The organism is Parabacteroides sp. AF27-14 (genome assembly GCF_003635425.1).
Lineage (GTDB): Bacteria > Bacteroidota > Bacteroidia > Bacteroidales > Tannerellaceae > Parabacteroides > Parabacteroides distasonis.
Genome location: NZ_QTLZ01000012.1, coordinates 1 through 115,343 on the forward strand (window position 1 = coordinate 1; position 115,343 = coordinate 115,343).

General features: G+C 45.0%; 74 protein-coding genes and 2 pseudogenes (1 of these 76 running past the window's edge). 14 read left to right on the plus strand and 62 right to left on the minus strand.

What is annotated here, in order from left to right; genetic code table 11:
- Positions 1-251 precede the first annotated feature (251 nt).
- Positions 252-1,919, minus strand: a complete 1,668-nt coding sequence (locus tag DWY79_RS13270) for a nucleoside kinase (RefSeq protein WP_048927006.1) — start codon at positions 1,917-1,919, stop codon at positions 252-254.
- Positions 1,920-2,002: 83 nt separating this feature from the next.
- Between DWY79_RS13270 and DWY79_RS13275 the strand changes: the two genes are divergently transcribed.
- The 4 genes from DWY79_RS13275 (at position 2,003) to DWY79_RS13290 (ending at position 7,404) form a co-directional block, all read left to right on the plus strand.
- Positions 2,003-3,688 (plus strand): Na/Pi cotransporter family protein, encoded by a 1,686-nt coding sequence (locus DWY79_RS13275; protein WP_005863486.1) that lies wholly within the window; start codon positions 2,003-2,005, stop codon positions 3,686-3,688.
- Between the two features lie 76 nt (positions 3,689-3,764).
- Positions 3,765-5,147: a S41 family peptidase gene (locus DWY79_RS13280; RefSeq protein WP_122369482.1), complete on the plus strand. Its 1,383-nt coding sequence runs from the start codon at positions 3,765-3,767 to the stop codon at positions 5,145-5,147.
- Positions 5,148-5,158: 11 nt separating this feature from the next.
- Positions 5,159-6,334, plus strand: a complete 1,176-nt coding sequence (gene nagA / locus DWY79_RS13285; RefSeq protein WP_122369483.1) for an N-acetylglucosamine-6-phosphate deacetylase — start codon at positions 5,159-5,161, stop codon at positions 6,332-6,334.
- Positions 6,335-6,390: 56 nt separating this feature from the next.
- Positions 6,391-7,404: an AI-2E family transporter gene (locus DWY79_RS13290; protein WP_048927003.1), complete on the plus strand. Its 1,014-nt coding sequence runs from the start codon at positions 6,391-6,393 to the stop codon at positions 7,402-7,404.
- A 16-nt stretch (positions 7,405-7,420) separates the two neighbouring features.
- On the opposite strand, the gene DWY79_RS13295 is transcribed toward DWY79_RS13290, so the two are convergent.
- The 13 genes and pseudogenes from DWY79_RS13295 to DWY79_RS13355 form a co-directional block, all read right to left on the minus strand.
- Positions 7,421-10,981 (minus strand): tetratricopeptide repeat protein, encoded by a 3,561-nt coding sequence (locus tag DWY79_RS13295; protein WP_122369484.1) that lies wholly within the window; start codon positions 10,979-10,981, stop codon positions 7,421-7,423.
- A 7-nt stretch (positions 10,982-10,988) separates the two neighbouring features.
- A complete protein-coding gene (locus DWY79_RS13300; RefSeq protein WP_005863493.1) occupies positions 10,989-11,792 on the minus strand; it encodes a metal ABC transporter permease in 804 nt (267 codons plus the stop codon).
- Positions 11,793-11,809: 17 nt separating this feature from the next.
- Entirely contained in the window at positions 11,810-12,229 is a 420-nt protein-coding gene (locus DWY79_RS13305) for a phospholipase (protein ID WP_122369485.1), read from the minus strand.
- Positions 12,230-12,264: 35 nt separating this feature from the next.
- Complete coding sequence (locus DWY79_RS13310; RefSeq protein ID WP_122369486.1) at positions 12,265-13,500, minus strand: 3-phosphoshikimate 1-carboxyvinyltransferase; 1,236 nt, start codon at positions 13,498-13,500, stop codon at positions 12,265-12,267.
- A gap of 548 nt (positions 13,501-14,048) precedes the next feature.
- Positions 14,049-14,870, minus strand: a complete 822-nt coding sequence (locus DWY79_RS13315) for an alpha/beta hydrolase family protein (RefSeq protein WP_122369487.1) — start codon at positions 14,868-14,870, stop codon at positions 14,049-14,051.
- 72 nt (positions 14,871-14,942) lie between these two features.
- On the minus strand, positions 14,943-17,261 hold the full coding sequence (locus tag DWY79_RS13320) for a GH92 family glycosyl hydrolase (protein ID WP_122369488.1): 2,319 nt from the start codon (positions 17,259-17,261) through the stop codon (positions 14,943-14,945).
- Positions 17,262-17,318: 57 nt separating this feature from the next.
- Positions 17,319-20,003: an alpha-L-rhamnosidase gene (locus tag DWY79_RS13325; protein WP_122369489.1), complete on the minus strand. Its 2,685-nt coding sequence runs from the start codon at positions 20,001-20,003 to the stop codon at positions 17,319-17,321.
- A gap of 117 nt (positions 20,004-20,120) precedes the next feature.
- Positions 20,121-25,166 carry a C10 family peptidase gene (locus tag DWY79_RS13330; protein ID WP_122369490.1) on the minus strand — a complete coding sequence of 1,682 codons (5,046 nt, stop codon included), beginning with the start codon at positions 25,164-25,166 and terminating at the stop codon, positions 20,121-20,123.
- 181 nt (positions 25,167-25,347) lie between these two features.
- Positions 25,348-26,112 (minus strand): DNA-binding domain-containing protein, encoded by a 765-nt coding sequence (locus tag DWY79_RS13335; RefSeq protein WP_121960703.1) that lies wholly within the window; start codon positions 26,110-26,112, stop codon positions 25,348-25,350.
- 359 nt (positions 26,113-26,471) lie between these two features.
- Positions 26,472-27,419 carry a site-specific integrase gene (locus tag DWY79_RS13340; RefSeq protein WP_009275201.1) on the minus strand — a complete coding sequence of 316 codons (948 nt, stop codon included), beginning with the start codon at positions 27,417-27,419 and terminating at the stop codon, positions 26,472-26,474.
- A 62-nt stretch (positions 27,420-27,481) separates the two neighbouring features.
- On the minus strand, positions 27,482-29,224 hold the full coding sequence (locus DWY79_RS13345) for an ATP-binding protein (RefSeq protein ID WP_005863511.1): 1,743 nt from the start codon (positions 29,222-29,224) through the stop codon (positions 27,482-27,484).
- 128 nt (positions 29,225-29,352) lie between these two features.
- A complete protein-coding gene (locus DWY79_RS13350) occupies positions 29,353-31,554 on the minus strand; it encodes a GH92 family glycosyl hydrolase (protein WP_008779022.1) in 2,202 nt (733 codons plus the stop codon).
- A 200-nt stretch (positions 31,555-31,754) separates the two neighbouring features.
- A pseudogene (locus DWY79_RS13355) lies at positions 31,755-32,453 on the minus strand (glycoside hydrolase family 97 catalytic domain-containing protein); the annotation flags it as partial.
- 379 nt (positions 32,454-32,832) lie between these two features.
- On the opposite strand from DWY79_RS13355, the pseudogene DWY79_RS13370 reads away from it, so the two are divergent.
- Positions 32,833-33,488: pseudogene (locus tag DWY79_RS13370) on the plus strand (serine hydrolase).
- On the opposite strand, the gene DWY79_RS23050 reads toward DWY79_RS13370, so the two are convergent.
- From DWY79_RS23050 to DWY79_RS13415, 10 genes are all read right to left on the minus strand, one after another.
- Positions 33,485-33,661 carry a hypothetical protein gene (locus DWY79_RS23050; protein ID WP_154399652.1) on the minus strand — a complete coding sequence of 59 codons (177 nt, stop codon included), beginning with the start codon at positions 33,659-33,661 and terminating at the stop codon, positions 33,485-33,487. The pseudogene DWY79_RS13370 and the gene DWY79_RS23050 sit on opposite strands and share 4 nt — an antisense overlap.
- An 8-nt stretch (positions 33,662-33,669) precedes the next feature.
- On the minus strand, positions 33,670-34,917 hold the full coding sequence (locus tag DWY79_RS13375; RefSeq protein WP_121773306.1) for a GntP family permease: 1,248 nt from the start codon (positions 34,915-34,917) through the stop codon (positions 33,670-33,672).
- Positions 34,918-34,929: 12 nt separating this feature from the next.
- Positions 34,930-36,075: a glycerate kinase gene (locus DWY79_RS13380; protein WP_005863522.1), complete on the minus strand. Its 1,146-nt coding sequence runs from the start codon at positions 36,073-36,075 to the stop codon at positions 34,930-34,932.
- A gap of 99 nt (positions 36,076-36,174) precedes the next feature.
- Positions 36,175-38,007, minus strand: a complete 1,833-nt coding sequence (locus tag DWY79_RS13385) for a glycoside hydrolase family 2 protein (protein ID WP_122369491.1) — start codon at positions 38,005-38,007, stop codon at positions 36,175-36,177.
- Positions 38,008-38,014: 7 nt separating this feature from the next.
- The gene (locus DWY79_RS13390; RefSeq protein WP_122369492.1) at positions 38,015-39,448 is read right to left on the minus strand and encodes a DUF3863 domain-containing protein; all 1,434 of its coding nucleotides are present in this window, start codon (positions 39,446-39,448) and stop codon (positions 38,015-38,017) included.
- Positions 39,435-41,117 carry a hypothetical protein gene (locus tag DWY79_RS13395; protein ID WP_199705232.1) on the minus strand — a complete coding sequence of 561 codons (1,683 nt, stop codon included), beginning with the start codon at positions 41,115-41,117 and terminating at the stop codon, positions 39,435-39,437. The genes DWY79_RS13390 and DWY79_RS13395 overlap by 14 nt, the downstream gene beginning before the upstream one ends.
- A 180-nt stretch (positions 41,118-41,297) precedes the next feature.
- A complete protein-coding gene (locus tag DWY79_RS13400) occupies positions 41,298-42,962 on the minus strand; it encodes a RagB/SusD family nutrient uptake outer membrane protein (RefSeq protein ID WP_009275411.1) in 1,665 nt (554 codons plus the stop codon).
- Positions 42,963-42,980: 18 nt separating this feature from the next.
- Complete coding sequence (locus tag DWY79_RS13405; RefSeq protein ID WP_122369494.1) at positions 42,981-46,421, minus strand: TonB-dependent receptor; 3,441 nt, start codon at positions 46,419-46,421, stop codon at positions 42,981-42,983.
- Positions 46,422-46,563: 142 nt separating this feature from the next.
- Positions 46,564-47,547 carry a FecR family protein gene (locus DWY79_RS13410; RefSeq protein ID WP_036651652.1) on the minus strand — a complete coding sequence of 328 codons (984 nt, stop codon included), beginning with the start codon at positions 47,545-47,547 and terminating at the stop codon, positions 46,564-46,566.
- A 75-nt stretch (positions 47,548-47,622) separates the two neighbouring features.
- Positions 47,623-48,165 carry an RNA polymerase sigma factor gene (locus DWY79_RS13415; RefSeq protein WP_005863538.1) on the minus strand — a complete coding sequence of 181 codons (543 nt, stop codon included), beginning with the start codon at positions 48,163-48,165 and terminating at the stop codon, positions 47,623-47,625.
- Positions 48,166-48,602: 437 nt separating this feature from the next.
- On the opposite strand from DWY79_RS13415, the gene DWY79_RS13420 reads away from it, so the two are divergent.
- Positions 48,603-49,985: a restriction endonuclease gene (locus tag DWY79_RS13420; RefSeq protein ID WP_122369495.1), complete on the plus strand. Its 1,383-nt coding sequence runs from the start codon at positions 48,603-48,605 to the stop codon at positions 49,983-49,985.
- 74 nt (positions 49,986-50,059) lie between these two features.
- On the opposite strand, the gene DWY79_RS13425 is transcribed toward DWY79_RS13420, so the two are convergent.
- The 18 genes from DWY79_RS13425 to DWY79_RS13510 form a co-directional block, all read right to left on the minus strand.
- Complete coding sequence (locus DWY79_RS13425; RefSeq protein ID WP_005863542.1) at positions 50,060-50,977, minus strand: endonuclease/exonuclease/phosphatase family protein; 918 nt, start codon at positions 50,975-50,977, stop codon at positions 50,060-50,062.
- 37 nt (positions 50,978-51,014) lie between these two features.
- Positions 51,015-51,857: an endonuclease/exonuclease/phosphatase family protein gene (locus DWY79_RS13430; RefSeq protein ID WP_005863544.1), complete on the minus strand. Its 843-nt coding sequence runs from the start codon at positions 51,855-51,857 to the stop codon at positions 51,015-51,017.
- Between the two features lie 13 nt (positions 51,858-51,870).
- Positions 51,871-53,700, minus strand: a complete 1,830-nt coding sequence (locus DWY79_RS13435; RefSeq protein ID WP_005863546.1) for a RagB/SusD family nutrient uptake outer membrane protein — start codon at positions 53,698-53,700, stop codon at positions 51,871-51,873.
- A 20-nt stretch (positions 53,701-53,720) separates the two neighbouring features.
- On the minus strand, positions 53,721-57,284 hold the full coding sequence (locus DWY79_RS13440; protein ID WP_008779005.1) for a TonB-dependent receptor: 3,564 nt from the start codon (positions 57,282-57,284) through the stop codon (positions 53,721-53,723).
- Positions 57,285-57,508: 224 nt separating this feature from the next.
- The gene (locus DWY79_RS13445; RefSeq protein ID WP_122369496.1) at positions 57,509-58,513 is read right to left on the minus strand and encodes a FecR family protein; all 1,005 of its coding nucleotides are present in this window, start codon (positions 58,511-58,513) and stop codon (positions 57,509-57,511) included.
- 75 nt (positions 58,514-58,588) lie between these two features.
- A complete protein-coding gene (locus DWY79_RS13450; protein ID WP_005863552.1) occupies positions 58,589-60,622 on the minus strand; it encodes a transglutaminase domain-containing protein in 2,034 nt (677 codons plus the stop codon).
- A gap of 18 nt (positions 60,623-60,640) precedes the next feature.
- Entirely contained in the window at positions 60,641-61,000 is a 360-nt protein-coding gene (locus DWY79_RS23055) for a BF3164 family lipoprotein (RefSeq protein WP_370449975.1), read from the minus strand.
- Entirely contained in the window at positions 60,972-61,703 is a 732-nt protein-coding gene (locus tag DWY79_RS13455) for a hypothetical protein (protein WP_233563979.1), read from the minus strand. The genes DWY79_RS23055 and DWY79_RS13455 overlap by 29 nt, the downstream gene beginning before the upstream one ends.
- Positions 61,704-61,713: 10 nt before the next feature.
- Positions 61,714-62,871, minus strand: coding sequence for a DUF4221 family protein (locus DWY79_RS13460; protein WP_083434090.1), 1,158 nt, complete (start codon positions 62,869-62,871; stop codon positions 61,714-61,716).
- Positions 62,872-62,991: 120 nt separating this feature from the next.
- Positions 62,992-63,210, minus strand: coding sequence for an NVEALA domain-containing protein (locus tag DWY79_RS13465; protein WP_157257407.1), 219 nt, complete (start codon positions 63,208-63,210; stop codon positions 62,992-62,994).
- Between the two features lie 207 nt (positions 63,211-63,417).
- Positions 63,418-64,278 carry a DUF1573 domain-containing protein gene (locus tag DWY79_RS13470; RefSeq protein WP_057317256.1) on the minus strand — a complete coding sequence of 287 codons (861 nt, stop codon included), beginning with the start codon at positions 64,276-64,278 and terminating at the stop codon, positions 63,418-63,420.
- A gap of 102 nt (positions 64,279-64,380) precedes the next feature.
- The gene (locus DWY79_RS13475; protein WP_122369497.1) at positions 64,381-64,947 is read right to left on the minus strand and encodes an RNA polymerase sigma factor; all 567 of its coding nucleotides are present in this window, start codon (positions 64,945-64,947) and stop codon (positions 64,381-64,383) included.
- Positions 64,948-65,331: 384 nt separating this feature from the next.
- Positions 65,332-66,237 carry a transcriptional regulator gene (locus DWY79_RS13480; protein WP_121962567.1) on the minus strand — a complete coding sequence of 302 codons (906 nt, stop codon included), beginning with the start codon at positions 66,235-66,237 and terminating at the stop codon, positions 65,332-65,334.
- A 1,054-nt stretch (positions 66,238-67,291) separates the two neighbouring features.
- Positions 67,292-68,242 (minus strand): Dyp-type peroxidase, encoded by a 951-nt coding sequence (locus DWY79_RS13490; RefSeq protein WP_005860205.1) that lies wholly within the window; start codon positions 68,240-68,242, stop codon positions 67,292-67,294.
- Positions 68,243-68,454: 212 nt separating this feature from the next.
- Complete coding sequence (locus DWY79_RS13495; protein WP_122369498.1) at positions 68,455-70,653, minus strand: glycoside hydrolase family 3 C-terminal domain-containing protein; 2,199 nt, start codon at positions 70,651-70,653, stop codon at positions 68,455-68,457.
- A gap of 22 nt (positions 70,654-70,675) precedes the next feature.
- Positions 70,676-73,204, minus strand: coding sequence for a sugar-binding domain-containing protein (locus tag DWY79_RS13500; protein WP_122369499.1), 2,529 nt, complete (start codon positions 73,202-73,204; stop codon positions 70,676-70,678).
- Positions 73,205-73,311: 107 nt separating this feature from the next.
- Entirely contained in the window at positions 73,312-76,158 is a 2,847-nt protein-coding gene (locus DWY79_RS13505) for a TIM-barrel domain-containing protein (RefSeq protein ID WP_122369500.1), read from the minus strand.
- Positions 76,159-76,388: 230 nt separating this feature from the next.
- Positions 76,389-80,468, minus strand: a complete 4,080-nt coding sequence (locus DWY79_RS13510; protein WP_122369501.1) for a two-component regulator propeller domain-containing protein — start codon at positions 80,466-80,468, stop codon at positions 76,389-76,391.
- Positions 80,469-80,671: 203 nt separating this feature from the next.
- Here DWY79_RS13510 and ribF point away from each other — a divergent pair, with 203 nt between their 5' ends.
- The 3 genes from ribF to DWY79_RS13525 are packed head-to-tail and all read left to right on the plus strand — an operon-like array spanning position 80,672 to position 83,927.
- Positions 80,672-81,592: a riboflavin biosynthesis protein RibF gene (gene ribF / locus DWY79_RS13515; protein WP_005860214.1), complete on the plus strand. Its 921-nt coding sequence runs from the start codon at positions 80,672-80,674 to the stop codon at positions 81,590-81,592.
- 1 nt (position 81,593) lies between these two features.
- Positions 81,594-82,649 (plus strand): M20 family metallo-hydrolase, encoded by a 1,056-nt coding sequence (locus DWY79_RS13520; protein ID WP_005860216.1) that lies wholly within the window; start codon positions 81,594-81,596, stop codon positions 82,647-82,649.
- A gap of 3 nt (positions 82,650-82,652) precedes the next feature.
- Entirely contained in the window at positions 82,653-83,927 is a 1,275-nt protein-coding gene (locus tag DWY79_RS13525) for a lipopolysaccharide biosynthesis protein (RefSeq protein WP_005863577.1), read from the plus strand.
- 96 nt (positions 83,928-84,023) lie between these two features.
- Here DWY79_RS13525 and DWY79_RS13530 read toward each other — a convergent pair whose 3' ends face one another.
- From DWY79_RS13530 to DWY79_RS13580, 11 genes are all read right to left on the minus strand, one after another.
- Positions 84,024-84,473 (minus strand): YqaA family protein, encoded by a 450-nt coding sequence (locus DWY79_RS13530; protein WP_005863579.1) that lies wholly within the window; start codon positions 84,471-84,473, stop codon positions 84,024-84,026.
- On the minus strand, positions 84,458-85,474 hold the full coding sequence (locus DWY79_RS13535; RefSeq protein ID WP_005860222.1) for a hypothetical protein: 1,017 nt from the start codon (positions 85,472-85,474) through the stop codon (positions 84,458-84,460). Before DWY79_RS13535 ends, DWY79_RS13530 begins: the two co-directional genes overlap by 16 nt.
- A gap of 679 nt (positions 85,475-86,153) precedes the next feature.
- Positions 86,154-88,736 carry a family 78 glycoside hydrolase catalytic domain gene (locus tag DWY79_RS13540; RefSeq protein ID WP_233563981.1) on the minus strand — a complete coding sequence of 861 codons (2,583 nt, stop codon included), beginning with the start codon at positions 88,734-88,736 and terminating at the stop codon, positions 86,154-86,156.
- Between the two features lie 24 nt (positions 88,737-88,760).
- Positions 88,761-90,032, minus strand: coding sequence for a phosphoribosylamine--glycine ligase (gene purD, locus DWY79_RS13545; protein ID WP_122369503.1), 1,272 nt, complete (start codon positions 90,030-90,032; stop codon positions 88,761-88,763).
- 35 nt (positions 90,033-90,067) lie between these two features.
- Positions 90,068-92,269 (minus strand): S9 family peptidase, encoded by a 2,202-nt coding sequence (locus DWY79_RS13550; protein WP_122369504.1) that lies wholly within the window; start codon positions 92,267-92,269, stop codon positions 90,068-90,070.
- Entirely contained in the window at positions 92,250-93,800 is a 1,551-nt protein-coding gene (locus tag DWY79_RS13555; protein WP_005863595.1) for a class I SAM-dependent RNA methyltransferase, read from the minus strand. The genes DWY79_RS13550 and DWY79_RS13555 overlap by 20 nt, the downstream gene beginning before the upstream one ends.
- Positions 93,801-93,930: 130 nt before the next feature.
- The gene (locus DWY79_RS13560; protein WP_005860231.1) at positions 93,931-94,830 is read right to left on the minus strand and encodes a serine O-acetyltransferase; all 900 of its coding nucleotides are present in this window, start codon (positions 94,828-94,830) and stop codon (positions 93,931-93,933) included.
- A 176-nt stretch (positions 94,831-95,006) separates the two neighbouring features.
- On the minus strand, positions 95,007-96,002 hold the full coding sequence (locus tag DWY79_RS13565; RefSeq protein ID WP_008778988.1) for a hypothetical protein: 996 nt from the start codon (positions 96,000-96,002) through the stop codon (positions 95,007-95,009).
- Positions 95,999-97,135, minus strand: coding sequence for a 6-bladed beta-propeller (locus tag DWY79_RS13570; RefSeq protein ID WP_122369516.1), 1,137 nt, complete (start codon positions 97,133-97,135; stop codon positions 95,999-96,001). The genes DWY79_RS13565 and DWY79_RS13570 overlap by 4 nt, the downstream gene beginning before the upstream one ends.
- Positions 97,136-97,604: 469 nt before the next feature.
- Positions 97,605-98,813: a hypothetical protein gene (locus DWY79_RS13575; RefSeq protein ID WP_122369505.1), complete on the minus strand. Its 1,209-nt coding sequence runs from the start codon at positions 98,811-98,813 to the stop codon at positions 97,605-97,607.
- Between the two features lie 13 nt (positions 98,814-98,826).
- Entirely contained in the window at positions 98,827-99,306 is a 480-nt protein-coding gene (locus tag DWY79_RS13580) for a pyridoxamine 5'-phosphate oxidase family protein (protein ID WP_005860241.1), read from the minus strand.
- 112 nt (positions 99,307-99,418) lie between these two features.
- On the opposite strand from DWY79_RS13580, the gene DWY79_RS13585 reads away from it, so the two are divergent.
- The 4 genes from DWY79_RS13585 to DWY79_RS13605 all read left to right on the plus strand — a co-directional run bounded on the left by DWY79_RS13585 (position 99,419) and on the right by DWY79_RS13605 (position 102,810).
- Positions 99,419-100,228: a head GIN domain-containing protein gene (locus tag DWY79_RS13585; RefSeq protein ID WP_009016751.1), complete on the plus strand. Its 810-nt coding sequence runs from the start codon at positions 99,419-99,421 to the stop codon at positions 100,226-100,228.
- A gap of 20 nt (positions 100,229-100,248) precedes the next feature.
- On the plus strand, positions 100,249-101,073 hold the full coding sequence (locus tag DWY79_RS13590) for a head GIN domain-containing protein (RefSeq protein ID WP_121962014.1): 825 nt from the start codon (positions 100,249-100,251) through the stop codon (positions 101,071-101,073).
- Positions 101,074-101,224: 151 nt separating this feature from the next.
- Positions 101,225-102,013: a head GIN domain-containing protein gene (locus DWY79_RS13600; protein ID WP_057317243.1), complete on the plus strand. Its 789-nt coding sequence runs from the start codon at positions 101,225-101,227 to the stop codon at positions 102,011-102,013.
- Positions 102,010-102,810, plus strand: coding sequence for a head GIN domain-containing protein (locus tag DWY79_RS13605; protein ID WP_122369506.1), 801 nt, complete (start codon positions 102,010-102,012; stop codon positions 102,808-102,810). The genes DWY79_RS13600 and DWY79_RS13605 overlap by 4 nt, the downstream gene beginning before the upstream one ends.
- Positions 102,811-102,813: 3 nt before the next feature.
- Here the strand turns inward: DWY79_RS13605 and DWY79_RS13610 are convergent, their stop codons facing one another.
- The 9 genes from DWY79_RS13610 to DWY79_RS13650 all read right to left on the minus strand — a co-directional run bounded on the left by DWY79_RS13610 (position 102,814) and on the right by DWY79_RS13650 (position 112,803).
- Positions 102,814-103,830, minus strand: coding sequence for an NAD(P)-dependent oxidoreductase (locus tag DWY79_RS13610; protein WP_005863616.1), 1,017 nt, complete (start codon positions 103,828-103,830; stop codon positions 102,814-102,816).
- Positions 103,827-104,033 carry a hypothetical protein gene (locus DWY79_RS13615; protein ID WP_005860253.1) on the minus strand — a complete coding sequence of 69 codons (207 nt, stop codon included), beginning with the start codon at positions 104,031-104,033 and terminating at the stop codon, positions 103,827-103,829. The genes DWY79_RS13610 and DWY79_RS13615 overlap by 4 nt, the downstream gene beginning before the upstream one ends.
- Before the next feature lie 27 nt (positions 104,034-104,060).
- Entirely contained in the window at positions 104,061-104,822 is a 762-nt protein-coding gene (locus tag DWY79_RS13620) for a metal ABC transporter ATP-binding protein (RefSeq protein WP_048926974.1), read from the minus strand.
- Positions 104,806-105,687: a metal ABC transporter solute-binding protein, Zn/Mn family gene (locus tag DWY79_RS13625; protein ID WP_122369507.1), complete on the minus strand. Its 882-nt coding sequence runs from the start codon at positions 105,685-105,687 to the stop codon at positions 104,806-104,808. Before DWY79_RS13625 ends, DWY79_RS13620 begins: the two co-directional genes overlap by 17 nt.
- A gap of 70 nt (positions 105,688-105,757) precedes the next feature.
- Entirely contained in the window at positions 105,758-106,576 is an 819-nt protein-coding gene (locus tag DWY79_RS13630) for an FkbM family methyltransferase (protein ID WP_227793785.1), read from the minus strand.
- A 138-nt stretch (positions 106,577-106,714) separates the two neighbouring features.
- Positions 106,715-108,004 (minus strand): S28 family serine protease, encoded by a 1,290-nt coding sequence (locus tag DWY79_RS13635; protein ID WP_122369508.1) that lies wholly within the window; start codon positions 108,002-108,004, stop codon positions 106,715-106,717.
- 6 nt (positions 108,005-108,010) lie between these two features.
- The gene (gene queG, locus DWY79_RS13640) at positions 108,011-108,928 is read right to left on the minus strand and encodes a tRNA epoxyqueuosine(34) reductase QueG (protein WP_008778979.1); all 918 of its coding nucleotides are present in this window, start codon (positions 108,926-108,928) and stop codon (positions 108,011-108,013) included.
- Positions 108,928-109,539 carry a polysaccharide deacetylase family protein gene (locus DWY79_RS13645; protein ID WP_005860262.1) on the minus strand — a complete coding sequence of 204 codons (612 nt, stop codon included), beginning with the start codon at positions 109,537-109,539 and terminating at the stop codon, positions 108,928-108,930. Before DWY79_RS13645 ends, queG begins: the two co-directional genes overlap by 1 nt.
- Before the next feature lie 6 nt (positions 109,540-109,545).
- Entirely contained in the window at positions 109,546-112,803 is a 3,258-nt protein-coding gene (locus tag DWY79_RS13650; RefSeq protein ID WP_008773141.1) for a DUF2723 domain-containing protein, read from the minus strand.
- Between the two features lie 315 nt (positions 112,804-113,118).
- Between DWY79_RS13650 and DWY79_RS13655 the strand changes: the two genes are divergently transcribed.
- Positions 113,119-115,343: the 5' portion of a pitrilysin family protein gene (locus tag DWY79_RS13655; protein ID WP_122369509.1), read on the plus strand. Its footprint extends 598 nt past the window's final position; 2,225 of the gene's 2,823 nt are visible here — the first part of the coding sequence; it begins with the start codon at positions 113,119-113,121; the stop codon falls past the right edge of the window.

Sequence of the window (115,343 nt, forward strand, 5' to 3'; positions counted from 1 at the left end):
AAGTACCTTAGAAAATAACAGTAAAATCTGTGAAGTAAATTTAGGCATAGTCACGAGGGTGGCAAGCCTTTTTCCGAAGATATACATCAATGCCACTTGAAGTATATCTTCTCTGGACATAGGATATATACTTCATCGGCAAAGTAAGTATGACCTCAAAAAAACACGTACGTGTTTTCAAAAAAAGACGTACATGTTTTCGGAAAAACACGTACGTCTTTTTTTAAAGGCTTTATAGAGTCTGATTCTACCTAGTACTTGAAGCTTCCTCCCCCCAAGAATTCACGGAGCAAGGAAGTTCCCGGCAACTCTTCCGTAGGGATATAATTAAAGTAGCGAAGGAAACGAAGCAAACGATATGCCTCGGCATTCGCTTTATTGCTCTCGGGTACTTGCGCTAGGATCGGTTCCGCATATTTCCGCAAAGCGGCCAACTCATACAACATAGCGCTATTAAACATAGCGTCCGCATTCTCCTGATACGGAAAGATCCATTTATCCTCACCCCGGCGCACGCTCGGCCAACGGTTGATCGTATCTTCCGCCGAATATCCCCTAAAGCGATAATCCCGGATAATACGGCGCAGCAGACGATTATCCGTCGTCGGTATCCAATTATGGTTATCCAAAGAGATAGAGGTCAAGACCGAGACATATACCCGATATTTATATTTATCATCGATAAACTCCGTCAGTTCCGGATTCAAAGCATGAATACCTTCTATTACCAAAATCGAGTTCTCACGAAGTTTTAACTTCTTTCCCTTGAAAATCCTTCGGCCAGACTCAAAGTTGAAACTAGGCAGCTCGATCTCTTCCCCGGATAACAACTTCTTCAAATCCTTATTAAAATAAGGTAAATCCAGCGCATACAAAGATTCAAAATCATACTCGCCATGCTCATCTTTCGGTGTATCTTCCCGATTCAAGAAATAATCATCCAAGGAAATTCCTACCGGATGAAGCAGGTTAGTCGTCAATTGTACTTGCAAACGCTTGCAAAACGTAGTCTTTCCCGAAGAAGAAGGGCCGGAGATCAAGACGATACGGATGCCCTCTTTATATCCATCGGCGATCTTTTCGGCGATCTTGGCAACCTGTTTTTCCTGCATCGCCTCAGAGACAAGGATTATATCCTGAGAGCGGCCTTTCTCTATCGCTAAATTCAAATCCCCCACATTATCTAAGCCGACAGTCCGCTGCAATGTAAGGTGTTCCTTATAAGCCTCGAACATCTTATCCTGCTTGATGACAGGCTGCAATTCCATCGGATCGGTCTGCTTCGGGATACGGAGCAAAACGCCATCCATATACGGTTCCAAGTCAAACAATTGGATATAGCCGGTCGAAGGGGTTAAACAGCCATAAAAGAAGTTGATATAACCTTCCAACTCATAATAAGAGGTATAAGGCAATCCCGCCGTCTCTATTAAGCGAGCCTTATCATTCATACCCCGCTCCCTGAACAATACGGCGGCATCCACCGTACGGACACTCTTATGGAGGAAAGGAAGATCCGCGTCAATCAACTCCCACATACGTTTCTTGATCTTCTCGATCGTCTCCAAATCGATGTTCTTGCCGTTATGGATCACGCAATAGTAACCTTTCGATACCGGATGTTCCAGATTTAAGGTCGCCGTCGGCCAAATATCATACACCGCCTTGGAAAATATATGGCAAAGCGAGCGGACATAGGTTCTCAATCCGGATAATTGAGTATAGTCGATAAATTCGATATCCTTCGGTTGCCAGCAACGGAAGTTCAAGCTTTCCGTCTTATTATTCACTTGCGCGTTCATCGGCCTGTACCGAAGCGGAGCGCCAACCGCCGTATAAATGTCCAACAACGAAGAACCAATGGGTACATCCTTGTAGGTATTATTATTTTTGCAGTAAATTGTTATTGTCTCAGACATACTATCTCAGTTATTATTTGTAAATTCGCCCCCTAAAGTTAGGAATATTAATCGGATATACAATCCACTTAAACGTAATTTAAATGGACTATTCTTTTTTTGATTTTCTCCGGCTGATCGGCTCCTTGGCGCTGTTCTTGTACGGAATGAAGATCATGAGTGAAGGGTTACAAAAATTTGCGGGTGACAGTTTACGGCGAATACTAACCGCGATGACCACGAACAGAGTAACCGGTATGCTCACCGGGGTGTTAATAACGGCTCTTATCCAATCATCATCGGCTACGACGGTTATGGTCGTGAGTTTCGTGAATGCCGGACTCTTGACATTGACCCAATCCATCGGAGTAATTATGGGTGCCAACATCGGAACCACGGTAACGGCATGGCTTATCTCCGCCCTCGGTTTCAAGGTCGATATCGCCGCATTCGCCCTTCCCCTTTTAGCTTTCGCTCTCCCACTCTTCTTCTCAGGAAAAAGCTCTCGCAAATCAATTGGTGAATTTGTTTTTGGTTTCGCGTTCCTGTTCATGGGCCTTCAAAGTTTAAAGGCAAACGCCCCAGACCTCGGAGCGAATCCGGAAATGCTGGCTTTCGTGCAGAATTATACGGATATGGGATTTTTCTCCATCATCTTGTTCTTATTTATCGGAGCGATCTTAACCATGATCGTACAAGCCTCCGCCGCCACGATGGCTATTACATTGATTATGTGCGCCAACGGCTGGATCGATTACCATTTGGGAGTCGCTTTGGTATTAGGCGAAAATATCGGAACCACGATTACGGCCAACTTAGCCGCATTAACCGGAAACACACAAGCACGACGAGCCGCGTTAGCGCACCTTGTTTTCAACGTTTTCGGTGTCATGTGGGTTTTGGTGCTCTTCTACCCTTTCACGAATGCCGTCTCATGGTTTGTTACCCATGTAATGAAGGTCAGTGATCCGGCTGTGGCGGTATCCTTTAAACTGGCAGCGTTCCACACTGCATTCAATATCAGTAATACTTTCATTATGATCTGGTTCGTAAGCTTGATCGAAAAGACCGTATGTACGCTTATCAAGCCCAAGGTGGAAGACGAGGAATACCGCCTTCGCTATATCACGGGAGGTATGTTATCCACCGCCGAGCTTTCCATCCTACAAGCTCATAAAGAAATCTCATTATTCGCCGAGCGTACGGCCAGGATGTTTAATATGGTGAAAGAATTATTCTACGAGAAGAATGAGGAGACCTTCCTCAAGACTTATAGCCGCGTCGAGAAATACGAGAATATCAGCGACCGCATGGAGATCGAGATCGCGAATTACTTGACTGAAGTATCGGAAGGCCGTTTGAGTTCTGAAAGTAAGGAAGAAATCCGTATCATGCTACGTGCCGTCTCGGAAATCGAGAGTATAGCGGATTCTTGTAATAACCTTGCCCGAAGTATCAAACGCAGAAACGAGTTCAAATCCGAATTCACGGAGGAGCAAAACAAGCACTTGGATCATATGTTCGAGCTGGTATCCGGGGCATTAAATCGCATGAACCTAATTTTGCATAAACCGGAACTCGTACATGATGATATCAATCCTTCTTATAACATAGAGAACGAGATCAACAACTATCGTAACCAGTTGAAGAGCCGGAATATCGAAGATATCAACAATAAGCTGTACCAATATCAAGATGGCGTTTATTACATGGACATGGTTAGTGAAAGTGAAAAGCTGGGCGATTATGTATTAAATGTTGTTCAAGCGGTTATTGAGAAGAAAATATAGCGTATATTTGTCCTTAACAATATCAACAGCCCTTTTCCGTTATTGAGAGAAGGGCTGTTTTTAATATATATCCACTATGAATTATAAATATTATACGATCGTTATCCTTGGCCTTTTAGCATTCTCCGCTTGCGAGAAAGATGATATTGACATTCCGGCAACCGACAATGAAGTAAATCAATGGATCGAGCAAACGATGCGAGAGAATTATCTTTGGTATTCCGAGTTCCCGGATAAAAGTTCCTTGGACTTTAGTCTTGATCCGGAGAGCTTCTTCAAGGGCCTGTTATCCTATAAAGACGGGAAAGAGCTTTCTGATGGCCATCATTACTTCTCCCAATTAGAGAAAGCGACCGTAACAAAGAGCATTTACGACGCGAACAACTCATACGGATTCGATTTCGCAACTTCCAACCTTAAAGACGGAGGTAGTACCTATAAAATAGCCATTGTCCTTTATGTATTAAAGGATTCACCCGCCGAAGAAGCCGGATTGAAACGGGGAGACTGGATACTTGGCGTAAACGGCTCCTTGGGTTCTATCCAAGACTATGATGTGTTGAGAAGCGGAGGCAGCGTATCCCTCCAACTAGGAAAAGAAACAGGAAACACCAAGGGATTCGTCTCCACCCGAAGAGTTACCTTGAACGCATCCCGAACGGTAGAAGACATCCCATTCCTAAAAGATTCCGTATACATATATGGCAATAAGCGAATCGGCTATTTGATGTACAACCATTTCGCCTCCGGACCGGATGAATACGATTATAGCGACACTAGTTATAATCTTTATTTGCAACAACTCTTCGAAAAATTCAAAAGCCGCAACGTCAATGAGTTCGTACTTGATTTACGCTATAATGGGGGTGGGCTTGTCAATTGCGCCCAATTACTGGCTTCGCTATTAGTCCGTGAAAACGTTTTAGGAGAACCTTTATGTATCATGGAGTATAACGATAAAAACTCCAATAAAAATGAGACCTTGCCTTTACTCAAAACGACCGAGGTCATGGCAGGAAACTTAAACCTACAACGGCTATTTGTTTTGACAGGTTCAACTACGGCTTCTGCCTCCGAACTTATCATTAACTCGCTACGATCTTATCTAGACGTTCGGGTTATCGGTAAGCAGACTTTTGGCAAGACCGTCGGTATGACGATCTACAATGAATCTAAAAAATATGGCTGGATACTTTCTCCCGTCACTTTTCATATTTATAATAAGGATCGGAAAGCTGATTATGAAGACGGATTTCATCCCGATGTAGCTATCGATGAATTCAAGAGTGATCTAGCTGAATTCGGAGATTTGAAGGATCCTTTATTAGGACAAGCTATTTACGAGATAATCGGCCAGTCACCACTCTTACGATCCGCTACCCCGAGGGGCAACCGGGAAATCCAATATAATCCCCCGTTGTCCTATAAGGATAACTTATTACTGATTCCAAAAGACTAAAAACAAGATATATGGAAAGCGCATTTCTTAAAATCATAAACGCAAAAGTATTAACTCCTTCGGGCCCCCTACCAAACGGGCAAATCATCATCTCGGATGGGAAAATAGTGGAGATCACCGGGCAAAACCGGGAGATTCCTCATGCGGAGATCATCGACGCAAAAGGATATTATGTGGCTCCCGGCTGTATCGACACGCATGTACACGGCGGCAACGGACATGATTTCACGGAAGCTACCCCGAAAGCGTTCTATGCGATCACAAGAGCACATGCTTTACAGGGAACGACGGCTTTATATCCTACATTGGCAGCTGCCCCTATCGAGACCTTCCGGGAAGCGGTCAAGACCTGCGAGCACATCATGAACCACCCGGAACAGGGGGCCCGTATCATGGGATTACATCTCGAAGGCAACTATTTGAATATGGCTATGAAAGGCGGACAAGACCCTAATTATATTTACCCGCCCGATCCCCAAGAATATAAGGAATTACTAAACAGTACCCAATGTATTAAACGCTGGAGCGCCGCCCCCGAGCTTGACGGGGCTTTGGTATTCGGTAAATATGCGTCAGCTCATGGTGTGTTGGTTTCACTAGCCCACACCACAGCCGATTATCTCCAAGTGAAAAAAGCATACGAAGCCGGATTCACCCATGCTACCCACTTCTACAATGCCATGACTTCCGTCCATAAAGACCGTGAGTATAAACATGAAGGAACGGTAGAAGGTATTTATCTCATGAAAGATATGACCGTTGAAGTTGTAGCCGATGGTATCCACGTACCACCAGCAATCTTAAAGTTGGTATATCAAATCAAAGGGGTAGAACGTACGTCCTTAATCACGGACGCAATGGCCGCCGCCGCTTGCGATAACGGTACGGAACATTTTCCGGACTCCCGGGTAATTATCGAGGAAGGCGTATGTAAATTAGCCGATCGCTCAGCTATCGCAGGAAGTATAGCTACCGGAATCCGCTTGATCCGTACCTTAGTCGAGAAAGCGGAAATTCCATTGCACGACGCTGTTCGTATGGCTTCCGAAAGCCCAGCCCGCCTAATGGGTATTTTAGACCGTAAAGGAACATTGGAGAAAGGAAAGGATGCCGATATCATCATTTTCAACAACGATATAGAGATTCAAGAGACCTTCATCGAAGGTAAACGGCTCTCCAAAGAATAAGAAATCCAATAAACAATGACTTCTCCTATCTTGTTTTTAGATAAATAAGGGCATGAATGTATATGGAAAACGTAAAAGAACATTACTGGAGATACTCATTGATCACCATTATATTAGGACTAGGGGTAATTCTATTTTTTAAGATTACCCCGTTTCTTGGAGGTATACTTGGAGCATTCACCATCTATATATTGCTGCGTGGACAGATGTTCCACCTGACAGAAAAGCTAAATATGAGACCGGCTTTTGCAGCTTTACTGTTACTGGGGGAAACAATCTTATGTTTCTTAATCCCAATCACATTGGCGATCTGGTTGGTAATCAACAAAACTCAAAATATTAATTTAGACCCGACTGTACTGCTAAATACAGGCCAACATATAGCGGATCTAGTTCAGGAAAAGACCGGGTTTGATGTACTGGATAGAGGAAACTTATTAAAAGCGGCCTCTATACTCCCACAAATCGGACAGTTTTTAGTGGGTAGCATAAGCAGTTTCGCCGTAAATGTCGTCGTCTTGATTTTCATTCTGTACTTCATGCTGATAGGCGGAAGAAAAATGGAAAACTATCTATACACCTTATTCCCCTTCAGTGATCAAAACAAGGATGAGGTACTCAACGAGATCAATATGATCGTAAAATCAAACGCCATAGGTATCCCTCTTTTGGCGGTTATACAAGGTATCGTAGCGGTGATCGGTTACTTTATCTTTCAGACTCCCGATCCGCTGTTATTTGGGTTTCTCACTTGTATCGCTACGATCATTCCCATTGTAGGGACCGCATTGGTCTGGGTTCCGTTGGCGGCTTATATGGCTTTAAACGGAGATTGGGTACATGCCTTGGGATTGACTATTTATGCCTTGCTTGTCATTACGAACGTCGATAATCTGATTCGTTTTATCCTACAAAAGAAGTTGGCGGATATACATCCGTTAATCACCGTCTTCGGAGTCGTAATCGGGTTGTCCTTATTCGGATTTATGGGGATCATCTTCGGGCCGTTGTTATTATCCTTATTCCTTCTTTGTATAGATATCTTCAAGAAGAGCTATTTGGATAAATAAAGAGTATCTACAGCAATTAACGCTTCCGGGCCTTTTCCCGGGCGGCCTTTTCCTTTTCCCGCAAGGCTTCCTTGCGGGCTTTTTCTTTCTCTTTCAATTTTTGCTTGTATAAGCGTTCCTTCTCCTTACGTTCTTTTTCTTTCTCTTTCAAGCGTTGCTTATAAGCACGTTCCTTTTCCTTACGAAGGTCCTCACGAGCTTTCAGTTTCGCCTTACGGTCGGCTTCCGCTTGTTTCAGCTTGGCCTTGCGATCAGCTTCCAACTGTTTCTCTCGATCAGCCTTCGCTTTCAACAGGGCACGTTCTTCCTCCGCTTGCTTCTTGAGAAGTTCTTCCTGTTCTTTCGCTTTCTGCTCACGTAATTCCTTATCCGCCTTTTGCTGGGCCTCGAAAGCCTTACGAGCCTCTTCCTTGCGGGCTTCTTCTTCGGCAGCTTCCCGTTTACGGATCTCTTGGATTTCTTTCAAGGTCATGCCTTGATCCTCAACCGCCGGCTGAACAACAGGAACCGTATCCTTACGAAGGGTATCGACACGCTGGATTTCCGGTTTGTCAAACGCAGGGACCTCAATCGTATCCGGGACGACTGGTATAGCGGGCTGTCGAACAGGTTCTTGAACAGGCCGTTGTTCCTCCTCCGGCTCTGTAACAGGTTGTTTTTCCGGTTCAACTTCTAGTTTCAATTCATCTGCCTCTTCCGGCACTTCGGCTTCTTCCTCCGTGATCATTTCATCTTCAGTCGCCTCCTCCTCCTTAGCGGCTTCCATACGGGCTTTCCAACGACCTGCCAGATCCGGTAATTCCTCACCGAAGCTCTCATCGAAGAAGGTGATATATTCATCCAAGGTCTTGCCACGCATCAAGGTCTCATAATTATCATCAGAGATCGGTAACACGGCAACCGCTTTATTCAAGGCCGTAGCATAGCCATCCTTACCGTATATCATCTTATAATATTGGATAATCTCATCAAAACTAATAAATCCTTTAATCGCCAGCATACTGATCGGACCGGCCTGCTCCAAAGCCAAATCAAACTCTTTCACCATGAAGTTCGCGAAGTTATAAGCGGCGACAGCGAATAGCAACTGGTTCTGATCTACGCTACCCGTAGGATATACCAAAAGCATCTGATAAGGCGTATTCCGTTCCGGATTAAATACACGAGCCGAATCCTCGGCAGATAGCATACCATCCTCGCCCAAACCGAATCGTAGGTTCCAACTCATACCTTTCACTCCGCCCTGCACCAAGGCACGTCCCCGAAGAACACCTTTCAACATCTCCCCGGCCAGTTCCGTGACATCTGCGTTCGGATACTTCTCGACCAGTGCTTTCAAGGCATTCTTAAACCCTTCCGCATCCCCGGCCTGCACATAGGATAACGCATCCAAGAACATGAATTTAGGCATCAATGTAGCCAATGGATATTTCTCGCTTACGTACCGGAAACTCTTACGTACATACGCTGTATCGCTTTCCAGATAGCGGTCGTAAGTAGCTTGATAGATCGAGTCTTGTACCACATCCATCATGCGGATATTATACTCGTAATTCGGATCAGCCACAGCTACCGCATAATCGCTTTCCGGGAAGGCGTTCATTAGTTTATTCTTATACTCGGTAGCCAACACTGTATTTCCGGTTTTCAGGGCCATCAAATATACTTGATAATAGCTCTCCAAACGGTGCTCATTATCCGGGAAACGGCGTTCCAAATTCTCGAATGCCTCGACAGATAAGGGGATATCCTCCAACTTATCCTTATAAATCATCGCCATATTGTAAAGACCGTCTATAATAATAATGTTAGAAGCGTCTATATCCTCTTGCGTGAAAGGTAGCTGCTGTAGGTAATACTCACGGGTATGCGGATCATCGGCGGCAACAGCCGGCAGATCACCGCCTATCGAATCGGTCGGCAACGGCTCACCGTCCGGCCCTACCATTTGGGTGGAATCTCCCTCGGCCAGCATCTCCTCATCCAGATTCTCATTAAAGGTAGAGAGTTCCTTCTTACGGCGGCGCCAGTGATCTTCCAACGGACGACGTCCCCATTTACGCTGGAACTGTGTCTTTCCTTGCGCTACAGTCTGAGGGTTATAGAAGTAGAAAGACGCTCCACCGGACGCATTCGGCAAGACAACAGCGTTGGTTTCCGTACCGGGACGGTCGATTCCGGTGCCTTTCGCTTCCTGCTCGGCCAGATAAGCCTCCTTCTCAGCCAAGGCTTTCGCCTCTTCCTCCTCTTTCTTTACCTCCTCAATCTTCTTATCGATAATCGCTAACCGCTCCGCTTCCGGTAATTTAGCCAAGGCTTGCAAACTGTCTTGAAGATGGACCGCTTCTACATGCACGACCAATTCATCCAGAATCGCCGACAATTTAGAAACCCGTTCATAATCCCTGTATTCCTTTTGAATTCCAGCTAAGGCTCCGCTAAAGCAAGGTTGCGCTTTCACGTAATCCCGCATCGTAAAATAGATATCTCCCAGCTTTATCTGGCAGATCGCCTTATCCATTCCATTCAATGTACTCTTATCGATACCGAGTTGATAGTTCTTTATGGCATTCACCGTATCTTCCCGGCTGAGGTATACATTTCCTAAAGCATAGTATACTTGATCCAGATAATCCTTATTCTTCTGGCTTTTCGCCATTTTCTCGAGCATCTTCACCACTTTCAAGTAATTCGTACCCGAGAATACTTCTGTCTGACGGATACGTGAGGCAAATTCCAACTCATACGGAGGATTCGAACGGGCTACCTCACCAAAGGTCTTATAAGCCAAGCCATCTAATTCTTGATCCGCATAGATTTGTCCCAAAAGATACTTCATCCGGGTACGTTGCTTCCGGTTTTTCTCCGCCTTGATAGCGGTCTTCAGATAAGGGATGGCATCCTCGAACTGCCCGTTCTTGATCAAATAATCGGCATACACCGCCGCATATTGCTTCAAGGCGGAAGCAGGAATACCGTTCTTGTTCATCTTATCCAAGATATCCTCGGATTCATAGAACCAACCCATCTCAGAATAACAACGGGCTTGCCACAAACGGGCCTCGGCCACGACCTCCTCGTCCTTCGCGTAATGACGGGCTATATAGGAAAAGGTAGCGGAGGCTTGCAGGAAATCGGCATTGTAGAATTGCGCCTGTCCCATGATCAGCCAACTATTCTTTAAGAAAGGGTTATATTCCTCTTGTTCTTGGATAGCACGTAGTTTGGGATTATTCCGCCAGCCCGGTTTCTTAGCCGGTTTCGCTTTTATGGAGTGTAGTTTAATAGCTTTATTACTTTTCTCGATCGTCCGGTCGAAAGGGCCGCCCGGCTCGGCTTTGTCTTTAGGCTGAGCGCTAATCGGATACATATAGATCCTGTCGGAATAGTTCTCTTTATATCCGTCCTGTTGGCTTTTCAGTGCCTCGTCAAACGCTTGTTTTCCATTGAAATAAATATTATAACGGGTCGTAAAGGCATGATAAAAACGGCTCGCTTTCGTGTTCTTCTTCGTGCTGCACGACCAAAGCAAGAGTACCGTTAATAACGCCACTATGTAGTAAAACCCTTTTTTCATTCTTTAATTAACGCCGTAACAACGGTTTTATTGCTTTCAAGGCCAAAAAGAGGACCACCAAAAACAAGATGATAAACGCACCGGAAGGCACGTTCAGGAAATAAGAAAGAACCAGTCCGGACACGCAACCCAGAAAGCCGATCGCTATACTTCCCCATATGATCTTCTTGAAGTCGGAAGTAAACAGGTTCACCGTTATTTGAGGCAGGGTCAGCAAACTCATCAATAGCATAATCCCTACCAACCGGATCGAAAGAACAATTGTCATGGCGATAAAGCACATCATCGTATACTCGATCCATTTTACCGGTAGGCCTTGCGTGACAGCGAAGTCACGATCGAACGCCACGTAAACAATCTCACGGAGGAAAAGGGAGAATATGAGTATCAACAATACCACCAACCCTAAAATCCATAAGATATCGGCCGTAGAGATCGTTAATATATTACCAAATAGATAGGCGGATAGATTCGGGGCGTACCCCGGGGTAAGGAAGATGAAGATCACTCCCAAAGCCATACCCAGCGACCATACGCCCGCTATAGCGGAATCCTCCCTTACGTTTTGCGTCTTGCTCGCCCACTCCACGCCAAAGGCAGAGAGGATCGAAAACAACATCGCCATCAAGATCGGGTTTGTTCCCAGATAAAAACCCAAGCCCAAACCACCGAACGAAGCATGCGTGATCCCTCCGCTGATAAATACCAACCGGCGGGATACGATGTAAGTCCCGACAATCCCACAAGCGATAGCGGTTAGCAAGCTCCCGATCAAGGCATTCTGAAAAAAGGCATATTGCAATAAATCCATATGATTCGTTTCCTAAATTAATGAGTACGGCGTTCGCCAATGATCAAGAATGCCTCATCCTTCAAGACATCCGGCAAATTGATCCCTCGCAATTGCAGGCTACGGAGCCAACCGGCCACCTCCACTTCCCGGAGGGTATAAAGCACTTCACTAAACTCCTCAACGGCTTCCTCATCGTAAGCGTCCGCTTCCACTCCTTGGAACCGATCCAGTTCCTCATCGTTATAATATTCGATTTTCTTGCTGACGGCGGCTAATAAACTATCCCGCTCGCAAGTCTCATGTTGTCCGCAGCAAACCTCCGGGATCTCCTGTGCCTCGGGGATCTCCGAGATCTCCCCCCGTTCCAGCATCTTCTGAAGTTTCTTATTCCGGAAATACCCGGCGATAGCGGCTACGACACCCAGGCCTATAAGACTTATGACAATGTACCACATAATTCAATTGAAAGTTGAGAATTGAAAACTGAAAATTAAAGGGCTGATTCCCTCATAGAGAAACCAGCGGCCTTAAGATCTTCCCAATAATGGGGATAACTCTTGCTGACCACTTGCGGGTGGGCGATCTCTATCCCCTCGGGACGTACCAAAGCGGCGGGAGCGAATGACAAAGCCATCCGATGATCCTCGTAAGTGGCGATTACCGGATGCGACTCCGGTTCCCTGCGTTCACCGTTCCACTCCAAGATGCTATCATTGCGATCCGTCAACACATAACCTAATTTACGAAGCTCTGTCTTCAATGCCTCGATCCGATCCGTCTCCTTGATCTTCAATGATTGAAGTCCCGTAAAGCGGAAAGGGATATTTAATAACACGCAAGTCACCACAAAGGTTTGAGCCAAATCCGGTTCATTCACGAAGTTATAAACCAACTTCTCACAGATATTTCCAGTATGCTTTAACACGACTCCACGTTTCGTATAAGTAGTGCCCACTCCCAATTGAGCGAACAACTTCGCTCCGGCGGCATCTCCCTGCAAGCTATTCTTGAATAAACCTAACAATTCGATCTCAGCATTTTTCGATAACGCCATGATCTCATACCAATAAGAAGCGGCACTCCAATCGGATTCCACCGTAAAACGAATCGGCTTATACTCTTGGGGAAGTACTTTGATCGTATTCTCCGTCCAAGAGGCTCTCACTCCATATTGCTCCATCAATTGCAATGTGATATGGATATAGGGCCTAGAGATAATAGCGCCCTCCAAATGCAACGTAACCCCATTTTCTGTTAACGGGGCGATCATCAAGATAGCGGATATATATTGAGAGCTGACATTTCCCGGTAGCGAGATCTCTCCGCCTTGCAAGGCGCTTCCGAAAATACGCAAAGGAGGATAACCCTCCTTCTCCATGTACTCGATCCGGGCACCTAAAGCGTTCAGCGCATCCACCAACACCTTGATCGGACGGTTCTTCATGCGTTCGGTTCCCGTAATCGTCCATTCGCCCACCACCTTCGAGAGGAAAGCAGTAAGGAAACGCATCGTCGTACCCGCCGCACCCACATTAAAATCCCGATCGTTCGAGTTCAATGCCTTTACCATCAAATTTGTATCATCGCAATCGGATAAGTTCTCCACATCGTATGCGCTATAACTTAGCGCATTCAAGATCAATGCCCTGTTACTGATACTTTTAGAAGCGGGAAGCTTTACGGTAGTCCGGATAGCGGAACCCGGAGCATCTATCTGATAATTCATCGCTTTCGTATATTCAAGATTCAAGAGGCAAAAGTACGAAAATTAGCGTACATATGGAGTATAACAGCGGGAAACTTTCTTTATGCTTCTTTTCGAATGCGAATCGTGACAAGGCATTCGTTTGAATCGCCCCAACCAGTAGACGTGAGGGGCAATAAAACGCCCTTTTAAGTGAGAGTATTCCCGTTTTTAAGCACGAAAGGCGACGAAAGCCTACACGTATAGTCGCGTTGGGCGACGCCAATACTGCCGTTAGGCATTATAAACAGTCACGAATAGGGTTGTCAGTAGTCGTGAATAGGCATCGTAACCCGGTTAGAACCCAGTCGTAACCCTATCGGATAGCCCGAAGAAGTCAATGGATATGAATTAGGATGAATTATTTTCGCTAGAATGAAAGGCGGTTTTTCGGTATTGTATTATCAATGAACGAATTATTGTTTTTTTCTTGCGTATTTGGCAATGAGTCGTACATAGTCCCGGAAAAATCGGTTCTCCGGGACTTCAGTTTACAAAATGTCAAAATGTCAAATCGCCAAACGGTCTTATCACAAGGCCTTCATCTTCAAGAAATGCTTCCAGAAAAAGAGGATCTGGTAATCAATAGAATTATTCCAGTATTGTGAATCATGATTACCCGGGCGAGTGATAAAGTCGTGGTCGATGCCTTGTTTTAATAACGCTTCGTGGTAGTTTTTATTCACCTCCAAAAAGAAATCGCTGTCACCGCAATCGAAGATCAAAGCGATCTGGTCTTTCCTCAAGGTTGGAACCAAATTGATAACCGTGTACTTCTCCCAGTTTTCCGGATATTTCGCCTTCTCACCTATTTGCACGCTCATCTCCCAGTTTTTCGGGAAAGGGCGGATATCCACGCCACCGCTGGTACTTCCCGCAGCGGAGAAAACATCGCTATGATGAAGGCCATTCCACATAGCGCCATGTCCACCCATGCTCAAGCCGGTAATAGCACGTCCCTTACGATCGGCCACGGTCTTATAATGGGAATCCACGTATTTCACCAACTCATCCGAGATGAAAGTCTCATACCGTACATCAGCGTTCAAAGGGCTATCCCAATACCACGTATTCTTACCATCCGGGCATACAAAAAAGACACCCTTCTCATCAGCGATCTTAGGTAGATCCGGCTTGATACCGACCCATGTACGAGCGTTACCGCCATAGCCATGTAACAAATAAATCACCGGACACGCTTCCGTCGCGGCCATATCCGGACTTACCACGACTACCTCTATACTTTTATTCATCGAAGGACTTTTCACTTGCAAAGTATCTACCTTCGCTGCCTGTAAACCGAGCGGAAGCAAACAAACCAACGCTACCGCTACCTTTTTCATCCAATTCATATCAGTGAATATTAATGATTAATTCCCCGTAGCCTTGTTTTCAAGGAACTACGGGGACAAATATACAGATTTCTACTCGATGCCCCAAGTCTTGTCCGGTGTAGGCCCCATCTCCAATTCTAGTACGCCACCTTTCATAATATCCTTATAATCAAGATAGCATCTCGTATAATCCATCCCGTTTAATTTAGCGGATTGGATATAGGTGTTTTCCGGGGTATTTCGGTTGGCTCGTATGATAAATGTATTCCCTTCGCCAACCTGAATCTCGGTCTTCTCAAAAACCGGGCTGGATATCTCATAGCGAGTATCTCCCGGACAAACCGGATACAAACCACATGCCGCCAATACATACCAAGCGGACATCTGACCGACATCCTCGTTTCCAACCAAGCCTTCTACCTTATTCTTATACGCCTTATCGCAAATGAAACGAGACCATTTCTGGGTTTTCCACGGCTGTCCCAAATGATTGTACAAGAAAGGCACATGATGAACCGGCTCGTTCGCATGATTGTAATAAGCGTTCCACAGGAAATCTGTTGGTGTCTTGTCGAACATCGTATCCAGATCGGCGATCACCCGTTCCGTTCCTCCCATCAGTTCCACCATACCCGGAATATCGTGAGGCACGAACCAGCCCTGTTGTAACTCGTTGCATTCCATACAGCCGTACCACTCCTTCAGCTTACCCTCTTCCGGCCAAGCCTCAAACCGGCCATTCGCTTCTCTCGGGCGGAAGCTATGTTTCTCCGCATCATATAAATTCCGGTAAGACTGAGCCAACTTCGCATAATAAGCCGCATCCTCCTGTTTTCCTAATGATTTCGCCAACTGAGACATACACCATTCCGTATACGCATACTCCAAGGTTTTGGAGATACTCTGCGGATTCGGGGTATAGCCCAACTCCGCATTCCCGAACATTCTCGAGGTTTTATCCGCATACCGATAAGCCTTTTCCATATCCAAGCTACAAATACCTTTCGCATAGGCATCCGCCAAGACCGATATAGCCGGATTTCCTAACATACAACCGCTATAGGCGTTCAACAACTCCCAGCGCTCATAGTACTCACGGCCACTCTCCTCTGCCATCGTTGTCAATGACTTCAACAAATCATTCACCAATACCGGATTAATAATCGTTTGCAAAGGCATCTGACTACGGAACACGTCCCAACCGCTAAAGATCGTACGTTTCGTGAACGTATCCGACTTATGCGCTTTTCCGTCCGCGCCCATATACTGACCATCCACATCCGTGTAAATCCTCGGATCGATCATCGTATGATACAAGGAGGTATAGAAGATCACCTTTTGCTCATCCGTTCCACCGCTGACATCCATCTTAGCCAAAGCCGTATCCCACAACGAGCGGGCACGAGAACGTACCGCGTCAAAATCCCAATCCTTGATCTCCGCTTTCAAGTTCTTTTCCGCACCCTCCAAGCTTACAAAGGAAATACCGGCCTTGAAAAGAACCTCCTCATTCGCCTCGGTCTCAAACTCCGTAAAGAACCCGAGGTGCTCACCCTCATATGCCTTTGGTCTCTCCGAAATCTTTGCGTTCGCTGTCAATGTCTGGAAAGCCGAGCTCTCCACGAATTCCCGATGCCGATCCTGCCCAGCCGGGATATCCACGCTCCATACACCATAATCTTTCAACGGTTTGGAGAACTGCGCATAAAAATACACGGTATACCGGGAAGAACCCTCACCATTCCCCCAGCCTCCGCCTTCCGGCGTACATTCCATTCGTCCGGCGATCGTATGGTCATCTATCACTTGAACCGCCTGATACGTAGAAGTACCTCCTACACGACGGGCTAAGTCCAACTGGATGCGAGACTGCTTATTCTCGGGGAAAACGAATCTCAGCATACCGCTATGAGGAGCCGCTGTCGCCTCCGCTTGTATCTGGTAATCGCTCAGCAATACCTTATAATATCCAGCCTTGGCCTCCTCGGATGATTTATCATACCGGGAACGATACCCGGCTACGCCCCCCTCTTTTCCTGAGTTCGTACGCAGATCGCCCACGGTAGGCATTACCAATAAATTACCCAGATCACCGTACCAGCCGATACCACTCATCTGCGTAAAGGCGAATCCCTCGATTGTCTCATGCTCGTAGCTATATCCGGAACCATTGTCGCCCCCTGTAATCGTATTCGGACTTACCTGTACCATACCGAAAGGGGTGGTCGCACCGGGGAAGGTCTTCCCCAAGCCATGGTAAGCACCGGCCGCCTCCGTATTCGTACTCGCCCCGATAAAGGGATTTACATAATCTGTTCCCGCCATCAGATCTTTCTTTTGAGAGCCGCAAGCTACGGTAACCAATCCCAATAAGCCGAAAGCAGAGGCTAATAATGTTTCTTTAATCATGTTATATTCGTAGTATTAAGTTATATTTATTTCCAAAAGAAGGGAATCATATGATTCCTATTCCGCAGGCAGCGATAGCGTGTGTTTTCCACTTTCCAACAAGATCGAACCCAGCGATATCTCTACATTATTCCCATCTAACACACAATTCGATACGTTAAATGGAGCGATAAAGGTCGCCGTACTATTCGCTGGTATCTCCAGATCAAGCGAGAGCGATCGGTTCTCCATAGTCCAAGACACACGTGCCGTACCGTAAGGGGTCTCTCTCGCCACCCTCGCCCACGTCACGCCATCCGGCACTTGCGGTTTGATAAAGAAATGTTTATAGCCCGGCCTATCCTCATCCGGCAAGATCCCTCCGATCGCCTGACAGAACCAAGCGCCAATGCCATTGAAACAATTATGAACCTTACTACGTTCTCCCGACCAGTATTCCCAAGTCGTAGAAGCCCCTTGATCGATCATATATAGATATCCCGGTTGCTCTCTCTTTTTCAGCATGGAATAGAGAAAATCAGCCTCTCCGTTCTTTATCGCCCAATCGGTCAAGATCGTAACACCCACCAAACCGGAACCGATATGGCCCTTACAATTCTCCAAAGTCTCTCGATATAAACCTTCCTTTACCTCGGGCATATGCTGTTCATCTGTCACGCCGACCAACATCGGATAAATCCGATCGATCTGGGAGCCTGTAGCGTACTGTTTCTTCTCCGGATCATAGAAAGTCTTCTGGATAAGCTCGTTCAATCGTTGGCGACGCTCTTTATACTTAGCGGCATCCTCCGCTTTCCCCAATACCTTCGCGATCTTCTCCATCGTAGTGAGGCAATCGCTTATAAAGCAGTTACTAACCAGATCTACCGATGACTGCGCCGTATAATCGACACCCGCCGGAGCCAACCAATCCCCTAAATACCATGCCCGATAATCCGTATCCGGCCAACGTTTCAGCAACCCATCGACCGTATACGCATCCACATAACGCAACCAATGTCGCATAACCGGATAATATCGCTCGATCAGACGGCTATCCCCATAATTCAAATAAGTCTGCCACGATCCCGTGATAATAAAGCCACACCAATACGGACCACCTCCCGCCGGATATGGATTCGGTACGCAATGCGGCATACCCCCATCCTCACGGATGCAATCCTGCCACATCTGCATCCAGTTCATATACACGGAAGAGCCCTCATACAATGTCTGGAAACTCTTACAAGAGGCATTTCCATCCCCACCGTATCCCATACGCTCATAATGCGGGCAATCTACGATATAACCACTGAAAGCTAGGTTCTTGAAAGTATATTTGATCATCGCATAGATAGCATTCAAGTCCGGATCCGAGCACTCGAAAGACGAGGCATCCTTATAATCCGTATGAATCAGATAGCCGGTTACCTCCTCGGGGGCTTTCGCCAAACCGGATATCCTTATATATTGAAACGCATGGTGGTTAAATTTATTTCGGAATACCTCTTTGCCTTGTCCGGAACCGATATACCAATCCTCATACTGTCCGTTCTCCTCTTGTGGCTTGAAATCTTCGTTTTCATTTAACCAATCCGTATATTCCATACGGACCCGGTGGCCTTCCGGTAATTTTGGGAAACTCAGCTCAACCCAACCATTCAACGCCTTTCCCATATCTACGAGCCAAATACTGTCCCCTATTTGTTTGATTCCTTTGGGACGGATAATCTCTTGTATTCGATTAGGCTCACACATCTGGGGACTTACCTCTATCCCGGGTACCTCCACCTCCAACACCGGCTTCCAATCCAGTTCGTCGAGCGTAGCCGTTGTCAAATCCGGCAACGCCTTCCGCCCATCCACACATTCACCCCCGAATTGATGGGGATACCAAGTGCCGGTACCGGTCTCACCATACATACTTCCCCGGCCTTCCCAAGAGCTATCCGTAACGAGTAGCGTACTTGCGGTACCATTTGCTTGGATCTCGTCCAATCGCAGTTTAACCAACGGCCCATCATGAACGGCATTAAAAGTAGCTTTTCTGTACCAGCCACGGCCCAACCAGAGCAATAAGTCGTTTATTCCCTGCTTTGCGTACGGCGTAAGATCGTACGTCACCGATAATGATCTTTTGTTTAATTGAGATACCGCAGGCGAGAGAACATCTTCCGATACCTTCCTCCCATTTAAATAGATCTCATGATACCCTAAGGAGTTTACATGAAGGAGTAATGTGGCATCACGGTCTTGAAGCTCGAACTTCTTCCTTAACATCGGATTCTTCTCATCCGGCATCCCTATATATTTCCCTTGCCATTCCGCTTTATCCAAAAGCCCGATCCCAAAGCGATTGACCAGACTCCAGTCCGAGAATTCCCCTTTATCGCCCCATACCCGGACTTTCCAATAGGCCAGCACACTAGATCGCAACTCTTTCCCTCGATAAGGGACCATCACGGAAGCGGACGATTCCACCTTACCTGAATTCCATAGATCGGCTTTGCCTTGAGCCAGCAAGGAACTATCCGTGGCTACTTGTATCTCAAAATACGCTTGTCGCATAGTTTGCCCGTCTGTCTCGATTTTCCAGCTAAAATGGGGATGGGTATTGTCGATCGCGACCGGATTCTCCAAGTTCTCACAACGAAGATCTTTTAAGATGATCCTCCGTCCGGATTCACAGCCCGACATCAGTAACAATAGGGTCACAAAGTAGATAGATATACATTTCATGATAAATAGATTGAGATTACGCATGAATATACTTTCTAATGGCTTACGATACTTATATCCCCGGTAAATATTAAGATTTATTAAACAAGAAAGGCGAGCCACTCGCAAATGACTCGCCTTCCTATGATTCCTCAAGAATGGCTAGAAGCGGATCTTGTAGGATTGGTTGCCAATATAAATTATATAAGACCCTTGTGGAATACTCGTGATAGTCTCGCCTACAGGCAAAGATAAGTTCCTATACAAACGCCCTTCGAATGTAACGATACAAGCTGTGTCCATAACAGGAGTCTGGATATGCAATCGCCCATTCTCTCCCCATACTCGCAAGCCATTGGGATCTACCTCTGCGTTATCAGTAGGATTATCTTTCACGATGCCTGTTACGGTAACAACGATATTACTCGTTACTTTCTCAATCACATAACGGCCGCTTGATACCGGACCAAGTACTGAGCCATTCGCTTTCACTGTCAGTTGAGGCGCACTGTAGCCGTCCTTCAAAGTCAGTGTGAACGCAAAACTCTTGCCGGATTCTACATTCGTGGAAGACTCCGCAATCAAGGTAGCGCCCTCTACAACCGGCAATGTCACCATGTAGGTGGTCGGGGTTGGCTCCGGTTCTGGTTCCGGATCCGGAATCCTATTACCTGCCGCCGTAATCACCAAGGTAGCCGTGATCTTCTCCAATGCGAAAGCACCCGTGCCAGAATTGTATGTATAATCCGTAGACGCTAGCGTATTCTCTCCCATCTTCACAGTAATGGATGTCGGGAGCGTATAGCCGGAGGCTGCTTTCAGCGTAAGTTCCACTTTGGAATCCTTAGCCAAAGGCTCGAAAGAAGCCGGATCGGAAGTGAGGTTAACAAGATTCGGGATTACCTCAAAGAAGCCCTCTTGTACACCTTTCGCCTCAATAACGATCTCGCCATCCACATTCTCAATCTCGATTATTCCCGTCGTATTGTCATACGTATAGTACTCAGAACCTGCTGCCCTAAGCAAATTCTTTTGCTTCAACAAACGACCATTCATCATCACCTTTATGACATAAGGGAATTTGTATCCCGTAGCTGGTGCTAATTCACATTTGAATGGCTCTCCTTCTTTCACGGTCTGTTCGGAAGTTTTGATCTCTATGTTCTCGGTCTGTTCTTTCACTTGGAAGATCTCCGCACCAGAAGCTTTAATGGAAACCTCAGCGGTTACGTTCTTTATTTCTATCTCCCCGGTCTTCGGATCATAGGAATAGCCGGAACCGGTAGCCAGCACTTTATCACCCATCATCACCTCGATCGTGGAAGGAAGCCCGTACTGTGGGGTCACTACAGATAACTTACCGGTCAAGGTCTCACCATGTTTAATCTTCTTGCCTTGCGAGATATCAGAAGTCAAGTCTTTTAACGTAAGGGCTACCGCATAGCTCTTCTGTACGCCTTGCGCCGTGATCGCTAACTCGCCGGTTACTTTCTTCAAAGAGATTTTTCCCGTAGCGGCATCATAGGTATAATCAGTCACGTCTACCAAGGTCTTGCCATCCATCACGATCGTAACCTCAGTCGGAAGCGTATAGCCCTCATTCGCTGAAAGTTTACATACGAAGGTATCACCAAATGCCGCCTTGGCATTCGTTGGAATGTCGGAAGTGATATTAACTAATGAGGCCGTAACCGGATAGCTATTCTTCACGCCTTCCGCAGAAATAGAAAGCTTACCTGTAATCTTAGCCAAAGAGAAGGCGCCTGTAGAGGCTTTATAAGTATAGTCCGTTCCGGCTATCAAAGTCTTACCGCCCATTATTACCGTAACGGTAGCCGGAAGCGTATGGCCTTCGGCCGCCTTCAAGCTCAGCTCCACCTTACCGTTAACCAATACAGGATCGAAAGAGGCGGGTTGGGAAGTGACACCCACAAGGTTAAGTATCACCTCGTAGTGACGGTCATCGATGCCGGAAGCTTTCACGGTCAAGTCACCGGAAACTGCTTTGATCACGACTTTACCTGTTTTAGCGTCGTATGTGAACTCTTCCGCTGTCAGTGCGTCATTGCCCTTCAAGATACTGATTGCGTCCGGAAGCTTGTAGTTCGTAGCGGCTTTCAAGGTAAAAGTGAACGATTCGCCTTCCTTTACGGTTGTAGCCGAGGTAATAGCCGGCGTGGAGGTTAGGTTCTTCAGGTCTGCCGTGATCTTGTAAACAGATGGTTCAGACACTCCTTCAGCGGTAATGGCTACCTCACCTCTCACATTCAATATCTCTACTTTGCCTGTCTTGGCATCGTAGGTATATCCCTTTCCTGCCTCCAAAGTGGAACCGGACATCTTTATCGTAATGGATGCCGGAAGCATGTAACCGTTATTCGCCGATAAGGTAAACGAGAATGTCTCTCCTTCTTTCACGGTCGTAGCGTCTACGATGGCGGGCGAAGAAGACAGATTTGTCAAGGTTGTCTTAACGGGATATGTGGCGGCTTGGATCGGATCGGCTTTAGCAGTGATGACGATATCGCCGGTCACGCTATTGATATATACGATTCCGTATGCAGGATTATAACTATACTGTTCCGCATTTAACGTATTTCCACCCATCGTAATAGTAATAGAAGATGGAAGTTGATAACCAGTATTCGCTAGAAGTGTAAAAGACAGAGGTTTCTGGTCTATGACAGTTGTTACTTCATCTCGTACAGTCAAGTCTTGCAAATTCATTTGAACCTGATGGGTTGTTATCGGGGCCTCCGATATAATAAATTTAGAATAGCCGGAAGTAGAAGGGACTGATTTTCCGTCCACCTTCGCAGCATTAACAGATACGCTGGCAGCTTCGCTCTCGGGAATTACCCGGCTTGAGCTCAATACGAACCGATAGCTAGCTCCCTCCGTAAGATTACCAACAGTGAATGGCTCTTTTGTATAATGATAACTACCATTTGTTCCCAACTCAATTTCGTTCTTCTGCTCGCCATCTACATAATACAACTTAATTTGATCTATAGATTGCGCATTTAAAGACACATCTAATTTAAGCTCTTTTCCTTGGAGATAAGCATCTGCCTTATTAAAGGTAAGAATAAAAGGTATTTCCGTATTTACGGTTCCAATGATAGGACTTGGAGTAATCTTTCCTTCGATACGATTCAAGAATACCATTGATTTATCTTTCTCCTCATAGATCGGATTGTCTGGATCGGACTCAACACATACCTGCATATCATAAGCCAACTTACCGCTCTTCGCCGATAAGACCTTCATATAATTGACATAGGCTCCTTCCGTTATTTGTTCTGGACTTACAATTACTTCAAAAGAATCATCAGACCCAATCACGGCCTTTGTTCCTTGATTTGATCCAGAAATAGAGCTATCACCATAATAAACATCTAATTGTCCTTCCCATGTGGAATAATTCTTGAATATATAACGCAGGATAACATTTTCGGTCACATTGACCAGCCCATAGGAAATCCCTTTTGTATTCTGATAGTTGCTATCGCTGTTATCCAATCCAGATACGTTCATGAAACTATCATCAAACAGGTTCCAATAGACGTTCACATTAACAGGGCGCTTCTCAGGGTCACCCGGCTCATCCGTTCCTGATTCCACTACTCCTGTATTATCGATGTATAACGGAGCTATAGCTGTTCCAACCATAACTTTCCACGTAGTACCTCCATCAGTAGAATAGACCGGGAGTATGCGCTGTCCGGTCTCTAAGGCCTTCGACAACTTACAAGTTATATTAGTTCCATAAGAGCTTCGTCTAAAATGAGGATCGTAGGGTACTGATACTGATTCTTGAGAAGCAATTAGATTCCCCTCTATTATCCCATTTGCGTTTACTACGGCCATAGATGTTTGCGCATCAAAAGCAATATTTCCTGCATTATAGAGATTCAGATATACATTAAAATTAGAGTCGATAGGCAATTGATCCATAAAATCCACTCCAATAGATGAATATCTTAATGAGCGTACACTCTCGTCTCTAGCCTTAGGTGGACGGATACCCATTGTCATGTTGATATCTTTATAGGAGTATCCCTCTCCTCCCTCAGCATCCAAGGCGGTAAGCAAGAAATAACCATTACCTGCCCCACTCCAGCCCCAGTTGATGTGGAAAGCCTCATTCTCTTTAAAACCGTCGCAAATGAAGGCGTGTCCACCTCCACTCTTATTCGTTCCGTCATAAATAACAGGGCGTCCTTCCCTTAATTCTGTTCGCAATAGATCTTTCCACTCTTTCCAGCGATAGTCTTCTTTATATAGATAATTGACCTCTTTGCTGAATCCAAAAATATTAATCATCTTTTGTGCAGCTACTCCAGAAATTGCACCACTACCAGACGATCCGTAAGTCATCTCGACATTAGCTCCGATTTGCCACATTAGGCTCGCTACGGCATTAGCTTGTTCTTCTCCATAACCATTTTTATAATCTGATAATATATTATCCCAATTATAAGAACCATACAAAACAGGCTGTTTATTATCATCTTGCACATTTTTTCCATACATCGTTATCCGATTGGGATTGGTAATTTCATCTTTTGGATATCCATAATATTTCATGACAATGCCCCATGCTGTCGCAACGCAACCTGTTGGCGCATGTTCACTCCCAATCGTCCCATCACTATAACGTACGTCAAAAATCGGTGTCAACAGATTAAAAGGTTCATCTTGCCCCCAATTTGCTATGCCAGGAAGTAGCACATTTTCCCCCGAAGCTCTTAACCCATTATTCAAGTATCTGCTCCATTCAGCCTGTATATTTGGAGTTATATCCAGATTGATGCGTTCGGCCCATGTGACCTGATCTTGATAATAAGCCAACATCGCCCGTAGGTTCTCCGGTAAATTATCCGGGTCAAAACTCCCCTCATCTGACTGTCCCAGAACCGGATAAGCACGATCATCGCCGGAGACGATCACGAACCCCTTGTTTCCCGGTACGTTAAACACGAAATAGTCCGCAGCACCATCAACCGTCCCGCTTCGTAACGCAGAACTTGATTTTCCCGGTGCCGCCGCATAAACCAACGATAAGTCTCCAGCCGAGCGCAAGCCCGAACCCGCATTAGCCACGTTCTCCGCCACCTTGCGGGCCGTGGACACATCTATCCTTTCCGCCCAGACCATCGTGGCCGACAGGCAAAGGATCAGCATTAGTAAAAGTTGTTTTCTCATGAATTATAAATTTATAATGAATAAATGATTTAACATTCGTTAGTAAGGGGGATGGGAACAACGGTGTTCCCATGGGTGGGAAAGCCCCGGTTGATAGGCATGGGAAAGCCTCGGTTCCCATGGCTGGGAGCAACAGTGTTCCCTACCCTAGGTATAGAGGCTCTCCCATCCCGCTATGCGCCTAGATCTCGTCCGGGCTTTCACTGTCGCCTCCTCCTCCTACGCCAACGGTCAGGAGTATGGGAAATTTGTAGGTGCGTGGGTCTTTTACGAGAGAATAGCCCGCACCTGCCTGCGTAGTGACACTCAGCCAGTACTGCCCCTCGGCGAGTGGAGGGATCTGGATGATGATCTCGCTCTTGGTGTTACGTACGATAAGGGAGACCTTCACGGGCGTGGCGCCCTCCTCGTCCTTGGTGAAGTAGACGCCTACAGATGGATCATCCCCCTTGATAAGCAGCGTGCTGCCGAAGATGATGGCCGGGGCGTTCGGAGTGATATGGAGGTTCTTCTCCTTCGTGGTAGAATCCGTGAGGCTCTCGATCATCGGGCCCACAGTGGCTACGTCGGCGTTCACGTAGATGTTTTCTAGCGCCTTCAGGAGGGTGGCGCTGGGGGTGAACATTACGGTGATCTTATTCTCCGTAGAGCGGAAGTCTGATTTCTTTCCGTCGAACGAGCCGTTGATAGTGAGCAGCCATTGCCCGAACTTGTTCACCACGCAACGGCCTTGGGCGAGGGCCTCGATCATCTCGTCGTAGGAGAGGTCGAGGATGTTGGTGATCGTCTCCGGACGATACTCGGTACGTTTCTTCACGATGCGGTTCGAGATGTCTGAGGTCCGCGTGGTTCCGGTGATGCGGATCTTTCCGGTGTAATCACCGGCTTTCTCGGTTAACACGTTGTCGTACAGATCTACGGTCAAGATGGTCTTTTCTTCTGCCATGATGTTTTTTGTCTTTAATGCCCCGTGGTAGTGAGGCGTTACCTTTTAATAATGTTTATCACCCTTATTCGCGAAATAAGGGGAGGAGATATCGCACGTCCAACATAAACTAAAAAAAACACGTATAACCACTATTTTTAACCGCATATCCACGATATATGCGCAATAAGCATAAATTTGGATTAATTAGAGGATACGATATCTGTATCCCCTTCAATTCCTATTTCTTAATAAATAGATAAAAGTGATTGTTTATCAATAATATTTTTTACATTTGCCAAGCCTTCCGTTGAAAATAGCCTATTATAGGTAATTTTTATGCTGAATAGGCTATTCCCCTTATTTCGCGAATAAGGGTATCATCCAGCCGCCAAAAGCAAATCCACCTCTTCCGTCACCCTAGCGTTCGCACGATTCAATTCTGACTGTTCCAAAGAGGCCAGATAAAAACGTGTTGTTTTTTCCGAGGTATGCCCCAACGCTTGGCTAATGATCGATAAAGGGACTTGTTTCCGCAAGGCGTTCGTTGCCCATGTATGGCGGAAAACATACGAGGTCAGATGAATGGGACGAGATAGCGCACGACCGATCTTCTTCAACGAGTTATTATACGAACGCAGTATCGCCTTGTATTCCTCATGCCCTACCTCTCTACCCGGAGATAAAATAGGGAAAAGGTACGGGGAAGAAGCGTCCGCATACTTATTAATCAACCGCCGCATCCCCGCTGTTATCCCGACACGGATTAAGGTCCCCGTCTTCTTACGCCGATATACGATCTCCTCGCCATACAGGTTCGCCGTAGTCAAGCGAGCCATATCCGCAAAAGGCATGCCGCAAGATAAATAGGCGAACGTACAATAGTCGATCACGCACGCCAAATCCGGCTCCTCAGACTTCAAGGTCACGATCTCCCGGAGCGACTCGTTTCCCAACGCCCTAGATCCGGCTCTTTCCCGCTTCAAGTTCAAGTATGCGAAAGGCGATACGACGCAAGCCGGCAACAGACCATCCCGGCAAGCTTGGTTATAAATCGAGCGAAAGTTGCTGAGGTATGTATTCACGGTATTCACTCGCAAACCGGCGGATTGCAGATAAGCGACAAAACGGCTTATTAAGCCCGGGGTTATCTCCGGGAAAAAAAGGTTTCTCCTACCCAGAAAGGCGCAGATCCAATTACGGGTCGTCCTATATAAATCGGCAGTGTTATGTTTCCCCGCTAAACGTTTCTCCCGGATGCGTTCGGTGGCATAGGTATAAAATGTGATGCCCGCCTTGCCCAAGCGGTTATTCTTTCTCTTGCTCATATCTCCTTTTTTGATGATTAAACGTATTATTATCTACCATCAAAAATAGCATAAAAACAAAATCAAGCCAAGTCCATCTCGCAAACAGCAAGCTTCCAACCCTTAAAGACCAAGGTGACAAGACGAAGCTCCGTATCCCCCTTAGTAGCGTGAACCTTCGGGTCTGCGGCGTAACGGCGTAACTGGATGGCGGCCTCGGCTCTCAACGCCTCGATTTCCGTTTCGGAAGCGTCCCGACGGGCGTATTTCACCTCCACGATATAGCTAAAGCCTATCTCGGGCTGGTGGATCAAGTCGGGCATCATGTAGAAATCGGCGTACCCCTTGTTGGCCTCATACTCCGGATAAATTATATAGGTACGGGTCAAGCCTAGATAAGCCAGTAGGAAACCTTTCACGTGCGCCTCCCCCTCTATGAACTCGCGGATAGCGCTCTGCCGCTCCAGCTCGGAGGAAAAATACTCGAACACAGGCTTCCAGTCTCCGTCGTAAGCCATGTCCTTTACCAGATCATGAAGCTTGTATAACTCTATTGAGAAGACATCAGCTTCCCGGTAAGCCTCGATCAGATAGGTATATAATTGCTCACGTACCGTCAGGTTGGGAACGCCTAGAAGGGTATCTCCACGCTTGGTACCCTTGATGGAGAGCAACCCGAAATAGTAAAGCAGGCTCTTGAAGTTGTCCGGCTTGGCGATATCCTCGGCAGGAAAAGCATCCTTGATTACTGCGGTGGTCTCGCCGTTGTTCACGATCTCCTGGATGATCGAAGCGTTCGTGCCGAACCGCTTGTCGAGACGGATCAAATGGCGGAGCTTGTTGTAGTCCGTGCGGATGTTGTTGTCGATCATCTTATCCGGGGCCGATCTCAAGGGCAGGTAATTGCTGATGAAATACAGTACCATATCCGAGTTGTACATAGGCTCGTCCAGACTCTTCGTAGAGAAACGGTAGTTATCGTACCACGGCTTCATCAAGTTGATCAGATCGTCCACACTATCCTCAAAACCTGTCTCGCTCTTGTAATAGGCCAGCATCTCCCGTACCTCTCCCTCGCTAAAACCTATGATTCCATTAAAGCGGTAATCTGTCGTCATGTTGGCTCCGATATTGAAACCGCTGGTCACGTCGTCCATCGTCACTGGAGATACCCCAGTGATAAACATGCGCTTGATAGGCCCATCGCCCGTAGCCCCTTCTTTCAGTTTGTTGAAGAAATAACGGAAGAAGCCCGTACCGTGTGTCAATGCCTTGTAATGCTTCTCACCCATATTGGCGAGGATAGCGTTGGTGAAGTTATCATACTCGTCAATGAAGAGATAGATAGAGAGATTCAAGCGTTTAGCCTCACTGATCGTGTAGGTCAACTTCTCGTCAGCATTTGGCAGACTCTCCATTTTCTCCCGGAAGCCCGGATTGAAGAAACGTTCGTAGTAGTAGGCAAACTCCCGGAAACGAGCGGCACAGTGATCATTAAAAGAGCGGATCAACTCGTCAGGATCTGGGTTCACGCCTGCGAAATTGAAATCCAGTACAAGATATTGTCCCTGCTCCGGGGTCGGATGGGAGCCGATATATAAGTCGCCGAAGAGTTCCTCAAAAGAATCCTTACGGTTCACGTCATAATACCATCTGAGGACATTCAAGAATAGCGACTTCCCGAAACGGCGCGGGCGGATAAGGAAAAAGAAACTTGCGTTCCGCTCCACCTCCGCAATATAGCGAGTCTTATCAACATAATAATAATTGGCGGTACGGATTCGCTCGAAATCCGTCAGGCCATATGGAATTTGCTTCGTTGCCATAATATATCTCCTCCTGTTTATTTGTCACTTACGAATAAATCACTTGTTCGTAACTTACTTACGCAAAGATAACATCTACAAAATGATTTCACGAATCTTTGACCGTAGAATCATGCCGTCAAACCAAATCAATCGACAAACTCACCAGAAGGAGGATTCGCACCTTCTCCCACTCCCCACTTCTTATTAGGGCGGTCTCCCATAAACAATTCTAATGTTCCTCCCTTCATGACATCCTCATGAGTAAACCACGTCTTATTATACTCGGCGCCATTCAACTTAGCGGATTGAATGTATTTATTTTCCCACGAAACCCCATGAGCGATCATGGTAAACACTTTCCCGTTCGCCAACTGAATCTCCGATTTATCAAATAAAGGACTACCTATCGTATAAACAGGCACTCCCGGAGAAACCGGATAGAAACCTAAAGCGGAGAATACATAGAAAGCCGACATTCCACCACCATCCTCATCACCACAAACACCCATCAGATCATTCCTGAACCAACTTTCCATAAGCATACGAATCCGTTTTTGCGTCTTCCACGGTTGACCGGCGTAGTTATACAGATAAGGAATATGGAAACTAGGCTCATTTCCCATCACGAATTGCCCGACATTGCCCGTAGCGTCCGGATGAAGAGCGTAATATTGCCATTTTGACATTTTCATATCCTCAACAAATAACTGATCCAATCTCTCAATAAAAGGAGTGTTGCCTCCAAAAAGATCTATTAAATCCTGAATATGATGGCGTACATCCCAATTATAGGTCCAAGCATTATTCTCATCAAAATAAGCCCTAGCCCCGATACCTCCGGAAAAAATATAGTCGAACGGTTCTATAAACTTCCCATCTTTATCCTTCGGATGGAAGAAATGAGTCTCTTTGTTAAAGACATTCCGGTAATTATAAGAACGATCCTGAAAGAATCGATAATCCTCATCTTTTCCCAAATGTTTAGCTAATTGGGCGATACACCAATCGTCATAGGATGCGGCTGTAGTTACGGCTGCCGCTTGTCGCTGTTCAAATGGTCCTACCTCCGTAAACTCTTCTTTTTCTCCCGGATGCAAAGCGGGGAACCAGCCATTCTCATGATAAAAATCATCCAAGGCCGTTTTAGGTCCCCGGTACCAAGGGATCATGGACTCAGTCATCACCGTATGCTTCATACCCTCGAAAGCCTTTTCCACGTCAAACCGCAAGCCTTTATTCAAGGCATCCGCAAAGACACCTGCCGCATGGTTACCGTTCATGCAATGCGCATCCCCAAATACACAAGGGAAAGTAGGTATCCACCCGGATTGCTCATACATCCGGATATAAGACGCCAGTTTTTGTTCTTGAGCCTCCGGATTCAATAACACTTGCAACGGGTGAAGGGCCAGATAGGTATCCCATACCCAATCATCCACCCAAAAATCCACCCCATTATCTTCATGTACCTTTCCGTCATACGCACTAAAATATTTACCATCTTCAGAAATATTGATCATTCTTTCGTGCGCCCGATACAAGGCGGTATAAAATGTGGTCTTTTGATCCTCCGTGCCTCCTTCAATCTTTATTTTGCCTAACACGTCGTTCCATTTATCACGAGCTTGCGAGGCCAATTTCTCCAGATTGAAATCATTGATTTCATTATATAAATTCCGCTTGGCCTGCTCTACTCCAATATAAGAAATTCCATAACGAACATTTACCACATCCTTCGATTCCGGAAATTCAGCAAATACCAAAGAATGAGAGAGGCTATCAACTTGAATGGGCTGGGCATCAAACTCCAAATAAAAATAATGTTTTATCCCGGCGAAATTATCATATCCACACAAAGCTCCATCCTTTATATCGATCTCTCCTTTTCCATTGGCTTTCAACAAAATCAACCGTCGATCCGAATCCTCAAACCGAAAACGATAGATCGCCGATTTAGCAGCAGGCACAAAATCCACCCCTACGGAGAAATCATCCAAATACACCGAATAATTATAAGGCGTAGATTTCTCATGATCATATCGATATTTTAAATTCCCATCGAAATCCTTAACGTCCCCCCTATAAGGCAACAGCAACAATGAATGGCCTTGCCTATGGGAAGGACTATTTAGGGCCAGTCCCTCCATACGATCCGTCGTAAACTCATTATGAGTCGGAATCATTCGCAACATGCTGTTAGGCAGGTGGGTAGTGGGATAGGTAGGCACAAGTAAATGACTGATATTCCCAATCCGGTTATTCACATAATCTACTGGTGTTTTTTCTATTTTACTTATGCAACTACATAATAATAGAAACAAGGTTGTCTGAAATAATAGTTTCTTCATGAGATTGTAATTAATAATAACGATTCTCTAGCATCTGTCTCCCTACAAAGATGAAAATTAAAATTGATGAAGCAAAACTATCGTAAACTATTCAAAGCAAAACTCTCTAGAGAATTACATGCCGTGTTCCCGTATTATAACTAGAAAAGAGGCTACCTTCCTTTTGAAGTGAACCTCTTTTCTATCTAGAATAAAGTTTATCAAAAGGATACGGGTTGAATATGCATAGCGGCACCACCATCTGAAGCGAGCGGTACTGTTATTTTATCCTTTGCGGTAACAGTTAAAGTATCTTTGATAAGATGATTAGGATTGGTATCCGTGTCTCGCGCATCTTTATAAAGAGTTACTTTATAATCTCCTTTACCGAGGAAATCCAAGGCTATTTCCACATTACGGGCTTGACTATTGTTGATCGCCCCAACGTACCAATCGTCTCCATGCCTACGTGCGATCGCTACATACTCATTGACAGAGGCATCCGGTACGACCGTTTTGTCCCAAGTAGTCGGTACGGTTTGTAAGAACTCGAATCCCGGCTGGCCTTCGTAAGCTTCCGGAGTATCGCAGATCATTCCCAAATAACTCTCCAATACGACATACATCGCTAGCATATGGCAGCGAGTGCTAGTGACATAAGGGTTGCTTTGTTGTATCTTAAACTTGTCTTTCGGAAGAGCCCGAAACCCACCTAAATGATAATCGGCAGTTCCAGCCAATAAACGGGTAAAAGGCATAGATATATCATGATCCGCGGTCGTGACCATACATCCTTTGAAATTCTCATAATTGAGCGTCCCTTCCCGGGTAAATTCATTCGGATAAGTCCGATGTAATCCAGATGGCTTACTGGAACCATGGAACTGCACGAACAAATGATGTTTAGCCGCCTTTGCCATAAGGCGAAGTATCCTTTAATTGTTTGTTCTTTGGCTGCCCCAAATTCCGAAGGTTAATTATCAAAAATATATGGACAGGCAATATGGTGATGAGATCATTTTGAGATTTCCTGTTAATCTAGAAGTAAAAAAAACAATAAGTACTTCAACGACCTTACACTATAATATATTAATAATCAAAAGAATAAAACATCAATCATATTTTCGGGAAAACATGTACGTGTTTTTTCAAAAACATGTACGAGAATTCAGGAAAACACGTACGTGTTTTGAGAAACAAATAATGAGATCGTAAACGCCTTTGGAAAAATATACAATAACCCAATGGCAAGCCGAACATGGAAAAATTTCCTACCTTCGCGTAAAAACGGTATATTCCATGAACAAATACGTTAGCACGATTCTCTCAATCTTACTTGTATTCGCACTACCTGTCATAGCCAAAGACAAGAAAGGAGAATTAAAGAAATTATTGAGAGAAGCTATAGCCAACAAAAAAGCCCAAGTAGGAATCGCAGTTATTATCAATGGCGAGGATACGATTACACTGAATAATAAGGTACGTTATCCGTGATACATTATCTGGAACAAAACAAATTACCACTCACAACTTCTTTATATATTTCCCAAACAGAAGAAGATATGCACCGTGACCTGCGATTATGCTATCAGAATTGGACTTCTCCGCTGGATGCTGCCAAGCTGCTAGACCTATTTGTATCCCGCCCTCTCTTTACCGAACCTCATCAAACGTTCATCAAACAGACTATGATCGAATGTGAGACCGGAAAAGATCGGCTGGCTCAACCGCTAGAGGCAACCGATGCCATTATCGGGCATAAAACAGGAACGGGCGACCTGAATGCCCGATGGCAACTGATCGGTACGAACGACATAGGTTTCGTTTTCCTACCGGATGAAGAAAGATATACGATTGCGGTATTCGCTAAAGACTCGGAAGAGAGCCCGGAAGCAACTGCGGCAATCATTGCGGATATATCCCGGATCGTATATCAGTATATCCAAAGAGACTAGCGTGCAAGGGATTGCCATTTCATATACGTGCCGATCCGCTGTAACCACTCCTTCGAGACATAGCGCAAGCCGGACAACCCATGCTGGCTAAATGCGATCTGTATGACCGTAAATCCAAGGTAGACCAATACACTCGGGAATAACTCCAAAACGAAAACACTAAGCCTTATCACGAAAAGAATTAATTCACGGTAAGATAAGCAATTATAGTCCCAATGGCCAAAATAGCGCCGATCGCGGTCTCATAAGGAATCAGCCTCAACCGCTCACGAATGCTTATATCCGCTACCCCACCAGTAGCGTGGAAGAACGATCCATGCGGCAAATGATCAAGCACGGTAGCACCGGAATTAATCATAGCGGCTCCCCAGACACCACTGATACCGGCGGCGATAATAATATCCGCGAATGACGAAGAGGCAACTGTCGCTCCGGCTGTAGTAGAGGCTGTAGCGGCAGACATCAATACGCCGGAAACCGGAGCCAATAAAAGCTCTCCCATATTCGTATGCGATAACGCATCTAATAAAACATCCTTGATAGAGGAAGCCTTGATCACTCCCGCTATAGTGCCTGTCCCGACCAACAGGATCGAGACATTCGACATCTTCTTGAGTCCATACGAGAGGCTGTCCGTAATCAATGACCATTTCCTCATCGCCAGAATCCCAACGATTCCTCCAACGGGCAAGGCTATCATCGGATCGATCGCCACATGGAATAAAGGGCGAAACGACAGCAGTAGGATCGTCACTACCGGAGCGACCATGCTAGAGGCGAAGGAGGGGAGATCCGCTTGCAGGTTATCTATCTCCTCGTTCGCATAAAATCCATTTTGCCGGGGTAAGAAACGGCCTATGACATATACCGTAAACAACAAGCCAACCAACGCCGGGATCAAGTTCGCATACATGACAGAGTACAAATCCGCATGAAAATTCTCAGCGGCGATAATCGTATTCGGATTCGGAGAAATGATATTGCCACATTTTCCTCCACCGATCATCATCAACAAAAGGCTACCCCGGGGAACCGCCAGTTTCCGGCCGATGCTCAACGCAATCGGAGCCACCGTAATAACAGCAACATCAATAAACACTCCAATAGCCGTCAGCAACATCGTAGCGAAAGCGAGCGCAAAAAACACATGCCGTTCTCCCAATCTATAAATGATCGTATTGGAGATAGAAGCCGCCGCACCTGTTTTCACCAATATCCCCGACAATACTCCCGCCGTCAAGATCCGAATGACGGCCGGAGTTACGTCATTTACTCCACTGATCATTAAAGAGATCGTTTCCGGCAACGACACACCCCCTAATAATCCTCCTACTAATGCCCCTAAAATAAGGCTATAGACTGGCGATACCTTTCTTATAATCAAGAAAATCGACACTAATAATCCGATAAAAGCTCCCCATGCACTCATTATACCCATGTGTTAGTGATTCATATAGTAATGGATTACACGCAATTGTTGTTCCAAGGCACGCCCAATATTCCGGCAGGTGAAATCCTTATCCATCGCCTGCTCCAAGGAAACCGGATAAGGAAGAAGTGGCAAGACCGCCAGAAACCCAGATTTATTAAGCGCCTCTACCTCCTCTACGGAACCACCCATTACGATAACCGGGATACCCTGTCTCATGCCTGCCTGCAATACTCCGCATGGGGTCTTTCCCATGCAAGTCTGTTTATCCAGTTTACCTTCTCCCGTAATAATCAGATCCGCCCCCCGTATACATTCATCAAAACGCAAGGCATCCAGAACCATCTGGATACCGGGTTTAAGTTCAGCCTTTAGGAAAGCGACAAACCCTCCACCTAAACCACCTGCGGCTCCCGCACCCGGAATGTCGTCTATCTCTATTCGTCCCGTTCTTTTTATGACTTCCGCAAAATTTCGCAAGCCCTCATCCAGCAAACGGACCATAGCGTCGTCCGCTCCCTTTTGGCGGGCAAAGACATACGCCGCCCCTTTCTCACCATAAAAAGGGTTATTCACATCGCAGGCTATGGTAAATGAAGTTTCCCGCAATTGCGATAATGCCCTTGAGCAATCTATCTCATAAATCTGATTAAGGATCTGCCCACCCAATCCCAGCTCATTCCCTTTTCTATCAAGAAAACGAAAACCCAAGGCCTGCAACATACCGGTTCCTCCGTCATTCGTTGCGCTTCCCCCTATTCCTATCAAGAAATCCCGGCAACCACGATCCATAGCGTCTTTTATCAACTCACCGGTTCCATACGTCGTTGTTCTCAAGGGATTACGTTCCGACACAGGCACTAACGTAAGACCACTCGCCGTCGCCATCTCGATAACCGCCGTACGATTATCTCCCAGTATCCCATAAGTGGCCTCGACCGATCTCATCAACGGATCATGTACGACACAAGATACGGCTTCTCCACCCATCGCCGTAATTAAAGTCTCCACGGTACCTTCTCCCCCATCCCCAACCGGGATTTTCACGACCTCGCAATCCGGAAAGACCTTATGGATCGCCAACTCGGCACATTCAGCCACTTCAATCGAAGATACTGAGCCTTTAAATGAATCGGAAGCAACAACGATTTTTTTCATTAACCAACTTTTTTATAACATGAAAAATAAGATGCCCAAATATATAAAAAAGGAGTGTCCTTTTCCGAGGACACTCCCATAAACTTAACTAGGTATTCTTTATTTTGCCCGTGTACATTTGATTACCTCTTGATTGATGTATTTAACCTTCTCCAGATCCATCTTTTCCACCTTTCGGTCATAAGTGACCAAGCCGTTTATCTCATGTTCCACATCTGTAGTCTGCGTATAGATGGCCGTGCTTAGTCCGAAATAGTTTATCATCTGCTCTAGCTCGGTAAGCATTAATACATAGGTATCGGTCAAGATTTCTCTATTCAACATCATCTCATAAGCGTCATTGCGTACAGGCCACATATGCCCACGCACAAATAGACCTTTTCCTCCGAATTCGCCAAGGGACGCAGCACGTTTATCATCGGGACGGGGGATCGCCTTAGGCTCGATCTTGCCATAATGATGCATATCCACGAAATCTCCATTTCCAGGATCTCCATAAGCTTTCCGATAGCCCGGAGCGTAATTATATCCCGACATACCGTTTACCCAACGATTCGGATCGTACTTTTTCACCCAAGCTGTGATGTCTGTCGCTTCAAAGGCTCCCCAATTCTCATTAAACGGGACCCACATCACGATAGAAGGCGAGCTGACGTGTTGGTCGATCATCACTTTCAATTCGTCACGGAACTGTTTACGAACCGCCACGGAATCCTCACCATCAGGCTCCCAAAGATTCGGCATATCTTGCCAAACCATCAAGCCAAGCCTATCACAATGATAATACCAACGTTGAGGCTCTACTTTGATATGCTTGCGTATTACATTAAAACCCGCACGTTTCGCCAGTTCTATATCATATAACAAAGCCTTGTCGGTAGGAGCGGTAAATGCGCCATCGGGCCAATAACCTTGATCTAAAAGACCGATATGGAAAACAAACTCCCCGTTCAATAAAGGCCGAAGCACACCATCTACCTTTCCCATACTAACAGAGCGCATACCAAAATAAGAGGATACCTCATCGATTATCTTGCCCTTTCGATCTTTCAACTGTAATTTCAAACCATACAAGAAAGGATCATCCGGACTCCATAGACGGGGTTTCCGGATAGGCAAGTAAAAACTCATATTGGAATTTCCTTCGGTTCTTGCCACCTCTGAAGTACCATTATCCGCGATAGCCGTTACCTTTAACTCCTTATCCTCCGTATAAGCAATTACTTCCAACCGATTATTTTTTAAATCGGGCACTAGCTTAATCTGAGAAATATATTGTTTCTCTACCGGTTCAAGCCAAACGGTTTGCCAGATACCGGAGGTAAAAATATAATCTCCACGTGAGCCGTTCTTGCCCGAAGCGGCCCGGCCGTCGTTAGGATCATAAGCACCTACCACAAGGACATTTTCACCGGATTTCAAATAATCAGTAATATTTAAACTAAAAGCATCGTACCCTCCCGTATGGGTACCCACCTTCTTACCGTTGACAAACACAGACGAGATCCGATCTACAGCCCCAAAATTCAACAATACATGCCTGCCCTTCCATGCTTGAGGAACAGAGAAGCTACGCTTATACCACAGACAAGTATCACCCCCACGAGCTATACCGGATAATTCCGATTCCGGAGGATACGGCACACGTATCTTTTCTACTTTCGCGGGAAAGGCTGGAGGAGTGGTCGCCGTAACAGGATCGAGCAGGTCTTTTCCTCCCATATAATCCCATATACCATTCAGATTCAACCATTCCGAACGCACCATCTGTGGACGCGGATATTCCGGTAAAGGAATCTCAGCCTTCAATGCCTCCTCTGTCCATGGAGTAGGCAATGTGAACTTCTCTAGGATTTGCGCCTTTACGGAGAAGAGATCTCCCCCAAAAAGAAAGGAGCAAAGAGCTAAACAAACAACGGTAATCTTTTTCATAAACCAACTATTTAAATAATTCCGGATAATATTTCCGAATCAAATCTTGATCTTCTTTCTCCAACTTATCGATCAAGACCGGCTTATCTTGCGGGCGGAGACCTTTTTGGTTGATTTTGTTGATCAAGCTCCAATCCTTAGCCGGTTTCTCCGGGCTGGGATCGGCAGGTTCATGAGCCGGCAAATCATAGCGGGTAAAGTCGATGACGTAAGCCGGGGAATTTTTCGTATGCCAATCACGTAATAAGGCCAAGCGGAATTCCTTATTCATAAACCATTTTATCTCCAAATTATTATAAGAGTCTCCCAAACCAGAGCCACGTTCTACGAAGCGATAGTTCCAGTCGTCGTTCGATTTATATTGTTTTCTCCAAAGTTCGCCAAATTCTCCGAACGTAACGAAATGAGTATCCGGCCAGCGTTCCTTGGTACCCGTTACCCACATCTTCATGGCATCACAGATGAGATCCTTCCCGAACTCATGTACCATCTGCGCCTCCCAGATATTGGCGACCCAGCCAAAGCCATTCAACTCAAGACCTTTATCAAAGTGAATCGCTTCCGTGTGCATCACCTCACGATGCCCCAAGTCAAGCCCCCAACCTTTGTACGTCTCGATCGGGCCGACACCTCTACGGCTGTTGTATCCATCGATACCATGTCCGGTCTGTCCGCTACGGCGGGCACAGATGAAGTCCATCGTCCAGCCATCCAGATTCACGCAATCGATGAAATCGCTTTTTCCCTGCGCCGGCTTGCAGAAGTGTTCCGTCGAGGGATAGAAAGGATAAGAAGGAGAACCGTCAGCACCACCACCGTCTATATTATGCTGGCTCCAGATCACGGCGTGCGCCACATGGATGTTCTCTTTCTCCGCCAGATATCTTAGATTATCGGCCGATAAGAAACCTCCCATAATCGATTGGGGACGATAACCATTTCCTACCATTTTAGAAATGATCTCTATCGCCTCCGACATCTCACGGTTTACCCGCTCACGGGGCAGATACATCGCCGGAAAATAACCGGGGAAATAAGTAACCTCATCCCCATATTTCTTTTGGCACTCCACTACATAATCACGGATCTCCCGGTAATTCTTCCGTCCGTCCTCCAAGGCATTCATCGTGAATCCCCATGTAAGACGACCGTTCGGGTTATTCGTGGCGAAAGCCTCCCGCAAGGCACGTACTCCTTCAAGCGTATGCCAATCCACCTCATCGCGGGGATGTAACTTGACATCCCGGGAGACTTCCCAAGGCGTCGTACGTATCATGATACATAAGGTGACAAAACGATTTCCTTCTATCGTCAGCGGTTCCGTATTCGCCGGGACGACCACAGGATCCGCCGCCCTTAATTGAAAACCACTGAGCACAGAGACCATCCATACGATCGCCCATTTTCTCCAAACTGATATATTCATATTACTTTCTCGCATTTGTACAATCTATTACTATTTCCTGATCCGACGGAAACATCCTAAAGACATAATCCGAACCAGATTCAGGTTTCCTTATATGGCCTTTTTCGCAAGTGATCACGTAGTTAAAACCATCGAAGCTAGCGTTGACCGCCTTATCCTCTATAACGGTGAAAGGTAGCTCCTTCCCTGCTGCGGCCTTTAGCTCTAAAGCCCATGAGAAATCCGCCTCCTTTGACAGAGCGGCTACCTCGAAGCGGGTCTCATAGAAGGTGATCTTGAAAGCATGGCCTTTTGAGTCTTCGGCGGAAACTACCAAGGTATCCTTGCCTATCTCCGTCACTACCGGATGGTCCAAGGTAAGTTCCTCCTTATCTCCATCCTTGTCTAATCGGACGATCCGAAGCCCGGCACGATCGAGTCCCTCGCTCCACATGAATCCGTCCACGACGGGCAACGTATAGAATAGGAACTGGTTCCCGTCTCCGGGCTTTTCCAGATAAGCCGACTTATAGCTCTCGTCGAAAAGATGGATATCCCTAAAGCGGAACGTTCCCTTCTCCCACAATAAGTTCGCCCGATAATAACGGCTGTTAAACCAGACCGTCTTATTTCCTTCTCCACGGACATCCGTCAACGTAGTGACAGCCGTCGCCGGCGTAACCTTGAAGCATTCCTTGAACCACGCACCGGATTCGCCCAGCGTCTCCACCCGGATCTTATTTTCCTTCCTCAAGGAGTCCAAGATAGGGATCTGCATCTCCAGTCCCTTGCTCATATTACTCCACGTGAAAGAGTTCTCCTGTCCCGCTTGCGCATAATTGAAGGCCAGACAAGGCTGATCCACGATCGATTCCAAGAAATAATCCACCCAGCGGCGATCCATGCCCGCCTTCTCATACACGGGTTCCAAGGAGATCACCCCTTGACGCTCTTGTCCCAGACCATCATCATATTGATAAATAGGATCACTGCCCAGCATACGGAAAATAGGAACGGGGATTTGCCCCTCCTCGGTCTGCGCCGGCATATAGGCGTTTACCCGGCTCGGGTAATAGGCTTGGTTCCAGTAACCACCCCATAGGGTATAACCATCCGTCCCCACTTGGTCCTTGCAGTTGCACGACGCCACGATCTTATATTTATCGTACATATAGCCCAAGGTATGCGCGTCGATAAACCAAGAGCCGACCGATTTCGGGTACGTGCCGAATATCTCCTTGAACTTCGCCATATAGACATCCACCAGTCGCTCCCGTTCTTCTTTCGTATATCCGGTGCTGAAAGCGATATTCGCGTGCGAGACCCAAGAATGCTCGCCACGCCACTTGATCCCGGCGGCCTCGATCTGCGGTTGCGTAAGTTCCCACCAAGCGCCGATCTCGGAATGATCATTGAGTTTACTTTTCAACAGATCTTGGTACAATGGGTTGATCAACGCATCGTACTGCAATAAGAAGGTTGCCGGTAAATCATATTTATTCACCAATTTCACTTGCTCACAAACCGTCTCGTACAATAAACTATCAGCGTTCTCCACCCGGTAATCTGTCTGGCGGATGAAATTGATGATGTTGATAATACGGGGAGCAGCCGCACTCTCAACCGGTTTCTCTCCCGCGCTACGGCATCCCGCACAGCAGAAGACGATAAAGCATACAAGACCTATCTTCTTTATGAATGACATTCGATTCAATTTTAAATTCATTTACTCTCATAAAATATTCTAGAAATGGCATTTCACCGGTGTAAAATCATTTTTAGAGATCTAAAAAGCATTTCGCAAGGGTGAAAAGCCATTTCTTAGATCTAAAAAGGCATTTTACACCAGTGCAAGGCCATTTTTACCGGAATATAAGGCATTACCCTACCACCCCGGATTGTTCGGAGCCAAGTTCGGGTTCAGATACAACTCATCCAACGGAAGGGAATAATAGTAATGCTTCGGGGTCACAAAGTTACGATTCTCCGCCGGTTCCACAATCAAGAAACCATTTTCGTCTGTCAAACCGGGATTTCCCTCGTTCAAGACATCCAAGTTCTCGTATTCCGAACCTTTCAGCTTAATACCTTTTATGGCACCTATCAATTCCGTCTCAGCCGTCTTCCAACGTCTCAAATCATCCCTGCGGAAGCCTTCGAACGCTAACTCGATCGTACGTTCCCGACGGATCTCCGTCCGCATATCCAACCCATTACCCTTCACGAAAGCGTTGGTCAGAGGAGGCATCTCCACGCCTTTCCGGGAACGGATCACATTGATCGTCTTGTTCAAGATGTCATCGCTGATCGCCCCGTCTTTCTCGTAAGTGGCCTCAGCCAATATCAGCAATACCTCCGGATAACGGATGATGTGATAATCATATACATCCTTGTCAGAAGGAACGGAAGTCTCCGCCATATATTTCCACAACTTATAACCCGTACGTGTCTCGGGACGTATGGTAAATTGCGGCGGGCAAGTCAAGGCGCCGTCTTGCGGACTGATATAGTCGGTTCCGGGCATCAAGAAGGTCTGTTTCATACGAGGATCACGATTCTCGTATTCGCTCTTGATCGTGGCATATCCCTCAAATCCGGAATTAGCGTTCTCAATTGGCAATCCCGTACTCTTACACAAATACATATCTGCCAGCTTACGGGTAGGCGTCCCTCGCCATCCCCAATATACAGGGCACGCGTCGCTATGGTGGCGGATATCCGTCTCGTACCGACTGTCGAAGATACCTTCTTTTGAATTATCGCCCGCATTGATAAACAAGTAGCGGTAGCTCTCCTCACCAGAGCCTTCATATAAAGCATACTCACCACTATCGATCACTTTTGTAGCGGCATCGATCGCTTGTTGCAACAACTGCTGATAGTCCGAACGGTGCTGGTGATACTTCGCCCACGTCCCGGCAAACAAGGCAACCCTCGCTTTCAACGCCAAGGCAGCGCCTTGGGTTACACGTCCCGCCTCATCCGAGCTTAACTCACTTTGCAAGGGTAGTTTAGCATACACCTCGTTGAGTTCCGACAAGATGAAGTCTTCCACCTCCTGTTGCTTATTCCTAGAACCATACAACTCCGGGGAATCTACGGTAAGCACCTTCGTCAAGATAGGAATATCGTTGTATTTCGCCATCAACCGAAAATGCGAGTAAGCACGGAAGAAACGGGCCTCAGCCACATACCGCTCGATCTCCGAGGGATCGCCCTCGTACGTCTGGCTCTTCTCGATAATCATATTGCTCTGACGCAGGTCTATGAAAGTAGAGTCCCATAGGGCATCCGTATTCGGGGCGATCAACGTACCGTTACTCGTCGTATTCTCGTTCAACTCATAGGCGATATCGCTATCCGTATCCTTCGTGCCGAACGTCTCGGTACGTGTGTAGAGCCAATTGACCTCTTTCTCGAAATCATCCGGGGTTTTCCAGAATAGCTCGTCCGGCATATTATCTTTTGGCAACAGGTCTATATCTTGGCAACTTGACAAGAACAAAGCGGAAACAATAAAGCTTCCCAATATTATCCGATAGTTTTTCATGACTTTTCGCTTTAATTTTTAAAATACGACATTTATACCAAATGAATAATTACGGGTAAACGGATAGGAAGTAATGCTACCGCTGTTCTCCTCCGGGTCCCAACCATTTGGCGTGTTATGTACCTCAAATAAATCCTCGCCGGAAAAATACACCCGCACCTTCTGCAAACCGGCCTTCGAGGTCAAAGTCTGCGGGATCGTATAACCGAACTGCAAGTTTTTCAAACGAGCATACGCAACGTTAAACTTCGTGTTCGTAGATACATAATAATTGTAGTTTCGTTTATCCTTCAACGTGATCGCCGGATACTGGGCATCCGTTCTTTCCGGGGTCCAAGTTTTTCCATACCAATACTCGGCGGATTGATACCATGCCTCTGGCATCGGGCACCGGCTCTCCCCTTCCAAGAACATCGTCCTACGGCCTACTCCTTGTATGAAAGCGCTCAAATCGAATCCCTTCCAAGCCATACTCAAGTTAAAGCCGAAATTATAACGCGGGTTCTTGTCACCCAAGTATTTCACGTCACCGGAGCCTTCTTTACCATCACCTAATACGGATAGCTTCCCGTCTCCATCCAAGTCCTTGTACATAGCGTCACCTACGCTCAAGTCACCCGGGATACCCCCTTCCGAGAAACGAGATTTATACGCCTCCAATTCTTGCTCATTCTGGATGATTCCATCAAATTCATATCCGAAATAGGAATTCAACGGATATCCGGTCGGAGTCTCGTTATTACCTAATTTGATCAGGTTACTTCCAACCCGATCCACGACTTTGTTTTTCGCGTCACTGATATTAAAGCGAACCGAGTAGCTGAAATCCTTGATCTGATCCCTCCAGCCTAGAGAGATTTCCCATCCATGAATACTTAAATGTCCGCTGTTCGTGCTCGGAGCGTCCGCACCTAACATGGAAGGATATGTCTTCGGGATAAGCATGTTTTTATTCTCTTTCCAGAAGTAGTCGAACGATCCATATAAACGGTTATTGAGCGTCGAGAAATCAAATCCCACATTGGTTGTCTGGATCGTCTCCCATGTACGAGAGGTAGAAATAATATTTCCAGACGTAGCCATCTGTCCTTTCATGCCAGCCCCGAAAGGATAATAATCGTTCGATAAAGAGATCAATTGAATATAATCATACAATCCGATACCGGACTGATTACCCATCTCTCCGTAAGAAGCCCTTACCTTCAAGTCCTCGAACCAACCCAATCTTTTCATGAAGCCCTCTTCCCCGACACGCCAAGCCGCGTTTACACCCGGGAACCATCCCCAACGGTGATCCGGATCAAAACGGGAACTACCATCCGCACGGATCGTTCCTTCGATGACATATTTATTGGCAAACGTATAATTCACTCTGGAGAAGAAGGAATTAATCGTCCACTGATTTCCCTCGCTCCAAGCGTTTTGATCTTGGGCGCTACCCAATTGCAAAGACATATTTTCTTGTTGGTCGAAGTTAATACGCTTCGCCGTGAACCTATCATAGTTCTCAGACTCATGGGAAGTACCGACCATCACGCTTAAATCATGCCGGTCATTGAAGTTCTTTTTATAATCAGCATAGAGCGTGAAGTTCTTGGATAAAGTTTTCTGGTAACGACGCTCCGCGCTATTCGGCGTACGTTTCTCCCGGACCTCGTTATTATCCCAATCGTAATTGATGATTTTCTTGTTCGTCACGTTCTCATCCTGATCATACTTACGGATCACGGCTTGCCCCACCAATTGTAATCCGTCGATCACTTTCCAGCGTAATTGGTTGTTGACCGTTATATTACCTGTAGTCTTATTCACCATACCCCCGTCTTCCAATACTTGGGCCGGATTATCGAAACCCTCGAATGTATAGAAAGTTCCCGACGGATTGTACATCGGAGTCCAAGAGCGAGTCTTATAAATCAGTTCCCATATATTCTGTCCTTCCGTCAAACCCGAGGAATAGTCCCTGTTGCTTGCCTCATAAGCTAAATTAAGATCGTAAGTCAAGTTCTTGAAGATCTCGACGCTCGATTTAGCACGTACGAAGTAACGCTTGTTCACATCCTCACCAAATTTAGGGATACCTTCCTCCCGCTGATGGCCTAAAGACAACATATACGAGTATCTCTCTCCACCGCCGGAGATATTGACATTGTAATTCTGCATATTACCATTGCCAATAAGCATATCATTCCAGTCTTGATCCTTGAAGAATTGCGGATAGCCGGTCCAACGCCCCCATTCCGCATCAGTCAACACCAGATCACTATTCTGCCGGATCAGGTCCAATTGATCTCTCGTGTATTCTGGAGTGAATGATCCATCGGTGATCTCCAAGGCCATCTCCGCATGTTGTAATAGATTCGCCGGTTTCCTTAACAACGCAGGAGTCTTAATAGAGTAATATGCATCAAAAGCAACAGATGTCTTCTGATTGCGCTTACCACTTTTCGTTGTCACCAGAATAACACCATCCGAGGCACGAGCACCGTAAATAGCGGCCGTACCATCTTTCAATACGGAAATATTCTCGATATCGGAAGGATTGATCATATTAATGTTTCCCTCCGCTCCATCAATCAAAACAAGGGGAGTACCACCGTTGATAGAAGAGACATCACGAACCTTCATGGTCATGTCCGAACCCGGAGCGCCTCCGGCACGTGTAATCGTCAAACCGGGTACCTCTCCCTGCAAAGCCTGAGCCGCATTCTGAATCGGACGAGATTCAAACGCTTTCGCGTCGGCCGTAGATACGGCACCACCCAAGTTCGCTCTTTTTACCGTACCATAACCGACAACTACAACCTCATCCATTTGCAAAGCATCTTCCCGTAACTTCACGTTCAAATTCGCTTCCTTGCCGGGACGCAATTCCGTCATGGCATATCCGATGTAAGAGATTTGAAGGACACCGTTTTCCGATACCTCCATCGTAAATTTTCCATCAAGGTCCGTAACCGTTCCGTTGGTAGTACCTTTCTCAACTACGTTCGCACCGATAATAGGTTCTCCATTCTCGTCGGTCACTACACCTTGCACTAAATTCTTCTTTTGCAAAACGGCTTGTGAGGAAGGGGCGGCTTTCTCGTTTTTTGTAGAGGGATTAATCAAGATGAAATTATTCTCCGTAATCTCATACTTTACGCCTTCCCCTGCGAAAAGACGCTTTAAAATGGTTTCCACCGTCTGCTCTTTCACATGTACAGATACTTTCTTATTCAGGTTAACCTTCTCGCTCTCGTAGATAAAACGGAAGCCAGACTGTTTCTCTATCTTGAAAAGAACCTCCTTTATTGTCTGGTTATTAACGTCCAAAGACAACTTTGTCTCTTGCGAATAGACAGAGGCCGAGATCTGAAGTGAACATGCGATAGAGAATAATGTCGTCAATCTCATAATAGACAAAGTTTTTTTAAGGACCGGAGACTCTTCCGGCCTTGCTATATTCCAAAAATTCATATATTTGTAATTCGATTGTTTGTTAACACTAGTGTTACGAGCACTAATTTTAATGATCAAAAAGATGACGGGGAATGTTCCAGCATTTCCCGTTTTTCATGTGTATTCATGCGATTCCTGTTCTTTACTTCATAGGCAGACTTTATTTAGAGGTTATACTTATATTTTTTCCTTTCACGTTATAACTTATATCACTCAATCGGGATAGTACGCCCAATATATCCGTTATGGTTTCCTCCTGTATGACTCCATCGTAATGTATACTATTCCCCAAATCCTTTTGAAGATGGATAGTCACATCGTACCTCCTCTCCAGATATTTACAGACGGAAGCTAGCGGCATATGATCCATATAGAGTTTATCTTCCAGCCAACTGTACGAATGAGATAACACGCCCGATGTCGGTCTCATCTTGTTGGTTTGCTTATCGAAAATCGCCATGTCACCGGCGTTCATTAGCAATTTATCATTCCCATGATCCAACTCGATACAGCCTTCCACCAACGAGGCTTCAACTGTTTTTTCATCCGTGTACGCTTGCAAATTAAAAGAAGTTCCATGTACCTTTAAGCGTAATCCATTGTTCATCTTGATCACGAACGGTATCTTGTTCTTCGAGACATCGAAGAAGCCCTCTCCTTGGAAATTCACTTCCCTGATATTCTCCTTTGCGTTATAAGAATACGTAATATCAGATCCAGAATTCAGCTTAACAACGGAACCATCCGGCAAGACCACCTCCGATCGGCTTCCGTAATCAGCGGTCATTCGAACCAGCATTTCCGGCTGTTTATCAAATACTCCCATTTTCGAAAACCCGAGGACAAGCAATAAAGTAGCCGCCACTCCTGAAATGATATATCCGATATTCACCAAGCGTTTCCGCTTATTATCTCTCTCTTTATTGATACGATCGATCTTATCCCATGCGTATTGAGCATTAAAAGTTTCTTGCTCCAGATAAGAGCCTGTTTCTTTCCAGATCTCTTTATACCGTTTAAAATCTTCTTGATTAGACTCATCCTCAGCCAACCATTCATCCAGAACCGGATCCACGATCTCTTCATTCATCCTCTCCGATAAATGGTCAACGATGTGTTCTCCTATTTGCTTTTTCTTCTCCATGAGTCTAGTCTTTATTTAAATGACACCACAAATAAAAAAAGGTCCTATACGAACCTTGAAAATTTTCTCATTATTCTATACCTCCTTCATCTCCAGACATTCCTTCAACTTCTGTAAAGACATCCATATTAGATTTTTAATTGTTTTCACGGATATAGATAGTTTCTCCGATATTTCTTTCTGCTTCAATCCTTTTACCCTGTGAAGAAGTAACACTTCTCTGCTCCGATCCGGCAAATGGTCTATACAATCATAAAGAGCGATCCTAAACTCTTCTGTTTCCAGTTGATTATCCTCATAGGATAGAAGTAATAAGTCTTGATTCTCTGATAAACTTCCCGTCTGCACCTTTGATCGGATAAAGTTCAAGGCCAGATGTTTAGCCATCCGATATAAATATCCTGATACATTTTCCTTTATCTCTATTCTCCCCCTATTTTTCCATAAATTCAAGAAAAGCTCTTGAACAACATCCTCCGCATCATTTCTATCCATCAATAGACTATACACATACTGACAAAGACGCCCGTAATAACGATCAAACAGTTTATTATAACTGATATAATCATTATTTCCGATCGCTATCATTAAAACCTTATCGGCATGAATTTCCTGCATACAATCTTTATTATCATGAATATTCGCAATCGTCTTTACAGGTAAATGAGTTTCGGCAAGACTATGGTTTTGTTGATAAACCGTAAATCACTCAACCATATATATTTATAATCTATTCCTCCTTTTTATGAAATCTCAGATCTATCAACTAAGCATCTTTTTAAACCTCGATTACAAACTGATTCTGTTCGCTTTATATCTTCGTTCTTCTTTTTGTTAGCCATAGTCTTGCCGAGACTCAGTTGTAATAGATCTCAGAAATATATTTTACAAGGGATCAATCGTGTCTTTCCTCAAATCTCCTGTAACGCAAATGTAGAAAAATTATTATTCGATTGGTTATTTTAATATTTATTTTCCTGCAAAATTATTATTTTTGGAAAAAACAGAACGTAATCTCCGATTTTATCTACGAATAGTTTAAAATCTAAGTTGTCATGAAAACATATGCTGAAAGAAAACAGAGAACACCGCATACCCTTGTTGGTCATGTTGGTAATTCCAAGCAAGCATCTTTGTGTGAAATATTACAGTCTTCTCATGATAAGTTGCTTGAGAGGAAGGCTATTCAATGTCAAATAAATAATAACAGTCCAGGAACTAAAATAAAAGACGAGCTAAAAATACCATCAGTCAATAATTTTGTACCCATTCAACGATATGCTACCTTCACGGAAGGTGGGAAAATTTATAATATTTCCAATTCTGGCCAAGCTATTTGCGGCTTGGAATATCCAAATCACGAATTGTATGTATTAGATTTTAATACTATTATGCAAAAGGAAGGTGCTATGATTGAGTTTGTGCCAAAGGAAAAAAGACAATTTACAAGACCCAATTCAACATACCGTACAAAAGAGTATATCCGGGTAGAACCGAAATGGAAAAAGGAACATGATTTTTCGAGTAAAAAGTTAATTTCAAGTTTTTCAAATCTTAATGATGTTACAGGTGGATATAATGAAGAATTTAATTCGCTCTATCAAGAGGTGAACGAGATAAGAAAAAGCAGTGAGAATTTAAGGAAGTTCTTTGTTCAGTTGCAATTTAAATGGCCGGTCGAACAGAGTCAATTTACTTCTGTCTATGAAATGTATAAAGAAATTCACATTAAACTTTCCTCTTGGCTCTACCCAGAAAGAGGTAAAAAGCCTGTAACTGGAAGTTATGATACCTTGATCGAAAATTTAACCACATTGAAGTCTGATCTGGAAGTAGCCTTGTCGCCCTCTTCCTATATACCTACCGTCTTTGATAATAATAGTGAAAGGGATGATGTCCACGAGATGTATGGTCCGATTGTAAATAATATAGATTCCCTTATATCGAAATTACGACAAATAAAGAGTCGTATCTCAATTGATACCTTAGGTCTATGTACCAGAGAGGCATTTCTTTACGAACAAACCCACTCTGAAGAGGTTAAAATGCCCAGAGGGTGCGATATGGTTGCCTCTCTGTTTGGCCGATACGAAAGTCAAAGTAAATCTAGCATGTTGAATTTTACAGTGAAAGATAGTACCGCTCATCATTACGCTACCATTATCTCCCAAGACAATTCGGATTATATAACGATAGAAGGGTTTGCCAAAAAGAATTATGCGGGTGTAGACGATACTTGGGAATTTTTTATGCATGGACATTTTAATACCTCTCCCGAACAAGCATTTACGGATTATACGAAAATAAGATATACTTATTTCGATCAGTTTAAGGGAGGAATCGATCCAACAAGACCCCATACATCCAAAGAAACAGGTAATTGTTATTCTGATACAATTAATTCTTTTATGGGTAATTATTATAAAAAGAATGAGTAAATAGAACCTCTATAATATTTCTACAGAATAGGAGGCGACCTCTAGCGATCGCCTCTATTTTTCTTAAAGTTTTTCTATTCTACTTCTACCACAACCATTACAGGAAAATGATCAGATGGCGTACGAGCGACATACTTCTGCATGGAAACTTCTTTAGGGAAGTTCGCATCCTGTTCCTTTTGAGCGCTTTCTTTTGCTTCCGAACGATACGTATCCGTCAAGACTCCGTACTTTTTCACATCAAACTCTTTCGTAAGGAATAAATGATCGATACGACTGTCTGTTTTGCGATCCGCATGGAAGGCATTAAACGTGCCGTTGGGTACATACCGGAAATCCGCTATCTGATAAGAATCCCGCATAATACCGGAATTGTCCAGTAATAAGTAGGATTCATTATGTTGATCCACATTAAAATCACCTGTCAGAATCGCCGGTAGCTTCTCCGGAAATTCTTTCAACTTCTTAAGGATAAGTTTCGCGCTTTCCGCACGGGCCTGTACGCCAATATGATCCATATGTAAGTTAAAGAACAAGAAAGTAAAGCCGGTTTGTTTATCCCGAAATTTACCCCATGTGCAAATACGGGGAAGAACGGCATCCCATCCCTTATTGGGGCGATCGGTTATCGTAGACAACCAAAAGTCCCCATGATCCAGTACCTCAAACTTCTCCTTACGATAAAATATGGCAGAGTGTTCCCCGGCTTGTTTACCATCATCACGCCCTACCCCGATATAATCATAACCGGGCATCGCATTTTTAAGGTCTTGCAATTGCTGGTACTTGCCTTCTTGAGTTCCGAAAATATCAAAACCGTGAAACTGAATCAACTGGGCGATATACGGATACCGTTGCCCCCAGCCATTACCATTCGTCGAGTCACCCGCATTCGCGTTACGCAAATTATAAGTGGCAACTACCATAGACTCCGCCTGCAACGCAAACACGGAGCAAAGGAGAAATAAGAAAGAATAAATTAGCTTCTTCATACCTTTATAATTATTTTTAACATCCTAATCCTTAAACTCAAAATTCAGCCTCAATCATAATCGGGAAATGGTCTGAAGGGTAATGACCGTATTGGAACTCATTCAACGTACCATATTTATTCACGTGAATATTCTTGGTAACGAAAATGTAGTCAATTCGATTCTTCATCGGAGCATTCAAATTAAATTGATTTGTCGTTCCTACCGTTCCATAGGGTGGTGTTTTTGAGATTTCCCGTGAATCCAACAGTAAACCATCGGATTTCAATATTTGTATAGGCTCAGAATCCGGCGTACCATTGAAATCACCTACACAGATAGCAGGGGAATCCCCCGCTATCTTTTTAATATTAGCCAACATAATCAAAGCAGACTCATGACGGGCCACTTTACCGATATGATCGAAATGCACACTAAAGAAATAAAATTCCTTTCCCGAAACCTTATCCTTCAACTTCGCCCAAGAACAAACCCTCCGGCATTGCGCATCCCAGCCAAAAGAAGGCTTATCCTGTGTCTCCGACAACCAGTAATTTCCCGAGTCCAATAATTTAAACCGATCTTTCTTAAATAAGACCGCGGCATGTTCCCCTGCCTCTTTTCCGTCATCCCGACCTACACCAACAAACGTATACGTACCATCTTTCACCAAATCCTTCACTTGGTGAATCAGTCCTTCCTGGATTCCAAAGACATCAAAGTCATGGAAATGAACCAAAGATACCGCCATGTCTTTGCGGTGTGCCCATGAATCATCCTTATCCCCCTCATTATCATACCGCAGATTAAAACTACCCACGTTCAGTTTACACTTCTGTTGTCCGGATATCCCTATGCAGAAAGTAAATAAAGAGATAAACACTATAATTAAGTTTCTCATGATACCCCCTTGATTACCAACCCGGATTCTGGCTTAGATTCGTATTGAACTGGATTACAACCTCCGGTATCGGATACAAGTACTGACGAGTCGGCCAGCTCCGTCCAGCATAATTATACTCCATCAAATAACCACCTTGAACCGGCTTCACGTTTAGCACATTACTCTTATTTGTACCTACATAGACACCAATCGCAGCATATTTCTCATCAGCGATTTTGTCCGTATCATAGAAATAGGCGTCATAATTACCATCGCCATTCACATCCAGCGGTTGGTTAAGTGACGGGATAAAGATACCTTCCCAAGGATCGTTCACCCAAAGATCGCAACAATTCCAACGTTTCAAATCATTTAGGCGCAAGCCTTCCAGACAAAGTTCAATACCACGTTCGCGACGGATCTCCAACAAGGAAGGATCAGAGATCGTCGGGTAATAAGAAGCGATATAAGGTTCCGCAGATGACGGACGGGTTGTCAATGTACCTGTCTGTGGTGTGCCTCCCGTAATTCCCGCACGAGAACGAAGCGCACCTATCGTAGCCGCCCAATCCGCATCAGTCAGTTCGCCTAATTCAGCCTTAGCCTCAGCATAGTTCAACAAAACCTCAGCATAGCGCATGATAGGAATGTCATTATCATTCGTAGCCGCATCATCGTAAGCCACGTCATCCATGGCAAACTTCGTAAACTGATATCCCGTCAATGTATGTCCCGTGAAATTAGCTGCCGTCGGCTCATAAACACCAGAAGCATTCTTACGGGTATAATCCGCTCCCCGGATCGTCTGGTTCAAGCGGGTATCACGTCCTGTTGTCTCCTCCACGAAATTCTTATAGCTTCCATCCGCTTTTTTCTCGACATAAGGCGTACCATCCGCATTCAAGTATGACAGCATAAATTTACGGCTCATGCATAAGTGTGGTCCGTAAGTAGAGGAATTATACCACCAATTCTGCTCACCCAGTCCTAACACCTTGTCAGTCTCGATAGCCATCATTACCTCCGTGGTAACGGCCTTATCGGCAATGAAAAGTTCGCGATACGCTCCACGGCCATCGCTATAAGCACCTGAAGTATAAAGTTTGTACGGTCCGTTATCCATAACTTCCTTAGCCGCCTCAGCCGCTAGTTTATATAAATCTTTGGCCGAATATTCCGTACATCCCGTACGAGCGATATCCAATTGGTCAGCGGCATGGTATTTACGCCAAGCAGCCTCAAACAAGCAAACACGAGATTTGAAAGCGGCAGCTGTCCATTTATTTACGATCGTTGAATTATGCGTGACATCCTCTTCCAATATATTCGTATACGCATAATCCAAATCCTCCAAGATATGCCCGATAATCACATCACGTGTATCACGCGGGTTATAAAGATCCGGGTCTTCAGCCTCGTTAAATACCTTATCAATCCAAGGTACCTCGCCATATTGTACCAATTTATCAAAATAGAAGCGAGCACGGAACAAGCGTGCGATACCATTATAATTGTCACGGATAGTCGTGCTTAGTGACTCATTCACGTTATTCTCCAAAAAGAAATTTATATTACGAAGAGCGGACCATGACCAACTCGTCGCGCTATTCGTAGTATAAGCGCCAACCTCCATACCACCCAAGGAATTTTTCACCCCATAATCTGCCGTAGCATCACGCCGGAAAGCGCTTCCTCGGGAAGGCAAGACATTGTAAAATGAGTACGTATACGTCTTCAAACCATTCTCGGAGCTAAACACCATATCCACAGAAGCCTCCGACTTTGGTTCCTCATTCATCTCGCACCCCGAAAATATAGCCAAAAGTGCCACCAGACCGCTTAATAATATATTCTTTTTCATTTCGTATAATCTCCTATTCTTTAAAATGTAACATTCAGGCCGATGCTGAACGACTTCATCATCGGGTAATTATATCCATCACCACTGTTGCTGGAAGTCAAGTCCTTATCCGATTCACCGATATTCGATACATTGACATCCTTGGAATATTTGTAAAGCGGAGACCATGTAAAGAGATTTTCCCCGGAAAGATAAATTCCTACATTTGTCAAATGCAACTTCTTAATCCATTCTGATGGCAAATTATAGCCAACCTGTATGTTCTTCAAGCGTAGATAGGCCGCATTCATCAAATAGCGCGTGTTGGCGTTCTTATGACCTCCATAGAAAGGCGCATAGTAACCCGTGTAACGAGGCAAGAAAGCATCCGGATTCTCTGGAGTCCAATAGTTGTCCACATGCCAAGAGGGCATCTGGTTATACGGACGATTGTACTGCCCCCAGAACGTAGAGGCTTCATTAGACGGATACCAATCTTGCTTACCCACCCCTTGGAAGAAAGCACTTACCCAGATATTGTTCCAATCGGCAGAGAGCGTAAAACTATAAATATAACGAGGCTCCTCGTTACCAATGATCTTACGGTCGCCCGGATCATCTACCGTATTCTGTCCGCGGTCAATATAGCCGTTGCCATTCAAGTCTTCGAACTTAATATCGCCCGGATACAACTTATAGGTTTTCGATGTTTGCATAAGTGGGTTATAATAGGATTGCCCCGCAGCTTTCGCAGCGGCCTCAGCCGCATCGATGCCAGCTTGATCCTGCCACAAGCCATTGGATACAAACCCCCAAATCTCGCCGATACGCATTCCCTCGTAATAATTCTTGTCGAGCGACTGATTTGCGTACTCGCTCAATGACATATTCGCGTTATTAAACTTGTCGATCACTGAATAGTAATCCGCCAATGTTCCCTTGATACTATAATTAAACCGCTTACCAGCTAAATCAAATCCATCTTTCCATTCCAAAGACAACTCATAACCATAGGTAGACATATCCGCATAATTACCTTTCGGCGAGGAAGCACCGAACACATCCGGTACGGTCGGGCCATTCACGATCATGTCGGTTGTTTTACGGATATAATAATCTCCGCTCACGGTCAAACGATTGTCGAAGAATCCCAAATCCACTCCGATATCATACGTCGTGGCGGTTTCCCACGTCAAGTTGCCGGGAAGAGCCGCCGGAGATGACATATAATTCTGCCGCAAACCGTCAAGAATATAATCAGACTTGCTGATACCCAATGTCTGGATATACTGATAATTACTCAATCCGGCCGCATTGCCCAAAGAGCCCCAAGAAAACCGGACCTTAGCGTTAGAGATATGTTCGGACTTAACATTCCACCAAGGTTCTTGCGAGATTCGCCAACCCACGGAAGCCGAGGGGAAGAAAGCCCAACGCTCATCACTCGGGAAGCGGGAGGAACCATCGTAACGTCCGTTTACCTCCAATAGGTAGCGATTGTCAAAGGCATAATTCAAACGGAAGAAAGCGCCACCAAACTGATAAGCCTTCCATTGTGAGGTAATGCTCCGGTTATCAGTACCCATCACCAGATTCATGTTGTCCACGTCATCCGTCAACAGGTCATCATTATAAGCATAGATACGTTTGAAGCTAGATTTCTCGTAATTCCATCCAGCCATAGCCTTAAAATAATGTTTCTCGGCAAAGGTTTCCTCAAACTCCGCGAAAAGGTTCGTAGCTAGATAGTTCGTATGATCAGTTGTCTCCGCCAAGTTGGAGTAAGTACCCGTGATATATTCGATCTTACTTTCGCCATTCGCATCGGCCGACCGCGCATATGGCGAACGCACCTGTTTCTTAGTCTTCTCTTGCGTCTTCTGTTGATAAGTAAAATCACCATTCACACGCAAACGGTCACCCAAGAACTTCGCATTGAATGTCGTAGTATTCTTCAAGTTGGAGTTCTTTGTCGTAATACCGCTACGTCCATAAAGCAAATCGCCTACGGTATAGACGGCAGAATAAGTCATCGTACCATCAGGGTTGAACAGTGGCGATGACGGGTGTCCCTCGTCCGCAATATTTCTCCATACCACACCAGAACCTTCCGAATAGGTAATCGGATTGTAGTATTTATTATGGGAAAACTCAAAGTTATTGCTGATCTTCAACCAAGGAGTCAACTGATAACCTCCTTTGAAGCGCATATTATAGGTCTTGAACTTATCCGTTTGCTCATCGCTATCGAAAAGTCCATCGTAACTATAGAAACGTCCTGACAAATAATAATCAAACTTCCCGTCGGAACCCGAGATGGAAAGATTTTGATTCTGCGCAAAGACACTCTTCTTATACATCAGATCATAATAGTCGGTTCCTTCCGGATAATATACATAACGGCCTTTTGTACCGATAGAGCCATCAGAGATCACCGTCCCGAAATCGCCCGTCTCATGACGGCGCTTATACTCGTCCAGCCAAGCCACGGAAAATTGCTGTGTCTTGTTGATACCAGAAGGATTCGCTTGATTGTAATTAAAATAAGCGTCATAAAAATGCTTTGCCCAAATATAACCATCGGAAACTACATCCGGCACATTCTGTGGTGATTGTAATGAATAGCTAGAAGACCATGTCACCTTCGGCTTACCTTCCGTAGCGTTCTTCGTCGTGATCAAAACCACGCCAAATGGAGCACGTGCGCCATAAATAGCGGAAGCGGCAGCATCCTTCAATACGGAAATACTCTCAATATCATTCGGATTTAACATAGAAGGGTCTCCTTCCACACCATCAATCAACACCAAAGCACTACCCCCATTGATAGAACCGGCACCACGTACGTTAAAATCCGCCGTACGCCCCGGTTTACCATCAGACAAGGAAATATTCAAGTTCGGGACAACTCCTTCTAGCATCTGAGTAGCGTTAGCCGTAGGACGCCCCTCGAATACATCACTAGTCACTTGCTCTACCGCACCAGTCAAATTCACTTTTTTCTGGGAACCATAACCCACCACGACTACCTCATCCAGCTTCTGCGTGTCCTCATGAATAGATATAACCAAATTATCTTTATTGCCTACCGGAACATCTTGAGCCACATAACCAATATAAGAAACCTGAAGTATCGCATTCGGAGTTACCTCAATAGAGAAATGACCATCTATATCCGTGATGGTACCATTGGTAGATCCTTTCACGACCACATTCGCCCCGATGATTGGTTCCCCTTTCGGGTCTGTAATCGTACCGGTAACTTTCTTATTACCTTGTTGCTGAACAGTTTTTACCGATGATAAAACGATCTGATGACCCGATTTCAATACATAAGCCACATTCGCTTGCTTTGCTATCGCATCCATTACAGCATTAATATCCGCATCTTCCACGTCAACAGAGATCGGAGAATTCAGACCTTTGATCCCATCATTATAGAAAAAACGATATTCAGTCGTTTCCTCTAATTCTTTAATAACCTCCCGCATCGGTCTATTCTTTACCGACAACGATATCTGGGCGGCAATCGCAACTCCGGAAAAGCCCGACAATAATTGGGCATACAAAAGTGTCCGGAAAAAAGAGTGCTTGAAATTACTCATTTTTAAAAGTTTTTTAATAATACATAGATTTTAAACAGGTAACTTTACAAGCAAATCATTTACATATTCTATCTTATTTATAACCGGCTAGTTATTTCCTTGAAGATATTATATACAAGTGATTTTGCTTAAGAGGAAGAAGGGCCTTGCCTTTCTTCTTTTTTTACTACAATCATCTAGCTCATCTCATAGGCTTCTTCTTTATTAGGTTAACACTCAACTTTCTATTTCTCATTTAAATAAATAGTATCACCTACCGACACATACGTAATCGGAGCCGTAAAGCTTATTATTTCAAATACATTATCCAGACTATTATTCCGGATCACCCCCGAGAAACTGTAGCCTTTAATCTTATTGGACAAAAAACGAACTTCAACATTATACATTCGATTCAACAATACCACGATCTCCTCCAACGACTCGCCAGAGAAGGCCAGTTCATTCGTACGCCAAAGACGGGCATAAGAAGCATTTGTCGGGTGATTAACAGATAATATATGACTAGACTTATTAAAAACCGAACTCTCATCCGGAGACAGAATCACAAACTCTTTTCCAACCGCTGTTCGTACACTGCCTTCAAACAAGGTCGTAACCACCTCGTCATCTTCCTCATACGCCTTCACATTAAAAGCTGTGCCTAGCGCCTCGACTTCCATATCCCCCGCATTTACCAAGAAACGGCGCAATGTATCTTTCGAAACTTCAAAATAAGCCTCACCAGATAAAGAAACTGATCTTTCTTTCACGCCATAATCACTCTTATAATTAAGTTTAGTATGCGAATTTAACCATACTTTCGTCCCATCAGGAAGAACCACGCTAGCACGTTGCCCATTATCTGCCAACACCACATAATCCAATGGATCAGGTGGTGGAACCTGTCTCATATTATACCAATGGGAGCCAATTCCAAGGCCTATACATATTAAAGCCACCGCCGCATAAGAAAGCCACTTCCATAAGGTATGCGGTTTCTTCTTTATCTCCAGAGTTTTTTTCTCTTGTCTCATCCGCTTTTTAATCTCACAAAACATCTGTCCTTGTAGCTTAGGAGGAAGCTTTTTCCCGGAAGATTCTTCCCATCTAGACTTATAAAAAGCCATGATCTCTTCCTTATGATCGGGATCTCTAAACCACGCCAAAAGAGTTCGCTCTTCTTCCGGTGAAGTCTTACCACTCATGAAGCGATCCAATAATTCGATATGTGTATGCATTTTTCTCATCGTGTAATAAGTATATCCCGAAAAAGAACTTTACCCTTACACGGAAAAATCAAGAAAGCCTTGATTTAACACAAATTAATACCACACTTGTTTTCCGCCTTCATAAGTAAACGGGCGATGTTCTTTTCCTCGTGTATGGTTATGAATACGAAAAATAGATTCCCGTGGAATATTTTGATAAATTAATTTATTGTCTTCGGCATACTGTTTACCTAATGATATCCACTTTTTGTCCCAATAGAAGAGTTCATATAATTCTCCCGTTACGATCTTATTATCATCATTCCTCGGATAAAATTCCACCTTCGCTATCTGTTTAGGTTCGCCTAGATCTAGAACAACAAATTGATCTTTTTGAAATTGATCTGGTTGATAATAAGACACTCGGTCCTGATCTGTCACCAAATCGAGACCATGTCCTTTAGTCCCTTCATTTCCACCCCACTCTCCGGAAAACTGCTGGCCATCGCCTCCAAATACTTTTATTTCCGCTATAGCGTAAAAATAGCCCAATGGCTGTGTTTCTTGAAAATCACAGATCAAATAACGATATTTTTGGGAAACAGATATACGGAAACTATCCACATAAAAGGGAGGATTTTCAATAGAATATATCAAAGAACGATCCGAAAGATCTTTCTTGTTACAAACATAAAAGCGGGTTCCTATCGTTCCTGCGGCTTGAAGCGCCGTATTCATTCTATATGGAACTTTTGAATAGAATGTAGCAGAACTTTCCGCTTTTTCAAAATCTGGTAATAACTTACGTAATTTACCTTCACGAGTCAGAATAAACGCATCTCCAGCAGGTCGTATCTCTCCATCATTATAATAAGCGGGAAGATAGAGCATGTTAACCCCCATTTTAGGAAAACGTACCTTGGAACCTTCCGGTCGCCCCCAACACACTGGATTCCAACCAATAATATCATAGCAACATAAATAGACATATTCTTTGGGATGTTTCTCATTCCAAAGTGGTACCTCTATATCTTCGCATACGACATACTGGTCCGTGATATCTTGAATCCCCGGATTTTTGAATAAAGGAGGTATTTCTTCTTTAGACAAGATAGCGAGCGAGTGGGGTTGTATCCGATAGTTATACCTATAGACTTTAGGAGCAGTCCTACAATATTGAATAGTAATAGTCGACGGAAACATATCAATTTTAGATTGATAGACATCTCTCCAAAACATCCCGTCTATCTTAATGTCATCCTTAGTAAGGAAAGGTCTTTGTGTATTATCATATATCATGCCGAATTGCTTACTCCCTATAATCTCGACCCATGAATGAGGATATTGTGAATTTCCCCAACAGGGAACCATATTTAATGCAGCAGGTATACCATTCGCCCTCAATGCAGCAATTTTATATGTAGACTTTTCTAAACAAGTTCCCATTTGAGTGGCTACTATATTTTGGAAAGTCATAGGGCGCAATCCTTGATATTTACCGGTAAAGATTATCCATTCATTGAGAAAGCCCTGCTCTACCTCATCCGATATAGCTTTACCAATTTCTTCATACGAACACATATACATAGAATCTCGTAGTGAAGCATATTTTCGATCAAAATAACTCCCAGCATGTTCCCAATGACAATTATCTGTAGTGTAAGGGAGTACATAATCAAAGAAAATATCCCAGTCCATATTCTTACACCAAGGATATCGCTCTTTATTTTGAAAACACTGATCTATATGATGTATAAGATAATCAGAAGACAATTCTTTCAAATCAGATAAAAAGCGAGGATTTACTTTTGTATAAGAATACAATTTGTTTATACTATCATATATAGCGTATTGGATATCATATAAAAAGGAACCGTATGTCTCTCTATAATTAGCGAAAGCATCGAAATACACATGGTTTCCTTTCACCGAGTTACTATCTAATACTTGCTTCCCTATCATATTACTTATTAGAAAGCGGGCAGCTTCCTGTTTCTTCTGATTATCCTTATAATGATCTAGAACAGCTTCTAACTCCGATCTATTTTCTCCGGAGTTATCCAACGCTAATTCCAATAGAACATTTTCATTCGAAGAACAAGCATAAAAAGTTAAAATAATAAAGAAAAAAAAGTATCTTACTATCATAGCTAAAATGCTTTTTTACTACCATGTAAATGTAACCTTTGATAGATCAAAAGAATACAGATGATAATCATCATCCCAGCCCAAGGCTATTAGTTCTTTATCATCGTTTGTCACACAAATATTGAATAGTTTTATATCAGTAACTAATCGACAAATACATTTTCCACTCCAATCATATACTAAAATGTCATTACTTAACATAGTATCTAACATTCTTGTATTAGTATGCTGATTCAACTTTTTCCCTGAATATAAAGTATAAATATAACGATCAGTCGCATATATATCCGTATAACCGATTACATTCTCTTTGCCATGCTTTATGCCGTTCCTGCCAGATCTACTATCATCAATGTATATTAGGATAAATATCGTGATAACGTTTTATGAGCATTGGAATCGTATCTATCTGATATAGTTCAAAGATAGCGCCAGAGGCCGCAACCGTAGCCAATCTATCTAATACTGAATTATAAACCATATAGCCTTGATAGGCAAATGTTTTACTTTTACCTCCACTATCGTTCCCATCATTTGGAAAATCGCCAAAAGACTTCACATATTTACCTGCACAATCAAACAAAGCATATCTCTTAGTATTTGTTTCCTCTTTATCAAGGAGTCCAGAAACGACATACCCATGCTTTGTTTGAATAGCAGAGAGAAACATATATTCCAAATTCACAATAGAAGAAATACTTTTAGATAAACTTTTGGTTATAATTTGTTTCTTTTGTATATCCAATATAATCACATTTGATTTATCTTTCTTTTGCATCAAACGAGGCATGATGTTTTCATCTGGGCCTTCTCCTGTTTGGGAAAAAGATAGAATACTGTCTTTTGTATAATATATTTTATCCAAAAGAGAATCACCTAAATAATTCTCTTTGATTAGACATTTCTCACTCTCAAATAGCATCATCCTCCCAAACGAACTTAACTTATAAGTATCCGCATTGAGTTGATTTGCTTTTATATTAACGACTTGTAGAAAGTACTCTTTGGGATCTATTTCGTTCTGTTGACAAGAGACAAAGTGTATAAAAATAAAAATTATAATTAATATATATTTCTTCATATTATTCTTTTCAAACAGCTGAATCATTATACTTCTCTTTGCTTTTACATAGCCTAAATAGTCTAAATATCAGTTTATCATCATCATAATTTGGATTTTTATAATGATTTTCAGAAATATACAATCCTTTTTCATCAATATACATCAGATTTGGATTATATGTATATTCAGGAAAAACAGTCTCACCTATTATATTAAAGTTTTTATCTAGAATTATAATAGAAAATATCTTTCTTCCAAAATCCCACAATTCCATATAGTTTTCTCTATTATCTATCTCTGTTTTCAAATAGCAAACTCTATAATACACATCACGGTATTTATCATATAATAAGTTACCATAATTTGGATTTTCACACATAGATTTTAATGTTCCATTATAATCATTCGGCATCACAACCCTATCAATATAATTACTTTTTACATTCACTCTTTCAACAATATTGTGATCTATAGAAGTTATAAATATATCTTCTTCATAGAAAAAAGAATAGATAAATTTATCACCATTAAAACATCTACTAAAATACAATTCTACACCAGCATTCTTTTTTTTATTATCTGCACCACTAAATCGGGGATATTCAAATGGAAGTTCTTGTACATTCCCTGTATTTAGATCAATCATTGCAGATACAGGGTTGGGATATTTCCATCGATTACACTCCGACAATACAAAAAGATTATTATTAAATTTAAGTATAGGGTGATAACTAAACGACAAAGAGTTACATGCGTTTAAAACATTTCCATCTTTTGATTTTCCATAATAAATTTTTTTATTTATTTTCCCCTCTTTATTTACACTATATATTTCCGGGAGCTGTAAACTCGTCAGATAAATACTATCTAGACTGTCAATATAATACCCTAAGAAAAAACCAACTCCATTATCTCCCTCTATATCAAGATCTATTTTGAAGGCCATTTCTTTTGTCTGTATATCATAAAAAACAATCTGATTTTTGAAACCATTTTGAAAACTAATATATTGATGTCCATCTTTATCTGTATAAGGAAATAGAGCTTTAATATATGGTTCTACATCATAATTCAAATCAAATGTCATATTACTATCCTTTTCCAAGTAATACATATAATTTATTTTTTCACAAGACAAAAGAGCAATTAAGCTTGATAATATTATTAGCAAATAATATCTTTTCATTTTATAAGTATTTGAGATAAGTTTCAATCGTAATAATTAGGTTCTACAACGAATTATATAGATAAAAACAAAGTTATTTTATTACATATTTCACTACAAAAACGTTATAGAACCATAAAATTAATCACATGGAGCACAACCGATAGACCCACTATTACAACAAGCTCTTGTATCTAAGTTCAACCAGCAACTCCAATGAGTAGTACATTCTTCACCCGCAAGAGCTTCTATATTGCTTAAAGCTAATCCAGACAAAGAAGGATCAATATTATTTTTTAGAATATTAATCATCACCAAACAGAAAACAATAACAATAAGAATAATTCTTAATTTCTTCATAACGCTCATAATATAATTATTTATAAGATCTTTATATTTTGCCTAATCTTCTTTAGTTAGAATAAGATATCCTCTGTATATTTTTTTACATTTAAATAAATTTTAGACTTTCACATCACCTCCTTTCTGATAATATTTTGGAGCGAAGAACTTGCTGTGATAGTTTCTAATATATCAGGCAAGTTTCCCTTTTATAATTTGACTTTATCAAATCGTATTTCCCCGTACATTGAGTTTAATTAATTGATTTGTATTACATTTTACTGTGATTGTCTCATCAAAGAGTCCCTTATTTTCAGGTGTCACTCCCACTTTAATATGAAGAGATTCACCGGGCTGAACTGGATGTTTATCAAACAAAGCTTGAGCACATCCACAAGTGGTAGTTACATCTATAATAACTAAAGGTTGGTCTCCTGTATTGACAAGCGTAAACAAAGTGTCTTTACTCTTCCCTAAAGGAATAGTTTCTAGTAAGAGTGATTCCTTTTCCACTTTTACGGTTGTCTGAATTGGTGCAACAGGTTGTTTCCTACCTATTTCTTCCAAATATAATTCTTTTACGTTCGGGTTATGGACAGGATTACCTATCACTACCACTTTATTATTCTTGTCTAATAAAAATACTTGAAACCGAATATCTTTTGGAAAATGATTGAGCTGATTTAGACTGTCTGATCGATCCAAGCAAATCGGCTTGTCAAAATTCTCTCTTATTAATAAAGAATGTATCTCCCACTGATCATCAAACTGAAAAAAAAATAAGAAAGGGATATTCTTCTGACTGATAGAATCTGTATATCGGATAAATTCTTTCCAACGGGATAATTGCAATTTACAACTCGTACAACCAATTGAGTCTACAAAAACCAAGACTTTGTAATCCGAAGTCGGGATTACGAAATTAGTTGTATCAGATGCAAATCTGGTAAAGACCATATTTTCCGGAAATAGAATCTGCTTACCCTGCCATTCTTTAACCAACAATGTTATTATTTCCTTTTGCTTATCTTGACAAGCTGATAGGAAAATTGTTAATAGTAATATGATTAGATCTAAAGGTCTCATTTTATGTAAATGTATATACGTTTGTTCATCATATAATATAATACGTATATCCGATAAAAACTATCTACCCCTACAAACCACAAGATATTTAATGCTTATTAACTATAAAAAGAGTGTTATAAGGCAAAGAAAGCCATCAGAAGAAAGTCGATCTCGCAAAAAACGCAAAGCCCTACTCAACTGTGTCTCCACAGTCTTTTCTGAGATAGAGAGGCGTTCCGCTATTTCTCTATATGATAAATGTTCATGACGGCTCAAACGGAATATCTCCCGACGTGATGGCGGTAATTCTTCTATCAAGCTATTAATATATTCCCGTAAAGACTCTGCGTCGATTCGTTCTTCCATAAGCGAATCGACATCTGATAGCTGTCGTTGTAGGCTTTCCGTCAGTTTTTCAGAGAGTAACCGGTTTTCTGTCTCTTTATAAACCAAGTTACGGGCTATGGTGAATAGATAGGCATCAAAGTTTTGTTCCAGATCTATAGTCTCATGCTTCTCCCAGATTTTAAGAAAAACGTTTTGGGTCAAATCCACCGCCATAGATTTATCATATAGCAACGAATAAACAAAATGATATACATGCTGATTATATTCCCAAAATAGAGTTTCAAAAGCCTTTTCATCTCCATTCTTCAGATCTATAAGCAAATTTCCATCCATTTTCATATCACATATATATTATATATCCCCGCCATACCAACTTATCTCCATTCTGCTTATTCGCAGTTCATATACTTTAGTTCTGATGAAACTACGTTGATTTGAATAGAGGATAAAGGTGATAAGAGATAGAAAATCAGTGAGTAACTAAATGGTAGAATAACCAATAGCAGTATAGATCTAAATAAAAATAGATATAGATGATTGTTATTTAGGGACTTACATTAGATAAAAGACGTAGTTTCATCAGAACCTAGAACAAGGTTACAAGTGAAGATTCAAATATAAACAAACATCATTACATATCGCAAATATACAAAAAAATGTAAATACAGTATGAGTATCCTTGAAATCTAGTTAAATTCTACTTGAGGACAAAGAATGTCCTCACTAATTATCCGCTTCGCAAATGATATATTGATAAAGGTCGGAATGCCCGGTTTTATCGATTATCTTATGCTTTTCGAGTTGGAATTTCAGTTGGGCCAAACCAAGAGCGCCAAAGCCGGGAAGGTCTAATAAAGAGTCGAGTCCGTTTTTGAGGGCGTAACGTAGAATATCTTCTATGGTTTCTATTTTCAAGGTTGTAAGGCATTTACGGATATAGGGCGCTAAGGTGAGACGGGTAATGGGTTGGCATATCCGTTTCGCGGCATTTAAGGGAACGGGGGTAAGTGATCGGGGAGATTCGATACATAGACCGTTTTGGAGCGCCTTTTTATATAATCTTCTCAATTCGTATTCCATGTTCCTGTTCTCTATCCACAGACGTTCTATCTCAAGGTCTTGGTTCGTGATTGTTTTCTTGTATTCGGTCAGGAAGCCCATGTTTTCTTGCAAGCGGAGCGATATGACCTTATATCGGCGACAGATTCCGTCGTAGGATATACCACAACGTTTGGCTACGTCTTCTATCTTGGCTCCGGAAGTTATTTCCGTAAAGATAAGTCGGTCTTTCTTGTCGTGTATGAATGTTGATAGTTCGGCGATAATGAGTTTAAGTAGGGGAGAGATGTTTTTAAGGGATCGCAGGCAGAAAAGGTAATCATCGAATTGGGAGATGATCTCGTTTATCTCTTCTTCCTTGTCTTGGATGATAAGTTGCAGGTATAGCTTTTGTATTCCCATACGCTCGATATGGGAAATGAATTCACGCAAATTGGTCAGATCGACTAGGCGAACACCTTGCTTCACGACGTAAGATGTTATTTTTTTAGATATCGCCCATTGCTGGATTTCTTGAGATGGAAAGCCGGTGATACGAGCGGCTTCTTCAATAGTAATAAACTCAGGCATAACTATTTGATTAAAGTAAAACTTATACTATTTATCTTTAAAAAGGGCGTTATTTGGCGTTATATTGAAGAGCTGGCCTTTCATTATAAAATAAAGAAAGGGCGATTGGCTGAAAATATTGTTGACAAAGGCTCGGCCAAGCCTCAACACTCAATAAAGTCAGCCGCACGCCCCCCCTTATCTGTATACAATAATCTATCTATACTATACAGTAGCATAGATAACACGTATATCTAATAAAGGGTTGCGGGGCTTTCTCTGTGCATTGAGTGTCTCGAAAAATTTGGCCGATTTTTGTCAACTCGCACAAATATCGCACGCAACACAAGGCTTCTAACTTAAAAGCCTTTTATTGTCGCAAATATACGTATTAAAAATATTTTAGTCTATGATAATCCATACGTTTTCTATTTTATCATTGTTTTACTACCAACAAAGAAAGAATAAGTAGATAAAAACCTACGCTTTTACCTTTTGCTTTTCTGTCTTAATTACTAGCTAGGCAAATATATGATATATTCTTTAATTATAATTGATTATTAAGGAAAAAATCAAGATGGCGATCCATCAAACAGTACGAAGACTACTACCCTAAAGTTTATGGAATGACCTTACAAAACACTTTTATAGCGCAAAAAAGATTAGGTACATTGCCAAATGGCTTTTTTAGGTAGAAAGTTACCAGTTAACTAACATTTCAAAGTAAGTTAGCTTCAACGGCAAAGTAAGTTAACTTCATAAATCCGGGTTGAAATCCGCAAACGACATACAACACGCATCTACACTCCCAACACTATATAACCGCTATGGATATTTGAAGTATTGATAATAGGCGGTTTACTTCTGTTATCTGTAACTCCAACCTTATCAGTCAACAAGCCTTTCATTAAAAGATAAGCACATCATAATGGCACGACTGTGCCATCCTAGTGGCACACCATTGCCATAAGGAAGGCACAGCTATGCCACGCTGATGGCACTGCCGTGCCACGATATGGAAAATGATTGGCACTGCGGAGGTCTGTTAACTAGACAGTTAAGGATGGATAAATAATTATTCCCCTAACTTATCAAGCAACTCATACGACGGAACGAAGAAAAGAGTTCCCGTTATCGGCGTGCTGAAGTCCAGCAGACGATCCGTATTGCCTACGGGATCACCGACGAACATATTCTCCAGCATTCGTCGGGTGGTGCTGAACGTGCTGGCATAGGCGATAAAATAGGTACCGTATTCACCTTTGGAGGTATGGGCGAATGGCATGTTGGCACGGACTATTTTCAGATCGTCTCCGATGTTCGTCACGGCGTTATGAGCGTTCTTCGGTTTTTCCTCATCTGATAGCTCAACATCGTTGAATTTACGGCGACCGATGACTTTCTCTTGCTCTTCCACTGGAAGCGCATTCCATGCCACCATATCATGAATGTATTTTTGCACAAACACATAACTTCCGCCCATAAACTCGGGGTCCTCATCGCCTATTACCGCGAAACGATAGGGGTCTTCATCCACGGCAGGATTCTCCGTACCGTCCACGAAACCGATAATCGCCTTACCGTCTCTATACCGAAAACCGTGGGTCTCATCAATCGATTCCACGACACCTCGCAGTTTCTGGTCTATAATGGAGGCGAACTCAAAGCACAGTCCCATCTGCTTACAGCGGATGTGGAATAGTAAATCCCCGGGGGTAGAAACAGCCGTAAGCTTAACTCCTTTGATCTCTTCAAACGGTTGCAATTCTTTGGGGTTTCCTTGCTCCGGAAAGAAACGTTTCCAAGCATCCGCCCCGAATCCTATCGTACAACTGAATTGCATATCAGGATAGCGATTGCGCATACTACGTATCAAAGCGGAGAAATTAGCGCACACGTCCTTTACCTTATCAATCGTGTCGGGGAGATCTTTTAGAGCATAGACAATGAAAACCGCATTCTCGCCCGGTTTTTGGGTAACATCTTGCGGATAGTTAGCGTTCAATGGATTTTGTAGAGAGTTCATAGCACATCTTTAATTATATTGTTATTATATGGATATAACTCTATAGATGCGCTCTTGTTCAAGGAAATGTAACGAAAAATGTCCTAGCGGTTATTTTTCAATATCTATTTGTAGAGACGGGGCACGCCCCGTCTCATCCCTTCAAAATAGTAACTAAAGAATACTATCAGTCTGTGGGAGACGGGGCACGCCCCGTCTCTACAACTGGGTAGTTATTTCACCTCCACGCTGATCTTCTGCTTGATATCTGAGGCGGAGGCTCCTAGTTGGAGGATGAACTCGCCGGGTTCTACGACGAATTGGCTTTGTACCTCACTATAGAAAGCTAAAGAGGATACGGGGATGTCCAACGTGATTCGCCGACTCTCACCGGGTTTAAGGAATACCTTCTTGAAGCCTTTTAACTCCTTGACCGGACGCATCACGGAACAAACCGGATCGCTTACATACAATTGGGCCACCTCAGCTCCTTCACGGTCTCCGGTATTGGTCAGGGTGAAAGTCGCTTGGATCGTATCCGCTTGATCGTACGTCTTTTTATCCGTATTCAGGTTGGAATAGTCGAATGTCGTATAGGATAAGCCGTAACCAAACGGATAAACGACCGGAAGCCCCTTCGTATCGAACCAGCGGTAACCTACCAAGATATCTTCCTCATAATTCACTTTCAGATCCCTGCCGGGGAAGTTGCCCAACGCATGCGCCGGAGATTGATCCAAGCTCACGGGAGTGGTGAACGGCATCTTTCCGCTCGGATTCACCTTGCCGGATAATACGTCTACCAAGGCATTTCCTCCTTCCATACCGTTGAACCAAGCCCAAACGATAGCCGGGGAACAAATATCTACGGCGGCCATATTCAACGGCGATCCGGCGATCATGACCACGATCGTACGAGGATTCGCCTTTACCACCTCTTGAATCAACTCAACCTGCCCGTATGGGATATCCATATTCAGACGGTCGAACGACTCGGTATCATAATCATGGTTCAAACCACAAACCAAAAGGGCCACGTCACTCGTGCGGGCAACCTCTACCGCCTCTTTCAATAACGCGTCGCTTTCCTGTGTCTTGGAAGAGAAAGTACCAGAGCTTTGCCCATTATTGCTTCCCTCCACGAAAGTAGATAGCTTCTCATAACCTTGGGCAAAACGGATATCCACCTTATCGCCCCATTTCGCACGAAGCGCCTCTAATGGAGTTACCTCGTAAACCGCCTTGATCTCGGAACTCAAGCCACCATTGGAATGTTTGCGGGTAGCGTTATCGCCAATTACCGCCAGACTCTTGATCGAGGAGAAATCCAACGGGAGAAGATTATTCTGGTTCTTCAATAAGACAATGGCTTCGGCAGCCGCGTCGTAAGTGGCTTGCTGATGCTCCTTCGTATTCATGGAGCCGGGGCCGAAACGCTTTTTCGGGTCCAAGACATTCGTCTTGATCATCACACGTAAGACATCGCCCACCTTCTCGTCCACCAAGCTCATAGGAATCTTTCCGGACTTAACAGCCTCGATCAAGGGGTTGGCATAATACCAATCCTCATATTTATCGATCAGCGTGCCCATCTCCAGATCCAAGCCGGCCTCCATAGAAGGAACCGTGCTATGGGCGGCTCCCCAGTCGGTTACATATACGCCATCGAATCCCCATTCATTCCGAAGGATCTTGCGAACCAAGTAGTTATTCTCCGCGCAGAACTCCCCACGGAATTTATTATAAGCGGCCATTACCGTCAAGGCGCCTCCCTCCTGTACGGCCGCCTTGAAAGCGGGTAAATAAATCTCACGCAAGGCACGCTCGCTACATTCCACATCGACAGTCGTACGATTTGTCTCTTGGTTATTCACGGCGAAATGCTTTACGCTGCAAGCCACGTCACGGCTCTGCAAGCCTTTGATATAAGCGACCGCCAATACGGAGTTCATATAAGGGTCCTCGCTCATATACTCGAAGTTACGGCCACAAAGCGGGGAGCGAATGATATTCACACCCGGGCCCAGCAACACATCCTTCTTACGCCAGCGAGCCTCCTCGCCCAGCACCTCGCCCCGACGGTAAGCCAACTCCGGATTCCAAGCGGCGGCGAAAGCCGTGCCGGTCGGGAAATAAGAGGCGGAATCATTTGTCCAACCCGCATACGCCCAGTCGTGGCGATTGATCTCCGCACGTACCCCGTGAGGCCCGTCGCTCAAGCTCCACTCGGGAATCCCCAGACGCTCTACTCCGGCAACATAGAATTTTGAGTTACCATGCAATAATCCGACCTTTTCCTCCAAGGTCATCTTCTTAATCAGTTTCTCGATACGTTTCTCCATTTGTACCTTCTCTTTATCCGTGACCTGCGAGCTCGCAGCAGCCGCGTTCAAGAATAGCCCGCAAGCGATCACGCCTATTATCTTTTTCATTTCCTTTTTATTTATAGGTTTATTATTGCGCTTGAATCGTTACCGTCGCCTCGGGTAAGCCCTCGGCTATGGCTTTTAAGTGGATGTCGCCTTGTCCGCCCTTGTTCCGGATCACGACCAAGGCTTTTCCATAGTAAGCTTGCCGTTTCGGTTTACGGAGGCTGTTCGGATCGTTCGGATCTCCGTTATCCGTTCCGGCGATCTCACCCGGGCCCTCCACGGAGAAACGGATCAATGGAGTAGCGTTGGGAACCCGGTTACCATCGATATCGCATACATCTACGGTTATAAACGATAGGTCCGAGCCATCCGCTTGGATGACGCTACGATCCGGGGTCAAGACCAAACGGGCCGGCTCTCCTGCCGTATGGATCTCTTTCACCAAGACCTCCTTACCCCCTAAGCGGGAGACGGCTCTCAAGGTTCCGGGCGTAAAAGGCATACGCCAAGAGACATGATAGGTACTGTCCGTTTTTTGTCGTACGCCTAGGCTCTTTCCGTTTAGGTATAGTTCCACCTCATCGGCATTGTTATAATAGGCCCAGATATCCACCGGTTCGCCTTCCTTCCAGTTCCAATGCGGGAAAATGTGCAATACGGGTTCATCCGTCCACTCGCTTTTATACATATAATATATATCCTTCGGGAAACCCGCCAGATCCACGATACCGAAGAAGCTGCTCCGGCTGGGCCACCAATAGGGGGTAGGCTCTCCCAAGTAATCGAAACCCGTCCAGACGAACAGGCCGGATACATGCGGAAGCGTCTTCACCAGATGCCAAGTCTTCTCGTGCGTAGAGCCCCAAGGTACATGGCAATTATCATAAGAGGAGCAAACATGCTCGGGAGCCTCGAAAGGCTTGTCCCACGATTCCGGACGGATATAAATATGATCAGACGGCATCTCATAATAGCCACGGGTCATCAAGGCCGAGGTAGATTCGCTCACGATCAGTTTCTTTCCGGGGAAATTCCGGAGGAACGGCTCGAAATATCGCTCATGGTAGTTGAAGCCCAGCACATCCAAGGCATCCGAGCGGAACAGATGATTCGCAGGGTTTACCTCGTTACAGCCGGCGGTAACGACCCGGGAGGTATCCAGCCGTTTCACGATAGCCGCCAGATGACGGGTGATCAAGGATTGACGACTAAGGGTCGTATCCTTCAGCAAAGCGGGATCGATGGCATGGCCGGCATTCAAGATCAGGTTCGCCGCTTGCAGATCCAGCTCGGTAGCGTCGGCATGACTCCATTGCTCAAGTACCTCATTGCCTATACTCCACATGAAAACAGAGGCGTGATTCCGGTCACGCAAGATCTCGTCCGTCAAATCCCGCTCGTGCCACTCCGCAAAATACCGGGCGTAATCGTACGGAGACTTACGGCGTTCCCACATATCGAAAGACTCATCCTGTACCAGAAGGCCCATACGATCGCAAAGATCCAGCAACTCGGGTGCCGGGGCGTTATGGCTGGTACGGATCGCGTTCACACCCATCTCCTTCATGATCTGTAGCTGGCGCTCGATAGCCCGTGTATTCACGGCGGCACCCAGACAGCCTAAATCATGATGCAGGCAAACCCCTTTTATCTTCAAAGACTTATCATTCAAATAAAAGCCGGTAGCGGAATCCCAACGGAACGAGCGAAGGCCGAATACCGTCTCGTAACGATCTACCACCTTACCAGCCACTTTCACTTCCGTGACGGCCGTGTAGAGCGAGGGAGAATCGGGACTCCAAAGTTTGGGATTTGGGATCAAGAACTGATGATCGGCAGATGCCTCCCGCATACGGGTGTCGTAACAGGGCGTATACGGTACCCGTAATAGAGTTGTTACGGGTGCCGTAACAACTCTGTTACGGTCATCGTAAATAGAGGTAGAGACTTCGGCCTCCCTATCCGCCTCCGAGCTATTCCTTATTCTCACCTCCAAGGAGAAGGTAGCCTCCTCCGGTGAGATCCTCATATCATGCACGAAAGTACCCCAGTTGTCCACATGTACCGGATTCACCTTTACTAACCATACGTTACGGTAGATACCGGAGCCTGAATACCAGCGGGAATTCGGTTGCTCGCTATTATCCGCCTTCACGACAATCACGTTCGGTTGGCTTCCATACCTCAAATAAGGCGTCAAGTCATAACGAAACGATACATAACCATTCGGACGGAATCCCAGCGAATGACCATTGATCCAGACCTCGCTATTCCGGTAAACCCCGTCGAAATCAACATAAACAACCTTACCCCGATCCGTCTCCGGAAGGGTAAATGTCTTTCGATACCAACCAATCCCGCCCGGTAGCGCGCCGCCGCCCGGGGTAGACGGGTTATCGAGGGAGAAATCCCCCTCGATACTCCAATCATGCGGTAAAGATAAGATACGCCAAGTGGAATCATCGCTGTCCGGGGATGAATAATCCTGAACGCTATCCGACAAGGCAAATTTCCAATCGTCATTCCATGAGCTACGTTCACGCACCTGCTCCCCGGTGGGGGAACAGGCGGTGAGCAATAGGCCCAGAAGCCACGCGAATGGCCGATTCATCAGTGGTATCATTAGTGATTATATAGTTTAATTGATACTACCCAGTTGTAGAGACGGGGCGTGCCCCGTCTTAGCACAGACTGATGGGTATTATTTAAAGTTACCATTTAGAGGGGTTGAGACGGGGCACGCCCCGTCTCTACAACTAGAGGTTTACCTTGGTAAGATATTGTCACGTCCTTACCAGCGGGGTTCTCCGGCGTGATGAGACGTACCGTGATCTGACGCTCGCGGATCATGCCCGGATAGTCGCCCTCCCGTGCGCCGATCGTGAGCGTTCGCCTCGCATCATCATAAACAAACGGGATGGTAGCGTAATTTCCTTTCTCGTAATCGTAGGTCACGCCATTATCCTCATATAAGGTGAAGGAGCCGTCGGCACCGGCGTAAACAGAGACGATTAAGTCTTTCTGCTCCTCTTTCGTAGACTGGATTACCTTTCCGTTCGGTACGATAGAGCCGGCTCTCACGAACAAAGGCATACGCTCGTAAGGAGCATCCACGTCCATTGTCGTTCCGCCTTGCACAGGCTTGCCGTTGTAAAAATCGTACCAAATGCCGGCCGGGAAGTACACCTCACGGTCGCGAGCCTTATACTCATACACCGGGCATGCCATGAAGGCCGGGCCAAACATAAACTGGTCGTCTATATCGTAAGTCTTCTCATCGTCCGAATAATCCATCACCAAGGCACGCATGATCGTATAATCCTCAAAATGCGTCTTGGAGGCCAAGCTATAGATATACGGCATCAATTGATAGCGCAACTCGGTATAATACTTCATCGATTGGTACGTAGGCGATCCTTCCGGAGCGATATTATAGATCTCGCGGCAAGGATATTGCCCGTGGCTACGGAACAACGGACAGAAAGCTCCGAACTGATACCAACGGTTGTTCAACTCCCTCCATTCCCTCAAATCCTCGCTACCTTCCTTAGCGGCCATATAACGGTTCTCCACGCTGAAGCCACCGATATCCATCGTCCAGTAAGGGATACCGGACATGGCGAAGTTCAAGCCGGCGCTGATCTGCGCTTTCATATCCTCCCAGCGAGTACCGATATCGCCACTCCATGTAGCGGTAGAGTAACGTTGCTGGCCGGCGAAACCGGAACGGGTCAATAGGAATACACGGTCATCCGGGTTTACGCTACGTTGTCCGTCGTAGATCGCCTCGGCGTTAGCCAAAGCGTAAGCGTTGAAGTATTTCGTGGACGGGCCCAGATAAGTCGGTCCGCAAAGCGCCTTGCGATACTCGATATCCGTATTATCCTGTACGTTCGGCTCGGAAGCGTCCATCCACCAAGCGTCGATGCCCAAGGAATACAGATGCTCGTTCATCTGTTCCCAGAAAAGCTTGCGGGCTTCCGGGTTGTACGCGTCATAGAAAGAACCGATATAACCCGGATAAATCCAGTCGCGGATACTATCCTTAATCGCCTGCTGATACATAGCACCCAGCGCGTCCAACTCTTTATAATGCTCTGTCGTATAATAGAACTTCGGCCATACGGAGATCATGATACGGGCATCCTTATCGTGGATCTCCTGAATCATGCCTTTCGGGTCCGGGAAGCGTTCCTTATCAAACTCATGGCTACCCCATGCGTCTACCGGCCAGTAGCTCCAGTCCTGTACGATCACATCCAAGGGAACCTGCCGCCGGCGGTATTCGTTCAAGGCGGTCAATAGCTCCTCTTGCGTCTTATAACGCTCACGGCTCAACCAGAATCCCATCGCCCATTTCGGCATGATCTGGCTCTTGCCCGTAACCGTGCGGTAACCGCTGATCACCTTATCCATGGAAGACTCTCCGTTGATGAAGTAGTAATCGATATCATCCCCCATTTCCGACCAGAAAGCCAACCGCTCCCGCTCCTCCTCCGGTAGCGGAGATAATACCTTCAAGCCGATATAAGAGACATCGCCATCCGGCAACCATTCGATACGGATCGGATAGCGTTTGCCCTTTTCCAGATCGGCCGTAGCCTTGTAATCATTCGGGTTCCATGCCGCACGCCAGCGTTCCGGGATGATCTCCTCGTTATTCACAAATACCTTGGTATAACCGGCGTAATGTAGTTTGAAATGATAAGTACCCGTCTCTTTCGCCTCGATCTCGCCCTCCCAAGTAGCGGAAGCGCTCGGCTTCGGGAAGTCTGCCGGCAGGTTCTTGATGGTTTTCAGATTCTCATAATCTACCTTATCTTCATCCCGCTGGATTAAAACGGAATTCTTCGCCTTATCCGTATAGTAGGTAGCGGTCAACGCCCCTGCCCTCCCGTCTTTTCCGTATAGACCAAAGACATCGCCCAAATCGGCGTATGGACGCTTGTCGCCGAAACGGCTCAAGGAATAGTTATGCCAAAGTACACCATACCCTTTTGAGGAAACGATAAACGGCACGCTCACCTTCGTGTTATATTGGAAAAGCTCCTCGTTCTTGCCTTTGTAGTTGAACTCATCGCTCTGATGCTGTCCTAGGCCGTAAAGCCCTTCCTCGTCCTCGCTCTCAAATACCTGACGTAAGGTATAACCTTTGGTTCCTTCCACCTCGATCGGCGTAAATTCCTTGCCTCCGTTTGTCTTCTCACGAAGGATCGTGTGTCCGTTGGCGTCGGTAAAGCGAACCTCTCCGGTCTCCCGTGAAAGACGGGCCTGTGTGGTTTGCGTACTTACGATGATCGTATCCCCCGAGGTCGTTATCTGAAACGATGGGGCGGGTAACGATTTCGTGTCTTTGATCAAGTTCACTTGGTTGGAAAACTTACCATCCGGAGAGGCGATTACCCGGATAATATCATCAGAGATTACTTCCAATTTAACAGCCTTCGCCTGTCCGGAACGGATATCGGCGACCAAGCCATTCTCGACCTTCCGGTAAGCGGAATCAGTCATGCAGGAAGTCAGCAGGGAAAGCCCTAACGTGAATACCGCGATGTGTTGTTTCATATTCTATAGATTCTTTAATTATTTCCGATCAGCAATGAGTCCGAACAGGTTTTTCCATACAAGAAAAATGGTTCTTCATTCGTTGGCAAAATTAAAGGGTTCGCGGCGAACAGGAAGCCATAAATGTTTTGGGTTACGGGGAGAACCGTAAAAAGGTAGGGGAAGAATGTTTATTTTAAGGGGATATTTTGTTATATCCCCTAATTACGTGGCATTTATTTAGAAAAAGTTTATTTATGATAGTCAGAGGGAAGCCTTCCGAACTCATCCTTAAAATACTTCCGGAATAACTTCACATCATTGAAACCGCACTCCAGCGCGACCTCGTTGACCCGCATCTGGCTCTTCTCCAATAACTGCGCCGCACGCTTCAAGCGCACCGTACGGATCAACTCCACCGGAGTCTTACCCGTGATGGAAAGGCATTTCTTGTAGAAGTTCACACGACTCATGCCCATCTCCCGGCTCAACCGTTCTACAGACAACTCCGGATTGGCGATCTGCTCCTCGATATAGCCGATGGCCTTACGCATCAACTCCTCATCCATGGAGCTAGCTTGTACCTCCGTCAAGGCGATGCCCATGGTAGAGGACTGCATAAAGGCCTTTTGCATCTTCTTCTTCATCTCGATCAAATGCCGCACCTTCAAGAGAAGCATCTCCATATTGAATGGCTTGCTGATATAATCATCCGCACCGGCTTCCAGACCGACCAGTTGGCTATCTTTAGCGGACTTTGCCGTCAGTAGGATCACCGGAATGTGGGAAGTCCGGATGTCTCCCTTGATCCGGCGGCATAAAGTGATACCGTCGGTGATAGGCATCATCACGTCGCTGATCACCATATCCGGCAGCTCCTCCGGAATGAGTTTCCACGCATCTTCTCCATCCGCCGCCGTGAGTACCGAATAAACGCCACTCAAGCTTAACTTCATAAATTCCCGGAAATCCGTGTTATCGTCTACGACCAGCAACGTAGGTCTTTCCGCCGGAGACGCATCCTTATCAGCGATCTCCGGAAGCTCCTCAACCGGAGGCAAGATATCCCCTTCGGCAATTCCTTCCGGAGCCGAGATAATATCTTGGTTGTCCAAGGGGATCACCGGCAGCGTAACCGTAAACGTACTACCCGCTCCCGGCTCGCTTTTCACGGTTATCGTCCCATGATGCATCCGCACGAATTCCCGGCATAGGTGCAGGCCGATACCCGTACCTACCACGGGATTTCCCTTATCCGGGGAAGACACCTGATAAAAGCGATCGAAGATAGCTCCTTGTTTATCCGCAGGAATACCGATACCGCTATCCGACACCTCGATAACCAGTTTGTTCTCTCCCTCCTTCTCCAACCGCAAGCTAAGCGTCACCGAGATAGTACCTCCCTCCGGCGTAAACTTAAAAGCGTTACTCAGTAGATTAGAGACGATCTTGAAGACCTTATCCGTGTCAAACTTCATCGGGAGAGACGTGAAGACCGAGGAGAAAGAGAAATGAATCCGCTTTTGCTCCGAAAGCTCCTTGAAGGAATAAGCCACGTCACGCACGAACGGGACAATATCGCCGGTAGACAAGACCAAGCTATCCCCTTGCATATCGATCTTGCGGAAATCCAATAACTGGTTCACCAATTTAAGCAACCGGTCGGCGTTCCGGTAGATCAACTTCAATATTTGCTGGGATTCCATGTCTTTCTCCGTTTTCATCAACTTCTCCAAAGGAGTCATGATCAATGTTAGCGGCGTACGGAACTCATGGCTTACGTTCGTAAAGAAACGAAGCTTCATCTCGTCCACCTCATGCTGCTGACGCACAGTAGCCCGTTCTTGCTCCTCCTCCAACTTCTTTTGCTGGATACGGAAAATAAAACGTATCACGCCATACGCCAATAATATACCAGCTATGATATACAACGCTATTGCCCATCCGGTAGCCCAGAACGGAGGCAGGATCGTGATCTGCAAGCTCGTGATCTCCTTGCTCCAAATCCGGTCGTTATTCATCGCCTTTACCTTGAAAGTGTAAGTTCCCGGGTTCAAGTTCGTATAGGTAATACGACGTTCCAAGGCGCTTACGGTAGTCCATTCCGAGTCGAAGCCCTCCATCTTAAAAGCATATTTATTCTTCAAAGGAAGGAAATAGCAACAAGAAGAGATGGTAAAGGAGAAATTACGTTCCGTATAATTCAGTTTCAATTGCTTGGTACAGGTGATATCTTTATCCAAAATCACATGCCCGTCATACGCCTCTCTCGCCGTTATCGGGACATTATTCACCATAAGTCCGGTTATCACCGCCGGTGGAGCATAGCTATTATAACGTATCCGGGCAGGATCAACGAAGGTAAGACCGTTTGTCCCGCCAAACGCCAACTCACCCGTTTCCAGTCCGCAAGCGCTATTCACGTTAAACACACGTCCTTGAACGCCCTCATTCTCATCATAGCTATTCCAATCGAACGTATAATTATTATCCGTATCCCGATTCGGAACGATATTCAATAAGCCGTTCTTCGTTCCCACCCAAACCGTATGATATTTATCCTCCAAGATAGACATGATGCTGTTATCCGGTAATCCGGAAGAATGGTTCAACCGATACATCTTATCATTCAACCTATCATATATATGTAGCCCATGATTACTCCCGATCCATACCCATTGGCGGCTATCACAAAATACGACATTGATGATTTGATCCTCAAACACGGAACGTCCATCCTTCGTGCCGTTAAAAGAAGTAACAGCCCCCGTCTCCGGGTTGATCCAGTTCACTCCTAAAGAAGTTCCAACGACAATATTCCCCTTCTCATCCCCGGAAAGGCTATATACGATATCCGAGTTAATCGCATTCTCCTTATCCCCCATGCGATAATACGTCCATTTCCCGGTAGATTGATCCAAGCAATTCAGGCCGCCTTCCAAAGTACCGATCCACAAACGATTCTTGGCATCGACATACAAACTATACACGCTATTATTGGATAAGCCGTCCTTACTGCCCGGGATATCCCGATAATGCTTGAAACGTTTCCCGTCAAAACCGGTCAACCCCTCCATATAAGTACCCAGCCATAACTTGCCATCCAAATCTTTCGCCATACTAATCACGACATCGCCGGAGATAGCGTTCTCGCTTTCCCGCCCCGCCCGGTAGCGGACATACTCCCCGGTTTCCCGATCGTAACGTAATAGGCCGTTTCCGCTAGTACCGATCCACAGATCCCCTTCTTTATCTTCTACGATACAATTAAAGTCATTGTTAAAGATATCCCGCATCAACTCCAAAGGGTACCGGATAGTCTGGAATTTAAAAATGCTCTCATGATAATAGTTGATGCCGTTTTTATAAGTGCCGGCCCACATAATCCCCGTATCATCCCGATACAAGCAGATCACGCTATTCTGGCTCAAACTCGTTTGGTTAAACGGGTTATTTCGTATATAACGCATCCGGTCCAGACGTTTATCCAAGATATTGATACCGCCATGATCGGTAGCGATCCAGATATTACCGTTCATATCCTCCGCCACGTCACGCACCATTATAGAGGATAAAGCGACCGGGGTTTCGGTCGTATAATGTTTCCACTCCTTGCTTTTGGGATTTAGGCGAAAGAGACCTCTACTATATCCGGGATTTAAGAAAAACCACAGATCCCCGTCACTATCGGCGAACACATAGAATAACTGGGCATTCGCATATTGAGTCAGATACTCATCCCGATAGACAGGTTCTCCGGATGCCTTATCGATCCCCTCTACCACTCCCGAGGTATGGACTACATATAGACGATCGCCCACGTCACTCATATCACAAACCCGGCCATCCTCTTTATTTAGCGGATACGAATAAATCTTTCCCCTCGCTTGATCATAACGGCAAAATTCATTCGTATAGGTAGCGAAATAGAGTTGTTTATCATTGTCGACAAATATCTTAGCGGGAGGATTCTCTAGACGTAAGCTATCTAATATTTCCTTCTCCGGAATAAAACGGTCATTATCGGGCTCATATACGCAAAGTTGGTTCGTATTATAGGTAATCCAAATACGCCCATCGGCGGTTTCTTGAAGCTCGGAGACATGCTCCTCCCTAAAAGGCAACCCGCTTTCCTTGTATTTATAATGCTTAAACTCATACCCATCAAAACGGTTCACCCCAGAAGTGGTACCCAACCACATAAACCCCTTCCGGTCTTTCAGGATACAAGTGATCTCATTGGAAGACAGACCGTCCTGTACTCCCAGACGGTTGAAAAGAATATCTTCCGCCGTAAGTCCGGACCCCAATATTCCCCAAGACAGGATCATTATGATACAGAGTAGAGTTTTCGTTTTCATACTTAGCAAATATAGATATTTCCCGAGAACGAACCAAACCAACCGGTATCTAATTCTGCTGCAATGCGGGTTGCAGTAAACATACACGTAAAGTATCCATATATAAGAACATGATTATTAAAAATTATCCCGTACATTTGTCTTTCGATTGGAATTGAAACGAATAAGGCGCAATGATTGTTGTAAGAGATTTTGACAGACTGAAAGGAAAGGAACTGGTAGCTACGATCGGATTTTTCGATGGTGTGCATCTAGGACACCGTTTCTTAATCGACGAGATGAAAGAGATTGCCAAAGCACGTAACCTGCCATCGGCCGTAATCACCTTCCCGGAACATCCCCGGGCCGTATTGCATGCGGATTACCAACCGAAGCTATTAAATTCTTTCGAGGAAAAGTTACAGCAATTAGAGACTACCGGAGTAGATTATTGCATCGTATTGGATTTTACGATCGAGCTATCCCGGCTCTCGGCCAAGGAATTCATTACCTCTATTTTAGCGAAGAGCCTGCATGTAAAGACCTTATTGATCGGATATGACCATCGTTTCGGGCACGATCGGACGGATGGCTTCGAGCAATATGTCGTTTATGGCACCGAATGTGGTATCGAGGTGCTGAAGGCATCTCCCTATGACGAAGGAAATACGGCCGTCAGCTCTTCCGAGATCCGGAAATTACTTCAAGCCGGAAATGTAGCTGAAGCCGCTTATTTACTGACCTATCCCTATCAATTGCTGGGCCATATCGTCAGCGGCTATAAAGTGGGACGCACGCTAGGATTTCCCACGGCGAATATACGGGTAGATGAGCCTTTTAAAGTCATTCCGGGTATTGGCGTATATGCCGTATGGGTGGAGGTGGAAGGCGAACGATATAAGGGAATGCTTTATATCGGTGACCGTCCGACACTCAATAATGGGAAGGACATATCCATGGAGGTCAACATTCTGGATTTCTCCGGAGATATCTACAATGATAGCATTCGTGTCTCATTCGTTCAATACGTACGCGGAGACATCAAATTCGATTCCTTAGAAGAATTGAAAGCCCAACTGGAGAAAGACAGATGCACCGTAAATAATTTATTATAATATGGAAAGATATTACGAAGCGATTGATTTATTAAAAGGCATGATCTCCCGTCCGTCTTTCAGCCGGGACGAGACTGCCGTAGCGGATTTCCTGCAAGCAGAATGGCAAAAGGCCGGACAAAAGGTGTTCCGCAAAGGCAACAACCTGTGGATCATCGCCCCGGATTTCGATTTCGGTAAACCGACCCTTTTACTCAACTCCCATATAGACACCGTCAAGCCCGCTTCCGGTTGGACCAAAGACCCGTTCACTCCCGAAGAGACCGAGGATGATCAATTATATGGACTGGGCAGTAACGATGCCGGGGCGAGCGTAGTCTCCCTCTATGAAGCCTTCTGTATCTTAAGCGAGAAAGAGCAACCTTATAATCTAATCTTCCTTGCGTCTTGTGAGGAAGAGGTATCCGGGAAGAATGGCATTGAAAGCGCATTGGCCGAGCTTCCTCCTATCTCCTTCGCTGTCGTAGGTGAACCCACGGGTATGCAACCCGCCGTAGCCGAGAAAGGGTTAATGGTACTGGATTGCACCGCTATCGGAAAGGCCGGACATGCCGCACGTAATGAGGGCATCAATGCCATCACTTTAGCGATGAAGGATATAGAATGGTTCAGCACCTATCAATTCCCGGAGAAAAGCGACTTCCTCGGACCGGTGAAAATGACTGTCACCATCATCCATGCCGGTACACAACACAATGTCGTTCCCGATAAATGCGAATTCACGGTAGATATCCGCACCAACGAATTTTATACGAACGAACAGTTATTCGAGCTAATCAAGGAAAAGGTTCATTGCGAGATCAAGGCCCGCAGCTTCCGCCTTAGCTCCACCCGCACGGATCTGGATCATCCTTTTGTGCGACGGGCGATCTTGATGGGAAAAGAGCCTTTCGGCTCTCCTACGCTTAGCGACCAAGCCTTGATGCGTTTCCCCTCCGTAAAGATAGGGCCGGGAAACTCGGCACGTTCCCATTCCGCGGACGAATACATCAAGGGACCGGAGATCCGGGAAGCGATCGATACCTATGTAAGGTTACTGAATGGATTACAACTATAGCTTATGTTAAAAAAGATACTGGGGACAATAGGCTCGCGTTATCTGATAGCTTTCCTTAACCTAGCGCTGATCTTCATCAACGCGAAGGTGCTGGGAATCGAGGGCGTGGGGATGATCGGGTTGATCGTGGCCTCGGTAAATATAGCGGTAATCGTCAATGGGATTTTATGCGGGAATACGATTGTCTATTTCATGAATCGTTACTCCATGCGGACAATTTTCCTTCCCGCATATCTGTGGACACCTATCGGCTCTTCCCTAGCTTGCGGCTTCATGTATCTTACCGGGCTTTTACCCACCGGCTATCGGCTGGATATCTTCTTGTTGGCGATCTTGAGCTCTACGGTAAACGCCAATGCCCGCTTCTTGTTGGGTAAAGACAACATCAAAGGGTTTAATCTCACGTTTATATTGCAAGGAGGACTGCTATTTTTCGTCTTACTCTATTTCTATTATATATTGAAGCGCCCGGACGTACGGTCGTATGTCTGGGGATTATATGTCACGAACGGCATAGCCTTTATTGCCAGCCTATCGATGCTTGTTCCTTATTTCTTAAAGGAGACATCCCGGTCTTCCGGCAAATCACTCTACGGTCTATTAAAAGAAATGTTTGCCTACGGCCTGTGGGCCGGCGCGGACGGGTTGGCGGAAACCTGTACTACCCGACTCAATTATTTCTTGATACAACGTTTCGCCGGGTTGGGAAGCGTAGGCTTGCTAGACGCTGGGACCAAGATCTCCGAGAGTGTATGGAATATTAGTCGCAGCGTAAGTTTCATCGAATACAGTAGCGTGGCCAAGACCTCAGAGGCAACGGAACAAAAACGTATTACCTTACAGCTTTTCAAATTGACCTTTTGCGCTTTAGCCCTCGTGATGGGATGTATCTTATTGGTACCGGAATGGATATATACGGATTATCTTTTCAGCGCCGAGTTCAAAGGCATACGTAAAGTGATAGGCGGATTATCGATCGGAATCGTAGCGTTAGGCTGCAACAGCATCATCAGCCATTATTTCATCGGCAGCGGAAAGATCCGGTACAGTACGGCAAGCTCGTGCGTAGGGCTTATTGCCTTATTAATCTCCGGCTTTCTACTCATCCCGTCTTACGGGGTCGTAGGTTCCGCTATCACGACCAGTATCGCCTTTACCTCTATGCTGGTTTTCTCATTGACGGTCTTCTCCCGGCAAACACTTACACGCTGGAATGAGTTCCTTCCGAACAAAAAAGACTTCCAAGCTTGCAGAATTCATATACAAAAATCCTTGTAATTCTATCACGAATTTTATCGATAACGCTATCAAGTTCACGGAAAAGGGGACAATTACGCTTGAAATGATTTCGTGCAAGGTACAGGTCTCGGGTTATCAAAACATAGACTGTACCTTATAAACAAACTCCATCCAAACCCAATAACGGATCGCTTTTCCTAAGAACATGGAGATCGCCACGACCCATATATTAGCCCGCAAGAAACCTAGAGCGACAGCGATAAAATCACCGATACCGGGAAGAAAAACAAAAAAGCCCATCCAAGAGCCTTTTCCCTTGATCCAATCCTGCACCTTCTGTAGTTTTACCGGATCGAGTTTGAGGTATTTCTCGATCCACTCTACCTTTCCCAGCATCCCCAACCAATAGCAGCTCATTCCACCTAAGAAATTACCAAGCGTAGCGGCGATCATACAAGGCCAATAAGCCGAACCCGCCAATAATACACCCGTCAATACGACCTCGCTGCTAAACGGCAAGATCGTAGCCGCTAAGAAAGAAGCGATAAACACCCCGATATACCCGTAGGCTATAAGAAATTCCATATACGTATCATTAATAATGCGATAAACATAACTACCGAGAAATGGAACAGCCAAAAGATATATTTCCCCCGGTTCACCGTAAAAAAATGGGCGATCAAGATAGACGCCGGAACACAGGCCATTTCCAGAAATTCCTCGGACGACTGCTCATAGATAAAGAACAATCCAAACGACCAAATGGCCATGACAATCAGAAAAGAAAGAAACTGACGAGTACGCAAATTATCCTCATACTCATGTGTAACGATGTTTAATGAGGCAATGATCGTTAATCCCGCCACTAAAACGATCTGTATCCAATCTATAATTCCCGTCCCTAGTACCGCAAGGAAACGGATCTTGAATAAGGAGGTGAAAGGTATGGTAAATGCCGTGAAATCCCATTCCCAGACACACCATCCGAAAACAAACCAATAAACCGTCAAGATTCCGAACAAGGAAGCGACAAATGTCCGGATATTCAATGTCCTGAAATTATACATCCCCAACCAAAACAGCGGCAAGAACCAAAGGATGTGTATCCACAACAGACTTCCGATACTGATAATCAAGGATGCGTTATAAGCCTTATCCGTAGCGTCCGGGTCATGATAAGAGGTAAATAACTGATAAAGGGCCAATATCAAACAAAACACCCCGACAGATGTTGATTTCAAGGGAAAGAAATCCGGGTTTGTACTTGTCAACAAGGCATAGAAGAGAAAGGGAAGCAATGTCTTCTCACGAATCAACATCAACGCATAGTTTACCCGATGCACCAGAAACGCACCACCGGCCATCAGCAAAAAACCGATCAAATAGGTAAACAACTTACCCGGAAGAACCAGACAAAGGGCATTCCATAAAGGAGGAGCCGTCACCTCTCCATACACGGGATAGCCTACCGAATCCACATACCCCACGATCCAACAAAAAATACAAGCGCAAAGCATGTACAAATGGGTCATAGGTGTCGCTATAGTATATCTACGTCCGTAATATGAAGTTGTTCCTCTTGCCATATACCTTATTCTTTCATATTCACATCCTAAAGGAATGAAATAAGTGGCAAAGGTATGAAAATATTTCTATTTGTTCGTATGAGGATTCTATACGTTACGATATTGACGTTACGATTCTTTTTATATCTACTTCCTTTCTTTTTGATTCTTATTGACCATTAATCATGACAGGAACTGTTCGTGAATCGACCAAACTAGAAGGCGAGAACGGCGATAAAACGCTCTTTTGGATGAAAATATCCTCGTTTTCATGCACGAAAGGTGGCAAAAGCCTATACATATAGTACCGTCAGGCAACGTCTATACTGCCGTTGGGCATTATAAACAGTCATGAATAGGGTTGTTAGTAGTCGTGAATGGGCATCGTAACCCTGTTAGAACCCAGTCGTAACCCTATCGGATAGCCCAAAGAAGTCAATGGATATGAATTAGGATGAATTCTTTTCGCTAGAATGAAAGGCGGTTTTTCGGTATTATACTATCAATGAAAGGATTGCTGATTTTTTCTTGCGAATTTGGCGACGAGCCGCACTTGGGTAGGGAAAAATCGATTCTCCGGAGGTTTCGTTTACAGTTTGTCAAAATGACAAATCGCTTATCGGATAGAAAGCTATCAATAACATCTTGAGGGTGTCAAAAGTCCGGTTTATTAGATTTGACACCCCCAAGTATAAACTGTTTATTTAACGATCTGATACGAACCCGCACGATACTCGTGAGCTTGGCTTTCGCCCGGAAGTGTCACGAGAGCGACCGCTCCTTCGGGAATGGTGAAATCCCAAATCCACTGGTCTCCCTCATACTTCCAAGAGCTCTTGATAATCCCTGCCGCCGAATTGTACTCCGCGTTTACGAACTCCAGACGCTTATCGGGAATCGGCTTCATGATAATGCGCTTGAATCCTGGCTCCGACGTATCCGCAGAGATACCAGCCATGGTCTCCCACATCCATTCACATACACATCCATAGGCATAGTGATTAAAGCTGTTCATGCCTTGCGGTCCCATGCCTTTATCAAGCATATAGCTATTCCAACGCTCCCAAATCGTTGTCGCCCCATTATCTACCGAATACAGCCAACTCGGATTCTTGCGCTGGAAAAGAAGCTCGTAAGCGATATCACTCATTCCATTCTCCGTAAGCGTAGGCATCAGGATGGAAGTACCCAAGAAACCTGTCTGAAGGCAATTGCCATGCTCGGCGAAGTTGTCACGCAGTCGTTTCATCATGTTCTCCTTGGCTACCCCTTCGACCAGCTTGTTCTTCAAGGCGAATAGGGCAGGCGTCTGCATGGTATTGAATATCGCCGTCTTAAATTCTCCATCGGCATTCAAGAATTTATCCAATATATACTGTTTCGCTTGAGCAGCCATCGCTTCGTATTTCTCGGCATCCCGTCCCGTCGCACGAGCCATATCGCTCATCATTCCGGCATCTATAAGCCAGTAATTCGCACTTAGATAATTCCAATAATCATAGGCTTCCGGAAGCGTTCCGGATCCATCCTTCGCTGTATGTCTGCCGCTGCAACTCTCAAGCGGCTCGTAACTGAGCCAGTCGGCCCACTGGTAATTGCCATTCTCCGCGCTGAGGGCATGATGGTCATACTTGGTCTCGTTGATATGATTGAGATATTTCTCCATCGCCGCCCAGTTCTCATCGATAATCTGAGTGTCACCAAATTGCTTCCAGACAACCCAAGGCACGATAACTCCCGCGTCCGACCAGCCCAAGCGGTTCATATCAGTAGGAGACGCACCGTATTGAGCCAATGGAGCGACACCGGGATACGCACCGGTTGGTGATTGTGTGTCACGCATATCACGCATCCATTTATGGAAGAAATCAGCGGTATTGGCAAAGAAAGTACCAGTCTCAGCAAATACCTGCGTGTCGGCGGTCCATCCCAGCCGTTCGTTGCGCTGCGGACAGTCGGTAGGAACCGAGAGGTAGTTGGAACGTTGTCCCCATAGGGTATTTGAGATCAACTGATTGACTAGTTTGTTGCCGGTCGTTATTGATCCGGTCTCCATCTGTTGGGTAATCGAGGAGACAGGAATCGACTGGATCGACCGGATACGCACCTCCTGATCGGCCGTGATCGATACGAAGCGATAACCATAGAACGTGCGATGAGGGCGATAGGTCGTATAGTCCTTATGATCCGCAAAGGTATAGTCGAGTAACATCCCGGTATCCGGAGTGCGTAGATTCAAGCGATGGCAACTACCTTCAGGCCCATCCATTCCTCGGCTCTTCGCACCATTTCCATCGTTCAATATCTCAGAAGGACGACAATTTAGTTGGGTACCCTCCTTTGCCATGAACTCGAAAGCAGGAACCGCCGCACAATTCTGGCCAAAGTCCACGACAAGTGTCTCGCCCGGATGAACTACCATTTCCTCGCCAGCCGCATATTCTTTCGTTACAACAACCTTTCCATAAGCATCTTCACTCTCTCCGGTGACCCCTTTCCATAGATAGGCCTTTTGAGGAGAAAGCGCCAAATCTTCACGAAAATAGACCTCACCTCCATTTGAAGGAAGTATCTCTCCCTCAAATTCCGTATTCTTTTCCGGTGTCGAAAGCTTATCGAGCGTATCGTATCCCGGTAACTCACGGGCATCATATTCCTCACCATCAAAGATAGCGGCATGTTTGACCGGTCCGGCGATCCCGGCTTTCCAATCGCTCGTATTGGAACCTAAGTACGCCTTGCTACCATCCGCATAGGTAAGCTCAAGCACTCCACGGAAAGCGACCTTGGTACCCACCATTCCTTGCTGGCCGCTGTATGTGATGATCTTATCGGCCCACCATCCCGGTGTCACCTGCACAGCGAAAACATTCTCCGCTCCCGCTTGTTTCGACAGGGCATTGCTTACCTCATACGTAAACGAACGCTTCGTCTTGTAGGGATGCGTAAAACCCGGTTTGAGAATCTCTTCTCCGATCAACTTCCCATTCACGTATAACTCGTACACACCCAAGCCCGTGGTCATCCAGCGTGCCGAGTTTATCTCTTTTTCATTCTTTACGACACTCACGAACCAAGCGGCACCATCGGCCGCACGTTCATTCGATCCGTTGATCTCACCCGTTATGACAGGAGCATTTGCCACGGATATCCATTCGGAATGGTTCCAAGCGGCATCATCCAATGCGGAGACACGCTTCCCCGATTCGTTCGTCTGATCAGTCGAACATGCATAGAGAGCCGAACAAACAACCCCTAAAAGCAATAGTTTTCGTTTTTTCATACGTATATTCTCTCTAATTGTCATTTACAGATCAAACCCGATATCCCGACGGAAATACTTCTTATCGAAATCGATCTGCTTAGCTCCGGCGAAAGATTGGGCCAAAGCCTCTTCCTTATTAGCCCCATACGAACTGACCGCGATCACACGGCCGCCATTCGTCAGGATCTGGCCGTCTACCAGCTTCGTTCCGGCATGGAACACTATATTGTTCGAGGATACGCCATCCAATCCCGTGATTACCTTATTTTTCTCGTAAGCCTCCGGATAACCGCCGCTTACCAACATAACCGTAACCGCCGCGCGAGGGTCCTGTACCAATGTACGAGCCGCTAAATCGCCTTCCGCTACCCCTTCCAGCAAATCAACCAAATCGCTTTGGATACGAAGCATGACTACCTCTGTCTCTGGATCGCCCATACGACAATTGTATTCTATCACCATCGGCTCATTCTTCACATTGATCAGACCCAAGAAGATGAAACCTTTATAATCGATATGCTCCGCTTTCAATCCCTCTACGGTAGGACGGATAATACGCTCGTCCACCTTCGCCATAAAGACCTCATCAGCGAAAGGAACCGGGGAAACAGCTCCCATTCCACCTGTGTTTAAACCCGTATTGCCCTCACCGATACGCTTATAATCTTTCGCTACCGGAAGCACCTTGTAATCGTTGCCATCCGTCAAGACGAATACGGAGCATTCGATACCATCCAAGAACTCCTCGATCACGACCGTCTTGCTCGCGTCGCCAAACATTCCGCCCAGCATATCTCCCAACTCTTTCTTGGCTTCCTCCAAGTTATCGATAATCAGTACCCCTTTACCGGCAGCCAATCCATCCGCTTTCAATACATAAGGAGCGGAAAGAGATTCCAAGAACGCATAGCCTTCCTCTAGGTTTTCAGTGGAAATACTCTTATAACGAGCGGTCGGGATATGATGACGCATCATAAACGCCTTGGCGAAATCCTTGCTACCTTCCAATTGGGCACCTTCCCCACTCGGGCCGATCACGGGGATGGAGCTTAATGCCTCATCCTTCTTGAAATAATCATAAACACCCTTCACCAATGGATCCTCGGGACCTACCACGACCATATTCACTTGGTTCGCCAACGCAAAATCCTTGATAGCGGCAAAATCATCCGCTTTAATATCCACGTTGGTTCCTACCAACGCTGTTCCCGCATTACCGGGAGCGATAAATAACTTATCAACTTTCGGGCTTTGAGCGATCTTCCAAGCGATCGCATGCTCACGCCCACCAGAGCCTAATAACAATATATTCATATCTCTTCTAATTTTCAATTCTCAATTCTCCATTTTCAATTCCCAAGGTAGTCATCGAAATACCTCGTAATCTTCTCATGCAAATGCGGACGGTCCTTACCGGTCACATTATGCTCATGGCGAGGATACACAAAGTAATCCGGATACGTATCAGCCTCTACGCAAGCCTTTAAGAAACCAAGGCTGTGTTGCCACACTACCACCGGATCGATATCCCCATGTATCATCAACAGATGGCCTTTCAGATTACCGGCCTTCAGTTTCAGGTTCGCGTTCTTATAACCTTCCGGATTATCCTGCGGGCGATCCATATAACGCTCGCCATACATAATCTCGTAATTGCTCCAGTCAATAACCGGCCCTCCGGCCACGCCCACCTTAAAGATCTCCGGATAAGTCAGCATCAAGTTCGTTGTCATAAAACCGCCATAACTCCAGCCATGTACCCCGATACGGTCGGCATCCACATAAGACAAAGATTTCAGGAACTCGACACCCTTCACTTGGTCCGCCATCTCATTGATACCCAAATTACGATGAATCACGCTCTCAAAAGCATGTCCACGATTTGCCGAGCCGCGGCTATCCACGGTAAACATCACATAACCTCTCTGTGCCATATAGAGGTCCCAACCACGAGCCCCGTTTTGCCAGTCGCCCGTAACAAGCTGTACTTTAGGGCCTCCATATACATAGACAATCGTAGGATACTTCTTCGTCTCATCCAAATCCGGCGGTAAAGTCAACCGGTAATTCAAGCGAGTCTTACCATCGGCAGCAAGGATATGTCCAACCTTGATCCGCGGCATCCGATACAATTTAAAGGGATCCGGAGCGGAAAGTAAGGTAGAAATCACCTTAGCGTCCTTTACACGGATTAAATCGATATCCCTCGGGGTAGAAGGAGAACTTACATAATCAATCGCATATTCGCCGGAGGGACTCAGCAACCAACGGTGCACGCCCACTTTCCAACTCAAGCAATTCATGATATCACCCGTTCTCAAATCCGTCTCCCAAATATAACGTTGCATCCCCGTTCCTTGCATATTCGGAGATACGGGATGAGGTGCCGTTCCCTCGAAAATCACCTTATTTCCGTCTTTGCTAAAGCCTAGCACCTTGGTAACCACCCATTCCCCACCGGTTAGCTTCCTTAATTCCTTTCCAGTCGTATCATACAGATATAGATGGTTATAGCCATCCGCCTCACTCTGCCAGATAAACTTATCCGGATCGTTCGGCAAGAAAAGCACGGGATGCTGCGGCTCCACATAACAACGATCCGTCTCGGTAAACAGATCAGCCTCTTTCTTTCCCGTCAAGGCAGAGTACCGCACCAAATGCATCTCGTTCTGCTCACGATTCAACTCAGCGATATAAATACTCTTCTCATCCGGACTCCAAGCGATATTTGTTAAATATTTCTCTTTCGGCAAGCCTGTCTCCAACCAAACCGTCTGCCCGGTAGCTACCTGATAGACACCCACCGTAACCTCATGGCTCTTCATTCCAGCCATCGGATATTTATGAGGAACCGGCGTAGCGCAACGAGTATCGATATTCACCAGCGGGTAAGCGGTCACCCTACGCTCATCCATACGATAAAACGCTAGAGCCGAGCCTTTAGGAGACCAAAACATACCTTTCGTAATCCCGAACTCCCGTTGATGGACAGCCTGTCCGCATACGATTCCATCCTGTGTTTCACGTGTAACAATCGTATTTCGTCCATCCGGGGATAAAATATGCACATTGTTTCCCTCCGTAAAAGCTAAGTTATTCGTAGCCGGGCAAAAGTCATAATTCGCCCAGTTATTCTTCAAAGCATAATCAGCGACTACCTTATTCTTCTTATAGTCATAATGAATCCGGTGCTGTTTGCTAGTAAAAGCCAAGACCGAACCTCTTTCATAGGGTACCGAAAAGCTAGGCAAGGAACCAACCGTCTGCAGATTTGCCGCCGTCAAGGCCCCATTCAGTCTTTCCAACGAAAAAAGGACCTCTTCTTTTTTCCCCGGCTTAGCTCCTAACACGCTATCTCCCTTAACATATAAGTACTCGTCCCCGCACCATCGTAACTGTTTCAAGTCACGAGGTACGAAGCGGCTATACGTTTTTCCTCCCGGAATCAAGTCGTGCAAGGAGAGTTGCTTATCTTGGGCGGTAATCGACATCGTTAATAAAATCAGACATAGGCTTATGAATAAAGATGATTTAATCCTCATAATCATCATACCCTCTCCGTTTTATAGGCTTTATAGGTTTGCTAAATGGGCGCTTTCCATCCCGCTTATGATCGCCAAACCCTTTCTTACGGTCATCCTCATCCCGATAACGCATTTTCACAGGACGTTCTCCTTTTGGCTTGATCGGCTTACGAACCGGGGCATCCACGAATTTCTTGCGGACCGGACGGTCCTCTCCCCGATCCTCTCCAAAGATACGTTTCCCCGGAATGGAAGCGAAACGCTCCTCATCATCCTCGCTATGGGCAGCGGCGAAACGACGCTCCGGACGATCCACACGACCCGTACGGAAGTTTGGACGATCATTGCCTCTACGCTCGAAAGAGCCTTCCGATCTGTGCGGACGCTCCTCTCCATCCTCATTCAATGCCTTTTTGAAGTCCTTATTGGTTCCCTCAAATAACTCATAGCAACGGTATTCGCACTCCAAGGAACCGTTCATCAATTTGATCTTCTCGCTCGGGCGCAAGCCGATCTTATCGAAACATTCATCTTTATAGCTCAAAATCCAAGCCTTATATCCCATGAACACATGTTTCAAACGCTCGCCGATCATATTATACAATCCCAATAGATCACGAGATGATATACGCTCTCCATAAGGTGGGTTCGTCACCAATATACCCGGCTTCGGAGCCTCTGTATATTGTTGGAACGGTTTCACCTTCAGATCGATATATTTCATCAAGCCAGCGCTACGGATATTCTCCAAGGCGATATCGATAGCGGCTTGGGAAATATCGGAGCCATAGCAATGGAAAGCGAACTCACGCTCCCCGCTCTCATCATTATAAATACGATCGAACAATTCCTCATCATAGTCCACCCATTTCTGGAAAGCGAACTCTTTCCGATGGATACCCGGAGCGATATTCAAGGCGATCATGGCAGCCTCGATCAACAATGTACCGGAACCACACATCGGATCTACGAAATTAGATTCTCCTTTCCAACCGGTTTTTAGGATCATGCCGGCAGCCAACACCTCATTCAACGGAGCTTCCGTTTGATCCACCCGATAACCACGCTTATGCAAAGACTCGCCGGAGCTATCGATAGATAAGGTACAATCGTTATGCGAAATATGGATATTGATATATAAGTCCGGGTTATTGACACGAACGGACGGACGCTTCTTGAACTTCTCGATGAAATAATCCACGATAGCGTCTTTCGTACGGTAAGCGACAAACTTCGAGTGATTGAAATCCTCGGAATAGATCACCGAGTCGATCGCGAACGTCTTGTCCAGCGACAAATACTTCTCCCACTCTACCTTTTTCACCTCTTTATAAACGGTATCAGCATCTTTGGCCTTGAAATGATAAATCGGTTTCAGAATGCGCAGGGCAGTACGGCAGTGGAAATTCGCTTTATAAAGCAATTCCTTATCACCCGTAAAGGAAACCATACGACGACCGATCTGCAAGTCGTTGGCACCTAAAGCTAATAACTCCTCGGCCAAGATCTCTTCCAACCCGTATAGGGTTTTGGCCACCATTTCAAATGTCTCGCTCATTTTAATTGAAAATTGAGAATTGAGAATTGAAAATTATTCCCAATTGCGTATTACGTTGTTTATTATTAATTATTCTCATTTCGCTCTCTGACATGCTTCGATCTCCTTCCGGCTACCCTCTTGATAATTTTCAATTCTCAATTTTCAATTGTGTAACCGTACTCCCTGCCGGTACATCCTCCGCTATCCAGACGTTACCACATATCGTAGCCCCTCTGCCAATCCGGATTTTACCGATTAAGGTGGAATTAGAATATACTGTCACATGATCTTCCAAGATAGGATGACGGGCTACGCCACGGATAGCGTTACCGTTCTCATCGGGGGGAAGTTTCTCTCCCGCCAAGCTGACGCCCTGAAAGATTCGGACGTAATTGCCGATCACGCTCGTCTCGCCGATCACCGTACCCGTCCCGTGGTCTATCGAGAAATGATGACCGATCTTCGCGCCCGGATGGATATCGATACCGGTCTCGGAATGTGCCATCTCCGTAATCATACGAGGAATATAAGGAACCCCGAGCTTATACAATTGATGGGCGATCCGGTAATTACCGATCGCCCGGAAACCGGGATAACAAAATATGACCTCACCTAGATTTTGAGCGGCGGGATCGCCATTGAAAGTCGCCTCCACATCCGTAGCCAGCAGACCGCGAATCTCCGGAAGCGTAGAGATGAAAGCCTCCGAAATAGCCTCTGCCTCAGCGGAGATCTTTTCTTCCGGGCAAGTCACGCAAGATGTATCTGCGAAACAAAGTCCCGCATAAACCTGCTTGGATAATAAAGAATGAAGAGTCTCAACATTTACGCCCGTATGAAAACGGATCGTCTGTTTACTGATACGGGCATTCCCATAATAACCGGGGAACAGGATCGCACGGCATAGATCGATGATCTCTTTCAGCACCTCGCCCGAGGGCAGCGCCTCCTCATCCCTGTACGCATGGAACAATTGTTTATACGATGCCTCATCCGACAGCTTCTCCACCGTATCGCCCAATACGCTACTATGCCTCTGTATATCCATTATTTGCGGAATATTCTTTATAATGCGCAAAAATAGTATTTTATTTGAGAACACCTTCACGAAGAGGCATCAAAAATACAGCCAACGACTAATATTACGTTCTATAGCGCTAAATTCCACGCCAACCTTTATCAACTTACGCCCATCCGCCTGATAGAGTTACAAATAAATAATCTTCATATCGAATACTTTACCACATCCAATGCTCCACTTTCATCAAGAGCCAAGGCGACCAGAAAACCATCGGAAGGGTCTACAGCAATCCTCTTTATTGAACGATCAAAATTCAATCGTTTCTTTAATTGGCCGTCCCAAGAAAGAACCAGCAATGTGGATAAATTCGAAAAATCCACAGAACCATCGTACAAGCAATACACATACCGATCCGTACCGAATATATCGATAAAGCATTTTGTCGTTCCAAGAACATCCACTTGGGTATCATTCTTCTTCAGTAAAGGCACGATAGGCTCCTTCCCATACGTAAAGCTCCTTTGATAAGTTCCCTTCAAATCGTAAAAATCAATTTGGTTGAAGAAACGCAAGGCAGCAACCACACTGTTTTGCCGCTCATTCACACAAAGATTAGGCAAATAAGCGACGTGCTTACAAGAACGATACGTTCTTGCTACTTTTGGTGGCTCCACCCAATAAATTCCCTCTTCCCGATTCGCATAACAGAAAGGACCATAAACATTTTTCTCTACGATCGGAACCGCATAAACTTCTTTCGTGGTGACATTATAATGCGTAGAGGGAACAAGTTCGGGTATTAGTATATATTTCCGATCAAAACGCAAAGAATCCGCCAGCACCTGCATCTTATTAAATGTAAGTTGGTTATCCACGATCCAGAACTCATCCTTTCCGGCGGGTTCTTTTGTATTTGACTTCATAAACTCCGGATTAGAGAAATAAGTGGCACCATATCCTTTCAACGCAAACGCATGCAGGTGCGACAAATCATCTTTGTCGAATACTTGAATGATCGTATCACACCCACGAGCCAACAACACCAAATAAGACTCGGTAAGACCAATCCCATCATAGCATACACCAGAATCCCCTTTCATTAACAAATTTCCCTCCAGCCGTTTTTCTTCTCTTTCTGCATCGGAACAAGCGAGAAGAAACAAAGCGAAGAATACAATAATCCCATACAATACTCTCATGACCTTTCTATTTTAAATAAACATAAGATCGGATTATCGTCCTGTGTACGATTCTCCGCTATCCGTCTCAAATCCTCATAATGTATCTGATTACGCAACAGCACCGTCGAACTGATCTTCCCGATAAAATAATCTTTATACACTCCGCAAATACCGTAAAAGCCTGTCAACCCCGTAGCCCTTATGAAGTTGGGGAACGCATACGAGAATGCCTCTTTCCTATCCTTGTCATAAAATCCGAAGTAAGTTACCTTATCGCACATATAGGTCGCATGCAGGATCCGTTCGGTCTCCAGCAGCCCAAAAGAATTTACATAGCCGGAGCGAAACAGATCGCCAGAGAAATCTCTCCCGCCTCTCCCTTTCTCCTTGACATACTCGATAGGAGGCATACTTTTATCTCCGAAGCGAACTTTATAAGCAGGCTCCAACATCCCGTCCTTCACTTTCCATACTTCGGGGGTAAAGGGGAAATGCGCATACCAATCCCCAGCAAAGGCATGCAACGTCTTGCTCCCATTGATCGTATGGCCGGACGTGAAATAAGCCGATCCCAACAATGCGTCTTGCTCTCCTTTCCTGTCCGTGGCTTTCAGATAGAAGTTTTCCCTTTGCGGTGTCGCAAATCCCAAAGGATAATACCAAATCCAATTCTCCTTATCCAAAGGGGCGCAGTCCACAAAATAATCAGCTACATCTTGCGTGGATATATATTGATAGGTATCCAGATCATAACGCAATAAGGCCGTCCCACCAAAATCCACCAATGTCAAGATTCGCTCTTTCTCATCCACGAAAAAGTGAGTTAGATAAAGATACTCTTTCGGCCCTTGTCCCCGCAAGCCTACACGAGTAATAAAATTTCCTTGATCACTGAATACAAAAAGCGCATTTATCTCATCACTTCTATCGAATACAAAAATACGATCGTCCACCCAGCAAACCCGGTAGAGATCTTTTAACAGCACGCTATCCTTCGTCTCCAAAGGAATGAATCTGCATTCCAAATGTTCCTGCAAGCCAACCGTACAATCGTTTCCGAAATCCACCACGTCCCACTCTTCCGATCGATTCTCGCATGCGGTCAAAATGGAAGCCAGACTTATCATCACTAAATAATATAGTTTTCTCATGTTTTTCATATTAGATTCAGACCGCTAATATACGTAACTTTTTGAAATACGCCAACTGCACAAGTTTTCCTAAGCGCACAATCGGAATTCACGAGAAGTACTACTTCCTTGGCCTATGAAGTATATCTCCTAGAGCAGTTGAAGTATATATTCTACAAAGGAAGGAGTAGTACTGGGAAAAAGGCCTGTTGGGATATAACCCTAAAAACTTTCGATAATTAGAAGGGGATACAGTGTTTATTTCCCACATAGTTATTGTACATTTTTCCAAATGCATTTAAAACCTCATTATCTGTTTCCCAAAACACGTACGTGTTTTCACAAATTCTCGTACGTGTTTCCGGAAAAACACGTACATGTTTTTCCGGAAACATCATCAACTTTTTATTAGTCTGATTATAAAGACATTATCAATACGTATATTTTAAATACTTACTGTATTTTTCACTATCAACAAAATACCTTATGGTTATGATTTTTGAAGCCCCAAGAAGGCTTTATTTACGAGCTTATCGACTTCCTTATACAGCCATTGTATTTCCTTTGTATCCAATCCATTTTGCTCCCACTCCGTCTTATGAGCATCGAATAAATCGAAAATCCGGTTCTCTACCGCACGAAGCTGTTGGATATAACCAGATTGGTCATCATTCCATAACAGTTGCCAATGCAAATACTTTTGGCCGTTACCACGATGTATGGAGTAGACATTCTTCTGTAATTGAACAGAATACCAATCTAATAGGGCTGTTTTATAGGATGCGTCGTAAGTAACTAAAGCGCTTTGCTCCTTTCCCATTTTCACCCAAAGAGGAATAGCGACAGAGGTAGGAGGATATCCCAAGGCAGTCCACATCGTTGTCAATTCCGGATTCATGCCGGATCTCACGCCTTGGATTACGATAGAGGCCGTACTTTCCAGACGAGGGATGAAATCCTGCTCCACAAACCAACCCGTACGATTGTTCGGACTTTGTCCCTTGTCCATCAAATCGATATCCAGCAAGCTATTATAAAAAGAGCGGGAAGCCTGTTGAAAGATACGCTGAGGAGTAAATCCTCCGTCCCGCATTTCCTTAAAGATCTTTTTCGCGTTCTCATAACGTACATATCCTTTGCCTTCATCCGTACGCCCCTCGAAAGAGAAATTCGTATAAATCAAGTAACCTTCCGGCGCCAGATTCGGATCATTCGCGTCTTTCTTATAATATCGCTCATTATTCGTCTCATAATAAGCCGCGCCACCATAAGCATCGATCACTCCGAAATTAGCCTCCACACGCATCGGGCGAGGCAAGGTATCCAAGAAATGCTCGAAATCCTGCACCGTCTTACAGACTCTCAAGGCTTTTCGCATCAAGTTTCCCTCTTGATCCATCTCCTTTATATCATCGTCTTTCAAGTTATAAGAAGCCGTATTCATGATAGAGAAGCCCGTCTCATTGCTTCCGGTCCACACGGCTCCCTCCGGATCATCGCTATTTACCAGCCCCAGAAAACGATAGCCACCTTCGTCAAAATAACCGATATGGTTATACGGAGCGCCGGTATCCCGGTGTTTCCACATCAACGGACGCCCGTCGAGAGTAGCCTTTCCAGTGATTATAATGGAGGTACAAGCCTTGTCAACCACCGGAAAACAAAGACATAGAACGAATAAAAGAAGTAGTTTTTTCATATCATTTATTGATTTAATAAGATTTCTTATGAGGAGCGCCAAATTCCTTACAGCTGACCTCGTCTATATCTACCGTCCAAATCTTCACGTTACGGACCGCCGGATCGCTATAACGGAAAGTCTTATCGGAATATTGCTTCATGATAATATCCAAGGCTTCCACCTTCTTGTCGAAATCCTCTTCGTAAGCGACCTTTCCCCAAGCGATCACACTCTTCGAACGCATACGGTAGCTACAAGCTACCTCCGGGTGCTGGAAAACCAAGGCATGGTCAATACTAAACGTAATACAGACTTTCGGATTACGTTCCAATATAGAGATGCTTCGTCCATCCTGCGCCGAGTGTAAATAAATCACGCCATCCTTATAACCGAAATTCATCGGTAATACATAAGGCGTTCCATCTGTATCCGCCATGCCCACAAAGCAAACATCGCTCTGACGGATAATCGATTCGATCTGTTCCTTGTCCGTGTGTATAAGTGTCTTCATATTCCTTATGTTTAAATCTAACTTGATGCAAAATTAAAAAAATCATCTGTTTCTGCAACCCTTTATAACCCGCACTCGTCTATTAAGAAAAGAACCTAAAAAATTAAAGACGATGAAGACGAGAGTATCACTTTTTATATTCTGTATACAGATGATCGCGGTTTGCGGATTCGCCGCCGACAAACGTATCGATGGGAATGGAAATCCGGAAACCCGGGAGATAAAGATTAGCGATTACGACGAGATTACGTTCGTTGGCTCCGCTGATTTCGAGTATGAACAGTCGGATAAAGCGCCTTATCTATCCGTAACGATCGATGAGAACTTATTTGATTACCTCGTGACCGAAGTAGAAGGCGGTACGTTAAAGATCTATCCGAAATCTATCAAGAAAGGTTTTAATAATAACTCCTACGACTTGAGGCCGACCGTCTACAAGATAAAATCCAACTCCAAGGAACTAAAAGAGTTGAATACGGTAGGTTCCGGCAGTTTCATTATCAGCAAACCGACGAAAGTAAACCGGATGGAGATCAATATGGCCGGTAGTGGAAACGTTGAGTTGAGAGGCCCCGTAAAAGGTTATAAGCTCGAATGTAACATGGCCGGTAGCGGAAATATCATCGCCAAGGATATACAGCTGGACAACCTATCTTGCAGCCTCGCCAGCAGCGGGGAAATCGAGGTAATAGGAACCGTAGATCGTGCCTCATTCAATGTAGCGGGAAGTGGTGAGATTAAAGCCTTTGACTGCCAAGCACGTAAAGCAGAGTGTAATATCGCCAGCAGCGGCGAGATCAGCGTATATGCCACGCAAATCTTGGATGCTAATATCGTAGGTAGTGGCGAGATCCATTATAAAGGAGATCCGGAGATCAGTAAGTCTATCATGGGTTCCGGCTCGATCAACAAAGTCAAATAAACATTTAATACATACGAACGATGAAAACAAAATTAGTAGCGGTAATAGTCCTCATCTTTTGTGCCTTCATGGCAGAGGCTAGTAAAGTAGAAGGAAATGGGAATATAATTACGAAAGAGATATCGGTAGATAACTATAGCGAGATCGAACTGGGTGGAAATATCGAATATTCCGGCAATAATTTTTGGGGAAATAGAAGCAACAAGAAATTCCCGGTATTCAAATATACGCATGGACGAAGCACTTCCTTGAAAATTACGATCGACGAGAATCTATTCCCACTCCTCTCGATCAAATCCAATAACGGACGGTTAGCTATCCGCATACAAGACGGGACCCGTATCAAACCGACCCAGTATGTAATCGAAGGAAGCTCGAAGACTCTGAAATACTTAAAGACTTCCGGCCCGATGGATTTTGAGGCGCAGAACGCTTTTTCCGAGGATCAACTGGAAATCAAGATTTCCGGCTCCAGCGACGTAAAGTTCCCACATAACGTGAAATTACGATTAGGTGAGTTCTCGGTATCCGGCTCCGGCGATCTGGTTTTTGAAGATTTGGACTGCAAGAATCTTACCAGCAAGGTTTCAGGCTCTGGAGACATCACCTTGAAAGGTAAGGCGGACGAAGCCCGCTATTCCGTATCTGGTAGTGGAGATATAAAAGCATACGACTTATCTGTCAATGATTTGAGTTGCTCGGTAAGCGGTAGTGGAGATGCCCGTGTTTATGCCAAAGATAACATGAACCTATCGGTTTCGGGCAGTGGAGACATCCGCTATAAAGGCCCGGCAAACGTGAATAAATCAAAGTCCGGCTCTGGCTCCATCCAAGGTGCGAATTGATCGAACACACACATTATTTTAAAATACACACATTATCAAATTTAAAAAAGCTACTGGATGTGATATCCGGTAGCTTTTTCTTGCTATTTTTGTAACCAACTCTTTATTTATAGAGTCTAAATTAAAAAGTAGAATCACAAAAACGATACTTATGAAAACAAAGGCTATCTTATTAATGGTATTTTTCCTAGGATGGGTCACTACCGGTTGGGCCGCAGATCATGTAAAAGGCGATGGTAAATTGACCTCGAAAAAGATTTCTGTCGCCGATTATAACGAGATTAAGGTGGATGGCGTAATTGATTTCAATTACGAGCAGTCTGACGCTCCCGCTACCGTGGAGGTTACCGTAGACCAGAATCTTCATCCCTATGTCAATATCGAGGTGAAGGATCGTGTCTTAACCATCGCTTTCAAAGGAGCGAAGGTAGATCATTTCACGAAGTTTATCGTAAAGACGAATTCTAAATGGCTTGCCGCCGCAAAAGTTTCCGGAAATGCCAACTTCATGGTAAACAGTCCGCTTACCGGAGACGAGACCGTTATTAAGGCGAACGCCAATAGCTTGGTGCAACTGAAAGAGACAGTTACGGTCGGTAAACTGGATTTGAATGTATCCGGTAGCGCAAATATGGTTGTCAATCATCTGGAAGCCGACAAGATCGAATGTGATATCGATGGCTCCGGCTCTATAACGATCAAGAAAGGTAACGCGAAAGAAGGAGACTACAGTATCGTCAGCAGTGGTGATATACACGCTTTTGGGTTAGCGGTTCCTCAGCTAAGTTGCAAAGTAACAGGCAATGGCTTAGCGGAAGTACATGCTACCGATAATTTAAAGGCCAACGTAATCGGTAAAGGAAATATCCGTTATAAAGGCCCGACAGCAGTTCAACAGAGAATAATCGGTAAAGGTACCGTAGAAGAAGTAAAAGAATGAAAACAAGAATTATATACCTATGTCTGCTGGTGATCCTCTCTACGACAGGCTGTATCCCTACGCAAACCATAAAAGGAGACGGCAATATCACCACGGAAAACATCCCGGTTTCCGAGTATGATTGTCTTGAGTTAGAGGGAGGAGGCATGGTCGTGAATTACACGCAATCCGAAGCTCCTGAAGGTTTGGAAATAAAGACAGACCGGAATATCTTCGAGAAATATGAGTTTAATGTAGAGAACCATAAGCTTAAGATCCGTCCGAAAAAAGAATTCAGGAAACATACGAATTTCCGTCCGACCGAGTTCATGGTTACGGCCAACTCCCGCAATCTAAAGAAACTAGCGGCGGCAGGCAGTACCCATGTAAATATAAATTCCCCTCTACAAGCCGAGGAGTTCGAGGCAGGATTAGCCGGTAGCGGGATTATCCAATTCCACGACACGGCCTCTTTTACAAACCTAAAGATAGAGATCGCCGGTAGCGGAGATTTCGTTGGCCATAAAGTGTATTGTGAGGAATTAAACGGGGATATGGCCGGGTCTAACACGATCGTTCTAGGGGGAACCGTAGGCATAGCTGAATTCTCGATCGCCGGTAGCGGTACAGTACGTGCTTTCGATTGTAACATGGATGAGCTTGAGTGCAAGATTGCCGGTAGTGGAGACATAGAAGCCTCTGTCGTAAACAAAATCAAGGCAGAGATAGCCGGTAGCGGTTCCGTAAAATACAAAGGAGATCCCCAAGATATCCAAAAAAAGGTAATGGGCTCCGGTAAGATCGAGAAGGTGGAGTGATTCTTACAACCACCCCTCCTTTTTATACCATTCGATACTTTCTTCCAAGCCTTTACGTAAAGGATAGGCCGGGATAAAACCTAAATCATCTTGAAGAGGCGTGACATCGCAAATCCAGTTACGCTGCTTCAAGATGATGTATTTATCACTATTTAGCGTCATACTTTTCTTCAACAACTTACCGATCCATTCTGAACAGTGGCAAGCGATACGCACCAACCCCAGCGGTATACGGGCATGCAATACCCGCTTCTTTCCTAAGATATCTTGTATCATACGGGCAAAAGACTCATCCGTGTAGACATCTCCGTCGGCTACAAAATAATGCCGGTTCTTTATCTCCTCTTTCTCAAGGGAAAGGAAGGCCACGGTCGCTAAATCTTTTACATAGATAAACGTGATTCGCTGGGGAATAGCGCCTACGGCGAAATCGAGCCCCGACTTTACGCTTTGTATTTCCATGAAATAATCCTTCTCTCCCGGCCCGTATACTCCTGTAGGCCGCAAGATCACGTAAGGAAAATAGGTTTGTTTACGGATGTAGTTCTCCGCCTCTAGCTTACTTTGGCCATAAGCCGTGTCCGGCCGCTGCGGATCGTCCAAGCGTATCGGGCGGAAAGTCTTCTCGTCGCCTCGCCCATAGCTGCTTAGGCTGCTCATCAAGAGGAATTTCTTCGGTTTGCAACCGGCGGCGGCTAAAGCCTCGATAAATCGATGCGTATTCTCGGCGTTCACACGGAAAAAGTTTCGCTTATCCAATGTCTTCGTCAACCCGGCGTTATGGATCACATAATCCCATGCCCCATGCTCACGGGCAAAGTCTGAGAGTTGAGCCGTAAGCGCTTCCTGATCGCCATATTTCAAGTCGATGAAATGAATCCGCTTATCTTGCAGATGCGCTTTACTGCTACCTGCACGGATACCCGCCCACGTCTCATAGCCACGGCGAAGCGCCTCCTCTACCAAGAAACCGCCGATAAAACCACTCGCTCCGGTTATCAATATCTTTCTGTCCTTCATTTTTCTTTCATATAAAATGTATAATAATACCACAACAACCCGATCCAATTCAAGAACAGGATCGTCAGCATCCAAAGAATCTTTTGTTTCTTACTGATGAAAGGGTTTTGCGATACGGCCTTACATCCGAACAGGATTACGGCAATACCTACGATATAACCGATCTCCGGCAAGCTTATCCAGCAAATGATTTGTGGTATCATAAAAATAGAGTCATTCGTGAAAAAGAATTATTCGTGTTGGTGTTTCCTCAAGACTCGGTGCGGCAAGTCACCATGCCCCACCAACTCGATCGGACAAGCGTATTTCTCGCCCAACCATTCCTCGGAGACATTCGCTCCCGGGTGATAATGCAAAGTCTCGTTTACACAAGCGATATTTTTCACCATCGTCAAAACCGTACCGATATCATGGGAAACCAAGATGATAGCGCTCTCTTTATTGATCTCTTCCAAGAGCTGATAAAAACGAGACTCGAATCGTTTATCCACATACGAATTAGGCTCATCCAAGATCAATACCTGCGGACGGGAGACAATAGAACGCCCCAATAAGACCCGCTGCAACTGGCCGCCGGAAAGCTCACCGATGGCCCTGCCCGCCAACTCCTCCAATCCCATCTGTACGATCACCTCGTCTACACGCTCTCTCTGGGATCTATTGAATGGACGGAACAAAGGTTTCTCCGCGGATAAACCGGAAGAGATCACTTCCCGTACCGAGATCGGAAACTTCTTATCGATCTGGCTCATTTGGGGTAGATAACCGATCTTCAAGGAAGGAACCTCTACATTTTCATCGTAAAAACGAATCGTTCCGGAAATAGGAGGCAATAGACCTAGTATCACCTTTAAAAGCGTCGTTTTCCCGCCGCCATTCGGTCCGATAATTCCCAAGAAATCATTTTTCCACACATCCAGCGTTACGTTACGTAAGGCGATCTTATTACCGTATCCGGCGGTAACCTCTCTCAACTCAATCAGCTTGTCCATCGGCTAACGATTTTGCGATATGAATCATTTCCTTACTCCAATCGTAATCCAGCGGATTAATCGGGATCAGACGGCAACCTGTTTCTTTAGCGATCAACTCGGCGTTCTTCTGGTCAAACTCCCGTTGGATAAACACGACTTTCGCATTATGTTCCCGTGCGGTCTCGACCAGTTCCTTTAATTGTGCGGGAGACGGTTCTTTTCCGTCCATCTCGATGCAAAGCTGGGTCAAGCCATATTCGTTAGCCAAATAGGTCAGGGCCGGATGGTAAATAATAAATGTCTTATTGTCAAGAGAATGTAACAAACCGGAAATGGTCTTTTCCGTCTCTCCGATTTCTTTCGTCAGTTGTTCATAATTCGCTTGGTAATATTCCTTATTCTCCGGGTCCAAAGACACAAAGGCATCCAAAGTGTTCTTGGCAATCACCTTCGCTCCAGAGATAGAGCTCCACGTATGCGGATCGACGCCTCCATGATGATGGTGGTGGTGATCATGTTCCTCTTCTTCCTCGGGGCTTTTAAGTAAATCAATTCCTTCGGACAGGTCAAAAACCTTGAGTCCCGGATTATTATTCCGTATATTATCCATCCAAGCCTGTTCGAACCCGATCGATCCGATCCTTAAATAACCTTGGCTTTTACCCACCTGCACCATTTGCTGGGGCGTAGGATCATACGTCTCCGGACTTTGCCCCGCCGGAACCACACAATTAATCTTAAATTTATCTCCGGCTATCTTCTCCGCAAAATACCGTTGCGGCTCAATCGTCACGCTGACGATCCTCTCATCTGTCCGCTTATCGCCGCAGGCCATAAGTATCAAGACGAAAAGAGCCGATATCAATACCTTAAATTCTTTCATACCACATATATATTTTCGCAAAGGTAACGAATATCGGGTAATAAGGCAGCAAGGAGACGATTCAAAGTTATCAGGAACTAGCTTGACAACTTCCCCGGACAAGGCATTTGCGTAAACTATGTTTTACGAACATATAGCCATCGGTAAATGAATAGGAACAGTTAAACCGGTCCAGAAAAGCCGGGATTTGGACGACATCAGTTTCTTTATGATACGTACAGATCGCGAAATCCAAGTGATCCGCTTTCGCGAATAATTCCATACAGCCCTGTAAAGCCATACATTCCGCACCTTCTATATCCATTTTTAAGAAGATATCTTTTCGAGACTTGTCTTTCAAGAAATTATCCAAAGCAGCATTAACGTCATCGTCATGATCGCTGATATATTTCTTTACGATCATCGTTTTCTCTTTCCACGGCTCAAAAGTAGCCTGAAGCGCCTCGATCCATTTATCCTCATATTCAAAAAGATAAACAAAACGAGTAACCTCGATGGTATCCAGAGCGGTAAATCCCTCAGCGGAACCAATATCCAAGAGTGTCTTTCCCCTAAACTCCTCCACGGAATCCGCATAATGATGGGGATGCCTCACGTCTTGCTCGATCAACAAAGCCCGATAGCATTTCTCGATCTTAGATGTGCTATACTCTCTCGGAAAATATAATCGTTTACTTCCCCGGTGCATCACATAAGGCAATTCTTTCTCCTTATCCCACAGAACGGCAATCGACATCTCCAGATATTCCGCAGCGAAATCATAAGGATAACGTGTATATCCTCTTTTTCGAAAATAATCATAATACGCTAATTTAGGAGAAGAGGGCTCAAACACCTTGGTATAGTAAAAAGGTAACGTCCCATATAATATGCTTTTCAACTTCATCATCGAACCGGTAAACATTTCATCTAGTTTTTAATAGGGCGTAATATACGAGAAATATCTTAATATACATAACAAATCCCCGTATTACAACCGATAAGTAATAATACGGGGATTTATAGGGAAAAATAGGCTACTCTATTTTTACTCGGCCAGCCATTTATTCATCTGTGTAAGGATCCGCTCCTTCATATCCTCCGGCATATTGCCGATACGGGCACGATGGCTACCTCGGGGCTGGATATAGATTTGCTCGTTCTTCTTGCCTTTGAAAGCGGGAACCATGGCTGCGCTCCACGGGTCGATCTCGCCATAGATGAAGATCATTTTCGGATCGTTGTCTTTCAAGAAGTTATAGATCTTATGGTACAGAGCCGGACGGAAGTCTACTTTATCGACCAGCTCCCCGGGAAGCATGATACGGTTCAAGTATCCGTGGGCACTATCGATCGTAAGGTATTTCTTGAAAGGTTTTACGTCATAGCCATAATAACCGAGCTCACGGGCGGCTTGTACGAAGAAAGAGATATTCGGCTGGTTCTCGGCGAAGTAATCAGGACCGCTGATTTCCATCAAATGATCGAAGAGCGCCTGATCGTCGGCAGACTTGGAAGGGATCGTACTTACCGAAGTTCCCCACTGCCAAAGAGCGAATGAATATTCCAGTACGCAATAATCCAATACCTCGGGCATCGGGATACGGAATGTCAAGTTCTTATTCTTACAATAGCTCTCCAATAAAGGGAGCATATCGGACTTACGTTTCAAGACTTCCAATTGAAAATCCTGTATCCTCTCGCGTTCCGCTTTCGTACCTACCTTACGTAAGAAAGGTTCGTGGCGGCCATCCTCTACGCCTTTACATAACGGACCGACATAAGGAACGGAGAAATCCACGTCGTCCGGGAAAAAGGCACGGTAAAGCATTGTAGTCTGCCCCCCCTTACTGATACCGGTACTGATCCATTTTTCCGGATAGATCTGCTTGAATGTATTGCGGACGTTATGTAAATCGTACGCAGAGTTCTCGGCGGTCAGATAATCCCAGTTTTTAGGTTCCGGCGTCGACTCCAAGAAATAACGGTACTCCACGAATACTAAGTTCGCGTTCAATAGTTTAGATAGTTCTTCCTGATATTTCGGATTGAGCGCATAAGCCGCTCCATATCCTTCGGTCACGATAATGGTAGGACGATCATAACCTACATGGCCTACGATAACCCGTTGCGTAAATGTTCCGGCGGCGGGGTCTTTCGGATCGACCTGCTGTGTAATACGTACTACATATTTCTCCGGATAATGATCGGATTGAAGTTTTTCAATGCCACTAATTCCTTTTAGGGCGGCAAGCTTCTCTTGTAAATCTCCGGGAGCGGCCATTACCGTCATCACCGACAGGAAGAAAAGAAGCAAGAAGTTAAATGTTCTTCTCATGGTAATTTAGTCTTTTAGATATTGTATTGTTCGTAATAATCCCTCATATTTGGCGCGTTTCACCGCCGAATGTGCAAAGATACGATTATAATCCTCACGGCTCAATGCCTTGAGGTCGTCTTTTTTAAGGGAGAGCAAAGAAGGGGTGGGATGAAAGGCTGCTACTGCCGTAGGCATAGCGAAGCGGTTCCAAGGACAAACGGCTTGGCAGGTGTCGCATCCATAGATACGGTTACCTAAAAGGACGGCTTGCTCAACAGGGATTTCTCCACGATGCTCGATCGTAAGATAAGAGATACATTTACGGGCATTCAAACGTTTCGGCCCTTCCAAGGCTCCGGTAGGACAAGCGTTCAAACAGCGGATGCAGGAACCGCAGTGATTCTTTTTGGGGGAATCATAGGTATCGACTACCAAAGTTGTCACGATCTCCCCAAGGAAAAAGAAAGAGCCTTTGCCCGGGATGATTAGGTTCGTATTCTTTCCGATCCATCCTAAACCGGCTTTCCAAGCCCAATAACGTTCTAACAGAGGGGCGGAGTCCGTGAATACACGGGCCTCATTGTTGGAGGGATGATGCTCGGTTATCGCTTTCCATAATTGGCGAAGTTTATCCTTTACGACCCCGTGATAATCTTCTCCATACGCATAATACGAGATATAAGGTTCCGCCGGATTCCGGAGAACTTTCGGATAATAATTCAAGGCTACTGAGATAACTGATTTGGCACCTTCCACCAAGCCATCTGGATTGAGACGAATTTCCCGATGATTCTCCATGTATTTCATTCCAGCATGGTAGCCTTCCGCGATCCATTGGTCAAAATAAGCCTCCTCGCTCCCGGCCTTCGCTACTTCAGCGATACCACAAGCGGAAAAGCCTAATTCCATAGCTTTATCTTTTATAAACTGGGAGATACCCATTATTCAAAAACTTTAAACTCGTAGCCTTCCTTTAAGAGCCATTCGACAGCCCGGGGCATTGCCTCACGCATATTGCGCTCGGCTTTCAAGGAATCGTGGAAGACGATAACGGAACCATTACGGGTATAGTTCTTTACCACGTTGAAGACACCATTCGGAGTCATATGCGGGCTATAATCGCGGGTGACCACATCCCACATCACGATATGATAATGGCGGCGAAGCCATACTACCTGCGGAAAACGCATATGCCCATGAGGAGGCCGAAATAAATTGCTGGGAATATATTCGGCTGCCTTCTCCACATTCGCCAAATAATTCTTCGTCCAGAACTTGATACCTTGGATATGGTTGAACGTATGGTTACCGACACGGTGCCCACGATCGATCACCATCTGGAAGACCTCGGGATGCTTACGTACATTATCCCCTACCATAAAAAAGGTAGCCTTGATCCCATACGTATCCAATATATCTAAAACCCAAGGGGTAACCTCGGGAATAGGGCCATCGTCGAAGGTGAGATACACACACTTCTTCTCTGCCGGTATTCGCCAAGTTACCCCCGGGAACAGTGCCCTGTAAAACCAAGGCGGTTGTTCTATAAACATACTTTTTTAGTCTTTTGCCACTGATCCGTACGCCATACGGTAATTATCAAATTCCTCTTGATAAGGCTTAGCGAACTCCGGATTGTATTGTTTGCTCACACGCAATACCTCTTGGAGAACCGCCAAGTTATGACCTAAATCACTCTCGACAGATGATAATTGCCCCGGACGCAAACGGAAATACCAGTTTATACTGCGCAACGCATTGTCCGCTATACCTTTATAAACCATCTCCGCCTTCTCCTTCTGGCCCAACTCGTAATACAGCTCACCTAAAGAAAGAGCGCTATAATCCAACGGAACATTCTCGGGAGGCAATACTTCCATCGCCTTATCCAATACGTTCAGTGCTTTCTCATTCTTGCCCTCAGCGACCAAAGCGGCAGCCAGCTTGCTGAACAATGCGATACGATAGCTCTTGCACATCCGCATTACATTCTCATCCAAGTACACACCCGGCGTATTGACACCACCCCATTTGAACTTATTCATCACGTTGTCATACATCTTCTCCGTATTGATCGAACGAACAGTTCCCTGTGTCTCCATCGGAACGATCTGATAAGCCATACCGGTCTGCTGGAAGTACGGATCCAATTTCACGAACTGATCCGGGCTTACGGTAATCGCGTAATAGATCGGACGGTTCCAGTCATTCGTCTGCAACATATCCAAGATAATCAACTCTTGCTTACCCAAGACATCCTTGCCTTTCAAGTCAATCTTCATCTCTTTCTGCAAATACGGCAAGTTAGCGGTATCGATCACGCCGGCAGCCATAACCGCGGCGGAATCTACCCCCATCGTCAATGTCTGCGCAGGAATATAATCTAATTCTTGATTGATACCCGGGATCTTCTTAAACTTCGGATCGTTGCTACGAACGAAATCAAGAGCGGTCTTCAGATCGATCGACTTATCCGTCATCGGGAATACATAAGCGGCATCACGAGTACCTTGCACATAATCCTCCGGTTGCCAAGAGATTGGAAGCGGATCGGATTCGTATGCTTGCTTCTTCATTTGGTTGATATACCAGTCGGTTTGCAAATAGCTCGTATTACATACACGTACATCCGTACGGATACCTTCCACCTCCTGTGCGTACCACAACGGGAACGTGTCATTATCACCATTCGTAAATATGACAGCGTTCGGCTCGCAAGATTCCAAATAGTTCGCACCAAAATCACGGCAAACATAACGGTTCGAGCGATCATGGTCGTCCCAGTTCTGCGCACCCATCTGGATAGGAACCAACAAGCACAGTACCGTAGCGACAGAACCCGCTATCACCGGAGATAACTTGCCATACTTCTGCAATCCTTTCGCCAAGGCCGCCACACCGAAACCGATCCATATACAGAACGCATAGAATGATCCGGCATACGCATAGTCTCGCTCACGAGGTTGATACGGCGTCTGGTTTAAGTAAAGCACGATCGCGATACCCGTCATAAAGAACAAGAAGAACGTGATCCAGAATCCCTGAATGCCCTTCTTTCCGGCATAAGCTTGGAATAGAAGCCCCAAGATACCCAATAGAAGCGGTAACATATAATATACGTTATGCCCCTTATTGTTGATAATATCGAACGGCATATCCTCTTGCGGGCCCACTAAAGCCTCATCAATAAACGGAATACCGGTTATCCAGTTACCATTCGAGACCTCACCGTTACCTTGTATATCGTTCTGCCGTCCGGAGAAGTTCCACATGAAATAACGCCAGTACATGAAATTCAGCTGATAAGCGAAGAAATAACGCAAATTCTCGGCAAATGTAGGTTTCATCACCGTCACCATCTCACCGCAACGGTTGAACTTCACCGGTGTACCTTTCACTTGTGCCCACTCCTTATAAGCAGCCACATGACGTCCGTCGCTACTATACATACGGGGGAAAAGCATACTCAACTCATCCACGTATTCGTATTCCGTATCGTAACGAGAGATATAATAATGATCCTTCTCGTTTTTATCTTTCTTAATGACACGGCTCCAAGTCGGCTCACCCTCTTTCGATACAGGTACGCAAGTACCGCCTTGGTTCTCACGCTTCACCTCAGAGACATAGGTCTGACCGTAGATCAACGGAGTCTTACCGTATTGCTCGCGAGCCAAATAAGTACGCAAGGTAAAGATATCTTGCGGAGCGTTTTGGTTCATAGGCGTATCGGCTGTCGCACGGATCAATGTCAAGGCATAGGATGAATAACCCACTACGATTACCATCAAGCAGACCAAGATCGTATTCAGCATCTTGATATTTACCTTCTTGCTCATGAACAAATAAGCCGTCAAGGCCGCCGTGAGGATCACGGCGATCACGTAACCACTACCGATAAACGGAATACCCAACAATACGATCGAGAGAATAAAGGATATCTTCATCCGCACCGGATGGATCTCGTCTTGCATCGTCTCCCAGATCGCCCAGATCAAGGAAGCCGCCAAGATAATCACGAACGCATATACACCCGAGTTATACGGCATACCGAACGTATTGACAAACAACAGCTCGAAATAACCGCAAACCTCAACCAAGCCTTGTACGACACCATACATCATCAAGCCCACGATAGCGAACGACACCAATAAAGCGATCAGCGTACCCTTCATCGTAGGATTCGGGAATTTCTTATAATAATATACCAGCACGATAGCCGGGATACACAATAAATTCAGCAAATGGACACCGATACTCAGACCCATCAAATAAGCGATCAGCACGATCCAACGATCGGCATGCGGACGATCGGCGGCTTCTTCCCATTTCAGGATCAACCAGAATACCAAGGCGGTAAACAAGGAAGAATAAGCATATACCTCGCCCTCCACGGCGCTAAACCAGAATGTATCGCTAAACGTATAAGCCAAAGAACCTACCAAACCGCAACCCATGATCGTAATCATCTGTCCCAGACACATCATCTTATCGTCTTCCACGATAATCTTACGAGCCAAATGGGTAATACTCCAGAAAAGGAATAAGATCGTCAGGCCGCTAAAAAGGGCGGACATCGTATTGACCATTACCGCCACCTTGGAAGGGTCCGAGGCGAACTGCGTAAATAAATTGGCTGTTAACATGAAGAAAGGAGCTCCGGGCGGATGGCCTACTTCCAATTTGTATGCCGAAGAGATAAACTCACCACAATCCCAGAAACTGGCGGTGGGTTCCATTGTCATCAGATAAACGGTAGAAGCGATCAAAAAAACGACCCACCCCAACACGTTGTTGATTAGTTTGTACTTTCCCATACTTTGTATAAGTGTGATAATTAATTGTTTCTACTTGCATACCCACACGGGCAGTCGGCCGCAAAGGTAATCATTTACGTTTAATACCTAACGTTCCATTCCCCTATAAATTATATAGAATAGATTAGAATTATATTAAACAAACCTTATCACTCAAGTGTTAATAAAATAGTTGAGTATTAAACAGCCCCCCGCCTGTCTCATCTTGATAGAAAGGAGTATTCCGTATCGGATACTCCTTTTTTCGCCATAAGGACCTCTTTCTATGATTTTTTGCTAGTTTTGTGATCTAGATTCACTATCAATGAAACAAATATGATAAAAAGACATTCTATCTTAACGGCAATCCTGCTTTGTTTCGTCGCTTTCACACAAGTGATGGCACAAGAGATGCAGGAACCCGAACCGCTTCCGATCGACCCAAAGGTTCGATACGGGAAATTGAGTAACGGATTGACCTACTACATCCGTCACAACGATCAGCCCAAAGACCGGGCAGACTTTTACATCGCCCAAAACGTAGGCTCCATCTTAGAGGAAGACAATCAACGAGGTTTGGCTCACTTCTTGGAACATATGGCTTTCGACGGCAGTAGGAACTTCCCGAATAACGGGATGGACGAATATATCGAGAGTGTAGGTATGCGCAGCGGGGAAAACTTCAACGCCTATACCTCCTTTGATGAGACCGTCTACATGATTACCAACGCCCCTGTCAACAAAAGCGGCGTGGTTGATTCTTGCTTATTGATCCTTCACGATTGGTCCGGGTTCCTAGCCTTGACCGACTCGGCTATCCAGAAAGAACGTGGGGTCATCCGTGAGGAATGGCGTACCCGACAGGATGCCCAGACTCGTCTATGGGAGCAGCAACTACCCAAGATGTACCCGGGAAGCCGTTACGCGAACCGGATGCCGATCGGTTCGATCGACGTGATCGAGAACTTCAAGCCGGACGAGTTGCGGGCTTACTACAAAAAATGGTATCGTCCGGACTTGCAAGCGATTATCATCGTGGGAGACGTAAATGTAGATCAAGTGGAGGCAACGATCAAAAAGATGTTCGCCGATGTCCCTGCCCCGGTCAACCCGGCAAAACGGGAACAAGTATCGGTTCCCGACAATGATCTACCTCTGATCTCGATCGCCAAAGACAAGGAGGCATCCAATACGATCCTTTATATCTTCTATAAACACGATAAATTGCCCAACGACTTGAATCGTACGATTGCCGGATTGGTAAAGGACTATATCCAGCAAATATGCGCGTCGATCATGGACGAGCGTTTCGATGACATCTTGCATCAAGCGAATCCTCCGTTTATCTATGCGGAAGCCTACGACGATGATAATTTCATGATCGCGAAGAGCAAGGGAGCATGGACCGTAGCCGCTCTTGCCAAGGAAGGCGAGATCGATTCCACACTGACCACGCTTGTCAAAGAGACCCAACGGGTAAAACAATATGGCTTTACGCCATCCGAGTATGAACGGGCACGCATCAACGTGTTGAAACAATACGAGTCCGCTTACAACGAGCAGAATAACCAAAAGAACGACGCTTATGTCCGTGAATACGTGAACCATTTCACCAACGGCGGTTATATCCCGGGCATTGAGATGGAATACACGCTATTGAACCAGATCGCCCAGAATATCCCGGTAGAGCAAGTCAACCAATATATCCAAGATATGATCGGAGAGGATAATATCGTGATCGGGTTAACCGGACCGGATAAAGAAGGTATAAAATATCCGACCGAGGAGAACCTGCTCCGTACGTTCCTCAAAGCACGACAGATGCCGGTAGAGCCTTATAAGGAAACAGTCTCCAACGAGCCTTTAGTCCCGACCTTGCCGACCCCGGGCCAGATCACGGAGACAAAGACCGGCCAGCGCTTCGGAGCGACAGTATTTACCTTAAGCAATGGTATCAAGGTGGTATTGAAGCCTACCGAATTCAAGAAGGACGAGATCATCATGACCGCTACCAGCCCGGGAGGAAGCACTTTATTCGGCACGAAGGATATTGATAACTTAAAAGTTTTCAATGACGTGATCGAGATCGGTGGATTGGGTAATTTCTCCGCCACGGATCTAAGTAAGCGTCTGGCCGGAAAGAAGGTATCTTGCGCCCTATCGCTCAGTCAAGATAGCGAGAACGTGAACGGAATGGCCGCTCCTTCCGATTTGCGAACCTTATTCGAGTTAATTTACCTTAGCTTCACGGCTCCCCGCATGGACGAGGAGGCCTACGCATCTTTCGAGACACGGACAAAAGCGCAATTGCAGAATATGGAGCTAAATCCGATGGTCGCTTTCAGCGACTCTTTGTCTAAAGCGGTTTACGGAGATAATCCTCGTGCGTCACGTCTTCGTCCACAAGATTTCGAACATATCAGTTATCCTCGTATCATGGAGATGCGCAAGGAACGCTTCTCGGATGCTTCCGGTTTCGTATTCACGTTTGTAGGTAATATCCAGATCGATAGTATCCGTCCGTATATAGAGCAGTATTTAGCGACATTGCCATCTCAAGG

Excerpts from the sequence above, each read along its gene's own strand:
- DWY79_RS13405 (WP_122369494.1), bottom strand. The coding sequence starts at position 46,421 with ATGAATTTTTGGAATATAGCAAGGCCGGAAGAGTCTCCGGTCCTTAAA.
- DWY79_RS13415 (WP_005863538.1), bottom strand. The coding sequence starts at position 48,165 with ATGCAGGAAATTCATGCCGATAAGGTTTTAATGATAGCGATCGGAAAT.
- DWY79_RS13325 (WP_122369489.1), bottom strand. The coding sequence starts at position 20,003 with ATGCGTAATCTCAATCTATTTATCATGAAATGTATATCTATCTACTTT.
- DWY79_RS13600 (WP_057317243.1), top strand. The coding sequence starts at position 101,225 with ATGAAAACAAAGGCTATCTTATTAATGGTATTTTTCCTAGGATGGGTC.
- DWY79_RS13630 (WP_227793785.1), bottom strand. The coding sequence starts at position 106,576 with ATGATGAAGTTGAAAAGCATATTATATGGGACGTTACCTTTTTACTAT.
- DWY79_RS13645 (WP_005860262.1), bottom strand. The coding sequence starts at position 109,539 with ATGTTTATAGAACAACCGCCTTGGTTTTACAGGGCACTGTTCCCGGGG.
- DWY79_RS13410 (WP_036651652.1), bottom strand. The coding sequence starts at position 47,547 with ATGGAGAAGAAAAAGCAAATAGGAGAACACATCGTTGACCATTTATCG.
- DWY79_RS13510 (WP_122369501.1), bottom strand. The coding sequence starts at position 80,468 with ATGATCCTGTCTTGGGGAATATTGGGGTCCGGACTTACGGCGGAAGAT.
- DWY79_RS13525 (WP_005863577.1), top strand. The coding sequence starts at position 82,653 with ATGTTAAAAAAGATACTGGGGACAATAGGCTCGCGTTATCTGATAGCT.
- DWY79_RS13280 (WP_122369482.1), top strand. The coding sequence starts at position 3,765 with ATGAATTATAAATATTATACGATCGTTATCCTTGGCCTTTTAGCATTC.
- queG (WP_008778979.1), bottom strand. The coding sequence starts at position 108,928 with ATGGGTATCTCCCAGTTTATAAAAGATAAAGCTATGGAATTAGGCTTT.
- DWY79_RS13530 (WP_005863579.1), bottom strand. The coding sequence starts at position 84,473 with ATGGAATTTCTTATAGCCTACGGGTATATCGGGGTGTTTATCGCTTCT.
- DWY79_RS13290 (WP_048927003.1), top strand. The coding sequence starts at position 6,391 with ATGTATATGGAAAACGTAAAAGAACATTACTGGAGATACTCATTGATC.
- DWY79_RS13620 (WP_048926974.1), bottom strand. The coding sequence starts at position 104,822 with ATGGACAAGCTGATTGAGTTGAGAGAGGTTACCGCCGGATACGGTAAT.
- DWY79_RS13550 (WP_122369504.1), bottom strand. The coding sequence starts at position 92,269 with ATGATGATTATGAGGATTAAATCATCTTTATTCATAAGCCTATGTCTG.
- DWY79_RS13475 (WP_122369497.1), bottom strand. The coding sequence starts at position 64,947 with ATGAAAATGGATGGAAATTTGCTTATAGATCTGAAGAATGGAGATGAA.
- DWY79_RS13520 (WP_005860216.1), top strand. The coding sequence starts at position 81,594 with ATGGAAAGATATTACGAAGCGATTGATTTATTAAAAGGCATGATCTCC.
- DWY79_RS13610 (WP_005863616.1), bottom strand. The coding sequence starts at position 103,830 with ATGAAGGACAGAAAGATATTGATAACCGGAGCGAGTGGTTTTATCGGC.
- DWY79_RS13540 (WP_233563981.1), bottom strand. The coding sequence starts at position 88,736 with ATGAAAAAACGAAAACTATTGCTTTTAGGGGTTGTTTGTTCGGCTCTC.
- DWY79_RS13555 (WP_005863595.1), bottom strand. The coding sequence starts at position 93,800 with ATGAGCGAGACATTTGAAATGGTGGCCAAAACCCTATACGGGTTGGAA.
- nagA (WP_122369483.1), top strand. The coding sequence starts at position 5,159 with ATGGAAAGCGCATTTCTTAAAATCATAAACGCAAAAGTATTAACTCCT.
- DWY79_RS13390 (WP_122369492.1), bottom strand. The coding sequence starts at position 39,448 with ATGCGAGAAAGTAATATGAATATATCAGTTTGGAGAAAATGGGCGATC.
- DWY79_RS13575 (WP_122369505.1), bottom strand. The coding sequence starts at position 98,813 with ATGAAAAAACTACTTCTTTTATTCGTTCTATGTCTTTGTTTTCCGGTG.
- DWY79_RS13270 (WP_048927006.1), bottom strand. The coding sequence starts at position 1,919 with ATGTCTGAGACAATAACAATTTACTGCAAAAATAATAATACCTACAAG.
- DWY79_RS13320 (WP_122369488.1), bottom strand. The coding sequence starts at position 17,261 with ATGATTAAAGAAACATTATTAGCCTCTGCTTTCGGCTTATTGGGATTG.
- DWY79_RS13300 (WP_005863493.1), bottom strand. The coding sequence starts at position 11,792 with ATGGATTTATTGCAATATGCCTTTTTTCAGAATGCCTTGATCGGGAGC.
- DWY79_RS13275 (WP_005863486.1), top strand. The coding sequence starts at position 2,003 with ATGGACTATTCTTTTTTTGATTTTCTCCGGCTGATCGGCTCCTTGGCG.
- DWY79_RS13560 (WP_005860231.1), bottom strand. The coding sequence starts at position 94,830 with ATGGATATACAGAGGCATAGTAGCGTATTGGGCGATACGGTGGAGAAG.
- DWY79_RS13400 (WP_009275411.1), bottom strand. The coding sequence starts at position 42,962 with ATGAAAAACTATCGGATAATATTGGGAAGCTTTATTGTTTCCGCTTTG.
- DWY79_RS13495 (WP_122369498.1), bottom strand. The coding sequence starts at position 70,653 with ATGAAAAAGATAATAGGCGTGATCGCTTGCGGGCTATTCTTGAACGCG.
- DWY79_RS13375 (WP_121773306.1), bottom strand. The coding sequence starts at position 34,917 with ATGAGTGCATGGGGAGCTTTTATCGGATTATTAGTGTCGATTTTCTTG.
- DWY79_RS13505 (WP_122369500.1), bottom strand. The coding sequence starts at position 76,158 with ATGAAACAACACATCGCGGTATTCACGTTAGGGCTTTCCCTGCTGACT.
- DWY79_RS13440 (WP_008779005.1), bottom strand. The coding sequence starts at position 57,284 with ATGAGTAATTTCAAGCACTCTTTTTTCCGGACACTTTTGTATGCCCAA.
- DWY79_RS13465 (WP_157257407.1), bottom strand. The coding sequence starts at position 63,210 with ATGAAGAAATTAAGAATTATTCTTATTGTTATTGTTTTCTGTTTGGTG.
- DWY79_RS13565 (WP_008778988.1), bottom strand. The coding sequence starts at position 96,002 with ATGAGAGTATTGTATGGGATTATTGTATTCTTCGCTTTGTTTCTTCTC.
- DWY79_RS13445 (WP_122369496.1), bottom strand. The coding sequence starts at position 58,513 with ATGAGAAAAATGCATACACATATCGAATTATTGGATCGCTTCATGAGT.
- DWY79_RS13470 (WP_057317256.1), bottom strand. The coding sequence starts at position 64,278 with ATGAGACCTTTAGATCTAATCATATTACTATTAACAATTTTCCTATCA.
- DWY79_RS13330 (WP_122369490.1), bottom strand. The coding sequence starts at position 25,166 with ATGAGAAAACAACTTTTACTAATGCTGATCCTTTGCCTGTCGGCCACG.
- ribF (WP_005860214.1), top strand. The coding sequence starts at position 80,672 with ATGATTGTTGTAAGAGATTTTGACAGACTGAAAGGAAAGGAACTGGTA.
- DWY79_RS13460 (WP_083434090.1), bottom strand. The coding sequence starts at position 62,871 with ATGAAAAGATATTATTTGCTAATAATATTATCAAGCTTAATTGCTCTT.
- DWY79_RS13340 (WP_009275201.1), bottom strand. The coding sequence starts at position 27,419 with ATGAGCAAGAGAAAGAATAACCGCTTGGGCAAGGCGGGCATCACATTT.
- DWY79_RS13420 (WP_122369495.1), top strand. The coding sequence starts at position 48,603 with ATGAAAACATATGCTGAAAGAAAACAGAGAACACCGCATACCCTTGTT.
- DWY79_RS13295 (WP_122369484.1), bottom strand. The coding sequence starts at position 10,981 with ATGAAAAAAGGGTTTTACTACATAGTGGCGTTATTAACGGTACTCTTG.
- DWY79_RS13590 (WP_121962014.1), top strand. The coding sequence starts at position 100,249 with ATGAAAACAAAATTAGTAGCGGTAATAGTCCTCATCTTTTGTGCCTTC.
- DWY79_RS13335 (WP_121960703.1), bottom strand. The coding sequence starts at position 26,112 with ATGGCAGAAGAAAAGACCATCTTGACCGTAGATCTGTACGACAACGTG.
- DWY79_RS13305 (WP_122369485.1), bottom strand. The coding sequence starts at position 12,229 with ATGTGGTACATTGTCATAAGTCTTATAGGCCTGGGTGTCGTAGCCGCT.
- DWY79_RS13480 (WP_121962567.1), bottom strand. The coding sequence starts at position 66,237 with ATGCCTGAGTTTATTACTATTGAAGAAGCCGCTCGTATCACCGGCTTT.
- DWY79_RS13350 (WP_008779022.1), bottom strand. The coding sequence starts at position 31,554 with ATGAAGAAACTATTATTTCAGACAACCTTGTTTCTATTATTATGTAGT.
- purD (WP_122369503.1), bottom strand. The coding sequence starts at position 90,032 with ATGAATATATTGTTATTAGGCTCTGGTGGGCGTGAGCATGCGATCGCT.
- DWY79_RS13385 (WP_122369491.1), bottom strand. The coding sequence starts at position 38,007 with ATGAAAAAGATTACCGTTGTTTGTTTAGCTCTTTGCTCCTTTCTTTTT.
- DWY79_RS13455 (WP_233563979.1), bottom strand. The coding sequence starts at position 61,703 with ATGAAGAAATATATATTAATTATAATTTTTATTTTTATACACTTTGTC.
- DWY79_RS13570 (WP_122369516.1), bottom strand. The coding sequence starts at position 97,135 with ATGAGAAAACTATATTATTTAGTGATGATAAGTCTGGCTTCCATTTTG.
- DWY79_RS13425 (WP_005863542.1), bottom strand. The coding sequence starts at position 50,977 with ATGAAGAAGCTAATTTATTCTTTCTTATTTCTCCTTTGCTCCGTGTTT.
- DWY79_RS13490 (WP_005860205.1), bottom strand. The coding sequence starts at position 68,242 with ATGAACTCTCTACAAAATCCATTGAACGCTAACTATCCGCAAGATGTT.
- DWY79_RS13435 (WP_005863546.1), bottom strand. The coding sequence starts at position 53,700 with ATGAAAAAGAATATATTATTAAGCGGTCTGGTGGCACTTTTGGCTATA.
- DWY79_RS13585 (WP_009016751.1), top strand. The coding sequence starts at position 99,419 with ATGAAGACGAGAGTATCACTTTTTATATTCTGTATACAGATGATCGCG.
- DWY79_RS13605 (WP_122369506.1), top strand. The coding sequence starts at position 102,010 with ATGAAAACAAGAATTATATACCTATGTCTGCTGGTGATCCTCTCTACG.
- DWY79_RS13345 (WP_005863511.1), bottom strand. The coding sequence starts at position 29,224 with ATGGCAACGAAGCAAATTCCATATGGCCTGACGGATTTCGAGCGAATC.
- DWY79_RS13500 (WP_122369499.1), bottom strand. The coding sequence starts at position 73,204 with ATGAATCGGCCATTCGCGTGGCTTCTGGGCCTATTGCTCACCGCCTGT.
- DWY79_RS13535 (WP_005860222.1), bottom strand. The coding sequence starts at position 85,474 with ATGGCAAGAGGAACAACTTCATATTACGGACGTAGATATACTATAGCG.
- DWY79_RS13625 (WP_122369507.1), bottom strand. The coding sequence starts at position 105,687 with ATGAAAGAATTTAAGGTATTGATATCGGCTCTTTTCGTCTTGATACTT.
- DWY79_RS13395 (WP_199705232.1), bottom strand. The coding sequence starts at position 41,117 with ATGTCATTCATAAAGAAGATAGGTCTTGTATGCTTTATCGTCTTCTGC.
- DWY79_RS13580 (WP_005860241.1), bottom strand. The coding sequence starts at position 99,306 with ATGAAGACACTTATACACACGGACAAGGAACAGATCGAATCGATTATC.
- DWY79_RS13450 (WP_005863552.1), bottom strand. The coding sequence starts at position 60,622 with ATGATAGTAAGATACTTTTTTTTCTTTATTATTTTAACTTTTTATGCT.
- DWY79_RS13650 (WP_008773141.1), bottom strand. The coding sequence starts at position 112,803 with ATGGGAAAGTACAAACTAATCAACAACGTGTTGGGGTGGGTCGTTTTT.
- DWY79_RS13615 (WP_005860253.1), bottom strand. The coding sequence starts at position 104,033 with ATGATACCACAAATCATTTGCTGGATAAGCTTGCCGGAGATCGGTTAT.
- DWY79_RS13315 (WP_122369487.1), bottom strand. The coding sequence starts at position 14,870 with ATGAATTGGATGAAAAAGGTAGCGGTAGCGTTGGTTTGTTTGCTTCCG.
- DWY79_RS13430 (WP_005863544.1), bottom strand. The coding sequence starts at position 51,857 with ATGAGAAACTTAATTATAGTGTTTATCTCTTTATTTACTTTCTGCATA.
- DWY79_RS13380 (WP_005863522.1), bottom strand. The coding sequence starts at position 36,075 with ATGAAAAAAATCGTTGTTGCTTCCGATTCATTTAAAGGCTCAGTATCT.
- DWY79_RS13310 (WP_122369486.1), bottom strand. The coding sequence starts at position 13,500 with ATGAATTATCAGATAGATGCTCCGGGTTCCGCTATCCGGACTACCGTA.
- DWY79_RS13635 (WP_122369508.1), bottom strand. The coding sequence starts at position 108,004 with ATGAGAAGAACATTTAACTTCTTGCTTCTTTTCTTCCTGTCGGTGATG.